Genomic DNA, 113,280 nt, shown 5'->3' with positions numbered 1-113,280 from the left:
TCGATGAAGCCCGGCACGCGTACGCCTGCGTTCATCAGGCTCTGGTAGCGGTCCACAATTTGACCACGCTCAAGGATGACCACCGCGATTTCCGTGGCGCGGCAATAGCTGCTCGGGGTGATGCCGGTGGTTTCAAAGTCGATGACCGCTATACGTTCCAAACCTGTTCCAACTCCGTCTAACTGATTATTTGAGCAGCAACGCGCCTTCGATGGGCACGTAGCGGCTGGCGGCGCGTATCAGTGAATTGGCCGTCAGCCCCGGCACGCCGTAGGCCACGGCTTCAACGCCGTGCTTTTGGATGATGCGGTCGAGCAGCATATCGAAGTCACCGTCGCCGGAGGCCAGCACCACTTCGTCGACGTGGTCGGCGGCGTCCATGATGTCGAGGGTGATGCCCACGTCCCAGTCGCCTTTGGCCGAGCCGTCGGCACGCTGGATGTAGGGCTTGAGTTTTACCGTGAAGCCCAGGTTGCGCAGGATCTGCTGGAATTGCTGCTGCTTGCTGTCGCCACGGTCGATGGCATACGCGTACGCCTCGACGATCTGCCCGCGCGAGCTGATGTCAGCCCACAGGGCGGCGTAATTGAAGTGGCAGCCATACGCCTGGCGCACGGTGTAATAGAGGTTTTGTACATCGGCGAACACCGCAATTTTCTTCACCGCACTTCCCCATGGCTGCCGCTCGGGCCTCGGACGCGAAGGTCCGCAAAGGCGCCAGTATGCCAGCCATGAGAAAGTTTCAGCGAAAAATCAGCCCGGGGCGACGAAGCGCACCGGGCTTGAGGGGGTGTCAGACGAAGGTATCGTCGTCGCCGAACGAGGAGGAGTCGTCGGAATAGTCGCTGTCGGCGAAGCTGTCCGAGGCATTGTCGTTGCCCCAGCTGTCATTGCCGCCGGCAAACTTCTGGTCGTCATTGCCCCAGTTGCTGTTGCCGTTGTCGCTCGCAGGCGCTGGCTCTTCTCGGATGATTTCTTCCACCACTTGCGGCTGTTGCGAGTTGTGGTTGAACAGGCTGCTGATACCTTCGGCCAGCATCACACCACCGGCCACGCCGGCTGCGGTTTTCAGCGCACCGCCGAGGAAACCACTGCCAATCGGCGCGGCGGGTGCTTGCGGCGGCTGTTGATAGTTCTGCTGTGGCGCGCCGTAGTTTTGCTGTGGCGCAGGCTGGCCAAACTGAGGCCGAGCCGGTTCACGCCAGCCGCCACCCGATGAAGGGGGCGCGCTCTGTGTCGGTTGCGAATCGCGGGAGCCGCCGCCACCAAAGATGCTCGACAGGAAACCACCACTGCTCGGCGCCGGTTGCGCGGCCTGAGACTTGGCTTGTTGCAGTTCATCCTGCAATTGCTGGATTTGCTGCGCCTGCTGCTTGTTCTGCGCGTCGAGGCTTTTGATCGCGTGTTCCTGCACCAGGATCGACTGGGTCATGTAATACCCGGCCGCCGGTTGGCGAGTCATGTGCTCCTTGATCCGCGCTTCGGCCAGGGCGTCGCGGGGGGCTGAGTCCGTTTCGGCTTGTTGCAACCGTGAAAACAGTCCATCGATCAGGGTTTGCTCTTCGCTGTTCATGGCGACCTCGTTAGATTGCCGGTAAAAATCATGGTCCTGCCTGAGTTCAAGCAAGGTACGCCTTAGTTATGGGGATGTTACGAGACGTTTCAATGGTCTTTACGCAAGGTTTACGTTTGCGTGTGCCCGGCCATGATCGGTTAAAGTGTGGCCCTTGCTTTCAGGCCTGTGATCAAGCTGATGAATCCGTTAGACGTGCTGCGCGACTCCTTTCGTTTCACCCGAGGCAACCTGGGCGCCATCGTCCAGTTGTGCCTGCCGTTGGTGATCCTCGAAGCTCTGCTGCAACAGGTGCTCGACCACACGCTCGGGCCGGATGCCTTCCCCGGTTACAGCGTGGTGGTGGGGTTGCTGGTGTACCCGCTGTACACCGGCGCCTTGATCCTGTTTCTCGACGCGCGCACCCGTGGCGAGTCGCCAAGCACCAAGGATGTGTGGGCCATGGCCCTGGCGCTGTGGCCGCGTTTCGCGCTGCTGACGGCCATGAGCACCCTGCTGATTTTGCTTGGCCTGTCGCTGTATTTCCTGCCGGGGCTGTGGCTGATGGTGGTGTTGGCGTTTGCCGAGTACCTGCTGGTGTTGCGCGGCATGTCGGCGCTGGAGGCGATGAAGGAAAGTTTTCGCCTGACCCGTGGGCATTTCTGGCGGATCCTGGTGTGCCTGCTGTGCGTGATGACGCCGTTGTGGTTGCTCAAAGGCGTCAGCGTCGAAGTCTATCCAGACCCCGCGCCGTTGCTGGGTGTGTTGATCGACAGTGCCCACAGCTTTCTGCAACTGTTCACCAGCGTAGTCCTGTTCCGTTTATTCATGCTGATCGGTGGCGACGCCGACGCGCGGTGATATGCTCCGCGGCACCTTCCAAACGCTATAAGCCGAGCCGATGACCCGTTTATTGCGCATAACCGTGCTGAGCCTGTTGATGCTCGCCGCCGTGTTCACGGCCCTGGTCTACAGCCTGACCTGGCGCCCTGACGACAAACACGTCCTGCCCGTGCGCTGCGTCGCGCCCCGCGCGCCAACCTTGCTGCCAGGGCAGGCGCTCAAGGTCATGACCTGGAACGTGCAATACCTGGCCGGCAAGAACTACGTGTTCTGGTACGACACGGCCAATAGCAGCGGCCCGGACGACCGCCCCACCGTCGAAGACATGGCCGCCAGCCTGGATGAAGTGGCGCGGGTGATTCGCGATGAACAGCCCGACATCCTGTTGTTGCAGGAACTCGACGAAGGCGCCAAACCGTCCCACTACCAGGACCAGGTGGCTCTGCTTCAGGAGCGCCTGGTCGACCTCTACCCGTGCAGCGCCCAGGCCTTCGACTGGAAAGCCGACTTTGTGCCCAGCCTGCATATCTTCGGCAGCGTCGGCCGCAAGCTTGTGACCTTGAGCCGCTACCAGATCGAACACGCCGAGCGCCTGCAACTGCCGGTGTCCCCGGCGAATGTCATCAGCCGCCAATTCCAACCCAAACCGGCCTTGTTGCTGACCTACCTGCCATTGAGCGACGGCGGCCAATTGGCCGTGCTCAATACACGCCTGGATGGCGACATGCCAGGGCGTACGGCGGTGCAGGAGCAAGTAAAAGCCACGGTGAAGTTGCTGGATAAATTCGAAGGCCGTGGCACGCCCTGGCTGATTGGCGGAGATTTCAACCTGCTGCCGCTGGGGCAATTTTTGCGGTTGGACGCCGGTAAGCGCGGGCGGTATTCGCCGGACAGTGAGCTGCATTTGCTGTGGGATAAATACCCGATGATTCCGAGTAACAGTGAGTCCAGCGGGATTGATCGGGCGAAGTGGCTGACAAACTTCCCCAATGACCCGAGCCTGGATGGGCCGGATCGCACCTTGGATTACCTTTTCTACAGCCCACGCATCAAACGGGTAGAGGCCAAGGTGCGCCAGGAAGATACGTTGCGCATTTCCAATCACTTGCCCGTGATTGCGCGGTTTCTGTTGCCTGCAGCGCAATAAGTAACACCTCGGAACCCAATGTGGGAGCGGGCTTGCTCGCGAAGGCGGTGTGTCAGTCGACTCATGTATTGACTGACACACTGCCTTCGCGAGCAAGTCGAATCGTCGCACCGCCGCTCCCACATTTGATCTCCACAGGCCTTACTTACGGGGTTTGATCCGGGCGGTTGCTTCGGCAACTAAAGGATCATCCGGCCAGTAATGCTTCGGATACCTTCCCTTCAGATCCTTCTTCACCTCGGCGTACGTGCTGCGCCAGAAATTCGCCAAATCCTGCGTCACCTGCACCGGCCGCCGCGCCGGGGACAGCAGGTGCAGTTTCACCACCTGACGCCCACCGGCAATGCGCGGCGTGTCTGCCAGCCCGAACAGCTCCTGCAAACGCACCGCCAGAATCGGCGGCTGTTCGCTGTAATCCAGACGCACCGACGAACCCGAGGGCACTTTCACATGCTGCGGCGCCAGCTCATCCAGGCGCTGGGGCAGCGGCCACGGCAGCAGGTTGTGCAGGATGCTGGAAATATCCAGGTTGGAAAAATGGCTCAAGCGCGAGACTTTGCCCAGGTACGGCATCAGCCAGTGTTCGAGGCTGGCAAGCAGGGCGCTGTCGCTGATATCCGGCCACTCGCTGGTGTTGCCAGCATCCAGGTGGCGCAGCAGCATGACGCGGGATTGCCATTGGCGCAGTTCCGGCGTCCACGGCAATAACTCCAACCCTTTGCGCCGCACCAGGTTAACCAGCGCCTGGCTGCGCGCGGACTCGTCAAGGCCGGTCAGCGGCTCGCGGCTGAGCACCAGTTCGCCGACTTTGCGCTGGCGTTCAGCGCGCAACACGCCTTCGCGTTCGTCCCAATCCAGCTGGTCGACGTTGCGCACTTGCTCGGCCAACACCGTGTCGAACAGCGCCGGATCAAAGTCCGCCGCGAGGTAGATACGTTCTTCGCGCTGGCCCTGGCGGCTGCCGAGGTCGGCGATCACCAGCCAGGGTTGTTTCATCAGGCTGTCGGCTTCGGCGAACAGCGCGGCGCGCCCGTTGGCCAGGCGGTATTCGGCGCCACCGGGGCGGCGTTGCTGGGCGACGCGGTCCGGGTAGGCCAGCGCCAGCAAGGCGCCGAGCCAGCGTGGGTGGTCGGGGTCGGCCACGGGCTGCGTCGCCTTGCCTCTTAAATAGCCGCGATATTGCCGGGCGAGTTGCTTGGCGCGCTGCACGCCGCCTTGCGTTCCGCGCGCCCGCTCTTCGCCGCTGAGCAAGGCCAGACGGCTGTGCAGATCCGCGCCGCCGCCGCGCAAAATATCGCGCTCACCCAACAGCGCGGCAACATCACACGCGGTGGTTGCCAGCCCCAAGTCCTGCCCGCGCAATAGCAGATGGGCGATGCGCGGGTGCGCCGGCAGCTCGGCCATCTTCTGGCCGTGGGCGGTGAGTGTGTCGTTATTCAAGGCCCCCAGGCGCACCAGCAAATCCTGGGCCTGGGCGTAGGCGGCGCTCGGCGGCACATCCAGCCACACCAGCTGCGCAGGCGTAACGCCCCAACGCGACAGCTGCAAGGCCAGGCCTGCGAGGTCGGCCGCAAGAATTTCCGCGCTGCCATATGCGGCCAAACCTTCATGCTGGTCTTCGGACCACAGGCGATAACACACGCCCGGCTCAAGCCGCCCTGCCCGACCGGCGCGCTGGGTGGCACTGGCGCGGGAGATGCGCTGGGTGTCGAGGCGAGTCATGCCGCTGCCGGGGTCGAAACGCGGCACACGCGCCAGCCCGGCGTCGATCACCACACGCACGCCGTTGATGGTCAGGCTGGTCTCGGCGATGTTGGTGGCCAGCACCACTTTGCGTTTGCCGGCGGGCGCAGGGTCAATGGCGGCGCGCTGGGCGTTGAGATCGAGTTCGCCATGCAGTGGGCAGAGCAGCACCTGCGTGCGATCGCCGAGGGCATCGGCCAGTTGCTGGTTAACCCGACGAATCTCAGCCTGGCCCGGCAAAAACACCAGCACGCTGCCGGTTTCGTCGTGCAGCGCTTCGAGGATGGTTTGCACCACACGCGGCTCGATAAATTCACCGGCCTGATACGGCCGCCCCCAGCGCATCTGCACCGGGAACATGCGCCCTTCACTGCGCAGGATCGGCGCGTCGTTCAGCAACGCAGACAGGCGCTCGCCTTCGAGGGTGGCCGACATCAGCAGGATTTTCAGCGGTTGCTCGTCGCGAAACAGCTCGCGACCGTTGAGGCTCAGGGCCAGTGCGAGGTCGGCGTCGAGGCTGCGTTCGTGGAACTCGTCGAAGATCAGCAAGCCCACGCCGTCCAGCGCCGGGTCGTCCTGCAAGCGCCGCGTGAGGATGCCTTCGGTGACCACTTCAATGCGCGTGTTGGGGCCGACTTTGCTGTCCAGGCGAATGCGATAGCCGACGGTTTCGCCGACCTTTTCGCCCAGCTCGCTGGCCAGGCGTTCGGCCGCAGCGCGTGCAGCGAGGCGGCGCGGTTCGAGCATCAGGATGGTCTGCCCGGCCAGCCACGGCTCGTTCAACAGCGCGAGGGGCACGCGGGTGGTTTTACCGGCGCCGGGCGGCGCTTCCAGCACGGCTTCATGGCGAATCGCCAAGGCGTCACGCAGGGCGGGTAAAACATCATCAATCGGCAACGAATTCATACTGGCTCCAAAGCAGAGCGGCGAGTATAACGGCGAACTGCCGGATGCCGATGCTGGTCTCACAGGCGCCGCCCATTGACTGGGCAACACCATCACATGTGGGAGCGGGCTTGCTCGCGAATTCAGTCTGTCAGTTGATGAATATGTGACTGACAGACCGTATTCGCGAGCAAGCCCGCTCCCACATTGGATCTTCGTCGCTTATAGTCTCGTAATAATTGTTCAGGAGAGTCCCAATGCGTATCGCTTCCCGTGTCATCGGCGGTGTCCTCGCCGTCACCCTGCTGAGCCAATTGACGGCCTGCGGTTCGATTTTCTACCCCGACCGCCGTGGTCAGATCGACGGCAAGATCGACCCGGCCATCGCCGTGCTCGACGCCGTGGGCCTGCTGTTTTACGTGATCCCGGGCCTGATCGCGTTTGGCGTCGACTTCGCCACCGGCGCCATCTACTTCGAACCGGGCAAGACCGCCCAGGTCGCGCCGGAGAAACTTCACGAAGCCATCGGCTCCGACGGCAAGGTCGACACCGCCAAGCTGCAAAGCATCATTCAGAAAGAAACCGGCCGCACCTTGCCGCTGGACGACCCGCGCATGATCCAGTTCAAGGGCAGTGTGCAACAGCTCGCGTCCCTGGGCCTGCAACCCGCCGCCTAAGGACGTGAGCCGCCTATGACCAGCAGTCCCGAACACGCCAGGCTCTTGCGCCTGGCCACCCGCGCGTCGGTGGGCGTGGCCTGTGCGTTGATTATCACCAAGGCCATCGCCTGGTGGTTCAGCGGCTCGGTGAGCATGCTCGCCGGGTTGACCGACTCGCTACTTGATGGCGTGACCTCGCTGTTGAATTTGCTGGCGGTGCATTACGCGCTGCGCCCGGCCGATGACGACCACCGTTACGGGCATGGCAAGGCGGAGTCGCTGTCGGGCATGGCCCAGGCGCTGTTTATTGCGGGCAGTGCGGTGTTGATCGCGTTTCAGGCGTACCAGCGCTTGCAGCACCCGGAACCCGTGGGCGCGCCCTGGCTGAGCATCGGCGTGATTGTGTTTTCGCTGGTGATGACGGTGGCGCTGCTGATGCTGCAACACCGGGTAATCCGTGAAACCGGCTCCAATGCGGTGCGCGCGGACTCGCTGCATTACCGCTCGGACCTGATGCTCAACGGCAGCATCCTGGTGGCGCTGGTACTGGCCGGCTTTGGCTATCACCAGGTGGACGCCTGGTTTGGCCTGGGCATCGCCGCCTACATTTTGTGGAGCGCGATCCAGATCGCCCGGGAAAGCTTTGCGGTGTTGATGGATGAGGAACTGCCGCCGGACGTCAGCCAGCACATGCTGGAACTGGCGCGCGGGGTGCCGGGGGTGTTGGGTGCGCATGATTTGCGCACGCGGATTTCCGGCAGCCACTGGTTTGTGCAGCTGCACCTGGAATTGCCGGGGGAGTTGACGTTGTCAGTCGCCCACGGCATCAGCGATCAAGCCGCCGACGCCATTCACACCGCCTACCCGCGCGCCGAAGTGCTGGTGCACGCCGACCCGCGGGAAGTGGTGACGGGCAACAAACCCTAGCACTACTGCACCTCATACCCGCGACTGCTCAAGCAGTTGCCCTGGGCCTGGCGGTAGGTTTGCACCACCGCAGGGTCCGGGGCGTAGGTGACGGTGCGTGGGTCGAAGCCACTTTGTTGCACCGCCCAGCGATAACAGTCGTAGCCGTCCTGCTGCACCTGGGTCGGTGACTGGCCGTTGGCCGGATAGGCAACCACGTCATAGCCATTGCTCTGTGGTGCAGGTGCTGGCGCTTGCGCCGGCGGTTGCACCACCACGTACTGCTGGGAGGTGCTTTCGTAGGTGTAATAGGCGCCGGCTGCGACGAAAAACAGCGCACTGCCTACCCACACTTCCCGCGCGTAGTCCGGCAGGGTTTGTACGCGAATCCCATACGGCGGCGTCACCACCACATAACGCGGGCCTTGCGGGCGATACCAGTAGCCGCCGGAGTAGAAGTAATCCTGGCCACGGTACGGCACGCGGTAATTGCGGTCGGGGAAGCGGTCGACGATAAAACCGGGGCGATACTGCGGGCCTGGGCCCCAGCCATTGCCATGCCCATCGGGGCGGCCTGGCCAGCGGTTGTCGTTGGGGTGGCCATTGTTGAAGCCGCCACCCGGACGCGGGCCGGGGCCATTGCCACCTTGCCAATGCGGGTTGTCATCGTTGCGGCGCGGAATGTCTCGGTAATAACCCTGACGCGGTTCCTGAGTCTGGCGAACCGTGTCCGGGCGGCCCTGGATCGGCAGGTTATTCGAAGGCTGCTGCGCGGGCCGGGGCTGCTCGGCGCCTTGCGGGCGACCTTGCCACTGGCCATGGCCCTGCTGCTCGGCACGCTCGAAGTGCTGATTTTGCGGGCGTGGCTGATTATTCTGGGGGCGCGGCTGGTTGTTTTGTGGGCGCGGCTGCTCGTTGCCGGGCCGCCCACCTTCGGGCCCTCGTTCATGCTGACCACCGTTCTCGGAGCGCGGGTCATCGGCCATTACTTGCGTGCCGACGCTGATCATCAACAAACCTACACCTGCCATACGCCAGATGCGCTTCATGCTATTCCTCACTGCGGGTTTGGGCCTGGAATGTCGGGCCTCACGGTATAAGACTGGAAAAGCCTCACCCGGTTCTGAGACAGGTTATCAGTCACGAGAACAATTTTCTGAAGACAAAGAAAAAGGGGCGACCCGTCGGCCACCCCTTGAGAACTTCGTCCGTGCTCAACGCTTTTGACGTTGGCTCACCTCACGCCGTCTTGTGGACAGTGTGCAGCCTGGAGGCCGGCTCAACCCTGCTGGGGCGGCGGCCGCAGCGCACCTGATTCGGCGAGCTGCTGTGGACTGTTTGTCCAGGCGGTGATTCTGTTAATAAAGATACCCGCAGGCGCCCGACAGATGATTGCGAAGATTGCGTCAATAAACAGTGCTTGCGCAATTTTTAACCCTTCATGGATAATTCACCGCAATAGTTACGACAAAGGCCAACCCAATGAGCAAGCTTGACCGATACGACCTGAGTATTTTGGCGGAATTGCAGCGCGACGCGAGGATCTCCAACCAGGAGTTGGCCGAGCGTATCGGCCTGTCGCCTTCGCCCTGCTCGCGGCGGGTCAAGCAATTGGAAGACGATGGCTACATTGCGCGCCAGGTGGCACTGCTCGACCGCAAGATGCTCGGCTTGAGCCTGACGGCCTACGTGCTGATCGGCATGGACCGGCATACGCCTGAGCGTTTCGAGAATTTCGAAGCCGCCATCCGCACCCTGCCCCAAGTGCTGGAATGCAGTTTGGTGACGGGAATGGATGCGGACTATCAGTTGAAAGTGGTGGTGCCGGACATGGACCACTACCAGAAACTGCTGCTGGGGCATTTGACGCGCATTGAAGGCGTGACCAGCGTCAGGTCGAGTTTTGTGCTGAATCAGGTACTCAACAGCACCGAGTTGCCGCTGACTCACTTGCGCACCTGATCTCAAGCCCAATCCTGCCCTCAAGCCCAATCAAGATCCCCTGTGGGAGCGGGCTTGCTCGCGAATGCGGTCTGTCAGTTTATGAATGTGTGACGGGTCCACCGCCTTCGCGAGCAAGCCCGCTCCCACATTTGGATTGCACTTCGACTCAGGTCAATGTTGTGTCTGTAACGCTGCCTTATACTTCCCGCCTGCCCTGTCGGAAAAATCCCCCATGAACAACATCGACCCCGCCGTGTTTGAAGAATGGATGATGACGGGACTGGTCACTATCCTGATCATTTTCATGGGCTTTATCGTCTGGGACTTGGCGAAGAAATCCAAGGCGGGGCGCTTTGGTTCGTTCATCCTGTTTTTTGTGCTCGGGCTGGGCGTGGCCGCGTTCATCATCAAGAGCGTAGTGATCGGCCTGATCGAGTCCGGCGCGTTATAACCGCGCCGGTACTTCCTTCCATTGGCCTTGATCCAGGCCGTCAATTGACCACTCGCCAATGCGCACGCGCACCAAGCGCAGGGTCGGCAAGCCCACCGCCGCTGTCATGCGCCGCACCTGGCGGTTGCGCCCTTCACGAATCACCAATTCCAGCCAATGGGTCGGCACGCTTTTGCGAAACCGTACGGGCGGGTTGCGCGGCCATAACTGCGGCTCGTCCAGTTGCCGCGCTTCAGCGGGCAAGGTTTTGCCGTCATTCAGCTCAACGCCGTCGCGCAGGCGTTGCAGCTGCTCTTCGGTCGGTTCGCCTTCCACTTGCACCCAATAGGTTTTTGCCAGTTTGTGCTTGGGGTCGGCAATCCGCGCCTGCAACTGGCCGTCGTTGGTCAGCAGCAACAGGCCTTCGCTGTCACGGTCCAGACGGCCCGCCGGGTAGATGCCGGGGATGTCGATAAAATCCTTGAGCGTCGCGCGGCCGCCTTCGTCGCTGAATTGGGTCAGCACGTCGAAAGGTTTATTGAACAGCACCAGCTTCGCCTCGGCCGGTGGCGCCTTGGCGACACGACGGGAAGCGGCGTGTGGAGGTTTCACGCCAGGGCGGCGCGAATCGGGACGGGTGGGACGGGACATGGCGGAGGCAATCTAACGGTCAGGACCGACAATGCTAGTGGCCTGACCGTTAAATGACCATCCCAACCGCTTAGCGGAACGGCGGCTCGTCGAAACTGCGCAGTTTGCGCGAGTGCAGTGAGTTGAGTTCGGTGCGCAACAAATCCACCGCCTCGATGCCGATCTTCAAGTGCTGGCTGACCGCGCGCTCATAGAACGCGTTGGCCGAACCCGGCAGCTTGATTTCGCTGTGCAGCGGTTTGTCCGACACACACAACAAGGTGCCGTAAGGCACACGCAGACGGTAACCCTGGGCTGCGATGGTGCCGCTTTCCATATCCACGGCCACGGCGCGGGACAGGTTGATCAGCGGTCGCTCCTGGGCCCAACGCAACTCCCAGTTACGGTCGTCGTAAGTCAGCACAGTGCCGGTGCGCAGGCGTTTTTTCAGTTCTTCGCCTTTTTCGCCGGTGACGTTGGCCGCCGCTTGCTGCAAGGCCATCTGCACTTCGGCCAGGGCAGGAATCGGGATGTTCGGCGGTACCACGCGGTCGAGAATCCCGTCGCGGCGCATGTAGGCGTGAGCCAGTACGTAATCGCCGATGGTCTGGGATTGGCGCAGGCCGCCGCAGTGGCCGATCATCAACCAGCAATGCGGACGCAGCACGGCCAGGTGGTCGGTGATGTTCTTGGCGTTGGACGGGCCGACGCCGATGTTGACCAGGGTGACGCCGTGGCCGTCCGACGCCTGCAAGTGGTACGCCGGCATCTGATAGCGATGCCACACCACGCCGGCAGCAATGGCCGACGCTTCGCCGTGGTCCATGCTCTTTTCGATCACCACGTTGCCCGGCAGCACCATGCGAACAAACCGTGGGTCGCTGCGCAATTGCTCCAAGCCATGCACGATGAACTGGTCGACGTAGCGGTGGTAGTTGGTCAGCAGAATCCACGGCTGCACATGGCGCCAGTCGCTGCCGGTGTAGTGCACCAGGCGGCGCAGGGAGAAGTCCACGCGGGCCGCATCGAACAGCGCCAGCGGCAGCGGGTCGGTGTTTTCCCAATCGTAGAGGCCGTCGGCGATGCCATCGGTGGCCGCCGACAGGTCGGTGCTCGGGAACACACGGGCCAGGGTTGCGGCGGTTACGCCGGAGCCAGCCAGTTCGTCGCCCTGCTCCACCACGTACGGGTAAGGAATGTTTTGCTGGCTCACACCCACTTCCACCGTCACGGTGAAGTCGTGCATCAGCGGCACCAGTTGCTCCAGCAAATATTTACGGAACGCGGCGGGATGGGTGACGGTGACGCTGTAGGTCCCCGGCAATTGCACCTTGGCGTAGGCGCGGGTGGTCTGTGGGACTTCGCCCTGTACCAGGTAAGTAAGGCGCAGTTCCGGGTAGCGAAACATCGCGCGTTGTGCGGCGTCAGGCTCGACGCGGTCTTTGAGGTATTGCTTGAGGGCTTGGTTAAGTGCGCCGGTGGCGCGCTCATGCAGAGCCGCCAGCCGATCCACGGCCTCTTCGGCGGTTTGAACGACAACAAAAGCTTCGGTCACGGTAAGCATCCTGTGTTCTGACGTGCAGGCCGTTATCTTGCCTGTATCCCGGCCCCACTGAAACACCGGGTTTGGAATGCAGTCAATAATGTGGGAGCGGGCTTGCTCGCGAAGGCGGTGTGTCAGTTGATGAATATGTGACTGACACACCGCATTCGCGAGCAAGCCCGCTCCCACATTTTTTGACCGAATGTAGTCAGACAGTTGGTGTGGAGCGGGCGACGATAGCTTCCACATCCACCCCACGCGGCAGTGTGCCGTAGACACGGCCGGACGACTCACCCAAGCGGCTGGCGATAAAACCGTCGCTGACCGCCGCGTTCCCCGCCTCCAGCAACAGCTTGGCCTGCAACGCCACGGCAATATCCTCAGTCAATTGCCGCGCGCGGTACTGAATATCCTGGGTGTCCATAAAAGCCAACTTCAGCTGCTCGATATGCCGCCCCAGCCTCTTGTCGCCATGCCCGTCCCCCAGTTCAACAAACAACGCCTCCAGCACGCCCGGTTCTTTCGACAGTGCACGCAGCACGTCCAGGCACTGCACATTGCCGGAACCTTCCCACGTCGAATTCACCGGCGCCTCACGGTACAGGCGCGGCAGGATGCTGTCTTCGACATAGCCGGCACCGCCCATGCACTCGGCGGCCTCGTTGATCATCGCTGGCGCACGTTTGCAGATCCAATACTTGCCCACCGCCGTCACCAACCGGGCGAATTTGGCCTCTTGTTCATGGTCGAGATGGTCCAGAGCGCGCCCCATGCGCAGGCTCAAGGCCAATGACGCTTCGCTTTCCAGGGCCAGGTCGGCCAGCACGTTTTGCATCAACGGCTGTTCGCTGAGCACTCGACCGCCGACCAAACGATGGGCGCAATGATGGCTGGCCTGGGTCAGCGCCTGGCGCATCAGGGCGCTGGAGCCGACCATGCAGTCGAAGCGGGTCATGGCGACCATTTCGATGATGGTCGGCACGCCACGGCCTTCCTCGCCGATCATCCACGCCAGCGCGCCGCGAAATTCCACTTCGCTGGACGCGTTGGAGCAATTGCCGAGTTTGTTTTTCAGACGCTGGATGTAGAACGCGTTGCGCGTGTCGTCCGGGCGGTGCCGGGGCAGTAGGAAACAGGTCAGGCCCTTGTCAGTCTGGGCCAGCGTCAGGAATGCATCGCACATCGGCGCCGAGCAGAACCACTTGTGGCCCACCAGTTCATAGGCTTGCCCCGGGCCGCCCGCGCCCACAGGATAGGCGCGGGTGGTGTTGGCGCGCACGTCGGTGCCACCCTGTTTCTCGGTCATGGCCATGCCGATAGTCGCACCCGCCTTGTGAGCGATGCCGACATTGCGCGGGTCGTAGGTGGTGGCGAGAATTTTCGGCAGCCAGATGTCAGCCAGGTCCGGCTGCAGCTGCAGGGCCGGAACGCTCGCAAACGTCATGGTCAGCGGGCAACCGGTGCCCGCCTCGGCCTGGCTGTGCAGGTAGGTCATGGCCGCGCGGGCCACGTGCGCGCCGGGTTGCGGATGTGCCCACGGCAGCGACGGCAGGCCATTTTCGACGGCGGTACGCATCAGCTCGTGATAGGCCGGATGAAACTCCACCAGGTCGATGCGATGACCATAGCGGTCATGGCTGCTGAACACCGGCTTGTTCTCATTCGCCAGAAACCCGGCCGCCATCAGCGGCCCACCGGCCAGCACGCCATACGTATCGATGCGCGTCTCGGCCCAGCCGGCACCAAAGCGACGCGACCACTCTTGCAACGGCAGGTCGATGCGATACAGGTTGGTGCCATCAAGCGATGGCGGCTGGTTGGTGACGTCGTGAGTTTCGGCGAACTGATGCAGGTTCATGACGGGCCTCCGAAAAAAAGGCCACGTGCGGTGAGGCCTGGATTTCAGTTAAGCACCGTCAACCGGCTTAACAAAGTGGCATACGCGCCGAATGTTCGGCACTTTCACCCTCTACCGGATTCAACAGACGGCGCTCCAGTACCGCCTGCAAAGCGTCGAAACGCACCGGTTTGGCCAGGCGATCGGTAACACCGATGCCATGGCAGCGCTCTAGGTCAGGCGCTTGCATCGATGTGGTCAGGGCGATCACCGGCAACTCCGCGCAATCGGGCAACGCACGGATCTGGCAGCACAACGAGAAGCTGCCTTCGGGCACATCCAGCAGCACCGCATCGAAATGGCCGCCCTGCAACGTCGCCAGCGCGGCCGGGCCGCTGTCCACGGTTTTGACCCGGTAACCGAGCTTGAGCAGCATACCGCGCACGGCGAGCTGGCCGACGCTGTTGTCGTCCACCAGCAATACCGCGCAATCCTGCGGCGCGCGCTGCGTGAGAGGCGCCTGCCCGGACGGTTTCAGCTCAGGCGGCGCCGCAGTGACACACACCTCCAGCTGGAAACGGCTGCCCTTGTGCGGCTCGGAATGATGGGTCAGACGCCCGCCGAGCAATTCGATCAACTGCCGACAAATCGCCAGGCCAATGCCCAACCCGCCGTATTCACGGGTCATCGAGCCATCGACCTGGAAGAAGCGCTGGTACAGCGTGGCCTCGTCGAGGAAAGCGAAGCCGATGCCGGTGTCGGTGACGATAAAGCTCACGCGCAACGCGCCATCGCTTTGGGGCACGCCGACCACACGCAGGCGCACCGCCCCTTCGTGGGTGAACTTGAAAGCATTATCGAGCAGGCAATCCAGGCACTGGGTGAGCTTGCCGGCGTCGCCGATAAACCGGTCCGGCAGCTCGTCTGCCACGTCGATGGAAAAGGCCAGGCCCTTGCTCTGGGCGCTGGCGCTGAATTGCTCACGCAAGGCGTCGAGAGTGCCGCGCAGGCTGAACGCCTGAGGCTGGGGAGTGAGGCGCCCGGCCTGCAGCTCGGTAAGGGTAAGGATGCCGTTGACCATGCGCATCATGTCCCGCGCCGAGCCGGCGGCGGTTTGCTGGTACTGCGTGAGGTCGTCGTCCAGAGGCACGGTTTGCATCAATTCGAGGGAGCCGATAACGCCGTTCATTGGCGTGCGCAATTCATGGGTCAGGGTGGCGAGAAATTCGTCCTTGAGCCGGTTGCTGCGGGCCAACTGCAGGTTGAGCACTTCGAGCTTCTGGCTGGCGTCGAGCATAATCTGCGCTTGCTGCTCGCGCATGCCGTTGATGCGGTCAGCCAGGGCCAGGGACAACAGCGCCACTTCGATGGCCGAGCCGAGCTGGCTGGCGTACATGGTCAGGAACACGTTAGGCAAGTAACCCAGCACCATCAGGGTGTTCACCACCCCGCCGAGCAGGAACGCCGACCAGGCAATGATGAAATAGCGCGCCATGCGCTGGCCGCAATACCAGGCCTTGATGGCGGCGACGAAGATGGTCACGGTGAACACCAGCGCCAGGCCGGTGGCCAAACGCAGGGCCACGGCGTAGCTGGTCAGCAGTGCCAGCGCCATCACCACGGCGCCGCAGGCGGCCAGCCCAAGCAGTATCCGGTTGAGCCAACGGCTGTGTTGCGCAGTGTGCAAGAAGCTGCGCGCGAACAGGCTGCCGAACAACGCCGCCGCGCCGATCAGGAACGGCACCGCCGCGTTCGCCCACCACGGGTTATTCGGCCAGAAGTACTCCACGGCCACGCCATTGACCGACAGCTGATACAGGCCGAACGAGGCGATATAGAGGATGTAGTAGAGGTAACTGGTGTCGCGCACGCTCAGGTAAATGAACAGGTTGTAGATCAGCATCCCCAGCAATACGCCGTAGATGGCGCCCAGCACATACAGGCGCAGCGGTTGTTCTTCGAGGTACGCGGTGCCGGCCCAGAGCGTCAGCGGGGCCTGGATCGAACCCTGGCTTTGCAGGCGCAGGTAAACGGTTTCCTGCTGGTCGGGCACGAAATTGAGCTTGAACAGGTAGTTGCTCTGGCGCACTTCGCGGCTGGAGAACGGCAATGCGCTGCCGGTGCGCGTGGTCAGCCGGTAATTGCCGGTGCTGTCGCGCTGGTACATATCAAGATGATTGAGCGGCGGGTAGGCCAGCTCCAAAAACCAGGTGCGCGGGGAACGGGGGTCTTTGGCCACGTAATGCAGGTCGACCTTGAGCCAGAACACCGAGCGCGAATAACCGGCATTAAGGGTGGCCTTGTCGTGGGTCTTGAAACGGGCAGCGTAAGCGGGGGAACTGACGTCGGCGATGGTCAATGCATCGGTGGGGTCTTCAAGCACTTGCATCAGCCGGCCAAGCGGCAGGCTTCGAGTGCTCTGATCAAACTCGACGGCGCTGGCGAGCATGGGAAGCCCGCACAATATTAAGATCAGCAAATAGCGCATAGAGCCCCAGCGTGGCCTGTCCGGTTATGTCAAAAGCCCCCCATTCCTTTTGAGATGACGTATTCCGGCGATACAGTAAGTTGTTTGGATCCACTCTAGCATAGCCGGTAAAGGCCATTGGACACCATTGAAATAATTTTCCTGAAGGCTCTAGCACAAGGCTTTCAGCGCCTTTAACGCGCATCACCCGATGATAGCCAACCGCCACGCCGGTCCACAAACAATGACGAAATTCAACAGTCGCCGGAAGGCCACGCAAAAAGCGTTTGGTGGTAAGCTCGCGCACCATGAATATCTACAGCTCTCGCCCTGTTGTCCTCTGTCTCTCCGGCCATGATCCCAGTGGTGGCGCCGGCTTGCAGGCAGATATCGAAGCCCTGCTCGCCCACGGTTGTCATGCGGCCCCGGCCGTCACCGCCCTGACCGTGCAGAACACCGTCAATGTCAGCGATTTCCGCGTGCTCGACCGCGAGTGGGTGCTGGCTCAAGCCAACGCCGTGCTCTGCGATTCCGAAGTCGCGGCGGTCAAGCTGGGCATGCTCGGCTCCACCGCAATGGTCGACACCGTGGTCGAGTTGCTGCAGGCGCACCCGCACCTGCCGGTGATCTGCGACCCGGTGTTACGCGCCGGCGGCGGTGGCAGCCTGGGCAAGGACGAAGTCGGCTACGCGATGCGCGAGCGGCTGCTGCCGTTGTCGCTGATTGCCACGCCCAACCTGCCGGAAGCACGCATCCTCGCCGAATTGCCGGAAGGCACGGCAGACGAATGCGCCGAAAAGCTGCTGCCGTTTATCAAGCACCTGCTGATTACCGGCGGCCATGGCGATGAGCGTGAAGTGCATAACCGCCTGTACAGCCGCGACGGTACGCAGCAGACCTTTACCTGCCAGCGCCTGCCCGGCAGTTATCACGGTTCGGGCTGCACGCTGGCAAGTGCGCTGGCCGGTCGAATCGCTCAGGGCGAAGGGCTGGTCAGCGCCGTGCAATCGGCGCTCAATTACACTTGGCGCACCCTGCGTGACGCCGAACAACTCGGCCAGGGCCAGTTTGTGCCGCGCCGTTTGCCGCTGGATTTCTGCTCGTAATTGTCTGCTGTTAACAGCAAGGGGCTTGCCCGATGAAACTACGTGGCCTTTACGCCATTACCGACAGCCAGCTGTTGGCCGGCAAATTCCTCGCCTACGTCGAAGCGGCGTTGGACGGCGGCGTGACCCTGCTGCAATACCGTGACAAAAGCAGCGATGAAGCCCGGCGCCTGCGTGAAGCCGAAAAATTGCGCGAGCTGTGCTCACGCTACAAGACTCAGTTGATCATCAACGATGACGCCGAGTTAGCCGCGCGCCTGGGCGTTGGCGTGCACCTGGGTCAGACCGACGGCCCGCTCACGCCCGCCCGTGCATTGCTCGGTTCCAAAGCAATCATTGGCGCCACTTGCCACAGCCAGATCGAACTGGCCGAACAGGCCGCCAGGGAAGGTGCCAGTTATGTCGCCTTTGGCCGCTTCTTCAATTCCAACACCAAGCCCGGCGCGCCGGCCGCCACCGTCGACATGCTGGCCGAGGCCCGCACGCGGTTGCAGTTGCCGATCTGCGTGATCGGCGGCGTCACCCTGGAGAACGCCGAACCGCTGGTGGCCCACGGTGCCAACTTGCTCGCCGTGGTGCAAGGCCTGTTCGGTGCCGACAGCACCCGCGAAGTCACGCGCCGCGCCCGCGCCTTTAACGAACTCCTCAAGTCTTGAATTCAGAGAGCCCCATCATGTCCCGTTCCGAAACGCTGTTTGCCAATGCCCAGAAACACATCCCCGGCGGTGTGAACTCCCCCGTGCGTGCGTTCAAAAGCGTGGGCGGCACGCCGTTATTCTTCAAGCATGCCGAAGGCGCCTACGTTACCGACGAAGATGACAAGCGCTACGTGGATTACGTCGGTTCCTGGGGCCCGATGATCCTCGGCCACAGCCACCCGGACGTGCTGGATGCCGTGCGTCAGCAGTTGCAACACGGCCTGTCCTACGGCGCGCCGACCGCGATGGAAACCGAGATGGCTGACCTGGTCTGCTCGATCGTGCCGTCGATGGAAATGGTGCGCATGGTCAGCTCCGGCACCGAAGCCACCATGAGCGCGATTCGCCTGGCGCGTGGTTTCACCGGTCGCGACAGCATCATCAAGTTCGAAGGCTGCTACCACGGCCACTCCGACAGCCTGCTGGTGAAAGCCGGCTCCGGTCTGCTGACCCAAGGCGTGCCAAGCTCGGCCGGCGTTCCGGCCGACTTTGCCAAACACACCCTGACCCTGCCGTTCAACGACATTGCCGCCGTCGAGCAGATGCTCAATGAAGTGGGCCAGGACGTCGCGTGCATCATCGTCGAGCCCGTGGCCGGCAACATGAACTGCGTGCCTCCGGCGCCGGGCTTCCTCGAAGGCCTGCGCGAGCAATGCGACAAACACGGCGTGGTGCTGATTTTTGATGAAGTGATGACCGGTTTCCGCGTTGCGCTCGGCGGCGCCCAGGCGCACTACGGCGTTACGCCGGACCTGAGCACCTTCGGCAAGATCATCGGCGGCGGCATGCCAGTGGGCTGCTTTGGCGGCAAGCGGGAAATCATGCACCACATCGCGCCGCTGGGCCCGGTGTACCAGGCAGGTACGTTGTCGGGTAACCCGCTGGCCATGGCCGCCGGCCTGACCACCCTGCGCCTGATCAGCCGCCCGGGGTTCCACGCCGAGCTGACCGACTACACCACTCGCCTGCTCGATGGCCTGCAACAGCGTGCCGATGCAGCCGGGATTCCGTTTGTCACCACCCAGGCGGGCGGCATGTTCGGCCTGTACTTCAGCGCTGCCGACGACATCGTTACCTTTGATGACGTGATGGGCAGCGATGCCGACCTGTTCAAGCGCTTCTTCCACTTGATGCTGGAAGGCGGCGTGTACCTGGCACCGAGCGCGTTCGAAGCCGGTTTCACCTCGATCGCCCACGGCGACGCCGAGTTGAAACTGACCCTGGATGCTGCCGAGCGCGCCTTCGCGGCACTGAAATAAGGGGCAATGATTCTGGCGTCGCCCTCGGCGGCGTCGGAATTTGCTGGTTTGCTTACAGAGATTTCCTGTATTTCTCGAGAAATGACCTGCAATCCGGCAGATAACTTGCCCACGCAGCAGAAAAACGAGTAAAGACTTTGTAAGCAGGTGCCTGCTTATTTCATAATGCGCGCTTATTGGACTCCCCGAGGGTCCACGCGCCCCGTCAGAGGTAAGTCGATTCCCATGAAACGCACCGGCCGCACCCTGGTTCTGGGCTGCCTGTTGCTCCTTCAGCCGCTGCTGGCACATGCACAAGCAGGCGGCAACTCGTTGTTAATCCCAGCGATGGGTCGTTGCACCCTCAATACCCAGCCAGACAGCCAGGCCGAAGCCCTGAGCGCGTGCCAGAAACAGGCTGACGATGGGGATGCGCAGGCGCAATACGAGTTGGGTGAGTACTTCCACGACAGCAAAAACCCCGCCCGCGACCTCAACAAAGCCTTGAGCTATTTCGAAAAAGCCTCGTTGCAGGGCCACGCGCAGGCGCAATTCCAGTTGGGTAACATGTTCTTCAAAGGCGAAGGCGTGCCGGCCAACAACGTGCAGGCGTACATCGTGCTGAAGATGGCGGCGGTCAACGGCGCCGAAGACGCGCTGGACACGGCCGACGAAGTGGCCGAGCACATGCAGCGTGATGAGCTGGAAGTAGCGACGCAGGTGCTGGGGCAGATTTTCCGCAATTACCTGCAGGAATTGCAGAGTGCTGACGGGCGTTCGCCGTTTTCACCCCTGCCCTGATCCGCTCTTTGTGGCGAGGGAGCTTGCTCCCGCTGGGGCGCGAAGCGGTCCTAATGCAATTTGGCCGCCTGTCAGAAAAATATCAGTGAATGGTTTTGGGGCCGCTGCGCAGCCCAGCGGGAGCAAGCTCCCTCGCCACAAAAACCCTACTTCTCAGGCATTGGCATCGGAAACGGCATCACATTGCTGGTGCCACGGGCCTCGCTGATCTTCGGCGTGCCCATGCGCTCCACTTCGTCGATGCGCACAATCGAATGCATCGGCACAAAACTGCGCACCACGCCTTCAAACTGCGCCTTGAGTTTTTCCTCGCCCGGGTCCACGACCAGCTGCGTGCGCTCGCCAAAGACGAACTCTTCCACTTCCAGGAAGCCCCACAGATCACTTTGATAGATCTGCTTGGCGTACATTTCGAACACCTGGCCCTGGTTAAGGAAAATCACCTTATAGATTGGAGCTTCACGTTTGGTCATGGTGGGCGGATAACACATCGGGGATATAAAAGAGGGCGCGAACTATAGCATGGCACCCGATGCACAACGCTAGGAACCAATGGGCATGCCCCCTATAATGCGCGGTTCTTTACCACCAGTTGACGATTCCCATGGCCAAGAAGCTTTACATCGAAACCCACGGTTGCCAGATGAACGAGTACGACAGCTCGCGCATGGTCGACTTGCTGGGCGAACATCAGGCCCTGGAAGTTACCGCCCGCGCCGAAGATGCCGACGTGATCCTGCTCAATACCTGCTCGATCCGCGAGCGGGCCCAGGACCGTGTGTACTCCCAGCTGGGCCGCTGGCGTGAACTGAAACTGGCCAACCCGGACATGGTGATCGCCGTCGGCGGTTGCGTGGCCAGCCAGGAAGGCGCCGCGATCCGCGACCGCGCGCCCTATGTCGACGTGGTCTTCGGCCCGCAAACTCTGCACCGCCTGCCGGAAATGATCGACGCCGCGCGCCTTACCAAATTGCCGCAAGTGGACGTCTCGTTCCCGGAAATCGAAAAATTCGACCACTTGCCCGAGCCGCGCATCGACGGGCCGAGCGCCTATGTGTCGGTGATGGAAGGTTGCAGCAAGTACTGCACCTTCTGCGTCGTGCCTTACACCCGTGGTGAAGAAGTCAGCCGGCCGTTTGATGACGTGATGGCGGAAATTATTCATTTGGCTGAAAACGGCGTGCGCGAAGTGACCTTGCTGGGCCAGAACGTCAACGGCTATCGCGGCCAGACCGAAGACGGCCGCCTGGCCGACCTGGCAGAGCTGATCCGCGTCGTGGCGGCGGTGGACGGTATAGAGCGCATTCGCTACACCACGTCGCACCCGCTGGAGTTTTCCGACAGCCTGATCCAGGCCCACGCCGATGTGCCGGAGCTGGTCAAACACCTGCACTTGCCGGTGCAATCGGGCTCAGACCGCATTCTGTCGGCGATGAAGCGCAACCACACGGCCCTGGAATACAAATCCAAACTGCGCAAATTGCGCGCGGCGGTGCCGGGTATCTGCATCAGCTCGGACTTTATCGTCGGCTTCCCTGGCGAGACCGAGAAAGATTTCGAGCAGACCATGAAGCTGATCGAAGACGTCGGCTTCGACTTCTCCTACTCCTTCGTCTATAGCCAACGCCCGGGCACGCCGGCTGCCGATTTGGCGGACGAGACCCCGGAAGCGCTGAAAAAAGAACGGCTGAACGCGCTGCAGCACCGCCTGAATCAGCAAGGGTTCGAGATCAGCCGACAGATGGTCGGCTCGATCCAGCGGATTCTGGTCACCGATTATTCGAAAAAAGACCCGGGCGAGCTGCAAGGCCGCACCGAGAACAACCGCATCGTCAACTTCCGCTGCGACACGCCCACACTGATCGGGCAGTTTGCCGACGTGCACATCGATGCGGCCCAGCCCCATTCGTTGCGCGGCTCACTGATCCAGTAACCAGCATGCCGGGCTGGTGGAGTTCAAAATGTGGGAGCGGGCTTGCTCGCGAATGCGGTGTATCAGACGACACATCGGATACTGATAGACCGCATTCGCGAGCAAGCCCGCTCCCACATGGGAACCGAGCCACGCTCAGGATATTTAAGTGCTTTCGCACACAGGCGGCTGGCGTTATCCTCTCTTTCACCTCAACTGCCAAAGGGCGGCTAAAAGCGACCTTGAACGCACCCATCGTAGAACCCCATCGTTTTCTCCTCGAGCCCTTTGAGGCTCGCCGTTTCGCCAACCTGTGCGGACAGTTCGACGAGCACCTGCGCTTGATCGAACAACGCCTGGGCATCGAGATCCGCAACCGCGGCAATCAGTTCGAGCTCATCGGTGAAGCCCAAGACACTAAATCGGCAGAAAACCTGCTGCGCCGTCTCTACCGCGAAACCAAGGGTAGCGAGCTTTCGCCAGAAACCGTGCACCTGTATTTGCAGGAGTCGGCTGTGGAAGACTTGGCCAACAACCCTGTCGCCGAAGCCAGCGTGGCCCTGCGTACCAAAAAAGGCATGATTCGCCCAAAGGGCTTGAATCAGCAGAAGTACGTCAAGGCAATCCTGGGTAACGATATCAATTTCGGCATCGGCCCAGCCGGTACCGGCAAGACCTACCTGGCCGTGGCCTGCGCAGTGGACGCCCTTGAGCGCGAGCAAGTGCGGCGCATCCTGCTGGTGCGCCCGGCGGTTGAAGCGGGCGAAAAACTCGGCTTCCTGCCCGGCGACCTCGCCCAGAAGATCGACCCGTACCTGCGTCCGCTCTACGACGCGCTTTACGAGATGCTTGGCTTTGAATACGTGGCCAAGCTGATTGAGCGTCAGGTGATCGAAATCGCCCCGCTGGCCTATATGCGCGGCCGCACCTTGAGCAACAGCTTCATCATCCTCGACGAAAGCCAGAACACCACCGTCGAGCAGATGAAGATGTTCCTGACCCGCATCGGGTTTGGCTCCACGGCCATTATCACCGGCGACATTACCCAGGTTGACCTGCCCAAGGGCACCAAGTCGGGCTTGAGCCATGTGATTGAAGTGCTCAAGGACGTGCCGGGCATCAGTTTCACGCACTTCTCGCCCAAGGACGTGGTTCGCCATCCGCTGGTACAGCGCATCGTCGAAGCCTATGAGCGCTTCGAACACCGTGACGACGGCTTGTCCAAGGACGCCCGCCACAATGCTTGAGCTAGACCTGCAGCTGGCCACCGAAGCGCCCGCCCCGAGTGAAGAACAGTTCCGTCAATGGTGCGCCCTGGCCTTGCGCCAGCGCACCGCCGACTCGGAATTGACCATTCGCCTGGTCGACGAGCCCGAAGGCCGTGAACTGAATCACACCTGGCGCCAAAAGGACTACGCGACCAACGTGCTGTCCTTCCCTGCCGACGTACCGGATGAGTTACTGGATATCCCGTTGCTGGGCGACCTGGTGATCTGCGTCCCGGTGGTGGAACGTGAAGCAAAGGAACAAGGCAAGGAACTTGAGGCCCATTGGGCCCATCTAGTCATCCACGGCTGCTTGCATCTCTTGGGTTACGACCATATAGACGATGACGAAGCCGAGGAAATGGAAACACTGGAACAAACGTTGCTTGCTGAATTGGGTCACCCTGACCCTTATGCAGATGACGAAAACTGATCAACACTCAACTGACACAACAAAGGATTTAGAGTAATCGCTATGAGCGAAGACCGATCGAGCAACGGGCAGAAGTCATGGCTGGGTAAACTGACCCAGGCTTTTGCCCACGAGCCGAAAAACCGCCAGGAGCTGCTTGAGCTGCTGCGCGAGGCCCATCAAAACAAGTTGCTGGACAGCGAAGCGCTGGCCATTGTCGAGGGCGCCATCCAGGTGGCTGACCTGCAAGTCCGGGACATCATGGTCCCGCGTTCGCAGATGATCAGCATCAAGGCGACCCAGACCCCACGGGAATTCCTCCCGGCCGTGATCGACTCGGCGCACTCACGCTACCCGGTGATCGGTGAAAGCCATGACGACGTCATGGGTGTCCTGTTGGCCAAGGACCTGTTGCCGCTGATACTCAAAGAGAACGGCGATAACTTCAATATCAAGGATTTGTTGCGCCCGGCCACCTTTGTACCTGAATCCAAGCGCCTGAATGTGCTGCTGCGCGAGTTTCGCGCCAACCACAATCACATGGCCATTGTGATCGACGAATACGGCGGCGTGGCCGGTCTTGTGACCATCGAAGACGTGCTGGAACAGATCGTCGGCGACATCGAAGACGAACACGACGTTGAAGAAGACAGCTACATCAAGCCACTGCCAAGCGGTGACTTCCTGGTGAAAGCGCTGACGCCGATCGAGAACTTCAACGAGTTCTTCGACAGCGAATTTTCCGACGACGAGTTCGACACCGTCGGCGGTTTGGTGATGAGTGCATTTGGGCACCTGCCCAAACGTAACGAGACCACCGAGATTGGCGCGTACCGTTTCCGCATCCTGAATGCTGACAGCCGCCGTATTCACTTGATTCGCCTGACACCTATTGCCCGCTAAGGACTGACATGCGCCGTCTCATTGCTCCCGGCTGGCCCGGTAATTTGCTGGCCGTGGTGGCCGGCGCCATAACTACCCTGGCGCTGGCGCCGTTCGATTTGTGGCCGTTTGCGCTGGTGGCGGTCGGGCTGTTCTATATCGGGCTGCGCGAATTGAGCCCACGTCAGGCCCTGGGCCGTGGCTGGTGTTTCGGTTTTGGCCTGTTTGGCGCCGGCACCAGCTGGATCTACTACAGCATTCACCACTTCGGCGGCGCTTCGGTGCTGCTGGCGGGGTTCCTGATGCTGCTATTCACCGCCGCGATTGCGCTGTTCTTCGCCCTGCCCGCCTGGCTATGGGCGCGCTGGCTGCGCCGTAATGAAGCGCCGCTGGCCGATGCCTTGACGTTCGCGGCGTTGTGGGTCGGTCAGGAAGCCTTTCGCGGCTGGTTCCTCACCGGTTTCCCCTGGCTTTACTCCGGTTACAGCCAACTCGACGGCCCACTCACCGGCCTCGCGCCATTGGGCGGGATGTGGCTGATTTCCTTCGCCCTGGCGCTGACGGCTGCGGTGTTGTGCAACCTGCCGCGCCTGCTGGCGAGTAAACGCAACGGCTTTATCGGTGCGGGTCTGGTGCTGTTGGTAGCGCCTTGGGCGATTGGTTTGGCGCTCAAGCATCACGCCTGGACCACGCCGTCCGGCCCGCCACTGACCGTCGCCGCGATTCAGGGCAACGTCGAACAGAGCATGAAGTGGGACCCGGAACAGCTCAACGCGCAGCTCGCGCTGTACCGCGACATGAGTTTCAGCTCCAAGCGTGTCGACCTGCTGGTGTGGCCGGAAACGGCCGTGCCGGTGCTCAAGGAGTCCGTTGAGGGCTACCTGGGCATGATGAGCAAGTTTGCCGCCGACCGGCACACCGCGCTGATCACCGGCGTGCCGATCCGTCAGGAAGTGCATCACCAGAAGCGCTTTTTCAACGGCATTACGGTGCTGGGCGAAGGTGAAGGCACTTACCTCAAGCAAAAACTGGTGCCATTTGGCGAATACGTGCCGCTGCAAGACATGCTGCGCGGCGTGATCGCCTTCTTCGACCTGCCAATGTCGGACTTCGCCCGTGGCCCTGCCGACCAGGCAATGCTGCAGGCCAAGGGCTATCAAATTGCGCCGTTCATTTGCTATGAAGTGGTGTACCCGGAATTCGCTGCAGGCCTGTCGGCCCAGAGCGATTTGCTGCTGACGATCAGTAACGACACCTGGTTCGGCCGCTCGATCGGCCCACTGCAACACCTGCAAATGGCGCAGATGCGCGCGCTGGAGGCCGGCCGCTGGATGATCCGCGCCACCAACAATGGCGTGACTGGGCTGATCAACCCCTTTGGGCAGATTACTGAGCAGATTCCGCAATTTGAACGCGGGATTCTCTACGGTGAGGTGGTGCCGATGCACAACCTGACGCCGTATCTGGAATGGCGTTCGTGGCCGTTGATCATTGTTTGCCTGATGTTGTTTGGCTGGGCGCTGCTGGCGGGCCGCATGGCCAAAACCGTCTAACCGCCAATCGCAAAACCCATGTGGGAGCTGGCTTGCCTGCGATGCAGGCACCTCGGTGTATCAGTTGAACCGAGGTGATGCTATCGCAGGCGAGCCAGCTCCCACATTTGATTTGCTGTGTTACCTGTAAAACAGCCGATACCCCACCTGCCCCACCGCCTCGTTGATCAACTGCCCACTGCGCCACACCGAGACAAACTCTGGCATCCAGCCGCCCAGCGGCCGGCCATTGTCTACGCCCAAAAAGCCCACCGGCGCCGGCACCACGGTAAAACCGGCCTGTTCAAAACTCCACACCGCACGCGGCATATGCCAGGCCTGGGTCACCACCACCACGCGCTTGATCCCTTGCGGCAACAACATCTCTGCGCTCATCTGCGCGTTTTCCCAAGTGGTACGGCTGCGCTCTTCCTTCCAGCGCACCGTTACGCCGAAATCATCCAGCATCGACACGGCCATCAGTTGCGCCTCACTCGGTGGCGTACCGTAGTGCAAGCCGCCGCTGGTCAATACTGGCAACCCGGACGCCTTGGCCAATCGCGCGGCATAGCGCTGGCGCTCCAGCCCAACGCCGGTGGGTTGGTCAGCCCCCCACGCCGGGTCACCGCGTTCGCGCCCTGAGCCCAACACCACAATCGCATCGGCTCGTTGCGCCAGCCTGGCCCATTCTTCACGGGCCAATGGAGGCTCGGTTTCCAGCGCATACGCGCCCCACTGCACCGCCACTGGCAGGCTGATCAACCACATGCCGCCCAACCCCACGGCAAAGCAAAGCTTGGCCACGCGAGGGCGGCTTTTACGCAACCACCAGGCAAGGGCGAGCAGCAGCAAGAAAATGCCGGGCGGCAAGAGCAATTGTTTAATGAAATAACGAAAAGGCATCGGGCATCTCCATAGATGCCCGAAGCCTAGATGCAACAGGGTTTTGCGACAATCTTTACAGGCGCCTTTTCAAGAACGCGAACGGATGACGCTGTGTGTCACTTGCACCGTACGACCCGACGTTTTTCGGGGCCGCGACCGGCAACCACGTCCTTCAGCCAGATAACCTCTGCCGAACGCGAAGGCCCCTGGGCGGGCGGGGAGGCCTGCCCTTGAGAGGCGCGGTGGTGATTCAACTCCAGGTAGCGCTGGATCAATTCAAGTTCTGCCTGGCTCAAGCCTCGCAACTCCAGCTCCACAGGCCGCTCATCTCGCAAGTGGTCTGCGGTGTTTACTGCGTCCAATGCACGACCCAAACGGTCGATCAGTCCTTCGTACAATTGTGGTTTCGTTAAAGTTCGCTGCGATTCAACCATCCCCTCACCTCATTGAAGATAAGACTCACTCCCCACTAAACAGCGTAGCCCCCATGGCTGCGCGCGCCTGGCGCCGCGACAGACGGCCCTGCCTGCGTAATCAGGGTTTCCCTCGATAGAGTGGGGTCATGTATGCTACGGCGCTTCCTGTAACTCCACTTCCCGCAGGGTTTGGGCACGGACGCGCCGCTTTTTGGTGTCGATGGACCTGAACGTTGCACCGAAGAGGATTAGGCCACCCCTATTCAGTTCAAAAGTAGCCATGCACGAACAATATCAGCCCCGTGAAATAGAAAATGCCGCTCAGTCGTTCTGGGACGAGCAAAAGTCCTTTGAAGTCAGTGAACAGCCAGGCAAGGAGACTTTCTATTGCCTGTCGATGTTCCCTTACCCCAGCGGCAAGCTACACATGGGGCACGTGCGTAACTACACCATCGGCGACGTGATTTCCCGCTACCAGCGCATGCTCGGCAAAAATGTCCTGCAACCTATGGGTTGGGACGCCTTCGGCATGCCGGCGGAAAACGCCGCGATGAAAAACAACGTGGCCCCCGCCAAGTGGACCTACGAAAACATCGCCTACATGAAGACCCAGCTGCGCAGCCTGGGCCTGGCGGTGGACTGGTCCCGCGAGGTGACCACCTGCAAGCCGGATTACTACCGCTGGGAACAATGGCTGTTCACTCGCCTGTTCGAAAAAGGCGTGATCTACAAAAAGAGCGGCACCGTGAACTGGGACCCGATCGACCAGACCGTTCTGGCCAACGAGCAGGTCATTGACGGTCGCGGCTGGCGCTCCGGCGCGCTGATTGAAAAGCGCGAAATTCCGATGTACTACTTCAAAATCACGTCCTACGCCGATGAGCTGCTGTCGAGCCTCGACGATCTGCCGGGCTGGCCTGAACAGGTCAAGACCATGCAGCGCAACTGGATCGGCAAATCCAAGGGCATGGAAGTGCAGTTCCCGTACAACGTCGATTCCATCGGCGAAGCGGGCGCACTGAAAGTCTTCACCACCCGTCCAGACACCTTGATGGGCGCGACCTACGTCGCCGTGGCCGCCGAGCACCCGCTGGCCACAAAGGCAGCACAAAACAACCCTGAGCTGCAGGCGTTCATCGCCGAATGCAAAGGCGGCAGCGTGGCCGAAGCCGACGTCGCCACTCAAGAGAAAAAAGGCCTGCCGACCGGTTTGTTCGTCGAGCACCCGCTGACGGGCGAGAAGTTGCCGGTATGGGTCGCCAACTACGTGCTGATGCACTACGGCGATGGCGCAGTCATGGCTGTGCCCGCTCACGACGAGCGCGACTTCGAATTCGCAACCAAATACAGCCTGCCGATCAAATCGGTAGTGCGTACCAGCTCCGGTGACACCAACCCGGCCCCGTGGCAAGACGCCTACGGCGAGCACGGCGAACTGATCAACTCCGGCGAGTTTGATGGCCTGGACTTTGCCGGTGCCTTTGACGCGATCGAAGTCGCACTGATCAAGAAAAACCTCGGTGCTTCGCGCACCCAGTTCCGACTGCGCGACTGGGGCATCAGCCGCCAGCGCTACTGGGGTTGCCCGATCCCGATTATCCACTGCCAAACCTGCGGTGACGTGCCGGTGCCGGAAGACCAGTTGCCGGTCGTCCTGCCGGAAAACGTGGTGCCGGACGGCGCCGGTTCGCCATTGGCGCGCATGCCCGAATTCTACGAGTGCAGTTGCCCGAAATGTGGCGCGCCTGCCAAGCGTGAAACCGACACCATGGACACCTTCGTCGAGTCGTCGTGGTATTACGCCCGCTACGCCTCGCCGCATTACGAGGGTGGCCTGGTAGAGAAGTCCGCGGCTGACCACTGGTTGCCGGTGGATCAGTACATCGGCGGCATTGAACACGCAATTCTTCACCTGCTCTACGCGCGCTTCTTCCACAAGCTGATGCGCGACGAAGGTTTGGTGAGCTCCGACGAGCCGTTCAAGAACCTGCTGACCCAGGGCATGGTCGTCGCCGAGACTTACTATCGCCGTGAAGCCAATGGCGCTTACACCTGGTTCAACCCGGCGGACGTCGAGCTTGAGCGTGACAGCAAAGCCAAGGTCATCAGCGCCAAACTGATCGCCGACGGCCTGCCGGTGGAAATCGGTGGCACCGAGAAGATGGCCAAGTCGAAGAACAACGGCGTCGACCCTCAGTCGATGATCGATCAGTTCGGCGCCGACACCTGCCGCCTGTTCATGATGTTCGCCTCGCCGCCTGACATGAGCGCCGAATGGTCCGACTCCGGCGTTGAAGGCTCGCACCGCTTCCTCAAGCGCGTCTGGCGCCTGGCTCACGCCCATGTCAGCCAGGGTCTGCCGGGCAAACTGGACGTGGCCGGCTTGAACGACGAACAGAAAGCCATTCGCCGCAGCACTCACCTGGCCATTCGCCAGGCGAGCCAGGACGTCGGCCAGAACCACAAATTCAACACCGCCATCGCTCAGGTGATGACGCTGATGAACGTGCTGGAAAAAGCGCCAAACGCCACAGAACAAGACCGCGCGCTGGTACACGAAGGCCTGGAAACAGTCACCTTGCTGCTGGCCCCGATCACGCCGCACATCAGCCACGACCTGTGGAACCGCCTGGGCCACAGCGGCGCCGTCATCGACGCGCGCTGGCCGGTTCAGGATGACAGCGCCCTGGTACAGGACACGCTGCAACTGGTGATTCAGGTCAACGGCAAACTGCGTGGCCAAATCGACATGCCGGCCAGCGCCAGCCGTGAAGACGTTGAAGCCGCTGCACGCGTCAACGAGAACGTGCTGCGTTTTACCGAAGGCCTGACGATCCGCAAAGTGATCGTGGTGCCCGGCAAACTGGTCAACATCGTCGCAAGCTAATCGGATCGGGCGCAGGGCTTGAGCCCTGCGCCGAACTAAACCTTTAGGGCCTCGATAAGGCCGACATGGTTTCAAGGGGAGCAACAAAAATGATCAAACGCAATTTGCTGGTGATGGGCCTTGCTGTGCTGTTGAGCGCCTGCGGCTTCCAGCTGCGCGGCACCGGCACCAATGAGCTGTCCATCAAGGAACTCGACGTCAGCGCCCGCAACGCCTATGGCGAGACCGTGGTGCAGCTGCGCCAGACTCTGGAAAACAGCGGTGTGCGCGTTTACACCGGCGCAACCTACAAACTGGCCCTGGTGGACGAGCAAGAGACCCAGCGTAACCTCAGCTACGCCAGTGCTGGCCGTGCGTCGGACATCGAGCTGAACACGAAGGTGGTCTACGAACTGCGTGGCCGCGACCAGTTGCCATTGATGGGTGACAAGATCGAAGTGCAGAAGGTTGTGAGCCACGACGGTAACAACCTGGTGGGTTCGGACTCGGAAATCATTCAGGTTCGCAAGGAAATGCGTCGTGAGCTGATCCAGCGCTTGATGGTGCGTTTGCAGCAGCTGAACCCGGAAAAACTCGCAGCCCTGCAACAGACCGCCGACAACAAGGCCAAGGCTGACGCCGACGCTCTGAAAGCCGCGCAAGAGTACGAAGACAACACGCCGAAACAATCGCCTGCTGAAGTTCCAGTCGAGTAAGCCAGACGGGGCGCCCCAGGCGCCCCGTTCGACCCGCCTATGAAACTCGCCCCCGCCCAACTCGCCAAACACCTGCAAGGTGGCCTCGCGCCTGTCTATATCGTCAGCGGTGATGATCCGCTGCTGTGCCAGGAAGCCGCAGATGCCATCCGCAACGCCGTGCGCCAGCAGGGCTTTGACGAACGCCAGGTGTTCAGCGCCGACGCCAGTTTCGACTGGGGAACGCTGCTGCAAGCCGGCGCAAGCATGTCGCTGTTCGCCGAGAAACGCCTGCTGGAGCTGCGCCTGCCTTCGGGCAAGCCCGGTGACAAGGGCGCGGCGGCCTTGATGGAATACTGCTCGCGGCCCGCTGAAGACACGGTGTTGCTGATCAGCCTGCCCAAGCTCGACGGCAGCGCGCAGAAAACCAAGTGGGGCAAGGCGCTGGTCGAAGGGCCACACACCCAGTTCATCCAGATATGGCCGGTGGACAGTAACCAGCTGCCACAGTGGATTCGTCAGCGGTTGTCCCAATCGGGGCTGTCGGCGACGCAAGACGCAGTGGAACTGATCGCCGCCCGGGTCGAAGGCAACTTGCTTGCCGCCGCCCAGGAGATCGAAAAGCTCAAGCTGATGGCCGAAGACGGCCAGATCACCGTCGAAACCGTGCAAGGTGCCGTGGCCGACAGTGCGCGTTTTGACGTGTTCGGGCTGGTGGATGCGATTCTCAACGGCGAACCCGCCCACGCCCTGCGCATGCTCGAAGGGTTGCGCGGCGAAGGCGTCGAGCCGCCGGTGATTCTGTGGGCACTGGCCCGTGAGTTGCGGGTACTGGCTAATATTTCCCTGCAATACAGCCAGGGCATCCCACTCGACAAAGCCTTCAGCCAGGCCCGGCCGCCGGTGTGGGACAAACGCAAACCGCTGATGGGCAAAGCCCTGCAACGGCACTCGGCGCAACGCTGGGCGCAGCTTCTGTTGGAGGCGCAGCGTATCGACGCGCAGATCAAGGGCCAGGCCGCTGGCTCGCCGTGGATGAGCTTGAGTCGGTTGTCACTGCTGATGGCTGGCCAGCGCCTGACACTGCCCGCTGAATAACCCCACGTTCAAAACCGCCACAACTCGCATGTGGGAGCTGGCTTGCCTGCGATGCTGGCACCTCGGTGCATCTGGCGCACCGAGGCGATGCTATCGCAGGCAAGCCAGCTCCCACAGTCTTATGCGCGCCCACTTGATTTGGTGAAAGTGCCTACACATCGCCGGGCTTTACAGCCGCACCACTTCGGCAGATGATTTGCACCGCTCCACCCCCACCTACCGAGAGTAACCATCATGAGCAAAAAGCCATCCAGGCATGGCCCTAACAAAGCCAAATCCATCATCGCCCAGCCACTGTTCCGCAGCCGTCAGGAACGCGCCGGCAAGGGCAAAGGCAGCTACCGCCGCGAAGCCTTCCAGTCTAATAGCTGGGAGGCTTCTTACTTTCTGGCTGCCTGAAGGCAAGCGCCCCTCCGGCATGATAAGGTCTGCATCTGATTTGTAATCCCTGGACCTGTGCATGCCCTCTAGTCTTTCCCGTCGTTGGCACCTTCGCCAATTGATCGCTGCCTCCAGCCTCATTCTGCTTGTCGCCTGCGCGGAGAAACCTACCGCCGCCGACGCGCAACCCCTGCCAAAACTGCAGACCGTACCGGCCGTCGCGCCTGCTGTGGTCGCGCCCCTGGCGGTGGACAACCTTGATATCCAACCGACCCAGACCTTTGCCGAATGGCAGGCGGGCTTCCGTGTGGACGCCCTGAAGGCTGGTATTACTGCCGCCGTCTTCGATAACGCCTTTGCCAACGTCACCCCCGACATGGCGGTGATTCGCGCCGACCGCAGCCAGCCGGAGTTTTCCCGCCCAGTGTGGGAATACCTCGACGGCGCCCTGTCGCCGGTGCGCGTGCGTAATGGCCAGGCCCTGCTCGTCAAATATGCCGACATCCTGCAAAGCATCGAGCAACGCTATGGCGTTGATCGCCAGGCGCTGGTCTCGGTGTGGGGCATGGAAAGCAACTTTGGCCAGTTCCAAGGTAATAACTCGGTGATCCGCTCGCTGGCGACCCTGGCCTACGAAGGACGGCGCCCGGCATTCGCCCAAGCGCAACTGCTGGCTGCGCTGCAAATCATCCAGCATGGCGACATCCAGGCCGATCAGATGAAAGGCTCCTGGGCCGGTGCCATGGGCCAGACCCAATTTATCCCGACCACCTACAACACCCACGCCGTCGACTTTGATGGCGACGGTCGCCGTGACATCTGGAACAGCCCGGCCGACGCCCTCGCCTCCACGGCGCACTACCTGCAAAGCTCCGGCTGGCAGAAAGGCCAACCGTGGGGTTTTGAAGTGCAGCAACTGCCGGCGAATTTCGATTACGCCCTGGCCGACGGCGGCACCCGCAAAACCGTTGCCGAGTGGCTGAGGCTGGGGATCCAACTGCCGCCTGGCGCGAGCATGCCGGCGAATGTCGACCAGCTGTCTGCCGCCCTGCTGCTGCCGGCCGGTTACCGTGGCCCGGCGTTCCTGGTGCTGGATAACTTCCGCGCGATTCTCAAGTACAACAATTCGTCGTCCTACGCACTGGCCGTTGGCCTGCTGTCTGAACGGTTTGGCGGGGGTGGGGTAATCCGTGGCAATTGGCCAAAGGATGAACTGCCGCTGAGTCGTTCGCAGCGCATGGACCTGCAAACAGCGCTCACTGCCAAGGGCTATGACGCGGGTAACCCGGATGGGATTATCGGAGCGAATACGCGTAAGGCGATTCGTGCGGCGCAGCAATCGCTGGGCTGGCCGGCGGATGGGTATCCGACGGTTAAGCTGCTGGAGTCGTTGCAGAATCGATAGATCCGCTTATGGCGGCTACCGCCTTCGCGAGCAAGCCCGCTCTCACATTTGATCGCATTCCAAAGGATGTACTCGGTTAAATGTGGGAGCGGGCTTGCTCGCGAAGGCGGCTTCACAGGCAACATCTATTTAAAGACTACATCCTGCTCCAACACCACCCGCTGCTCCCCCGCATCCAGCCGCACCAGCGCGCCCATCGGCAACGTGAGGTTCGGGTCACAATGCCCACTGCGCCAGCCGGACAACACCGGAATGCGCAACGGTTCAAAGGTTTGTTTGAACAGCCGCTCCAGCGCGACCTGATCCACCCCCGCAACATCCCCCACCAGCACGCCCGCCACCTGGGCCAACTTGCCCGCCAGGCGCAGGTGAGTCAGCAAGCGGTCAATGCGGTAGATTGGCTCGTTGACGTCTTCGATCAACAGGATGATGCCTTCAGCGTCAATCTCATACGCCGTGCCCATCACTGCGGCAATCATTGAGAGATTGCCCCCCAACAAACGCCCACAGGCGATGCCAGGCTCGATGGTGGTCAACGGGTAGGCCACCGGGTGCGCCAACACGCTACCGGCGACGAGGTCACCGCGCAGCATGCTTAACAGCGAGGACTCGGTGGGCGGCTGTTTGTCGCCAAGCAGGTCGGCGTTGAGCATCGGCCCATGGAAGGTTACGAAACCGGCATAACGACTGATCGCCAGGTGCAGCGCGGTGATGTCGCTATAACCCACGAGGGGCTTGGGATTGGCGCGCAACAGGTCGAAGTCCAGACGATCAAGCAAGCGTGGCGTGCCGTAGCCGCCGCGCAGGCAAAAGATGGCGTCGATTTCAGGGTCGGCGAAGGCGGCATGGAGATCACGCAGGCGCACGTCATCGCTGCCGGCAAGGTAGCCGTCGCGCTCGTAGACGCCGGGGAAGATTCGCAATTCGTAGCCACGGGCGCGCATCCATTGCCCGGCTTTTTCAACGTCCAGCGCGGCAGGGCCGGCGGGGGCGATGAGGCCGATGGTGCCTTCAGCACGAAGGGCAGGCACGGCTGCTGCAAATTGAGTCGTCATCCATGTTCTCCCTATCTGTAACACAGAACCAAATGTGGGAGGGGGCTTGCTCCCGATTGCGGTGGGTCAGCCTGCACTTCTAGTGACTGACACACCGCCATCGGGAGCAAGCCCCCTCCCACACCAGCCTGCTTCCACACTTGGGCAGCGGCGTATTTACGAAACCAGGCTAGCCTTGACCAGCTTGGCCTGCTCGTCGGCGTGGTAGGAGGAACGTACCAGCGGGCCGGAGGCCACGTTCTTGAAGCCCATTTTGTAACCTTCCTCGGCGAACCAGGCGAACACGTCCGGGTGCACAAAACGCTGCACCGGCAAGTGGCTGCGGGACGGTTGCAGGTACTGGCCAAGGGTCAGCATGTCGATGTCGTGTTCGCGCATGCGCTGCATGACTTCGATGACTTCTTCGTCGGTCTCGCCCAAGCCCAGCATCAAGCCGGATTTGGTCGGAATGTGCGGCATCATCTGCTTGAATTTCTGCAGCAGGGTCAGCGACCACTGGTAGTCCGAACCCGGACGCGCAGCCTTGTACAGGCGCGGCACGGTTTCCAGATTGTGGTTGAACACATCCGGCGGCTCGGCAGCGGTGATTTCCAGCGCCACGTCCATACGGCCACGGTAGTCCGGCACGAGGGTTTCAAGCATCACGTTAGGCGACAGCTTGCGGATCTCGCGGATGCAGTCGGCAAAGTGCTGGGCACCGCCGTCGCGCAGGTCGTCGCGGTCAACCGAGGTGATCACCACGTATTTGAGTTTCAGGTCGGCGATGGCGATGGCCAGGCTTTCCGGCTCGTTGACGTCCAATGGCTTCGGTCGGCCGTGGCCAACGTCGCAGAACGGGCAACGACGGGTGCAGATGTCACCCATGATCATGAAGGTGGCGGTGCCACCGGAGAAGCACTCGCCCAGGTTCGGGCAGGAGGCTTCTTCGCACACACTGTGCAGCTTGTGTTTGCGCAGCAGGGCCTTGATACGGTCGACTTCCGGCGAGACCGGGATGCGCACGCGTATCCAGTCAGGCTTTTTCGGCAATTCGGTGGTCGGAATGATCTTCACCGGGATGCGTGCAACCTTCTCGGCGCCGCGCAGCTTGACGCCGGCTTCCACCTTGGCACGCGGGGCCGGGGCCGGACGCTCGGTGACATCCAGCGTCGGGATCATGGTTTGCACTGCATCAGTAGTCATAATCAGTCGATTCCGCCCGTGAGGGTCGTCTGCTCAGCATAGTCGAGGTGTTTGACGAGCTGCGCACGCAGCCGGGCACTTACCTCGGCAAATTTAATCGGTGTGGCGTGGTCGCTCAGTTGGGTCATTGCCAACCCCGCATAACCGCACGGGTTGATCCGCCGAAACGGCGCCAGGTCCATGTCCACGTTCAGGGCCAGGCCATGAAAGGAACAGCCGTGGCGAATGCGCAACCCCAGGGAGGCGATTTTCGCGCCGTCCACGTATACACCGGGTGCATCGGGCTTGGCCGCGGCGGTAACACCGTAACTGGCCAACAGCTCGATCAGGCAAGCCTCCATGCGGCTGACCAGGTCGCGCACGCCGAAACCCAGCTTGCGCACGTCCAGCAGCAAATACGCCACCAGTTGACCTGGGCCATGGTAAGTCACTTGGCCACCTCGGTCGACCTGCACCACCGGAATATCCCCCGGCAGCAACAGATGCTCGGCCTTGCCTGCCTGGCCCTGGGTGAACACCGGCGGGTGTTCCACCAGCCAGATCTCATCAGGGGCCGAAGTGCCGCGCTCGTTGGTGAAGCGCTGCATGGCGTGCCAGACGGGCTCGTAGGCCATGTGGCCGAGCTCGCGAAAGCCCAGAACCTGAGACATCACAGCACCATGTGCACGAAGCCGGTGGCCCGCAGTTCGCTGTTGATGTCGTAGAGCTGGTCTTGACCGATCGCAACGATGTGCAACTGGATGGTGGTGTATTTGCCGGTGGCGCTGGAGCGCTCATCCACGCGGTTATCGTTGATCGTCGCGTGTTTACGCACGATCTCGATGATCGCATCCTTACGACCTACGCCGGTGTCGCTGATCACCTTGATGGGATAATCGGTCACCGGGAATTCGATTTTTGGCGCCTTTACTTCTTTATCGGTCATGGCGTAACGGCCTCGTAAGCGTAAGCCTTGGCGACGACAAAGCCCCGCGTCGGATCAACGCGGGGCTTTGCAGGTGCACAGTGTCAGTTGAACAAGCCGTAGAAGAATAGACGGATGCTATCCCACACGCGGCGGAAGATACCACCTTCATCGACGGCGTCCAGCGCGATCAGGTCGGCGCTGTGCACCACCTTGTCGTCCAGTTTGACTTCGACTTTACCGATCACATCACCCTTGGCGATTGGAGCAACCAATTGCGGGTTCATGGTCATGCTGGCAGCGAGCTTTTTCAGCTGGCCTTTAGGCATGGTCAGGGTCAGGTCATCCGCCAGGCCGGCTTTGACCTGGGAGGTAGCGCCCTTCCAAACCGGTGCAGTCGCCAGCTCCGTGCCCTTCTGATAGAAGGTCTGGGTTTCGAAGAAGCGGAAACCATAGGTCAGCAGCTTTTGCGTCTCGGCCGCACGGGCCTGCTCGCTGTTGGTACCGAACACAACGGCAATCAAACGCTGACCATCACGTACAGCAGACGACACCATGCAGTAGCCGGCCTCTTCGGTGTGGCCGGTTTTCAGACCGTCGACGGTCTTGTCGCGCCACAGCAGGAGGTTGCGGTTAGGCTGCTTGATGTTGTTCCAGAAGAATTCCTTCTGGGAGTAGATCGCGTAGTGCACCGGGTCAACGCGAATGATCGCGCGGGCCAGGATCGCCATGTCGTGAGCCGACGAATAGTGCTCAGGGTTCGGCAGACCAGTCGGGTTCATGAAGTGGCTGTTGGTCATGCCCAGGTCGGCCACGGTTTTGTTCATCATGTCGGCGAACGCGTCTTCGCTGCCGGCGATGTGCTCGGACAGGGCCACGCTGGCGTCGTTACCCGACTGGATGATGATGCCGTGCAACAGGTCACTCACCGTCACCTGCGAACCGACCTTGATGAACATCCGCGAACCGCCGGTGCGCCAGGCGTTTTCGCTGACGGTTACCGGATCGTTTTCGCCGATCTGGCCGCGACGGATTTCCAGGGTCGCGATGTACGCCGTCATCAGCTTGGTCAAGCTGGCGGGAGGCAGGCGCTGGTCACCATTGTTCTCGACCAGCACGTTGCCGCTGGCGGCATCCATGAGAACCCAGGCCTTGGCGGCCAGTTGCGGGGAAGCCGGCACCATTTCAACCGCCCAGGCGGCCGGGGTGATGATCAGCGAAAGAAGCAGGCACGTGCGTTTGGCTAAGGTGGTGATGTTCATCCGTCTCTCGAAATTACTTATGGAAACTTGCCCTCGCGGGCAAAACTTATTCAGACAGACCGTTGCCAGACTGTCGCGTGTTCGGTTGCCCGCTCACCCCTTGCCCCTGGGTTTTATTGTTCAACGAGCCAACAACCAAAGCCCAAGCCCGCACGCGAGCCTGAACCATCAATCCCTTTCTTATTCGGCGGTGACCACGCTGGGTTGCCCCAGGTTGGCCGAACGCACGCTGTTCTGTACTTGCGCCACTTCACCGGGCGAACCGATCGGGCCCATGCGCACGCGGTGCAGCGTTTGCTGGTTACGCACGATGGAGCTGATAAAAACCGGCGCCTTGACCATGCCGCTGAGTTTGGACCTTAACAGTTCTGCCGCATCCGGGTTGGCGAAAGCGCCCACTTGCAGGTATTGCCCGCCCACGGTGGAGGCGCCAGGCGCTGCACGCGGCACCACGACGGTGTCGGGAGCGTGCTGCGCCGGTGGCGGTGTCCATTGTTCGATTTTGCCGGCCGACGCGTTCACTTGCGGCTGCTGGGTTTGCGGCTCGTTGAGCATCAACGGCGCAGGTTTGCCACGCTGGGCCCAGTACTGCGCCGGGTCGATGCCTTCCACTTTCACGCGGGCGGTACCGATCTCGGCGTAACCGAGTTTCTTCGCGGCGGCGTAGGACAAGTCGATTATGCGGTCCGAATAGAACGGCCCACGGTCGTTGACCCGCAGAATAACGGTGCGGTTGTTGTCCAGGTTGGTCACACGAACATAGCTGGGCAGCGGCAAGGTCTTGTGCGCGGCACTCATGCCATACAGGTCATACACTTCGCCGTTGGCGGTGTTCTGGCCATGAAACTTGGTGCCGTACCAGGACGCTGTGCCTGATTGCACGTAGGTCTTGGAATCCTGCAGCGGGAAGTAGTTTTTGCCCAGCACGGTATACGGGTTGGCCTTGTATGGGCCGGAGTGCAGGGTTGGCGTGGCGTCCGGGATTTTCGAGACGTCGACGTCCCACCACGGCGCGCCGTCTTTGTGCGCGCGGTTGATGTCCAGGCCCGGCTGGGAACGAACCACCGCGCCGCCGGGCTTCTTCGCCGGAGCGCGGCTGGTAGTCGTGGTGGTGGATGAGCAACTGACAACCAGCAAGGACAACGCGGCGAACGCCACCAGCTTGAGCGTTTTTTTGAACAGCGATACCCGCATTACTTGTTGCCCCGTGCTTGGACCAGCATGTCTGACAGCTGATGCACGGCCATGGCGTACATCACACTGCGGTTATAACGCGTGATTGCGTAAAAATTCTTCAGACCCATCCAGTATTCCGGGCCGTTTTCGCCTTCCAGGCGGAACGCCGTCACCGGCATGTCATCGCGTGGCGCATTCTGACTCGACCACCCCAGCGCCCGCAACTCCCCGACCGTCTTGACGGGCTCGATGCCCTGGGTCAGGCCTTCGTCGGCGCGGTCGCCGGCCACCTGGGCGCGGATCACCACAGGCTCGCCCGCCATCCAGCCATGGCGCTTGAAGTAGCTGGCCACGCTGCCGATGGCGTCATCCGGGTTGCTCCAGATGTTGATGTGGCCGTCGCCGTCAAAATCCACCGCATAGGCGCGAAAGCTGCTCGGCATGAACTGCGGCAAGCCCATCGCACCGGCGTAGGAACCTTTAAGGGTCAAGGGATCAACCTGCTCTTCGCGGGCCAGCAGCAGGAATTCGCGCAGCTCCTTGCGGAAGAATTCGGCGCGCGGCGGGTAATCGAAACCCAGGGTCGACAAGGCGTCGATCACCCGGTAACTGCCGGTATTGCGCCCGTAAAAGGTTTCAATGCCGATGATCGCGACGATCACCTGGGCCGGCACGCCGTATTCCTGCTCGGCGCGGGCCAGCGCGGCTTCGTGCTGGCGCCAGAAGTCCACACCCCGAGCCACGCGGGCGTCGGTGAGGAACATCGGGCGATATTCCTTCCACTGCTTAACCCGCTCTGCCGGGCGCGAAATGGCGTCGAGAATCGCCTGCTTGCGCTGGGCCTCGCGGAATACACCCATCAGCTGCTCACCGGCGAAACCATAGTCGCGGGTCATTTCACCGACAAATTCGGCGACCTGAGGCGAGCCATCGTAGTCACCGGCCTGCGCCTCTTGCGTCGCGCCCAACAGCCCAATCAGGCCCATCAGGGACGCATGCCGAGTCATCCAGCCGCGCATTACTTGCATTGACATCTTCACCTTATTCAAACCTGTGCGATCCACTTGCGATGCGTATGAATCGACATCAAAACCCCAAACGCTGACATCAATGTCACCAGCGAAGTTCCGCCGTAGCTAATGAATGGCAACGGCACCCCAACCACCGGCAGCAGGCCACTGACCATACCGATGTTGACGAAAACGTAAACAAAAAACGTCATGGTCAGGCTGCCGGCAAGCAACTTGCCGAACAGCGTTTGCGCCTGCGCGGTGATCACCAGGCCGCGACCAATCAGCAGCACATAGATCAACAACAGGGCGCAAATGCCCACCAGGCCGAACTCTTCGCCCAATACTGCAATGATGAAGTCGGTATGGCTCTCGGGCAAAAAGTCCAAATGCGACTGGGTGCCCAGTAACCAACCCTTACCAAATACTCCGCCGGAACCGATCGCCGCCTTGGACTGAATGATGTTCCAGCCGGTGCCCAGCGGGTCGCTTTCGGGGTCGAGGAACGTCAGGATTCGCTGTTTCTGGTAGTCGTGCATAAAGAAGAACCACATCGCCACGGCCACCGGGATCGCGGCGGCCAGCACGCTGAGGATCCAGCGCCAGCGCAACCCGCCCATAAACAGCACGAACGCGCCGCCGGCGAGGATCAGCAGCGAGGTACCGAGGTCCGGCTGGCGCACGATCAGGATAAACGGCACGCCAATCAGGATCAGGCTGACTCCCACGTGCTTGAGCTGCGGCGGCAAGGTGCGCTTGGACAGGTACCAGGCAATGGTCGCCGGCATCAGGATCTTGAGGAATTCCGACGGCTGGAAGCGAATCACCCCCGGAATGTTGATCCAGCGCGTCGCGCCCATGGCGTTGTGGCCCATCACGTCCACCACCACCAGCAGCAACACCCCGACCACGTACCCCAGAGGCACCCAGCGCGCCATGAAACGCGGCTCGAGCTGGGCGATCACCACCATCGACAACAGGCCAAGGCCGAACGAAGACGCTTGCTTGATCAGCAAGTCCCAGTTCTTGCCGCTGGCCGAATACAGCACGAACAGGCTGCCGGCGGCGAGGGTCAGCAGCAGGATCAGCAATGGGCCATCAATGTGCATGCGTTGCAGCAGCGTCGCGCGGCGACGCATCACATCCTCGCTTGAGAGGATGCGGTCAAAATTACTCTTCACGGGCCGTAACCTCGGTACTTGAAGGGGGGCCGCCATATTCGGGCTTGAGCCTGCCGTCATCGGCCAGCAACCAGGCGTCCATGATCTGGCGCACCACAGGCGCCGCGACGCCGGAGCCGGACTCGCCGTTTTCGACCATCACCGCTACCACGATTTTCGGTGCGTCCGCCGGGGCGAAGCCGACAAACAAGGCGTGGTCGCGGTGGCGCTCCTGAACTTTGGAGCGGTCATATTTCTCGCCCTGCTTGATGGCCACCACTTGGGCGGTACCGCTCTTGCCGGCAATCCGGTATTGCGCGCCAACCGCCGCCTTGCGCGCGGTGCCTCGGGCGCCGTGCATCACTTGCTGCATGCCGTGGTTGACCTTGGTCCAGTCGGACGGGTCGCGCAGCACGATGTCGGGGATCGGGTTTTCATCCACCGGCTTTTCGCCTTCGATGGTCTTGGCCAGGTGCGGACGGTTCCAGACGCCCTTGTTGGCCACCAGCGCCGTGGCCTGGGCCAATTGCAGCGGCGTGGCCTGCATGTAGCCCTGGCCGATCCCGAGAATCAGGGTTTCACCCGGGAACCACGCCTGACGACGGGTCGCGCGTTTCCATTCCCGCGATGGCATCAGGCCAGGGGATTCTTCGAACATGTCCAGGGAGACTTTCTGACCGAGGCCGAACTTGCCCATATAGGCCGACAGACGATCAATACCCAGCTTGTGAGCCAGGTCGTAAAAATAGGTGTCGTTGGAGCGCATGATCGCGGTGTCCAAATCGACATAGCCGTCACCGGTGCGGTTCCAGTTACGGTATTTGTGATCGTAGTTGGGCAGCATGTAGTAGCCGGGATCGTAAACCCGGCTTGATGCGGTGACCACGCCCGAATCCAGGCCGGCAATCGCCACCGCCGGCTTGATGGTAGAGCCTGGCGGATACAAACCGCGCAGCACGCGGTTGAACAGCGGCCGATCAATGGAATCACGCAGCTCGGCATACGCCTTGAAGCTGATGCCGGTCACAAACAGGTTGGGGTCGAAGCTCGGCTGGCTGACCATCGCCAGCACTTCGCCAGTGTTCGGGTCCAGCGCCACCACGGCACCACGCCGACCGCCCAGCGCCATCTCGGCCGCTTCCTGCAACTTGATGTCCAGGCTCAGGACGATGTCCTTGCCCGGCACCGGGTCGGTGCGCTTGAGCACCCGCAGCACGCGGCCACGGGCGTTGGTCTCGACTTCCTCGTAACCCACCTGGCCGTGCAGCTCGGGCTCGTAGAAACGCTCGATGCCGGTTTTGCCGATATGGTGGGTGCCGCTGTAATTCACCGGATCGAGGCTTTTCAGCTCTTTCTCGTTGATGCGCCCCATGTAGCCGACGGAGTGGGCAAAGTGCGGCCCTTGCGGGTAATGCCGCACCAACTGCGCCACCACTTCCACACCGGGCAGGCGGAACTGGTTCACCGCAATGCGGGCGATTTGTTCTTCGTTCAGCTCAAACAGAATGGGCACCGGCTCGAACGGCCGGCGCCCCTGCTTCATGCGCTTCTCGAAGATCACCCGGTCTTCCGGCGTCAGTTGCAGCACCTCCACGATCACATCGAGGACCTGCTGCCAGTCGCCGGAGCGTTCGCGGGTCATGCTCAGGCTGAAACTGGGCCGGTTATCTGCGACCACCACGCCATTGCGGTCGAAAATCAGCCCACGGGTCGGCGGAATCGGCTGCACATGCACCCGGTTGTTTTCCGACAATGTGGAGTGATAGTCGTATTGGATCACCTGCAAAAAATACAGGCGCGCAATCAGCACCGCGATCAACCCCACCACCATAAACGCGCCAAACACGACCCGAGCGCGTACCAGACGTGCGTCTTTCTCGTGGTCCTTGATGCGGATCGGCTGAGTCATCGGGAGGGGCGCAGATTATTTGTGGTAAGGGTGCCCGGACAGAACTGTCCAGGCGCGATACAGCTGTTCACCGATCAGAATCCTTACCAACGGGTGCGGCAGCGTCAGCGCCGACAGCGACCAGCGCTGGTCCGCCCGCGCACAGACTTCCGGCGCCAGCCCTTCGGGGCCGCCCACCATGAAGTTGACCGTACGCGAATCCAGGCGCCAGCGATCCAGCTCCACCGCCAACTGCTCGGTGCTCCAGGGTTTGCCGTGCACTTCCAGGGTGACGATGCGCTCGTTGGGGCCGACCTTGGCCAACATGGCTTCGCCTTCCTGACGGATAAAGCGCGCCACGTCGGCATTCTTGCCCCGGGTGTTGAGCGGTATTTCCACCAGCTCCAGCGACAGCTCAGCGGGCAGACGCTTGGCATATTCGTGCCAGCCTTCTTCCACCCACTTGGGCATGCGTGAACCGACAGCGATCAGACGCAGGCGCACAGCCGTTCCTTATTCCTGGTCTTTGTTGAGCTTGTCGAAGTGCGCGTGGCCCACTTCCGGGTTGTGGTGCTTGCCATCAGCAGCACGGCTCTGCTCGGCGCCTTTCCACAGACGCTCCAGGTCGTAGAACTGACGGGCGTTGGAGGTCATCATGTGAACGATCACGTCGTCCATGTCCAGCAGCACCCAGTCGCTGTCGCCCTTGCCTTCTTCACCCAATGGCTTCACGCCCTGGGCCTTGACGGCTTCGCGGACCTTGTCGAGCATCGCGCCGATCTGGCGGTTCGAGGTACCGGTGGCGATGATCATGAAGTCGGTGATGCTCTGCTTGTCGCGTACGTCCAGCACCTGAATGTCCTGGGCCTTAACGTCTTCCAGGGCAGCCACGGCAACTTTCACCAGCTCTTCGCCAGCCAGTTCCGGACCAACGTGGGCTTCTACCGGCAACGGAGCGCTCTTGAAGGTGCCTTTGCGCTTAACTTTGCTTACGTCTTTGTTCGTCATATAAAACTCGTTTTGCTCGTATGTTCGGGCGCTCGCTGCACGAGTGTTCGTGCGTTCAAGCGCGCCTTTTCAGTTCGACGCACGGTAAAGTCCGTGCGCATCGATGTAGGCCAGGACCGCGTCAGGCACCAGGAAACGTACCGACTTACCGCTGGCCAGCAGTTGACGGATCTGGGTGGCGGACACCGCAAGCGGGGTCTGCCAGACGAATGCAATATTCCCGTTTGGCCCGGTCAGGGCCAAGGGGTCACTTACCGACCGCGCGGCCAGCAGGTTGCGCAAGGCATCCGGCGGTTCGCTGTCGGCATCCGGGCGTTGCAAAACCAGGATGTGGCAGTGCTGGAGGAGTTCCTCCCAGCGATGCCAAGAGGGCAGGCCGCAAAATGCGTCCCAGCCCAAAAGCAGAAACAATTGGTCGTCTGCGGCCATTTCAGCGCGCATCACTTCCAGGGTATCGACAGTGTAGGACGGTTTATCACGTTTGAGTTCGTGGTCGTCCACCACCAACGGCGCGATGCCTTCTACCGCCAGGCGCACCATTTCCAGACGCTGCTGCGCCGACACCTGCGGCGTATCGCGATGGGGCGGCCGCGCGTTAGGCATCACGCGCAGTTCATCCAGCGCGAGGGCATCCGCGACTTCCAGGGCACTGCGCAAATGGCCGATGTGCACGGGGTCGAAAGTACCGCCGAGCAGCCCGATGCGTTTAGCCATCAAGTGCGCACATGACCGTCGCCGAACACCACGTACTTCTCGCTGGTCAGGCCTTCCAGGCCAACCGGGCCGCGTGCATGCAGCTTGTCGGTGGAAATGCCGATCTCAGCCCCCAGGCCATACTCGAAGCCATCGGCAAACCGCGTCGAAGCGTTGATCATCACCGAAGCGGAATCCACTTCATTGAGGAAACGTCGTGCATCGCTGAAATGCTCGGAAACAATGGCGTCGGTGTGCTTGGAGCCGTATTTGTTGATGTGTTCTATGGCGGCGTCGAGGTTGTCGACGATGCGGATCGACAGGATCGGCGCCGTGTACTCGGTGTACCAGTCTTCTTCAGTGGCTTCGATCACGTCTGCGCCCAGCAGCGCACGGGTGCGCTCGCAACCGCGCAGCTCCACGCCTTTGTCCCGGTAAATGGCAGCCAGCGGCGGCAGCACGCGATCGGCAATGCCGACGTGCACCAGCAGGGTTTCCATGGTGTTGCACGGGGCGTAGCGGTGGGTCTTGGCGTTGTCGGCGATGCGAATCGCCTTGTCGATGTCGGCAGCCACGTCGATGAACACGTGGCAAACGCCGTCCAGGTGTTTGATCACCGGCACTTTGGCATCACGGCTGACGCGTTCGATGAGGCTCTTGCCACCGCGCGGGACGATCACGTCGACAAATTCCGGCATGGTGATCAGCGCGCCTACGGCGGCGCGGTCGGTGGTTTCCACCACTTGCACCACTTCAGCGGGCAACTCGGCCACGGCCAAGCCCTGCTGAATGCAGGCAGCGATCGCGCGGTTGGAATTAATGGCTTCGGAGCCGCCACGCAGGATGGTGGCGTTGCCGGACTTGAGGCACAGGCTCGCAGCGTCGATGGTCACGTTCGGACGCGACTCATAAATGATGCCGATCACGCCCAACGGCACGCGCATCTTGCCGACTTGAATGCCGGACGGCAGGTAGCGCATGTCGCGGATTTCACCGATGGGGTCAGGCAGCTTGGCCACCTGACGCAGGCCTTCGATCATGTCGTCGATACGTGCCGGGGTCAGCGCCAGGCGGTCCAGCAATGCTGGCTCCAGGCCATTGGCACGGCCGTTGGCCAGGTCCAGTTCATTGGCCGTGGCCAGCTCGGAGCGCGAGGCATCCAGAGCATCGGCGGCAGCCAACAGGGCACGGTTCTTCTGCGCGGTGCTCGCACGGGCGATCAATCGCGAGGCCTGACGGGCAGCGCGACCCAGGCGGGTCATGTAGTCAAGAACGGACTCAGTCATGGTCAGGGAGTCTTGGCAGGGAGGAAAGCGGCAGATTATAGCTGTGACGCCGCCCGACTGACAGCGGTGAGGGGCGGATGGTCGAAATGAACTGTAAAAATAGGGGGTTCAGCGGTAATTAAGGTTGGAGTTGTTATTATTCCGTCACATTTAGCCGTATTAACCTTTGATCGCCATGTCCAGTTTTGCCCCAAAGCTCCCCGCCAGCGCCCTGCCCGACTGCTTCTTCGACCGCGATGCGCAACTGCTTGCGCGAGAATTGCTCGGCAAAGTCATCCGTCATCGGGTCGGCGAAACTTGGCTCTCAGCCCGAATTATCGAAACCGAAGCCTATTACGTGGCCGAAAAAGGCAGTCACGCCTCACTCGGCTACACAGAAAAGCGTAAGGCTTTGTTTCTGGATGGCGGGCACATCTACATGTATTACGCCCGTGGCGGTGATTCCCTGAACTTCAGCGCCCAAGGGCCGGGCAATGCGGTGCTGATCAAATCGGCCTACCCATGGGTCGACGAAGTGTCCGGCCCGGCCAGCCTGGCGCAGATGGTGCTGAACAACCCCAACCCCGATGGCAGCCCGCGCGCCGCGCAAAAGCTCTGCGCGGGCCAGACGTTGCTGTGCAAGGCATTGGGTTTGAAAGTACCGATGTGGGACGCCAAGCGCTTCGATCAGGAGTTGCTCTACGTCGAAGACGTGGGCCAGACGCCTTCGTCCATCATCCAGACCACTCGCCTGGGCATCCCCAGCGGGCGCGATGAGCACCTGATGTATCGCTTTGTGGATGCTGGCTATGCGCCTTACTGCACACGGAACCCGTTGCGCAGGGGCCAGGTCGAAGGCCGCGATTACTTTTTGACTTGAATTGATTGAGCACCGAGACCGGCATCGCAAAGGATCCAATGTGGGAGCGGGCTTGCTCGCGAATGCGGTGTGTCAGCTACAGAATCCTTCACTGACACACCGTATTCGCGAGCAAGCCCGCTCCCACAATGGATCTCCAGCGTCTCAGGCTATGTATTGAATAAAGGGAGTTGAGTGTATGAGCCAATGGCTCGATAGCATTACCGGTTGGCTGACGTTAAACCCTGAATGGCTGGCGGTGGCGGTGTTTATCGTCGCGTGCGTGGAATGCCTGGCGATTGCCGGGCTGATCGTGCCCGGCACGGTATTGCTGTTTGCAATCGCAGCGCTGGCCGGCAGTGGCGCACTGTCTCTTAGCGAAACGCTGCTGTTGGGTTTTCTCGGCGGGTTGTTGGGCGACGGGGTTTCCTACTTCCTCGGGCGACATTTCCACCAGAACATCCGGCGTCTGCCCGGCTTGCGCCAGCACCCTGAATGGATGAACGGCGCAGAAACCTACTTCCACAAATACGGCATCGCCAGCCTGCTGGTAGGACGCTTCATCGGTCCGCTGCGGCCCATGCTGCCGATGGTGGCCGGGATGTGCGACATGCCCTTCCCTCGCTTCGCGGCGGTGAGCATCGTGGCGGCGGCGGGTTGGTCGGTGGCGTATTTGCTGCCGGGCTGGGCCACGGGTGCTGCGTTCCGTCTGCCCTTGCCGGAAGGTTTTTGGCCGGAAGCGGCCATTGTCACGGCCTGTTTGGCGGTGTTGCTGGGGCTGAGTTTGAACAGCAGCCTGCGCGGCCATCGGCGCGCAACCTTGTGGATCGGTTGCGCCAGCCTGACGCTGTTGATCGCACTGTTTATCGGCTATCACTCACTGAATAACTTTGACACAGGCCTGAGCGCGCTGGTGCAAGAGCACCGCAGCCCATGGCTGGATGAAGTGATGGTGCGTGTCACGCAACTGGGCGAATTCAAGAAGATGTTCTTCGCCAGCGCCGTATTCACAGGCTTGCTGCTACTGGCGCGACAATGGCGGCATGCCGTGTTTGTCGGCGCCACGCTGGCAGGCGCTGCGGTCATCAACACGGGGACCAAGCTGTTTTTCGCCCGTGGCCGCCCGGAAATCCTGACAGACCCACTGACCAGTTTCAGCATGCCCAGCGGCCACGCCTCCGGCGCCTTTGCGTTTTTCCTGGCGCTTGCGGTGCTGGCAGGTCGCGGCCAACCCACGCGGTTACGCCTGACCTGGATGCTGATGGGCTGCATCCCCGCCGCGTTTATCGCGCTGTCACGGGTGTACCTTGGCGCCCATTGGCCCACCGACATCCTGGCGGGTACTTTGCTGGCGATGACGGTGTGCGCCTTCAGCCTGACGTTCATCCAGTACCGCAGCCCGCTGCCGGCCATGTCGCAAAAAACCTGGTGGCTGTTGCTACCGGCGCTGGTCGCGGTGTTGAGCTTTATCGCGCTCACCGGAACGCCTCACGCCCTGCTGCGCTATGCCTATTGAGTAAAGAGTTCGCCCTGCAACTCGTCGAGTAACATCTGGATAGCGTCCAGCCGTTGCTGCGGGTCATCGAGTTGCAGCAGGTCGATCTTGTCGGCCTCGGTGAACGGCAGCAGGTAGGCCAACTGGTTGCCCAAGGCTTGCTGGCCATCGGCGTAGGTGCCCATGTCCAGCGAGGCAACCATGGGGTGTTCGGCCAGGGCGTGGAGCAAGGCCAGCAAATCGGCGTCCTCTTCTTCCAGCGCCTGGTCGGGCAGTTCTTCCAGCCATTGCACATCAGCCACCAGCAGTTGGTCTTTCTGCGCCTCAGCGTCGCGCACGCGAAAGCGCCGCCCGCCTTCGACACGAATCCCCAACAGGCCGTTGTCTTGCTGTTTGAAGTCGCGAATCAACGCCTCACAGCCGACCAGCGCGTAGCCGTCCGGGGCCATGCCCACTTCCCTGCCGTCGAGGATGCACACCACGCCAAAGCTTTCGCCCTTTTTCATGCAGCGGCTGATCATGTCCAGGTAGCGCGCCTCGAACAGTTGCAAATCGAGGGTGCAGCCAGGGAACAGCACGGTATTGAGCGGGAACAGCGCCAGACTCATAAAGCTTTCCTTAAAACCGGTTTAAACAATCACCGACACAGCCAGCGGCAAAAACACCGCCGTGGCCACACCCATCAAACTCATGGCCAGCGCCGCAAAGGCGCCGCACTCTTCACTTTCCTGCAAGGCCACCGAGGTGCCGACCGCATGGGCGGTCATGCCCAGGGCCATGCCGCGCGCTTCAGGGCTGTGCACACCGAGGCGCGACAGGTACGCCGGGCCGATCATCGCGCCGACCACACCGGTGATCAGCACAAACACCGCCGCCAGCGCCGCCACGCCGCCGATCTGCTCGGCCACCAGCATGGCAATCGGCGAGGTCACCGACTTGGGCGCCATGGTCATCAGCATCATATGTTCGGCGCCGAACCACCAGCCCAGCAACACACACAGGCCAGTGGCCGTTACGCCGCCTACCACCAGCGTAGTAAAAATCGGCCAGAACAATTGGCGAATCCGCCGCAGGTTCAAATACAGCGGCACTGCCAGGGCCACGGTTGCCGGGCCGAGCAGGATGCCCATGATCTCGGTGCTCTTGCGGTACTCGGCGTAGGTCAGGCCGCAGGTGAGCAACACGCCGACCACCAATAGCATGGACACCAGCACCGGCTGCAGGAAAATCCAGCGGGTTTTCTCAAAGGCCGCCAACACGATTTGATAAGCGCCGAGGGTGATGCCGATGCCGAACAAGGGATGATGAATCACGGCCGTCCACGCGCCCTGCCAGTCGCCGATCATTGATCCTTTTCCTTGCGCTTGACCATCTGCTGCATCAGCACGCCGACAACACCCATCGCAATCACCAGCGACAACACCAAAGCACCGACGATGGCCCAAAAATCAGCGGCGATGTCCCTGGCGTACACCATCACCCCAACGGCTGGCGGCACCAGCAGCAACGGCAAGTAACGCAATAAACTGCTGGCGGCCACATTCAGCGGTTCGCCGACTTCGCCGCGCCAGATCAGAAAACCCAGCATCAGCAGCAAGCCGATAATCGGCCCCGGCAGCACCGGCACCAGCAAATGGTTGATCGCGGTGCCGATCAATTGAAACAGCACCAGCCAAGTCAAACCTCGTAACAACATCCGTTTTCTCCCCCCTCAACGCACGCCCGCATTATAAGCACGCCCGCCCTATGCTCCGGCATTCGCCAAAAGCATGGTGGCTTGACCGGCCCTGGCGCCCATGATGATCTACCCTGAATTTCGCACACCTATAAAAACGATGAATTAAGGAGAGTCGCAATGCCCTATGTACCTGTAGCGCAACTCAAAGATTACGTCGGCAAGGAACTCGGACGTTCCGAATGGCTCACCATCGACCAGGCGCGTATCAACCTGTTCGCGGAGGCTACCGGCGATCATCAGTTCATCCACGTCGACCCGGTCAAGGCTGCGCAGACACCGTTCGGCAGCACGATTGCCCACGGCTTCCTGTCGCTGTCGCTGATGCCCAAGCTGATGGAAGACATCCTGATCATGCCCGAGGGCCTGAAGATGGCCGTCAACTACGGCCTGGACAGCGTGCGGTTTATCCAGCCGGTGAAGGTTAATTCCAGGGTCCGCCTGAACGTCACCCTCACCGACGTCACCGAGAAAAAACCTGGCCAATGGCTATTTAAGGCCACCGCCACCCTGGAAATCGAAGGTCAGGAAAAACCCGCTTACATCGCCGAGTCGTTGTCACTCTGCTTCGTGTAAGGCCGTGCCTGTGGTGAGGCGATAAACCTTGCCACAGTGTATGTAAATTTATGTATGAAACCTGCGGCTGCGGCATACTCGGCGCTCAATTATCCGGATCCCGCTATGCGCCCACTCGCTCCCCTTGCCCTTGCCCTGTTGCTCACCGCTTGCGGAGACGGCGAATCGCTGTTGCCGCCCGATGCGCGCCTGCCCGACGGCGGCCGTTACCGGGGTGATGTGGTCAATGGTTTGCTGCAAGGCCAGGGCCGTGTGGACTACCCCAACGGCAGCTGGTACGCCGGCCAGTTCGACAAAGGCCAGTGGCACGGCCAGGGCGAATGGCATGGCAGTAACGGCGAAGTCTACAAGGGCCAGTTCCAGCAAGGCCTGTTCGACGGCCACGGCAGCCTGACCACGGCGGGCAGCAGCTACGTCGGCGGCTTCAAGAATGGCCGACGCAACGGCGAAGGCACCCTCAAAGAGGGGCAAATGACCTATCGCGGCGAATTCAAGGACGACCAGTATTCCGGCCTCGGTCGCCTGGAGTTGGCCGACGGCAGCCAATATCAGGGCCAGTTCGCCCACGGCAAGCCGAATGGCGAAGGCCAGCGCAATGACGACAGCGGCAACCAGTTCAGCGGCCACTTTGTGGACGGCCAACTGGAAGGCAACGGCACCTTCAACAGCGCCGACGGCGACATCTACGTCGGCCAGTTCAAGCAGAACCAGCTCAACGGCAAAGGCCGCTACGAAAACGCCGACGGCGACGTGTGGATCGGCCAGTTCAAGGAAGGCGCGCTCAGCGGCAAGGGAGAGTTGATCGGCATCGACGGCAGCCACTATGTCGGCCAGTTCAGCGACTGGCGCTTCACCGGCGACGGCCGCTTGAACCTCACCGATGGCAGCTTCTATATCGGCGGCTTCGACAGCGACAGTTACCAAGGCAAAGGCACGCTGGTGCTGACCGACGGCACTGTGCAGGCCGGCACGTGGGTCAATGGCATGCGCGTGCGTGACGCGGATGGCAAACTGCTGCCCGACCCGCTGGAAACCGGCATTCTGGCCCAGGGCCACTTGCTCGACGCGGCGCTCGCCGCCGTGCCACCGTCCACCCCCGCCGTCGAGCTGTATTCCCTGGTGCTGGCCGGTGATGGCAAACAAAGCGTGTTCCTGCGCGAAGCCGATTACGTCAGCAACCTGCTCGCCACACGTTTCGGTGCGCGCGGGCAGATCCGCCTGGTCAACCATCGCGACCACATTGCCGACCGCCCGCTGGCCACCCGCGAAAGCCTGCGCCGCGCGGTGCAAACCCTGGCTGAACGCACAGGGCCTGAAGACCTGGTGTTTATCTACATGACCAGCCACGGCACCCACGAACACGAACTGGTGCTCGACCAGCCGCGCATGGAGCTTGCCGACTTGCCGGCCGACGAACTCGCGGCCGTGCTTGCCCCGCTGAAAAACCGCGACAAGGTCATCGTGATTTCCGCCTGCTATTCCGGCGGGTTTATCCCGGCCCTTAAAGATGACCGCACCCTGATCATGACCGCCTCGCGTGCCGACCGCGTGTCGTTCGGTTGCTCCGAAGAAGCGGACTTCACCTACTTCGGTGACGCCCTGTTTGCCCAGGCCTTCAACCAGACCGACGACTTGCAACAAGCCTTCAAGCTGGCACAAGTGCACGTGGCCGAGCGCGAACAGGCGGACAACTTCGAAGCCTCCGAACCACAGATCTGGGCGCCCAAAGGCGTGATTGCCCATTGGCAACTATTACGTAAACAGCAGGCACGAAAGGCGCTCGAAAGCGTCTCTATGAATAGCAAGGAAGCCAAAGGCAACTAAGCTGTAATGTGTAACAAGGGGGAAACACTATGTACCTGACACCTCAACATATTCTGATCGCCGGCGCCTCTGGCCTCACCGGCGAACACCTGCTCGACCGCCTGCTCAACGAACCTACCGTCACTCGCGTGCTGGCACCCAGCCGCAAGCCGCTGGCGGAACATCCGCGTTTGGAAAACCCGGTGGGCGACCCGGCGGTGACTCTGCCTCAACTGAGCGGTCAGGTGGATATCGCCTTCTGCTGCCTGGGCACCACGATCAAAAAGGCCGGCTCGGAAGACGCATTTCGCGCGGTCGACCTGGACCTGGTCGTCGCCTTCGCCAAGCGTGCGCGGGACCTGGGCGCACGGCACCTGATCGTGATCAGCGCCATTGGCGCCGACCCGAAATCCTCGATCTTCTACAACCGCATCAAAGGCGAAATGGAACAGGCGCTAAAGGCCCAGGACTGGCCGCAGCTGACCATCGCGCGACCTTCGGTGTTGCTGGGGGAACGCCTGGAAACGCGCCTGGCCGAGAAAATCGCCGGGCCACTGTCGCGGTTGATTCCGGGCAAATACCACGGCATTGAAGTCTGCGAACTGGCCCGCGCCATGTGGCGTCTGGCGCTGGAAGAACAGGATGGCGTGCGGGTGGTGGAGTCGGATGAGTTGCGTAAGCTGGGCAAATAAATGGGCAGTGATTGGGCGGGCCTCATCGCAGGCAAGCCAGCTCCCACAGGGGAATGCATTCCAAAGGTGGGAGCTGGGCTTGCCTGCGATGGGGCCAGTGAAGGCACCATCAACCTAAAGCCCGCCCGTCGCGTTAAACCCAACCCCCAACACCGTCAACAACGACAGCGGCAACAGCAGCGTGTCGAGCACCGCGCTGGCGGGCAAATCCACGTGGGGATAACTCGGCGCTTCGGCACCGAATCGATCCCTGGCGCAACAGCCGCCATTAATCGCATACAAATCCAGACGCGTGCCGGCGTACACCACCGGCGCACCCGGCTGCGCGGCGTCCAGCGTGCGCGCCGTGGCGCAGCCCGCTAGCTGCAGCGCCATCACCACCAGCAGCGCCTTATTCATCATTGCTCAAGTGGTGCTCGCCCCAACGCGGCAACATGTCTTGAGGGATATTCAGCAGATTGAGAATGCGCGCCACTACAAAGTCCACCAGGTCATCGATGGTCTGCGGCTGGTGATAGAACCCAGGCGATGCCGGCAAAATGGTCACGCCCATGTTCGACAACTTGAGCATGTGCTCCAAGTGAATACTCGAGTACGGCGCCTCGCGCGGCACCAGAATCAACTGGCGACGCTCCTTCAAGGTCACATCCGCCGCCCGCTCGATCAGGTTATTGCAGGCGCCTGTGGCAATCGCCGACAAGGTGCCGGTGGAACACGGCACCACCACCATCGCCGCCGGCGCGCCGGAGCCGGAGGCCACGGGCGACATCCAGTCTTCTTTGCCATACACCTTGATCTGCCCCGCCGCCGCACCGGTGTATTCGGTAAGGAAGGCTTGCATCATCTGCACCTTGGGTGGCAGCGCCACATCTGTCTCGGTGGCCATCACCAGTTGCGCGGCCTTGGAGATCAAAAAATGCACCTCACGGTCTTCGCGCACCAGGCAGTCCAGCAGGCGCAGGCCATACGGCGCACCGGAGGCGCCGGTCATCGCCAGGGTGACGCGTTCCGGGCCGCTCATTTCAACGCCTCGGCCAGTTTGCCATGCAAGCCGCCGAAGCCGCCGTTGCTCATGACCACCACGTGAGTGCCCGGCGTGGCCTTTTGTTTGACGAAATGAATGATGCCCTCGATGGAGTCGCACACGGCTGATGGCACGGTGCACAGCGCCGCAATCGCCGGCAGGTCCCAGCCGAGGCTGGCGGGCGCGTACCACACCACTTGATCGGCATCGTTGACGCTTTCCGGCAAGCCATCACGGTGCGCGCCGAGCTTCATGGAATTGGAACGCGGCTCGATAATCGCAATGATCGGCGCATCGCCAACGCGCTTGCGCAGGCCATCCAGCGTGGTGGCAATTGCCGTCGGGTGGTGGGCAAAGTCGTCGTAGATGGTAATCCCATTCACGTCGGCGACTTTTTCCATGCGGCGCTTCACGCTTTTGAACGCACTCAACGCAGCGATCCCCATGGACGGCACCACGCCGACATGCCGCGCGGCCGCCAGGGTCACCAAGGCGTTGGCGACGTTGTGCTGGCCGGTCATGTCCCACTCGACGACGCCCTGGGCTTCACCTTCAAACAACACTTCAAATCGGGAGCCGTCTTCGCTCAGCAGATTGACCTGCCACTGCCCGCCCTCGCCGGTGGTTTGCACCGGGGTCCAGCAACCCATGTCGATCACGCGCTGCAACGCCGGCTCGGTGGTTGGGTGGATGACCAGGCCTTCACTCGGGATGGTGCGCACCAAGTGGTGGAACTGGCGTTCGATGGCCGGCAGATCGGGGAAGATATCCGCGTGATCGAACTCAAGGTTGTTCAGGATCGCCGTGCGTGGGCGGTAGTGAACGAACTTGGAGCGCTTGTCGAAGAAAGCGCTGTCGTATTCATCCGCCTCGATCACGAAGAACGGTGTTTCACCCAAGCGGGCCGACACCGAGAAGTTCTGCGGCACGCCGCCGATGAGGAAGCCCGGGCTCATGCCCGCGTGTTCCAGCACCCAGGCCAGCATGCTGCTGGTGGTGGTTTTGCCATGGGTGCCGGCCACGGCCAGTACCCAGCGGCCTTGCAGCACATGGTCGGCCAGCCACTGCGGGCCGGAAACATACGGCAAACCTTTGTTGAGTACGTACTCGACCGCAGGGTTGCCACGGGACATGGCGTTGCCGATCACCACCAGGTCCGGGACCGGGTCGAATTGCGACGGGTCGTAGCCTTGGGTCAACTCAATGCCCTGGGCTTGCAGTTGCGTGCTCATGGGCGGGTAAACATTGGCGTCGGAGCCAGTGACGTGATGACCCAGTTCCTTGGCCAGAACTGCCATCGAGCCCATGAAGGTGCCGCAAATACCGAGAATATGAATGTGCATGGTTGACCTCGTAAAACATCGAGGCAGGTTAGCGCAGGGAGGGGGAAATCGCACCTTTTATGCGGCCAGTGGCGGTGCGAAGTGCGGCCATACACTTCGCCCGACTGCGTCCTTACTGTCAGCCCTTTCAAGGTCTTCAGCTATAACAGGCGATAAGTACCCTGTGGCGAGCGGGCTTGCCCCGCGTTGGGTTGCACAGCAGCCCTAAAAAGGAAGAATGCGTTGAGTCAGATACTCCTCGGCCGCTGTTTTTGGGGCCGCTTCGCAGCCCAACGCGGGGCAAGCCCGCTCGCCACAGGGATAGTGTTCGCCCTATCAGATAGATTTCCAAAGACCTTGAAACGGCTGGTCCTTACGGTGACCTGAGCGGTCATCGCCACTCATGCCGCTTTGCTTGACTGTGCCTGCATGTCGCGCACCGCCTTTTTCACCGCAGCCAACCGTTTTTCTGTGGCCGTCAATCGATCACGCACGGCATTTTTGTCCAGGGCATTCACAGGCGCCGGGAGGTGGCGTTGGAAAAACACCCTGAATGTTGACGCACTCTCACCAGTGCGTTCTTCAAGGTCATCCAGTTCAGCCTCCATTTGGTCCAGGCGTTGAAGGATGTCGGTCACGCTGATTTCGGGCGCAGTGTCGACGTCTTGCACCGCAACCCCTTCCAGCGCCGCAAGCGCCTCATTCGCCTGCCGGAGCTCCAAATGAAGCGCCTGCGCCCGAGCGGGCAATGCTTGATCGGCCACCCTCTGAGCGGCTTCAGCATTGCTTTGCCGCTCCACTTCGGCTTGGGCCAATGCAGATGGGAGCTGGAACTGACGCGGCACCCCACCGGGCCGGATTTTTTGAACTACCAAGCCAGCACCGACACCCACTGCCGTATCAGTAGCCACACCCACCGCAATGCTTGCCGATCGCTGCCCGGCAGACCCGGCGCTGGGCGTAAACCCTTTCAACGGTGCACCGTAAGGCACTTGGTTTTTTGGATCGAAGGCGTACCACTTGCCGTTTCGCTGCACCGCCAGTGCAGGCAGGGCGTCGGTATTCTCACCAAGCGGACGATAAACGCCATTGGCCACTGGCGTTTTTTTTACGCCCTGGGGAACATCAAAACTGCCGCTACGCCCGCGACCATGGCGCAACTTGTCAACCAGGGGCAACTTCGTGCGAGACAGTGATTTGATACCGCGTTTGCCGAGCGTGAAAACACCCCGCCCGATGTCATACACCCCACCCAGTGGGTTAGCGGCCTTCAAGCCTGCTTTGGTAAAGCCCTTAAGAAAACTCAAGGCAGCCCCCAGCCCTTTGGAGCCGGCTTTGATCGCCTGACTCCCGCCTTTTACTGCGGGCACGACCAAGCCAATTACATCAAGCACTGCGTAAAGCAAACCGGCCAGCACATCGCCTTTAGTGAAACTTTTGATGGCGTCGTAAAAAGGAATCAGGCCCAGCATGAACTGCTTGTCGGCCTTGTTTCTCCTCTCATCGCGCTCCTGAAGGCTTTCGCCTTTGGCAACTGCTCTTTGGTCTTGAACAGCTCGAGTGTAATAAGCACCGACGACTGAGCCCAGCTCGTTACTTCTCGCCGAAGGCAAACCCGTATGTGGCACAGAGTGCGGCCCCGGCAGTTGCGACGCCAATGACTTCGACGGGTAAATAGAGAACGCGGCAAAGTCAATTTTGTCTTTTTTGGGCCACGGCGTGAGCGGCGTCTGCCACAGGATGGTCACCGTGTCTTCCCGCTCACCGGGGCGCCCGGGCCGCGCCATCGAGAAATACAAGCGAGACGATGGAGACTGCAGCCCTGGTCGGGACGGGTCAGCGTCTTTGATTATTTTTCCTTGAGAGGGCGAATATAAGTAATGACAGGTTTTCCCATCCAATTCGGCTCTGACAAGGACCGCGCCACTGTTTACATAGTTGAACATTGGATGATCAGTGCGAATGGAACCTCGTGCGTGATTACCGGGCACGCCAAGGCTGAACGTGGTGACCTTGCCATACTCGATCATCTTCCGGTCTTCAGCCGGTAGCTGCGACACTTGATAGTTGAAGAACGTTGCCGAAGCGTTTTTCAAATCATCGACGTAAGCATTGAACCGCTCCTCGAATGTGGCCCTTATATCCGGCAACTTGGAGAAGCCTGCTTGAACAATGGCAGTTGGGAAGTCTTTGTCGGAGGAAGTCCAGGCATGCTTGTGCAAGTCCCCGGACATATAAATGTTCAACAGAGAGTAGGTCCCACGCTTGCGCGACCCCGGAGGGAGATCACCAAGCAGTGTTTTGTCCTCGAAAAAGCGCTCCATCTTATCGCCGTATACCCGCCTTAACTCAGCCAGCGCCAACTCCCGGCGCGTCGGCATTGGCGCCGCCAGCGAGTTTGCTGCGCTAACCAAACCATCAACCTGTGTTTGCAAAGCGGTCACTGCACGGTCAATGGTTTCGGCGCTGTAGGCATCATCACTTCGCGCCTCAACCACGCGGTTGGCAATGCCCCAGTCGATCACCGATTGCATCGCAGCAAACTGCGACTGGCTCTGCCCTGCCTCGGTAACAGGGTCCAGGGCGTCGTGTTGCATGATGTTCGCGTAGGTTTGCCCGGCCGATGAGCCCGGCGCGTCCAACTCGCGACGCAATACCGCAGCGCTGAACGAGGCCCATTGCTGTGAGCCGTACACCATCGAAGAAGGCAGCTCCTTGACTAAAAACTCAGGCGCAGACAGGGCGAGCAATTGATAGGCCGCCACCTTCGCCAACTGAGGGCCAAAACGGCTTTCCAGGTGGTTTTCGAAACGTTTGACGATCTCGGCGGGCGATTGCCCCCAGTTGTCTTGCTGACGCAAGTCATACCCCGCCAGATTATTGCGCTGCCGCCCGCCCGCCGGGTCGGCCTCTAAGCCCAAGGCGGTGAGCAGCGCTTCCTGGGCACTGGTTGCCGTGGCTGGCGCATCAATTGCCTCTTGCACCTGCTTACCGAGTGCGCGGGCCTGAGGTGTGCTAATCAATGCCTGTAGAAAAGCCTCAGGGGCCTCGCTGGCCTTAGCCCTAACGTGGGCCGGGACAGCACGCTGCAGGTAGTCGAGAAGACTCGGCGCGCGCCCCTTCCCGTCAGGCGCTACCTGGGTTTGGCTGGCTTTCCAGGTATTCACCGTCTGGGTTATTTTCTTTTGATCGCTCTCGCCCAACGGCACGTCTTTGCTTAAGAGCCCGCCATAATCCCCCTCAGAAGGTGCGCGCAAAGGCGGCGCAGACAGCGAGCGCTCGAGATTGGCAAGTTCATCCCGCGTGACCGGTACGTTCAAGCCGTGGTCAATGAGCAATTGTTTAAGGCTTAGGGTAACGGGCTGCTGTTGCTGTTCACTCCAACCCTCGGAATGGGGCGCCACGTTTACTTCAACGGCGCCAACATCCAGACTCGCGCCCGGTTTCTCGACCTGCTCTTTCAACACAACGAGCAGGTTGTGCCACGTTTGCGCATTGCCTATCCCGCGCAAAACATCCAAACGCACGTCGTTGTCCGGCAGCGAACCCACTCCCTGGAAAACTGGGTGGCGGGTTAACTCTTTGGAACGAGCGATTTGTTGTGGCGGCGTTAAATGCGCCTGCTCGCCGTAAAAGCGTTGCACATCGCCTAACGCAACAGTGCCGTCCTGGAAATAATTCGGAAGGCTCAATATACCGTTGGGAGTAAGGGCTTTGGCGGCGGTCATCAAACTGTCGAACAGGTCTAACCCGCCCGGTATCTCTGCCAGCGAAACAGACTCTCTGATCAACCCGCCACGGTAGTAGAAGCTGAGCTCACCTTTGGTAGGGTCGACCTCAATGGCGGTCACGTCTCCCGACGCCAGCATGCGTTGAAGCACTGGAGAGGCGAAAGCGGACTTCAGCGCCTCAATCCAACGGCCCAAGGTTGAGTCTTGTGGAACCCGTAACCGCGCGCCCGTAGTCAATTGCTCAGCGTAGGTTTTCGCCAAACGCGCATCGCCTGCCGCTCGAGAAACGCTGGAATCATCAAGTACCGGTGAAGGCGCCGCAGTAGCAGCAGGAACTTCAGGCGCTTTCAATAAAGCGCCATGTAACGAATCAGTAAGTTGCACACTCATACTTAAAATCCTGCACTGTGTTCAGCCAGCCGTGTGCGTGCGCTCATTACATTAAATAATGTGCACAGCACTGAAATACAAATTCAACAAACAATAAAACCCGGCGCTCGTTGATTGAACAGAACGCCGGGTTTATGCGGATGGCTTTAAATTACTTTGTTAAGTGACCCGCACAAATCGCCTAGCAGGTGATCGCAAGTCTAATAGGATCACTACTTAAAGCAGACTCGCCATCAAGTGGCAGTTGTCGATCACGCCTTCTCTTCTACTGCTTTTTCTGCTTTTGTTCGCGCTTCTTTCACACTAGCCAGCCTTTTTTCAAGCGCATCGACACGCGCCGGGATGCCTTCGGTGCCCGGTGCAGGGTCCTTCTCCGGCAGGTATGCCTTGAAATACACGTGGTACTGATCTGCGGCCTTTGTGGCCTCTTGCTCGAGGTGAGACACCAAATCTTCGAGCCTGTCCAGGCGTTCAAGGGGGGTTTTCGGCCAGTTCCCACCCGGAACCACATCACCCTTTTGCTCTCCATATAACACTTTCAACATGCCATTGTGCGTCTCGAATACGCTGAGTTGGATGTTGTCTATGGAAGTATTAAGAGCCTGCTGTTTTGCCTCTTTGGCCTTTTCCGCTTCAGTCTGCGGCGTCACGGGGCCGGCAGTCGTCGTCGCAGGCGCGGAGGCAACAGGGGCAAGCGGAACTGGCAGATACTTTGCTTTTATAACCTCCGTTACTACGGCAGCAGCAGAAGCTTCTGCCACCTTAATCGGGAGCGCTGCCACCGCACCTGCAGAGTTTGAGACCGCACTATCTATTGCAATTTTTGCTAACTCGGGTTTCGAAGGGATCAGGCCCTTCTTGATTAACTCATCTGTCTTTACCGCGCTTTCAGCTGAGTCTTGCACGGAGGGTTTCGGCGTAGGGGGTGGTGTCGGGGTGTGTTGAAAGGCGCGAGTCCTTGTGAGCGATTTCTTCATACCCGCGATCTGCTCATGAGGCTCGTTATTGCCCAACACCGCACTTTCCTTTGACGTTGCTACCTTCCCGTTTTTATCCAACGGCCTTTTGTATTGGTCGATGAGGTAGCCTTCTTTATTAACCGGCTTCCCATCGAGATCAATAAACTGTTTTTTTTCGTTGATGATTCGCCCCTGCGGGTCGATCAAGCGATCGTGTGCGTCAACCGGACGGTTGTAACTGTCCACGGGTTTGCCCAGTGTGTTAATCGCATGGCCATTATCATTCACCGGCTGGTTGCGTTCATTGATACGTTGATTTTTTTCGTTAACGGCGTGACCTTTATCATTAATCAGCTGGCTACGTTCATTAATACGGCGACCTTTATTGTCGATCGCGTGACCGTCGGTATTTACCCGCTGGCCCGTTTTATTGAGCGGCCAACCAATGTTATCAACGTCTTGGCCTGGTTTTGGCTTGGGCTTTATAACCTGAGAGGGAGAACTGCCGGGGCTACGACCACCACCACCGTTATGACCAGGAACCCTGCGAGGCCCTGTCCCCTTAGACCTTTTTTCCCTGATATGCTCATGACTCTCCACAGCACCTTCAGCGACAGGATCCAGTTTAAAAGTATGCGTCAAGTTTGAGGGAATATTCAGCATCGTCGAAGACCTATTCAAATCACGTTATGGAATAATTGAGACGCCCTCCATGCTCTCAACTAATTACGTGGTTAACACCACACAACCAGTTCCACTTCGCCACAAACTTCATATCAATTGAAAATAACTAACAGCTCCATAGAACACCGCTATTACGAATAATAACCCTTGTAAGCCAAATCCCAAACATTAACTTATTTATCCAATTCGGGCAGACAGACTCTGTACTTTCGTAACTTACGATAGAGCGTATTGCGGCTGACTCCGAGTTGCTCAGCGGTGCGCGTCATGTGCCATCGCTGCTGGTCAAGGGTGTTCAGCAGTGTTTTTCGCTCCGCCTCGTGCAACGGCGATAATTCACCAGGCGTAGAGGGCGCAAGGTTTGGAGCAAGCACGTTCACGGGTAGATCGCCCAAGACAACACACCCGTCCTCAGCCAAAGCCATCAGCGTACGCAACACCATGCGCAGTTGCCGCACGTTGCCCGGCCACGCATAGGCAAGCAGCGCTTCTCTGGCCGCCAGCTGCAAGGTAACGGCCTGCCCGGCTGCCTCCTGATCCAGTAGAAAATCCAGTAGCTGCGCTTTGTCAGCGCGTTCGCGAAGTGCCGGTAACGCCACTTCCAACCCGTTCAGGCGGTAATACAAATCCTCACGAAAGCTGCCGGCCTCAACGCGCTCGAGCAAATTGCGGTGGGTGGCGCTGATAATTCTGACGTCCACCGCCTGCGGCTCACCGCCAATGGGCACCACCAGCCGATCTTCCAAAACCCGCAGCAAGCGGGTTTGCAACGCGAGCGGCATGTCGCCGATTTCATCGAGAAATAACGTGCCGCCATCGGCCTGTTGCAGCTTGCCGCGCATGCCTTCCTTGAGTGCGCCGGTAAAACTGCCGCCGCGATAGCCGAACAGCTCGCTTTCAATCAGATGTTCGGGGATGGCGGCGCAGTTGAGGGCAACGAAAGGCTTGCCCGCGCGCAGGCTGGCCTGATGCACGGCCTTGGCGAAGGCTTCTTTACCGCAGCCGGTTTCACCGTTGATCAGCAGCGGCACGTCGCGTTCGAACACTTTCAGCGCCCGGCGAAAGTCCGTCTGCAGCGCAGGATCGCCCAGGCAGATGCCCGGCAGTAGCGGCGCTTCGGGTTTGGCCACAGGCGCGGCCACACTGCGCGCCTGCCCCCGCAGCGCCGCGAATAGTTGCCGGCCGTCACGGGTGCGCAATGGCCAACTGGCGGTGGCATTGGCGCTGGAGCGACCGAGCAGTTGGTCGAGCGGGCAGTCAAAAAATGCCTCCACCGGCTGCCCCAGCAAACCACCGCGCACTTGCCCCAGCAGGTTCAGCGCGCTCTGGTTGACCGCGCAGATGCGCCCTTCGCCATCAAACGCCAGCAGCCCTTCGCTGAACAACCCCACAGACTCGGCCTGCAGGTGAAAACGCAGCAGCCAGTGGTGTTCAAAATGGCGCAGGAAGTAACAACTCTCGATCATCTTCGCCGACAGGTTCACCAGCGCCATGGTGTGGAACTGGCTCTGGCGCGACACAGCTTCGCGCGCCGATGACACATCCAGCACTGCCAGCAACTCGCCATGGGGGTCGAACACCGGGCTCGCCGAGCAGGTCAACCCGGTGTGCCGGCCGCGAAAATGTTCATCGCGATGGATGGTCAGCGACTGACGCTCCACCAGGCAGGTGCCGATACCGTTGGTACCTTCGCAGGCTTCGCTCCAGTCGGCGCCTAGCCATAAACCGGCGCGCTCGAAAATCTTGCGTTCGGAGGGCGCAGTCACGCAATTGAGGATCACCCCGCGCGCATCCGTCAGCAGTACCGCGTGGCCAGCACCCGAAAGCTGCTGATGCAGGCTGTTCATCTCGGTGCCGGCGATGTGCAGCACTTGCTGCAGGCGTTCGCGGCTTTCCAGCAAGCGGCCGTGTTCAAGCACGGTGGGGGCGATGCTCACAGCAGGGTCGAGGTGATAGTCCTCCAGGCAACGCAGCCAGGAGCGGGCGATGGATGGGTCGCTGGACGGGTCGCGGCCATGCGCCACGGTCAGGACTTGCCTGGCATGGCGACTGAAATGATCGTTGTGCATTTCTTATTATTCTCCCTGCATGAGAACGGCCAGCATCCCCCGGCATCCCGACCATTGCAACCCTGGGCCGAGCCGCTTTTCATGGGCTGTACCGTTTATGGCACAAACTGTCACTCACGCTGTAACACCCCTGCTACAGCAACGCCTTGCAACACAGCCAAAACCCCCGATTTACCGGCCCCGCACAGCAGTGGCCCAACCTTTGCTCTACGCTTTATCAAGCGCAATATCGCTGTACTCCAATAAACATAAAAGTCAGGAGATACCCACCATGCGTTACGCACACCCCGGTACTGAAGGCGCGATCGTCTCGTTCAAGGCCAAGTACGGCAACTTCATCGGCGGCGAATTCGTTGCACCGGTCGATGGCAACTATTTCACCAACACCTCGCCGGTCAACGGCAAGGCCATCGCCGAATTCCCGCGCTCCACGGCCAAAGACATCGACAAAGCCCTCGACGCCGCCCATGCCGCCGCCGACGCCTGGGGCAAGACCTCGGCCCAGGACCGCTCGCTGGTGCTGCTTAAAATCGCCGACCGCATTGAGCAAAACCTCGAACTGTTGGCCATTACCGAAACCTGGGACAACGGCAAGGCCGTGCGTGAAACCCTCAACGCCGACATCCCGCTGGCCGCCGACCACTTCCGTTACTTCGCCGGTTGCATCCGCGCCCAGGAAGGCACCAGCGCCGAAATCAACGAACTCACGGCGTCCTATCACTTCCACGAGCCGCTGGGCGTGGTTGGCCAGATCATCCCGTGGAACTTCCCGCTGCTGATGGCCGCCTGGAAACTCGCGCCTGCCCTGGCCGCCGGTAACTGCGTGGTGCTCAAGCCTGCCGAGCAAACTCCGCTGGGCATTAACGTGCTGATGGAATTGATTGGCGACCTGCTGCCGCCGGGCGTGCTGAACGTGGTGCACGGTTACGGCAAAGAAGCCGGCGAAGCCCTGGCCACCAGCAAGCGCATCGCCAAAATTGCCTTCACCGGCTCCACGCCTGTGGGCTCGCACATCATGCACGCGGCGGCCGAGAACATTATTCCGTCCACCGTTGAGCTGGGCGGCAAGTCGCCGAACATCTTCTTCGCCGACATCATGAAAGCCGAGCCGTCGTTCATCGAGAAAGCCGCAGAAGGCCTGGTGCTGGCGTTCTTCAACCAAGGCGAAGTGTGCACGTGCCCATCGCGTGCGCTGGTGGAAGAGTCGATTTACGACGACTTCATGAAAGTGGTGATGAAAAAGGTCGAGCAGATCAAACGCGGCGACCCGCTGGACACCGACACCATGGTCGGCGCCCAGGCGTCGGAGCAGCAGTTCGATAAAATTTTGTCCTACCTCGAAATCGCCAAGGGCGAAGGCGCGCAACTGCTGACCGGCGGCAAGGTCGAGAAGCTCGAAGGCGATATGGCCGGCGGCTATTACATCCAGCCGACGCTGCTCAAGGGCACCAACGAAATGCGCGTTTTCCAGGAAGAAATTTTCGGCCCGGTGGTGAGCATCACCACCTTCAAGGACGAAGCCGAAGCCCTGGCAATTGCCAACGACACCGAGTTCGGCCTCGGCGCCGGCGTGTGGACCCGCGACATCAACCGCGCCTACCGCATGGGCCGCGCGATCAAGGCGGGCCGCGTGTGGACCAACTGCTACCACCTGTACCCGGCGCATGCCGCGTTTGGCGGTTACAAAAAGTCCGGCGTGGGCCGTGAGACGCACAAGATGATGTTGGATCACTACCAGCAGACCAAAAACTTGCTGGTGAGCTACGACATTAATCCGCTCGGGTTCTTCTAACTAATAGCCCCCTCCCACATTTGAAATGCAATCAAATGTGGGAGGGGGCTTGCCCCCGATAGCAGAGGATCAGCCAACCATTAAGTGACTGACATACCGCTATCGGGAGCAAGCCCCCTCCCACACTTAGATCGCAAGTACTTGCGCCATGCATTCGGCACAACTTCGCCGAGCTAAAAACAATAAGAATTGAAAGGTACTTTCCCATGCCTAGCGAACCCACTGGCTCTTCCGTCGACTTCGAAAAAGTCGGCACCGACTACTTCCAACAACGCGAACTTAAAAAAGGCGCCGCCGGCTGGGTGCTGTTGGTCGGCCTCGGCGTCGCCTATGTCATCTCCGGCGACTACGCCGGCTGGAACTTCGGCCTGGCCCAGGGTGGCTGGGGCGGCATGTTCCTCGCCACACTGCTCATGGCCACCATGTACCTGTGCATGTGTTTTTCCCTGGCCGAACTGTCTTCCATGATCCCCACCGCCGGCGGCGGCTACGGCTTTGCCCGCAGCGCGTTCGGGCCTTGGGGCGGCTTCCTCACCGGCACCGCCATCCTCATCGAATACGCCATCGCCCCCGCCGCCATTGCAGTGTTTATCGGCGCGTATTGCGAGTCGTTGTTCGGCATTGGCGGCTGGATGATCTACCTGGCGTTCTACATCATCTTTATCGGCATCCACATCTTTGGCGTCGGCGAAGCCTTGAAGCTGATGTTTGTGATTACCGCCGTCGCGGCGATCGCCTTGGGCGTGTTCCTGGTGGCGATGGTGCCGCACTTCAATGTCGCCAACCTGCTCGATATACCGGTGACGGAGGCCAAGGGCGCCAGCACCTTCCTGCCGTTCGGCTACGTCGGTGTGTGGGCGGCGATTCCCTATGCCATCTGGTTTTTCCTCGCCGTGGAAGGCGTACCGCTGGCCGCTGAAGAAACCAAAAACCCGAAACGCGACCTGCCCCGTGGCCTGATCGGCGCCATTGTGGTGCTGACCAGTTTTGCCCTGCTGATTCTGGTGATCGCACCGGGCGGCGCAGGCACTTATGCGTTGGTCAAATCCGGCAACCCGCTGGTTGAAGCGCTGGCGTTGGCCTACGGCGGTTCAACGTGGATGGGCGGCTTCGTCAACCTGGTCGGCCTGGCGGGGTTGATCGCAAGCTTTTTCTCGATTATCTACGCCTATTCGCGGCAGATCTTCGCCTTGTCCCGTGCCGGCTACCTGCCGCGCAAACTGTCGCAAACCAATAAAAGCAAGGCGCCGGTGCTGGCATTGATCATCCCCGGCATCATCGGGTTCGGCCTGTCGCTGACCGGCCAGGGCGACTTGCTGATTCTGGTGGCGGTGTTTGGTGCGACCATTTCCTACGTGCTGATGATGGCCGCGCACATCACTTTGCGCATCCGTCGCCCCAAAATGGACCGCCCGTACCGCACACCGGGCGGCATTTTCACTTCCGGCGTGGCGCTCGTACTGGCCTGCGTCGCCGTGGTGGCGGGCTTTCTGGTGGACCCGCGCGTGGTGATTGGCGCGGCGATCATCTATAGAGTATTAATTGCTTACTTTGCTTTCTACAGCCGGCATCACTTGGTAGCAGGCACGCCGGAAGAAGAATTCGCGGCGATCCAGGCCGCAGAGGCCGCCTTGCACTGAACTGCCGTAAACCTCGACGCGGGCGGCTGCTCGCGTCGTCAAGGAGACACTGTATGGCAAGCTTTTCCCACGCGGTGGGTGCACAGACCTACCGCTTCGACAGCCTCAAGGACGTGATGGCCAAGGCCAGCCCCGCGCGTTCCGGGGATTTTCTGGCTGGCGTAGCAGCGCATAACGACGGCGAGCGCGTGGCGGCGCAAATGGCGCTGGCGAATATTCCGCTGAAACACTTCCTCGAAGAAGCGTTGATCCCCTATGAAAGCGACGAGGTCACCCGGCTGATCATCGACACCCACGATAAACAGGCGTTTACCGTGGTCAGCCACCTGACCGTCGGTGGCTTGCGTGACTGGCTGCTCAGCGATGCGGCCGATGAACAATCTCTACGCGCATTGGCGCCGGGGCTGACACCGGAAATGGCGGCGGCTGTCTCCAAGATCATGCGCGTGCAGGACCTGGTGCTGGTGGCGCAGAAAATCCGCGTGGTCACCCAGTTTCGCGGCACCATGGGTTTGCGCGGGCGCTTGTCGACACGCCTGCAACCCAACCACCCGACCGACGAACCGGCGGGCATCGCCGCGAGCATTCTCGACGGCCTGCTCTACGGCAACGGCGACGCCATGATCGGCATCAACCCGGCCACCGACAGCATCGCCTCGATCTGCGCCATGCTGGAAATGCTCGACGCGATCATCCAGCGCTACGAAATTCCCACCCAGGCCTGCGTGCTGACCCACGTCACGACGTCCATCGAAGCCATCAACCGTGGCGTACCGCTGGACCTGGTGTTTCAGTCGATAGCCGGCACCGAAGCGGCCAACGCCAGTTTCGGCATCAGCCTGAGCGTGCTGCGGGAAGGCTACGAGGCAGGTTTGAGCCTCAATCGCGGCACGTTGGGCAAGAACCTGATGTATTTCGAAACCGGCCAGGGCAGTGCCCTTTCGGCCAACGCGCACTTTGGCGTCGACCAGCAAACCTGCGAAACCCGCGCCTACGCCGTGGCCCGGCACTTCAACCCGTTTCTGGTCAACACCGTGGTCGGTTTTATTGGCCCGGAATACCTGTACAACGGTAAACAGATCATCCGCGCGGGCCTTGAAGACCACTTCTGCGGCAAGTTGCTCGGCGTGCCGATGGGCTGCGACATCTGCTACACCAACCACGCCGAAGCCGACCAGGACGACATGGACACCTTGCTCACCCTGCTCGGCGTGGCCGGAATCAACTTCATCATGGGCATCCCCGGCTCCGACGACATCATGCTCAACTACCAGACCACCTCGTTCCACGACGCCTTGTACGCCCGGCAAACACTGGGTTTAAAACCGGCGCCGGAGTTTGAACAGTGGCTGGCGAAAATGGGCATCTTCACGCAAGCCGACGGCAAGGTGCGCTTTGGTAACAGCCTGCCACCGGCGTTTCGCCAAGCCTTGGCGCAATTGGGATGAAGGAGCCACCCGTGGAAGTCGATTCCCTTGAAACCCTGCCTGATAACCCGTGGCTGGAACTGCGCCGCCTGACCCCGGCGCGCATTGCCCTGGGCCGCACCGGTACCAGCATTCCCACCAGCGCACAGCTGGATTTTCAATTCGCCCACGCCCAGGCGCGCGACGCGGTGCACCTGCCTTTCGACCACGCGGGCCTGACCAGCCAAATGGCCGAACGCGGCCGCGACACACTGCTGCTGCACAGCGCTGCCGCCGACCGCCATCTGTATCTGCAACGCCCGGACCTGGGGCGGCGCCTGAGTGATGAATCCGCCCAGAGCCTTCGCGACTATGCCGCCGCCAACCCCGGCGGCGTCGACCTGGCCGTGGTGGTGGCCGACGGGCTGTCGGCGCTGGCGGTGCATAAACATACGCTGCCGTTTCTCACACGCATGGAGGAACATATCCAGGCCGAAGGCTGGTCCTTGTCACCAGTGATTCTGGTGGAACAAGGCCGCGTGGCCGTGGCGGATGAAGTCGGCCAGTTGCTCGGCGCCAAGATGGTGGTGATCCTGATCGGCGAACGGCCAGGCCTCAGCTCGCCGGACAGCCTGGGCCTGTATTTCACTTACAACCCCAAAGTGGGCCTCACTGACGCTTATCGCAACTGCATCTCCAACGTGCGCCTTGAGGGCTTGAGCTACGGCATGGCGGCGCATCGCCTGCTTTACTTGATGAAAGAAGCGTGTCGACGGCAGCTGTCGGGGGTCAATCTCAAGGACGAGGCGCAGGTTCAGACGATTGAGTCGGATAATCCTGACCTGATGAAGGGCAATTTCCTGCTCAGCTCACCGGATGACTGATCGCTGCACGATTGCGCTTTTTCGCGACGTTAGGCAGCATCGAGTCACGGCCGCGCGTGTGGTCACCCCCCTTTGGAAGTTGAGGCCTGGCATGCGGATTACTCAAGCGACCCTGGAACACCTGGACCTGTTGACCCCGCTTTTCGTCAAATACCGTGAGTTTTATGGGGCGTTGCCATTCCCGGATTCATCGCGAGACTTCCTGGAAAAGCGCCTGCGCCGTAAGGAATCGGTGATTTATTTGGCGCTGGCGGATGATGACGACAAGAAATTGCTCGGGTTTTGTCAGCTGTATCCGAGCTTTTCGTCGCTGTCGCTCAAGCGGGTTTGGATACTCAACGACATCTATGTGGCCGAGGATGCGCGCCGGCAATTGGTGGCGGATAACCTGATGCGTACCGCGAAGAAAATGGCCAAGGAAACCCAGGCAGTGCGGCTGCGGGTGTCGACCAGCAGTGACAATGAAGTGGCGCAGAAGACGTACGAGTCGATCGGTTTTCGCGAGGACACGGAGTTCAAGAACTACACGCTGCCGATCAGTGAAGATTGATCCTCACACCACAATCACCACAAATCCCCTGTGGGAGCGGGCTTGCTCGCGAATGCGGTGGGTCAGTCACCTGATATGTCGACTGACCCACCGCATTCGCGAGCAAGCCCGCTCCCACATTTTGTGATGTGTGCATCCTTGATAACTGCGACATCCCCCGCTACAAAACCAACACGCTTTTCACCGATCAATCCGTATAATGCCGACCTTTCAGGGTTGTAAGAATTGCGGCACATGCGTGTAGCCTTATTTCCCGACACCCCGCACAGGCCTGCTGAGCCGGGCCATTCACACAGGTGCCATCCATGGATTTCAACCCGCTAGACCTTATCCTGCATCTCGACGTCTACCTCGACATGCTGGTAACCAATTACGGTCCGTGGATCTACGCCATTCTGTTCCTGGTGATTTTTTGCGAAACCGGCCTGGTGGTCATGCCCTTCCTGCCGGGTGATTCGTTGCTGTTTATCGCGGGCGCCATTGCAGCCGGCGGCGGCATGGACCCGGTTTTGCTGGGCGGCCTGTTGATGTTGGCGGCGATTCTCGGCGACAGCACCAACTACGTCATCGGGCGAACAGCCGGGGAACGCTTGTTCAGCAACCCGAACTCGAAAATATTCCGCCGCGACTACCTGCAAAAGACTCACGACTTCTACGACAAACACGGCGGCAAAACCGTGACCCTGGCGCGCTTCCTGCCGATCCTGCGCACGTTCGCGCCGTTCGTCGCCGGCATCGCCAAAATGCCCTACCCGCGCTTTTTCGGTTTCAGCGTGTTCGGCACCATCATCTGGGTCGGCGGTTTGGTGACCTTGGGTTATTTCTTCGGCAACGTGCCGTTTATCAAGAAGAACCTCTCGTTACTCGTGGTGTTCATCATCCTGCTGTCCTTGGTGCCGATGATCATTGGCGTGGTCCGCAGCCGCTTTGGTCGCACGTCCTCCGAAGCCAAGTCGTAACGCCTGCACATGTGGTCCCTCAGCGCCTGGCGTCGCCGGCGCCTGCTGGCCAGGCACCCGATTGCCGATGACACCTGGCAGCGGGTGCGCAACCACTTGACCTTCCTCGACGGCATCAGCGCCGAGCAAGACAGGTGGCTGCGTGAAGCCTGCGTCGTCTTCCTCGCCGAAAAACACCTCACCGCCCTGCCCGGCGTCGACCTGCACCAGGAGCAACGCCTGCTGCTCGCCGCCCAGGCGCAACTGCCGCTGATGAACCTTGGCGACCTGGACTGGTATCAGGGTTTTCACGAAATCGTGCTGTACCCCGACGACTTCCTCAGCCCCCAGCGCCATCGCGATGCCAGCGGCGTCGAACACGAATGGGACGGCGAGCACAGCGGCGAAGCCTGGCAACAAGGCCCGGTGATCCTCGCCTGGCCCGGCGTGCTGGCCAGTGGCAATTGGGAAGGCTACAACCTGGTGATCCACGAACTGGCGCACAAACTCGACATGCTCAATGGCGACGCCAACGGCCTGCCGCCGCTGCACAGCGACATGCGCGTGCAAGACTGGGCCAGCGTCATGCAAAGCGCGTTTGACGACCTCAACCGCCAACTCGACGCCAACCCGGACGCTGACACCGACATAGACCCCTACGCCGCCGAAAACCCGGCCGAATTCTTTGCCGTCACCAGTGAGTATTTTTTCAGTGCCCCGGATTTGCTGGTCAGCACCTACCCACAGGTGTATGCGCAACTGAGCCAGTTTTATCGCCAGGATCCGCTGGCGCGCCTCACCCAACTGCAGGCGAGCGACGCGCGGTATCAGACGGAACGCCACGCGCCGTACGACGTCTGACGCATGGCGTCAGCGTCAGAATATGCCTATAATCGCCGCCACTTTTAGGCCAATCCGGCCATGCTTCATGGCCAACTACGGGGGCAACGCCCAATGAGCTACAGCAAGATTCCGGCTGGCAAAGACCTGCCGAACGACATCTACGTCGCCATCGAAATTCCGGCCAACCACGCGCCGATCAAATATGAAATCGACAAAGACAGCGACTGCCTGTTCGTTGACCGTTTCATGGCCACCCCGATGTTCTACCCGGCCAACTACGGTTTCATCCCGAACACCCTGGCCGACGACGGTGACCCCCTCGACGTGCTGGTTGTAACCCCTTACCCGGTTACCCCAGGCTCGGTTATCCGCGCGCGCCCAGTCGGCATCCTGCACATGACCGACGACGGCGGCGGCGATGCCAAAGTTATCGCAGTCCCCCACGACAAGCTGTCCCAGCTGTACGTGGACGTGAAGGAATACACCGACCTGCCGCCACTGTTGCTGGAGCAGATCAAACACTTCTTCGAGAACTACAAAGACCTCGAAAAAGGCAAATGGGTGAAGATCGACGGTTGGGGCGACGCAGAAGCCGCCCGCGCCGAGATCATGAAGTCGGTGGCTGCCTACAAAGGCTGATACCGCGACTATTGCCCCGGCAATAAAAAAAGCCCCGATTATTCGGGGCTTTTTTGTGGGAAAAATTAAACGTCAAGTTCAACGCTTAACACTCAACGTTCAACTAAGTTTTAAATCTGACAAATCAGGCTACAACCCAGCAAACTCCTACACGCGCGATTCAACGCATGGTTTATTTGATGTAGTTTCCCGGCCAGTAAACTCTGCGTTTATGAATACATCAGGTGATCGACTAAAAGCACTACTGCGGGAAGTTCATCTTTCCGCTTCCGACTTCGCCAAGAACCGTGGTGTCACGCCTCAACACGTGAACAACTGGTTCAAACGCGGCGTGCCCATGGGCCGACTCAACGAGATCGCAGAACTGCTGTGCATCTCCAGCCGTTGGCTACGCACCGGCGAAGGCCCCAAACACCCAATGGCCAACTTCCTGCTAGAAGGCCACGACACAAGGAACGTGATCCCCATCCGCGAAGACGCGGGCAAATACCTCACAGGCCCAGCCACCCGCCCAGAAAGCACCGACGTGGAAATCCCCCTCCACCCTACCTTCACCTCCGTCGAACGCATCCGCGTCACCCTGCACACCCTCAAAACCCTCAACATCAACCCCGACCGCGCGATAGGCGCCTACATGGTCGACAACAGCATGACCGAGATCATCCAGCAAGGCGCCACCCTCGGCATCGACAGCGGCCGCACCCAAATCATCGACGGCGAAATCTACGCCGTCGAACACGACGGCATGCTACGCATCAAATACCTCTACAACCGCCCAGGCGGTGGTTTGCGCATGCGCAGCCACAACACAAGCGAGCACCCCGACGAATACCTTACGCACGAACAACGCTTCGAGCAGAACTTCCAGATCGTGGGCTGGGTGTTCTGGTGGTCCACGCTCAATAACCGAAGACCGCCCGTGCCGCTGGATGAGCATTTATTGGGCTGGGAAGGCTCTAAACCGGATCCGGAGGTGGGCAACTGAGGTGAATGCGGTTATCATGCCGCCCACATTTGGCAGGGGGTGGCTCATGGCTATCCACCCTGCCTGGCGAAGCGGAGGAGTTCCCGCGGATGCCCCTACTATTCAGCCTGACGCAATGTGGGCTGAGCGATTTGAAGGCTGGTGAGGTTTGTCAAAAACAAGCTGAAGCAGTCAGCGAGAAGCCGGCCACAAGCCGGCTTTTTAATGTCTGGAATAATCCTGTCCCATCCAAGAATCTTCCTGATAGCTTAGCTATTCCGGGGGTTTCAGGCATACCCCTGTCCGATGGCGTTCAACGCCATTTGATCTCATCCGACGATGAAGTGGGGGGACAGGTGGGGGGACAAGACGGACTGCAAGGGGAAATCAATGAGTAAGCTGAATCCGAAACAAGTCGAAAACCTTACTGAACCCGGCACCTATGAAGATGGTGATGGGCTTCGCTTGGTGGTCAAACCTACCGGACGTAAATCCTGGCTACTTCGCTTTCAATTAGCGGGACGTCGTAGGGAAATGGGCTTGGGCTCATTCCCTGAAGTCCGTCTCAAGAAAGCCAGACAAGCAGCCAGTGCCAAACGCAGCCAACTGAGCGATGTGTGACGATCAAGGAGTCTGCTCGAATAGCGGTAACTTCGCAGGTAATGCGCCTGCGGGCAGTTACCACTACACATTCGGTTGGTACTTGGGTACAGATACGAAAGGCAACCCTATTTCATACAAAAACGGAACAGGACCCGGATTTGGTGGAGAATACTCTATAGCTCCTGACGAGCCCGCACCTTCAACGTCAACCCATCTGTTGCCTGAGGTGGTCTGCATGCCAACAGCAAGTTTTAACTGTTCAATAGATGGTAAAGAGCTTGAGGACGCAGATCTGCCTAAATATCTTCCGATAGTTACAGAGAAAGATGTTAAAGCATCGGGAGGGAGCTGCCAGAGTGTCCCACTGTGTTATAACAAAAACATGATTCTTTTAGGATTAAATAGCAAATACTTCCCAAAAAGCTAGTCCTCAGTAAATAATCAATATTCAAAATATGCTCCTATCGCACGTGGAACAGGCTATAAATAAAAAGGGCCTTAAAAAGGCCCTTTTTTGTTCAACATAATTAAGCACCCGCCCCTGGATCAATCACTTTATTCGGAATGCGCTCTGCCATAGAGCGAAAAACCAAGGGTGCGGTGACTCCAACATTCAGAGCTAGTAAAGGAGTTAACGTAGTATTGGACTCTATATAGACGTAGGCTAAGAAACCGCCTATCAAAGGCAAAACCAAGAAAGGAACCCAATACACAAACTCTTTTAAATTTGGGCGTTGAGTCACTGGCAACTTGTGAATTTCGGCCAGTTCTAATGATTTAACCGCTAGCGCCCCTAAAAAAGCACAAACAACGGGAAAAGATACAAAATCCATTTAGTCCGCCCTATTACGTAGTGCCGACCCTAAGCGAGACAAAGTGCTTGAGTTTTTTCTACGTTTTTCCCTAGTAGAATACAGCGCTTCCCCTGCCGGACTAAACGAAGATGACTGCACAATCTCCGATGCATTTTTTTCTATAATACTTAGCACCTTTGATGCATCTAATCCAGTAGCTGCACTTAGCCCTTTTATAGTCCGCCACTCATAATGACTATCGTTAAGAGCGCCGATGACTTTTTCTTCTTCTCTATTCATTTTTCGACCTCAAAATCAGACGCCAAGCGCAATCGGGATTTCAATTTTAGGCTGAATCGCTACTAGACTACTAAGATACTTCGCTTGAACCTTTTCGTACAAATCAGGAATACGGTTTGACTTGACGGTAACAACCAAGGCGTAGGACAGCTTTCCTGCGCGTACAGGAGTTACGCTATTTCCTGGTTCTCTCGCAATATAGTGAATATCAAAAACTGGATCAACAAGAGAGCTACCCCTCTTTTTCACCGTATTACTACGAACAGTATCCCACTTATGCGCATCAGTTCTCAGTTCCTGCTCATTACTTTTTTCGTGACGGCCAAAAAAAGAAGCCGTATCGGGATAAAGCTTATCTTTCTTAAACTTATTTTTGTTCGGTCTGAATTTAACATCCAAACCGGCCCTAGTATACTCGCCAGGCATATGTGGATCTGTAGAGCAACTATAACAAAAAGTAGCCTTTATAGTAAAATCCCCTGCAAGGACCTCGTCTGGCATTGGTATAGGCGCCCTCAAAACTTTACCGGGTTCTAACTTGCCAGTATAAAGGACTTTAATTTCTCCGTCCTCACAAGTAACAATGCTTCGGATATCTGGATTAACAATTCCCCAGCCTACTTCCTCACGGGCATGACCATTGTCATCTGCGGAATGAATTAATAGTGCCCTGATAGCAGGCGTGGTCAGAGCATTTCCAAAATAAGCTCTAAGCCCAGCAGCAATACGCATGACCGCCGGAGTGGCGAAACTAGTGCCACGATCCTCAGCAATCACTGGACCGGGGAACAAAAACTTAAACTTATTACTATCAATGCCGCCAAAAGCCAACATATCGGGCTTTATCAAGCCAGGGCTTCTTCCTGGTCCAATCGAACTATAAGGTGCTCTACACCACCCCTCATGAAATCCGTCGCTGGCCCCAATGGCTAGGGCATTAACTGAGTCACTCGGCACCTGAATTCTAGATTCCGGCCATCCCCTGTCACCGTCATTCCCAACAGCCACAGCTGCCAAGATATCGCCTTCACCTAAGTGATCATCAAGCATTGAAGTCCATGCAGTAACCTCATCATCACCGGCGACTTGATATGGACCAATGCTAAAAGAAACTAACGGATAGTTAGTTTGAGAGAGCACATTATCTACATACAGCATTACGTCATAGAGACTATCATCCGCAATTAAGTCACCCAACACTCTGTAATGATCAACTTCAGCATACGGCCGTTCCAATGCTCCGGGCTGCACGTTACCAAACAAAAGCGCGGACGTAACTGCTTGACCATGATCTTGCAGCTCAGGGATTGCGTCGCCAATATTAAAATTTGAAGACGGCTCTATATTCTTTGCCCAGCGACCAAAGGGATGATCATCCGGCAAGCCCCCATCAAAAATAGCAACTTTAAAACTTTCATCCAGAGCCTTTTCGACAGGAATTGTAATTCTAGCCACACCACCTGACCGTACCAACTTAGGCTGACTAATTGTTCTTAGCTTAGGCATTTTCCTTATAGCGCGCACAAAGGAAAATTTAGCCAACTCTTTTACGGACTCTTCATCACCTTTCGCTGCTAAAAATAATAATCCGCGCGTTTGGTAAGAACGAGACATATCTAGTGAAATGTGACTTTTTTCAGCAAATTTTACAAAGTCAGATTCCCAGTCGAGATCGACGGCACTATCAAAATGGACTACAACTTCTAAATTATTTTCTTCCTTGTCAAATTCGCCTAGAAGCCTATCCTCTGCCCTAAAAACCTCTAAACGTTCTACCTTCACTATTTCTTTTGAAAGTTTTGAACCTTCCTCTATACCAGAAAGACTTTTCCTAAGCTTGGAGAAAGACTTGAACTCTCCCGCAACGTACAAAGTTGTCGATGCGACGCCCTCTTCCTTATCGCTACCACGCCCTGCATCAGGCTTGCTCTTCTGAGGCTTGCTACCAACAAGGCGAAGCGAAAAGGCGTTTAAAAGGTATTCAGGAAATCCAGACCTAGCAACATATTTAGGATGAAGAGTAAGTGCTGCGACAGCGTTACCATCCGCCAAGGCATCTTTAGGTATCTCTTTAAAATCCTTTTCCAATGTTTCGAGCATTGAATCCAAGCGTTCAACTTGCTCAGAGAGGCTGTAGGGAGGCAATGAATTATCGAATCCCCCTTTATACGGAACGTGATCAGCTAACTTTTCTCCGCGCCCAAATAGAAACCGCTCTTTACCTTCCATGTTAAGCTCCCGCAGTCATTGCTGCTCGTAATGTATCACGTGAAACGCCAGTTATCTTACTTGCCGTTCTCTGCGATGCTTTCCCTTTAGTCACTAAAAGCAACGCTAAACTTTTTCTTCTAGCACGATCTTCCGCTGGGCATTGGCGCTCTAGAAGAAAGCGCAAATACTCTAACCCGCCACTTTCCCCTTCGAGAACAAGCGCTTTACGTAAGTTATTTATCTCACGTTGAAAATCACTAAACGACGTCCCGTCCATCAAGGAAGCAATAAAATATATCCAAGCTTTTGGAACATCACCACCGGAACTCAGCCCCAAGCCAACTCTCACCAAGTCGTCTATCCCAGGACGTTTAAACTCAATCACTTGGTCAAAACGCCTCTGCACCGCAGGATCTAACAAGTGATAGTGATTCGTGGCGGCTATCAATAGATTACTACCTTGCCATTGATCTAACTCTTGTAGCATCACAGTAACCAACCGTTTGACTTCACCTATGTCAGATGAGTCATCTCTCTTTTTTGCGATAGCATCCATTTCATCCAAAAGCAAAACACAGGGTCTACTTCTGGCGTAAGAGAGAGCTTTCCTTAAATTATTACCTGTTCTACCAAGATAGCTGCTAACGACTGTAGCCAAATCCAATGTCAGCAACGGAACCTTGAGTTTCTGAGCTAAATATTTCGCACATACTGTTTTACCAACTCCAGGAGGACCTGTGAATAGTATTTTGCTAGTTGGACTTATTCCAGCATCCAACAATCTCTTCGCATTTTTACTCTCTGACAAGACAAGATTCAAAGGTCCCTTAATCTCATCTGAACTAACAAAACCATTTGGTAGTTTTATTGGATCCTCGACCGATAGCAATTCGCTGTTTGACTCCGAATCGGTCGGAACAGGCGAAGATATTCCAGCATCCTTAACTCTTCGGATGCTAGATGCGCTGCCCTCATCGAACTTCTGTGAAAAGACCTCTTTATGTATCAGGTCTGCAAGAGGATCCCCAGACTCCCTCAAAGCTCGAATAAGTCGGAGGGTCTGTATGCGAACCTTCTCACCGTCGCCGACCGCTCCAACCTTCGTGATCTGGACTAATTTCTCTATAAGCGCTCTAGAATCGTCCATTGCACACGTAACCTATTGATTTTTAATAAATTTAAAGTGGACTAGGCGCATTATCCCACTTGACGTAGAAAGCGGCAAGGTATAAGCAGAAAGCAGCCGACGAAAGGCTGTATAAAAAAACAGTATCAGCAAATTCCGTGGCAATTGCCTCGATTCAGTCTGCATAACGATGTAGGCACAATCCGCCCGCCTCAGACGATCACCATGAATGGGGACATGCTTGCCGCCCAAGACAGATACCCATTTCAATCACAGTGGATGGCTGACATGCAGGGGCATGTGATGACAGTTTGCTAAGACAGGCTAGGCTGGGACTGAACCACAACGAACTAGGAAGTCACCACAATGACTGAGTCAATCGATGGATTGCTCGATGCGGGCCCGCTAGAAAACTCTAAATTCCCCTCTGATTTCTCTGGGCAACCGCTATTTATCCGGGGAGATGATTGGCATAACAACGCAATGCTGGGTTGGACCCACTTTCCCTTGGACCTATACGCAGCGGGTTACAAAGACGCGGCTGATGGACTGCTGTTTGCTCTAGCAGAGCGGAAAGTCAGCCTAGACAGCGTCATCTATCCGTTGGTTTTTTTGTATCGGCAAGGCATTGAGCTTGAGCTCAAATTGATGGTTCCCCTAGCCCGTCGGCTAGCAGAAAAACCAGAAAAACTCGATCACAGCCATGGCTTGATGCCACTCTGGGGTGAGCTACGGGAACTCCTTGAAAAACTCGATCCCCGCAAAGATGACAAAGAACTGCCGGCAATGGAGAGCTTCATCCAGCAGCTGGATAAAATCGATCCGGCCTCTTATGCTTTCCGCTATCCGACTACAAAAAAGGGAGCGGCGTCGCTACCGGATCTGCAATACGTGAACGTGCGCCACCTCAGCGAGATCATGAATAGCGTTTTCAAAATGTTGTCGGGAATTCACTCATTGCTGGGGGAAATGGACCAACATGACAATTACTGAGCGAGTAAGCAGTTCGTTCATTGCTTACCAGGGTGCCCCCCAAGCTAATACTACGATAGGTTAATGATTGTGAAATCTCTAATGCACTCGGCATCCGAACAGGAGCAAAAAACTCACGAACACTAAAAATGGGGGGACAAATGGGGGGTCAGCTGTAAAGCCACTAATAGAACCCAGCAAAATAAGGCAAAAACCAAAAAATAAAGCCGCCCACAAGCCGGCTTTTTAATGTCTGGAATAATCCTGCCCCATCCAAGAATATTCCTGATAGCTCTGCTATTCCGGGGATTTCAGGCATTCCTCTGTCCGATGGCGTTCAACGCCATTTGACTTCATCCGACGTTGAAGTGAGGGACAGAACGGACGACGGGAGATCATCAAGAACACGTACCGAACTTTGATGACTCGTGGGATGAAAGGCTGCTACCTCTTCTGCACCGAGCCTGAAACTGCGCAGTATTTTGCAAGTCGGCTCACAAATCTAAGCCAGAAATGACAGTGCGCAGCCATAGGCCGCGCTTTTTAATGTTTGTAAGAATCCCAAACCAAGATTGTCCAACAGCCGTTGGACAATTGAATAGCTGAAACGCGGTACCTGTCGCCCCGCCACCTCTGTCACATTCTCAAAAACTGTGCATAGATCGGGCAGCTGGCTGCTGCCCAAATCGGAAAAGGACATATTGACGTGTCACCTATAACGACATGAAAGCACGACATGTCGCTAAAGTAAGTAAATCGCGACATGAGGCCAAACATTCATTCGTAAGGCACTAGATCAGCACACTGCTGACCTAATACCAATGTCACATCACTTCGGCTGCAAACACTCCACAGCCCGATCCGCCACCATCTTCGCCATCTCCACCAAATGCATCACCGCCCTATGCGGCGCGCCCAGCGGTTCGCCGAGCGATTGCGACGTCGCCACCGCACACTGCAGCAGCTCAGCCACACGCACCCAGGCGTCCTCGAAGCTCAGTTCTTCATTAACGGTAAATGGGTGAGTTGCACCCAACGCGGGCGAATCTGAAACAACGTTATCCATAGCAAAATTCCCTAGCAGTAAGTGAATACCACCGGCTTTTCGCGACTAAACGAGCAGGGGTGGCGGCTGTACGCAGGTTAGTCGACCGGCTGCTAGGCTCCGGCGCACCCGAGGGTGCCCTGCGCACAGCCACCATAAGGTGCAGGTGAGAAGACACCTGTCTTTGGGATGACGCGTGCGCCTAGCAAGGTCCGGGCGACTAAACCCGATCACTGAATAGTCAGTGACGGACCGCAGCCTAGTCGCGGAATTTCGCTGGCGCAAGCGGTTGGGATTCTCTAGGAAACGTCCTGCAAATGAAAGGGATCAGCCCTGCTGGCCTTTAACACTCAGGCCTCAATCCAATATCAAATGCGGCAAAAACCGACTCGAATCCTTGGTAATCAAACTATTGTCTTCCCGCACGCCAATCCCCGCCGCCTGATCACCAATCACCCATGACCCAATCAGCGTGTAGCTGTCACCAAACTTCGGCAGCGGCGCGAACTCTTGAAGGATAAACGGCGCATCCGTATACGGTCCGCCCTCTTTCACAATCAGCCCGTCAGCCGTTTGCAGCTCAATGTTGGCCCCTTCCCGCGAGAAGAATGGCTTGCGCACCCAGCCTTTCGGCACGGCTTTATTCGGGTCGGTATCCAGGTGCGCCGCCAGCACATTAGGATGGCCTTTGTTGAACTCCCACAGCAGCGGCAGGATGCCTTTGTTGGAGATGATGGATTTCCACGCGGGCTCAAAAAACTGTGTGTCGCTCTCTGCAATCGCGGCACCGAAGGGTTCGTGGAAGATGAACTCCCAGGCGTGCAGTTTGAACAGGTGGGGAATCCAGTGATCTTCGAGGTCGACGAAGCGGCCTTCGGCGGTGAGGCCGATGTCTTCGATGTCGATGTGGCGGGACTCGATGCCGACTTTTTCCGCGACGAGGCGCAGGTAGTCGGTGGTGCCTTTGTCTTCGATCGAGTCTTTCATCGAGGCGAAGTAGAAGGGTTGGTTGAGGTGCAGTTGGGCGAAGGCCTGGTGCAGTTTGGTGTCGATGCTGTTGAACTGGTCGGCGTGTTTGGGCAGCAGGCCGCGTTCGATGCATTGCTCGAGCCAGCCCCACTGAAACGCGGCGGCTTCGTAGAGGCTGGTCGGGGTGTCGTAGTTGAGTTCGAGCAGTTTGGCGGGGCCGGTGCCGTTGTAGGAGAAGTCCATGCGCCCGTAGAGGTGCGGGTGGCCTTCGAGCCAGGAAGTTCGGATCATGTCGTAGAACGGCGCGGGGATGCTCAGGCGCTCGAGCAATTGCTCGCTGTGGACCACGCGGGCGACGAGGTCCATGCACATGTCATGGATCTCGGTGGTCGGGTCTTCGAGGTCTTGCTCGATTTGTTTGAGCGTGAACTGGTAATACGCGCTCTCGTCCCAGTAGGGTTCGTCGTCGATGGTGTGGAACAGAAAGCCGAGGCTGTCGGCGGTCTGTTTCCAGTCGTGACGTTCTGCGCAGTAGATCTTTTTCATGGCCCGCCTTCCTTAACTGCTCGACCCGCCGCCGCCCCAGCCGCTGCGGGCGCTGGCTTTGCTGCCGAAGCCGCCACGGGAGGTGGCCGAGGACACGGAGCTCGACGTGTTGGAGGAGCGCAGCGTGTTGGAGTAACTGCTGCTGCCGTACCGGGCCTGGTTCGAGCGGCCAAAGGTGGCGCCATTCGAGACGCGCTGGTTGAGCGTCGAGGAGCCGTAATTGCCGCGATCATCGCGGTAGCGGTACACCGGCTCGGAGCGGTAGCTGTTGCGATTGCTGCTGAGCATGTTGCCGATCAGCAGGCCGGTCAGCAGGCTGGAGGTGGAGAAGCCTGAGCCGCCACTGTTGGCTTGCGCGCCCGACGCTTGAGCGTTGGCCGCGTCGACTTGGGATTGGGTCACCTGGCCTTGAGCGGTCAGTTCGAAACCGCCGAGCTTGGGGATGAATTTGCCGGCGGAGTCTTGCTGGCACCAGTCGGCGACAAAATCGGCGTCGCACTCGGCCTGGCTGTCGTACACCGGGGCGATGCGGCGGTGCTCGGCCATGGCGGTCATGTAGGCGTCCGAGCAGACGTCTACCGGAAGCTTTTCATCGGCGCATTGCTGAACCGACTGGAAGTTGTACTTCTTCTGCAAATCGTAGGTTTTTTCCGTTGGCCCGCAGCCGGAAATCGCCATGGCGACCGACGCTGCCAGCGAGAGCTGGACGTACTTGCTTCGTTTCATCGGGAGCTCCGTACGGGATCAGTTCTGGGAAGGCGTCATGCACGCGGCGTTCAGCATGCCGACGCTGATGGCCACGGCTGCCACGTAAATACCAGCTGCGAGTTCGCCGTTCTTGATGCGCTCGGAAGTGCCTTTGAGCACCAGGCTGGTCACCAGAAACGCCAACAGCTGGACGACGGCGGCGATGACGGCCCACACGACGAAGTCGAGGATGCTGATTGAGTAGGCAATCACGTTGCTGGCCGGAATCGCGAAACCGATGATCGCGCCGCCCAGCGCGACCGCCGCCGACACATTGCCGGCACGGATCAGTTCAAATTCCTTGTGCGGGGTGATGCGGGTGTAGATGAACTGGAACACGCCGAACAGTACCGCGGCGCCCAGCAGGTAGGTGACAAACCCGAGCACGGCGGCTTTGTTCAGGGAAATGGAGAGAGCTTCTAGCATGGACTTCTTCCTTTTTTAGAGCGCATTCAAGTCGGTTGTGTACAGCGAAATGCCCAGCGATGTGCTCAGGCTGATGGTGCCTTCAGCGTCTTCTTCGACGGAAAACAGCAGAAACTCTCGGCGATCGGTCAGGCCCGTTTCGCGGGCGTACAGCATTGAGCGGTGCTCGACGGTGTAGGAATCTTCGGGGTTGATCACCTGTTCGCTCATCGCCACCAGCTCTGTCTGGCCAGGCTCGCTGCCCCACACGCGGGCGTATTCAACGCCGTTGTGGGTGTAAGTCGGCAGGCCGATCAGGCTTTGTGGGCCGGCCAGTCGCCGCAGTTCCGCTTCACTGGTGATAGTGACGTAACTCAGGTAATTGAACAGGATGACCGACTCGACCTGCCCGGCGATGTCGCCCGTGGTGTGCACCTGCAGCCAGTAATCTTCGTCGTTCATGTAATAGCGCGACAGCCAGGTGGACTGGCCGAGGTCAACGGTGCCGTTGCTCCAGATTTCCTGGGAGCCGGGGATTACCACCGAGGTTTTATCATCGAGCAACAATTTGAGGGTCGAGTCGAACATCACGCCTTTGCCCGGCGCCAGGCCCAGCGGGCCGGTAACCGGCAAGGTCGGTTTCGTCGCGGCATTCGCGTTCGGGGCTTCAAGCCCCATCAACTGTTTAAGCCATCCCATTGGAAATTTCCTTCAGGCGGGTGGAGGCGATATAGAAGAGTTCGCCGCCTTCAACGCGCGTGGCGCCGGGCGGGTTGATCGACGGTTGCTGGGCACCCTTGGCGCGGTAGCCGATGAGCGTGGCGTTGTGCTGTTCTTTCATCAGCGTGTACAGATCGCCGAAGCTTGCTTCAAAGGCCTCGGGCAATTTCATCAGGTATTGGGTGGCGCCCTGGCCCACGCACAGCAGCTCGTTGATGACCACAGACGAGCCCGGGTCCTGAGAGGCGCGCACCAGCATCTCGATGGCCATGCTGGAAGTGCATTCCAGGCTGGGGGCGTAGGAGCTGGCGAGTGCGGCAATTTCACTTTCATTGAAGTGGGCGACGACATGCCCGACCGGCTTCAATTGATTCACCGCCAGCACGGTGGCCAGCGTCAGGTCGTCAGATGGGGTTCGCACCAGAACGCGCTCGGCACCGGGCACGCCTGCGCGCAGCAGTAACGCGGTGGAGGACAGGCTTTCGCCGCGGATGAACGCGGCTTTGCCCGGCATCGGGTTTTCGTCGAGGGTGCAATCGCAAATGACGATCAGGTTGTCGTTCGAGGTTTCATCCTGGAGCAACAACTCGATGACCCGCTCGCTGGACGCGCCTTCCCAGCCAATGAGCACTGTATGGCCGACCTTGCCGGTGAAATCACCTTTGCCCTTCATGCCTTTTCTCCATGCATCGATAACGCTGGTGGTGGTTTTGCCGATGGCCGCCGTCAGCAGCGCAATGCCCCCGAGCATGACCCAGGTGGCCACGAACACTCGCCCGGCCGATGTCTGCGGCGCGAGGTCGCCATAGCCGACAGTTAGCGTGGTCGTGAGGTAGAAGTAAATAAACGTGGCAGCGGCGGTGAGGTGTTGCTCGCCCAGAAGTATCAGGCCCAGATAAGCCGTGCTCAGGTGTACACCCAAGGCGACGACCAGCCCTGCCCAGCCGAAGCGGTGAAAGAGCGAGGAGGCGTACATACGCAGCAAAAGAAAAATCGACATCTAGCCCCTGACTCCCTGGGTACCCGAATCCTGAAGACGCCATCGTCTGTAGGCTCGAGTGCGTTCAGCCGGCATTAAACCTGCTGCGCGGCCTGGAGAGAAGTACCTTGGCCGCAATAAATCCGGCGAACGCACCAAACAGGTGACCCTCGAACGAAATACCCTGACGCGGCACAAAGCCAAAGATCAAACCGCCATACAGCACCGCCACCACAGCCGCCGTGATCAGGTTGCTCCAACTGCGGTGAAACCAGGCGCGGGACAGCAGGTAGGCCCATAACCCGAACACCCAGCCGCTGGCACCGATGTGTATGCCGGCAAAACCGAACAGCCAGACCAGCGCGCCACCGAGCAGAATAATGATCGCGCTGACGGCGATGAATCGGTTGAAGCCTTCAATGATGACCAGCGTGCCGAGCACCAGAAAGGCAATCAGGTTCGCGCTCAGGTGCGCAAAGGACGCGTGTAAAAACGGTGAGGTGAGGATGCCGAGCAGCCCTTGCACGGTTCTCGGGATTAGCCCGAACGCCATGAGGCTGTAACCGGTCGCGACGTTGAGCAGTTGCAGCGCGAACATGAACAGGGCCAGGCCTGCGATTGTCTTGAAACCCTTGAGGGTGTCCATCCTGACCTCGACGTTGAATGCCGGTCCGCTAAAGAACTGTGGCGCGGGAGCTTGCTCCCGTTGGGCTGCGTAGCGGCCCTGAAAAATGGGACTGCTGCGCAGTCCAACGGGAGCAAGCTCCCTCGCCACAGGTTATCGGTTGCTCGCTCTATTACTCGGCCGACTTTTGCTTCAGGCGTTCCAGAATCGCATTGGCACTGCCTTCGTTCGGCGTGATGCCAGCGTCGCGCAGCTTGCGTTCCAGGTCGGTGCCCGTCGAGGCCTCGGCCAGTTCGTCCTGGGCTTGCAGTTCAGCGGCGCGTTGCTGCTGTTTGGCTTGCAGGCGATTCAGCGTACCGACGGCCGTTTCCAGCTTGCCGTTGGCACCGCCGCTGGCGATGGACGCGCTGACCTGAGCCTTTTGTACGCTTTCGCGCGCCTTGGCCATGTCCACTTGCTGGCGCAGGCTTTTAATCCGGCTTTCAGCTTTGGTGATGTCCTTACGCATGCTTTCAGCGTAACCACCGAATTCGATGGTCTGCTTTTGCTCGGTGTCGCGCTCGTTGGTCAGGGTCGAAATGGCTTCAGCCACTTCCAGGGCCAGGTCTTCGCGGTTGGCCTGAATGGCGGCCATTGCCTTGGACTCCAGGTCCTTGATCTTGGCGTCGTACTCGCCCACGCGATCATTCGCCAGTTTGTGCTTGGCCATGATGCTGACCAGCTCGCGCTTGGCGTTGGCCAGTGCGGTGTCGGCATCGCGAATTTCCTGGTCGAGGATGCGCAGGGCTTGCTGGTCAACGATGGATTCGCCGACTTCGCTGGCACCGCCACGCAGCGCGGTGAACAATTTGCTCCAGATGGACTGAGTCATTGGATACTCCCGAATACTTAATTGAAGAAACGTTCGAAGGCTTCGCTTGCGCGCTGCACGTTGTCGACCAGGGTTTTCACCTCGGTCACGATGTTGGTCAGGCTGGAGTCGGAGCTCAACGCGCCGAACATGTTGTAAACAACCTGCCCGTTCGGCATTGACTCGATACCGATCGATGACAGCGGGAACATTTCCCGGCTGCGCAGCACCGCGTCGTTGAACGCCGTTACGTCGTTGATCGACTCGACGTCCACCAGAACGGTGTCGACGATGATTTGCTCACCTACCACGGCGATGTAAATCGGCAAGCCACCGAAGTCGTTCATTTCCAGCTTGATGCTGGAATCGGAGCCTTGAACCAGAGAAAGCGTAATGTCATTGGAGACCACGTCGTCCAGGGCCTGCAGCGCACTGAAGAGGCGATCGATATTCCAGTTGGTACCTGCGCTCATGAAATTCTCCGACATGAATGAGCCAGCCAGAATCGGCTGGCGAAGCTGTTTCTCCATCTGCTTGAGCAGGCTTCGGTTTTCAGGAAGCACCCAAGTTTCGTGTTTCACATAACCGGCGGCCGCCAGGCCCGCGCGCATCTGCTTCATGTAAAAGCTCGATGGCTTTTTCGCGGACGGTTTCAAGCGCTCTCCCTGAAGGCTTGCGGAATCGGTATCGGGCCCTTCTGGCGGGCTCGATGGAGAGCTGCTTTTCATGGTACTCACCTCGTTGTGAAAAACTCACGCGTGAGAAAATCTACAGGCTATTTCCGTCAGGCTCAATAGCTCACGCGTGAGATTTTTTGTCTTACTTTTTATCGAATTGTCGCTTTTGAGTTGACGGTATTACCCATTCCAGCCGATTTATCCCCCTTCGACCACCCATTAATCTGTGCCCATGTTGAACGCAACGCCAAACCCACTTAAACAAAAAGGATTCAACCATGAGCACTCCAACCAACAGCCGCCTGAACAAAGATGACGCCATTGTATTGCTGGTCGACCACCAGACCGGCCTGATCTCGCTGGTGCAGGATTTCTCGCCCAACGAATTCAAGAACAACGTGTTGGCCCTGGCCGACCTGGCCAAGTTCTTCAACCTGCCCACCATCCTCACTACCAGTTTTGAGCAAGGCCCCAATGGCCCGCTGGTGCCGGAGTTGAAGGAAATATTCCCGGACGCGCCGTACATCGCCCGCCCTGGCCAGATCAATGCTTGGGACAACGAAGACTTCGTCAAGGCGGTCAAGGCCACCGGCCGTAAGCAGATCATCATTGCCGGCGTAGTCACGGATGTGTGCGTAGCGTTCCCGACCTTGTCGGCGCTGGCGGAAGGGTTTGAGGTGTTTGTGGTCACCGATGCCTCGGGCACCTTCAACACCACGGTGCAGCAGGCGGCCTGGAGCCGGATGACGCAAGCCGGTGCGCAACTGATGAACTGGTTTTCGGTGGCGTGTGAGTTGCAGGGCGACTGGCGCAACGACATGGAAGGCTTGGGTAATTTGTTGTCCCAGCGTATTCCGAACTACCGCAATCTGATGAACGGTTACTCGGCGCTGACTGCGCGTCAGAACTAAGCCACACCGCTCTATAACAAGCCTGCGCTCAACCGCAGGCTTTTTTGCGTGTGCTTGTTTTACCCGATCAAGGCTTTAAAACGACCCGTTCCGTTGTGAATTGTTGTGAAGACTTTGCGAATCAACCAATTCCCCGTGCTAAGTTCCAGATCACTCTGAATCACTGCAATCGCCACTGCCGCGCATCAACTAGCGGTCCGCTCTTGTTATTGACTAATAAGTTCCTGGCACGTGCCGGGAAGTTGTAGAGCCCTGTTCGTATTAAAAGAATAAAACACGTTTGGCGCGACACTTAACTTAGGAGAATGACCATGGTAGCGAAGGTAGAAACCACCCCAAAGGACACCGCGGGCACTGATAAAACCACCGTCGCTGCCTGGGAAAAGTCGGTTAAGAAAGCGTCAACAGCGCCCAAACCCAAACCAACGGATGAGCTTGGCAAAGGCCAAAAGCGCCCCGAAGGTGACACCCGTTCAGCAGAGCAAATCATCAAGGACACGCCGCTGCTCGCCCAACTGGGCAACCAAAGCGGGGTCAAGGACAACCTCAAGAAACAAGTCGGCGATTTTGAAAAAGACGCCGATGCGGCGTATCGCGCGTCCAAAGTGCTGGAGCATGTCGAGTACATCGACGAAGACGGCAAACTGACCAAAGGCGAGAACGTCGGCAATAACAGCATCGACGGTTTCACCAAAGACGGCGAAGCCCGGCACGGCACCGAAGCAGGCCGCCTGCAGGACTTTGGCAAGTACGGTTATTCAAGCCTGCGCGGCGAGGTGGTGAAGTCTGATTTGGGCGACAAGCAGAAGCGCCCCGACGGTGACACGCGCTCTGCCAAAGAGATCATCGACGCCACACCGCTGCTGAGAAACCTGGGTAACCAGAGCGATGTGAAAGAAAACCTGAAGAAGCAAGTCGGTGATTTCGAAAAGGATGCCGACGCCGCCTACCGCGCCACCCAGGTGCTGGAACACGTGGTCGGCATTGATGAAAACGGCAAGTTGCTGACGGGCTTCGCCGCCAGGGACAAAGACAACGACAAGATCGATGGCTTCACCTCCAAGAAAGAAGCTCGCCACGGCACCGAAGCCGGCCGCCTGCAAGACTTTGGCAAGTACGGTTATTCCAGCCTCAAGGGCGACCTGGTGCACGTCAAGGAAAAAACCCATACCGACAAGGCCGCGCCGCCCGACGAGCCGCAAGACGTACAGGCGCTGCGCGACAAGTACAACATCCCCACCTTCGGCGCCGAAGGCCTGATGGACATGGAACTGCCCAACGACAAGACCGTGGGTGGCCAGACCGCCGAGAACTTTGTGCAGGCCATTCGCGACGACATCAAGAGCGGCAAACTCACCGAAGACTCCGATGAAGCGAAGATCGTCAAGTTAATGGACGCCCAGGCCGCGCTCGATAGCGGCTACGAACTGTACGGCTACGCGGAAAGTATTAACCTGGGCAGCGGCACTTACCGCGAAACGGATAAGAGCCCGACCAAGCTGAATGGCGAAGACGTCAAAGAGATGGTCGACGAGGATAAACTTGCCAAAGAAATTTCCACGCTCATGGGCAAGGAAGGAATTAAGGACCGTTATGACGCCGAACTAAAGAAGAGTGTCGGCAGTTTGTCGGAAGAACGCTTGAATGAAGTACGCGAGCAAGTATTCCCGGCACTTTTCAACGACGGCACCCGTGATGCCAACTTGAACTTCGAAGACTATGTGATCGCCATGAACGACTCGGGCGATCCAAAAAAATCCGAAACAGCCGAGCTGGACGTCGATCGGTATTTCGAGTCGCTGCGTATTCTGGAACCCGACAGCTACACCGCGCGCCGTCAGACCTTCGACCAGAACATGATGACGCACCAACTCAACACCTACATGGAAAACCCCGACAAGGTGTCGCCGGAAAATGCCGAGAGCGGGCTGAAAGCCACGTTCACGATGGTCAAGGGTGGTATCAACGCCGCCCTCGGTGGGCTGGACAAGGGCGACAAAGCGTACGACATGTACAAAAAGATGAAGGATGAGATCGACATCCTCGACGGCCATATCAAAGGCCTGACCCCGGAGGAAAACAAACAGATCGCAGCAGCGGTTCGCCTCGCTGCCGCCAGTGGGGACCCAAAAGCCATCGACAAGGTGGTCGACACCCAATTAAAAGGCCTGGGCGCCAATCGCGAGGCGACCGCCGGTTCCTTGAAGACGGTACTGCACACCGCCAGCTCCACCGGCGGGCTCAGTGCCATGGCGGGCACCATGAACCTGGTCAGCGGCGCCCTGCAACTGGCCAATGGCGGCGGCAACATGACCGACGACCAGAAAATCGCCGCCGCGAAAGACCTGGTCTCAGGCTTGAGCTTTACCAATGACTTCCTCAAATTCGGTTCGAACATTGTAGAAACCCTGGGAGGCACTAAAGCCTATGACCCTGCGGTGGACACAGACGGCAAAGGCCCGCCCAAAATCAAAGCCACTGAATGGCTTGGCCTGATCGATGAGAACCTGCCGGATATCTGGGGCAAGAAAGCCACTGAAAAATCTGACGCACTGGCCGCATCCATCAGTACGCGCGTGAAGGAGTCCTCCGAAACCCTGAAGAATCTCGACGTGGGCAACCTGTCGGCCGATGAGGTCAAGGAGTACGACAGCGCCGCCAAAGCCCTTGGCGAACAGATGGGCGTCAAGGACATTCCCGGCAAAAGCAACCCGGCTTCAAAATCCGAAATCGCCATCGCCTCCGGGCGCTCGTTCCTGCGCTTTATGGGAGGTGCCGGCCTGGACTTGACCGGCGGCGTGATGGACATCGTTTCCGGCGCGCGCAAACTGAAAACCGCCAAGACCGCGCTGGAAAAAACCGACGCGGCCTTCACACTGGGCTCAGGTGCATCCGGTACCGGCATGGCGATCGCCAATACCATCGCGATGTTCGCCCCCAAAGGCGCTCACCTGGCAGGGAAACTGGCCGGTGATGTTGCCGCGACAGTTGTACGTGGGCTTGCCATCGGTGCCCGTGTTGCAGGCCCGGTTTTCGCCGTGGCAGGCGTGATCTTCGGGGTTGCAGCCACGCTGATTGCCGAGGCGGTCGAACACGCAAAATTGCAAAAACTCACCGATTCCCAAGGCAAGTTCTTCAAAGACCTCGCCGCCGCCGGCGTGACCAAGGAAGACTGGGGCGACAAGCTCGAATACGCCCGTTACGCCACTTATATGTATGGCGGCCGAGACGCGCCGGACGACAAGTCGATGTTCGAGTACCAGTCGGATGAGTGGAAACACTTCAAGGAAACCGAAGACGAGAAAGGCAGTTCTCTGGCACGACTGGCGCCCCACCTGCACAAAGACAGCGACCCCGACAGCAAGAACCTGTGGGAGAAATTCCTGGCGGGCGGCACCAGTTCAAGCGGGCCGCATGGCAGCGAGCGCCATACCGATGACTGGCGGCCTTGGGGCAGTACGGATATGGATGCGGGTGGCAAGAAAACAGCCTGATTTCATGCAGGCCGTTATCCAGCGAACTTGACGCCCGCCCTGATCAGCCGGCCCTCCATTTTTGCGCTTGCACAGCAACAGGCCAATTCCTGATGGCGCGGGTTGATAGTGGGCGGCCAAGTGGACGCTGAGCCGAATAGGAAGCACAATCGGCTCACTAAATGAGCCGAATAACCCGTCTATTCGGCTCACACCCTTAGGGAATTCTCTATGGCCCCTCCGTTCTGGATCTGGCAACACGCTGACTGGCCCCATTTCCACTGGCAACCTGAGCGCCTGGCAGCCTTGTTACGCGAGTGCGGGCAAACCCAAGGCAGGCTGTTGGGTATGCTCGGTAGCGTCGGTCAGGCGGTGACTGCACAGAATGAACTGGATGCGCTGCTGCAAAATGTCCTGACGTCGTCGGCCATTGAGGGTGAGCAGTTGAACGTGTGTTCTGTGCGGTCGTCTCTAGCCCGACGCTTGGGCCTGGCGGCGCTGGATGACGGCCAGGTGAGCCGTCGCAGTGAGGGCCTTGCCGAACTGCTGATGGACGCCACCCAGCAATTCGCACAGCCATTTACCCTCGCTCGTCTATTGAGTTGGCACCACTTGCTGTTTCCGGAGCCTGAAGAAGGCTTTACCACGCGAGCGCTCAACGTCGGATCGTTAAGGGGCGATGAGCCGATGCAGGTGGTGTCGGGTCGACTTGACCGCCCAACGGTGCATTTCGAAGCGCCATCGCGCCTGGGGCTGGGCAAAGCGCTGGATGAATTCCTGGAATGGTTCGAAGCCAGTCGCGACCAGCCCGAGCTGGACCCGTTTATACGCGCAGGCGTTGCGCACTTCTGGTTTGTCACCCTGCACCCTTTCGATGATGGCAATGGCCGCCTGACCCGCGCCATCGCCGACCTTGCGTTGGCACAGGGCGACCATCACGCCATCCGCTTTTATGCCCTGTCGGCCGCCATCCTTGAGGATCGTGCCGGCTATTACCATGCATTGGAATCCAGCCAAAAGGCATCACTGGATATCACTGAATGGCTGAAGTGGTTCCTCAGCACCCTGCTGCGCAGCCTTCAGCAGGCAATGGCGCGGATTGACCGGGTGCTGGACAAAACCCGGTTCTGGCAACAGCACCGCGACATTGTGTTGTCCTCTGAGCAAATCAAAGTGCTCAACCGGCTGCTGGACGGTGGCGAAAAGGGCTTTGAACACGGCATTAGTGCCTCGCAGTATCAAGCTGTGGCGAAGGTATCCAAGGCGACCGCAACACGCCATCTGGCGGACCTGCTGGAAAAAAACTGCCTGGTACGGTCGGCCGGCGCAGGCCGCAGCACGCGGTATCAAATCAATGACAGAGGCGAATGAGCCACCCCCACTTATTTGCCCCAATCCCCCATGTCTGCTAGTGTCGCGCCGGTTTACCGTCTACCGGAATAGCCGCCATGGCCCGCAAAAAAGTTGCACTCGATTTCGAACAATCCCTCGCCGACCTGCAAACATTGGTCGAGCGTCTGGAGAACGGCGAGTTGTCGCTGGAGGACTCGTTGACGGCGTTTGAGCAAGGCATCGGCCTGACGCGCGACTGTCAGAGCGCGTTGGCGCAGGCGGAGCAGAAGGTCCAGGTGCTGCTTGAGCGTGACGGGGAGTTGGCCGAAGAACCTTTCGATGCGGAACAGCCGGAATGATCGACGCGTATCAGGCCAGTAGCCAAGCCCGGGTAAATGCGGCGCTGGAGCCCTTGTTTGTTGCGCCAAGCCCGGAGATGAACCGCCTCTATGCAGCCATGCGCTACAGCGTGATGAATGGCGGCAAGCGCGTGCGCCCGTTGCTGGCGTATGCCGCGTGCGAGGCGCTGGGTGCGTCGGCCGAGCAGGCCAATGGCGCCGCCTGTGCGGTGGAGCTGATTCACGCTTATTCCCTGGTGCATGACGATTTACCGGCCATGGACGACGACGACCTGCGTCGCGGCCAGCCCACTACCCATAAAGCGTTTGATGAAGCCTATGCGATTCTGGCCGGCGACGGCCTGCAGAGCCTGGCGTTCAGCGCATTGCTGGACCCGCGTTTAAGCAGCGTCAACGCCGAGATCCGCCTGCGCATGGTCACGACACTCGCCCAGGCCGCAGGCCCGGCCGGCATGGTCGGCGGGCAAGCCATCGACATGGGTTCGGTCAGCCTCAAGCTGGATCAAAAAGCCCTTGAACACATGCATCGCCACAAGACCGGCGCGCTGATTGAAGCGGCCGTGGAACTGGGCGCCTTGGCCAGTGGCCGCGCCGAAGCCTCGCAGTTGGCCGCCTTGCAGACCTACTCTCGCGCCGTCGGCCTGGCGTTTCAGGTGCAAGACGACATTCTCGACGTAGAAAGTGACACCGCCACCCTGGGCAAACGCCAGGGCGCCGACATCGCACGCGACAAACCGACTTACCCTGCGCTGCTCGGGCTGGACGCCGCCAAGGCCTACGCCCTGGAATTGCGCGATCAAGCGCTGCATGCCCTGCGACCTTTCGACGCAGCGGCCGAGCCACTGCGTGACCTGGCGCGGTATATCGTCGAACGCCGCCACTGATAACAGCGGCCATTGCAGCCGCAAATCGGCCAAGTTCGGCGCTCCGCGTGGGCAGTTTGCGATGCTTGAGGTAAACTGCCGCCTCTTCTTATACCTATAACGATTCGCCTGATGCCCACGACGTTTCAAGAGATTCCCCGCAAGCGCCCGTCTACGCCCCTGCTCGACCGTGCTGCCACGCCGGACGGCCTGCGTCGACTGGGTGAAGCCGAGCTGGAAACCCTGGCCGATGAGTTGCGCCTGGAATTGCTCTACACGGTCGGCCAGACCGGTGGGCATTTCGGTGCCGGCTTGGGCGTCATCGAGCTGACTATCGCCCTGCATTACGTGTTCGACACCCCGGACGACCGGCTGGTGTGGGACGTGGGCCATCAGGCGTATCCGCATAAAATCCTCACCGGCCGCCGCGAGCGCATGAGCACCCTGCGCCAGAAGGACGGCGTTGCCGCCTTCCCGCGTCGCGCCGAGAGCGAGTACGACACCTTTGGCGTCGGCCATTCCAGCACCTCCATCAGTGCAGCGCTGGGCATGGCCATTGCCGCCCGCCTGCAAGGCAGCGATCGCAAGGCGATTGCGGTGATTGGTGATGGCGCGCTCACCGCCGGTATGGCCTTCGAAGCGCTGAACCACGCGCCGGAAGTGGACGCCAACATGTTGGTGATCCTTAACGACAATGACATGTCGATTTCGCGCAACGTGGGCGGGCTGTCGAATTACCTGGCAAAAATTCTCTCCAGCCGCACGTATGCCAGCATGCGCGAAGGCAGCAAGAAGGTGCTCTCGCGTCTGCCCGGCGCGTGGGAAATTGCTCGACGCACCGAAGAGTATGCCAAGGGCATGCTGGTGCCCGGCACCCTGTTCGAAGAGCTGGGCTGGAACTACATCGGCCCGATCGACGGCCATGACCTGCCCACCCTGATCGCCACGCTGCGCAACATGCGTGACCTCAAGGGCCCGCAGTTCCTGCACGTCGTCACCAAGAAAGGCAAAGGCTTCGCCCCGGCGGAAGTCGACCCGATTGGTTACCACGCCATCACCAAGCTCGAACCCCTGGACGCTCCGGCCGCCGCGCCGAAGAAAGCCAGCGGGCCGAAGTATTCCGGCGTGTTTGGCGAATGGCTGTGCGACATGGCCGCCGCCGACTCGCGCCTGGTGGGCATTACCCCGGCGATGAAGGAAGGCTCCGACCTGGTGGCGTTCAGCGAGCGTTTCCCGCTGCGCTACTTTGACGTGGCGATTGCCGAGCAACACGCGGTGACGTTTGCCGCCGGCATGGCCTGCGAAGGCGCCAAGCCGGTGGTGGCGATCTATTCCACCTTCCTGCAACGCGGTTACGACCAGTTGGTGCATGACGTCGCGGTGCAGAACCTCGACGTGCTGTTCGCCATCGACCGCGCCGGCCTGGTCGGCGAAGACGGCCCGACCCACGCCGGCAGTTTCGACTTGTCTTACCTGCGCTGCATCCCCGGCATGCTGGTGATGACGCCGAGCGACGAAAACGAACTGCGCAAAATGCTCAGCACCGGCCACCTCTACAACGGCCCGGCCGCCGTGCGCTACCCGCGTGGCAACGGCCCGAATGCGCTGATCGAAAAGGACCTTGAGCCTATCGAAATCGGCAAGGGCATCGTGCGTCGCCAGGGCAGCAACGTTGCGTTTCTGGTATTCGGCGTGCAGCTGGCCGAAGCCCTCAAAGTCGCCGAGAAGATCGACGCCACCGTGGTCGACATGCGCTTCGTCAAACCGCTGGATGAAGCGTTGGTACGCGACATCGCCGGCAGTCATGAGCTGCTGGTGACCGTCGAAGAAAACGCAATCATGGGCGGTGCCGGCGCGGCAGTCAGTGAGTTCCTGGCGCGGGAGAATATCCTCAAGTCGGTGCTGCATTTGGGCTTGCCGGATATGTATGTCGAACACGCCAAGCCCGCGCAAATGCTGGCTGAGTGTGGGCTGGATGAGGCCGGGATCGAGGCATCAGTGCGCGAGCGCAGGGTGCTGCTGGGCCTGTAACCCGGTCTCCCGGTAGAAACTGGATCAACCTGTGGGAGCTGGCTTGCCCGCGATAGCATCACCTCGGTGTTACTGAAACACCGAGGTGGCTGCATCGCAGGCAAGCCAGCTCCCACATTGTTTTGTATGACTGCTGAATGCTACGGACAGCCCATGACCCGCCTTCGCCTCGCCCTGCCCTTGCTGCTGCTCCCCGCCGCCGACCTGCTGGCCGACACCTTCGAGCGCGACGACGCTCTGAAACTTCCCGACGTGGTCATCAGCGCCAACCGTCAGGTGCAGGCGCGCAACGACAGCAGTGCCGCCAACACCGTGTTCACCCGCGCCGACATCGACCGCCTGCAACCCAGCAGCGTGACCGACCTGCTCAGCCGCGTGCCCGGCGTGCAAGTGGCGTCCACCGGTGGGCGTGGCAGTTTGCCGGGGATCTTCATCCGTGGCACCAAGACCGCCCAGAGCCTGGTGCTGGTGGACGGCCAGCGCATCGCTAATGCTACCTCGGGTGACAGTGGGTTGCAGTATTTGAGCGTCGATCAGATTGAGCGGGTAGAAGTGCTGCGCGGCTCACGCTCGGTGATCTACGGCAGTGATGCGATTGGCGGGGTTATCCAGATTTTCACTCGGCGCACTGCACAGGCGGGTGTTCACCCACGCCTGCACCTGGGCTTTGGCAGCAACCAGACCTGGGAGCGCAGCCTCGGCCTATCCGGCGGCGATGAACGCACCCGCTTCAACCTGGGTGCCAGCCTGGATGAAACTCAAGGTATGAACTGGACCCACGAGTCTTTTGCCACCGATGGCGATCATGACGCCTACCGCAATACGTCCCTGAGCCTGAACCTCAGCCACTCATTGAGCGATGAGGTGGAAGTCGGTTTCAACCTGCTGGATGGCCAGGGCAAGTCGGACTATGACAATCCATTCGGGCGCTACGTCAACATGTTCGAAACCGTCGGCCAGAAGCCCTACACCGACTACACGGTGAGCAGCGCCAGTGGCTATGTCGACGCCAAGCTCAACGACCGCTGGCAGACCAGACTGGAGCTGGGCCACAGCGAGAACCGCGACAAGAAGCGCGACCACCTGAGTGACGAGGGCAGCGCCTTCAACACCTACCGCGACTCGCTGAACTGGCAGAACGACTTGAGCCTGGATGACCGTAACAGCCTGATCCTCGGCGGCGACTGGTACGAGGACCGGGTGCGCGCCACCACTGAATTTGACGAGGACAGCCGCTGGAACCGCGCGGCGTTTATCCAGCATCGCTTCGCGGCCGAACGGTTTTCCATCGAGTTGGGCCTGCGCCACGACACTAACCAGCAGTTTGGCAGCAAGAACACCTGGAGCGGCACCCTCACCCTGCCACTCAATCCAGACAACGATCTGTTGCTGTCCTACAGCGAAGGCTTCCGTGCGCCGAGCTTTAACGACCTGTATTACCCCGCCAGCAGCAACCCCAACCTCAAGCCAGAGCATTCAAAGAGCTATGAGCTGCAATGGCGCAGTCAACTGACTGAGACAACGCGCCTGGAAACCTCGCTGTATCGCACCGACCTCAAGGACGCCATCGTTGCGCAACAGCTGGATTTCTACATTCCGCGCAACGTGGCATCGGCCCGGATCAATGGCTTCGAAGCAGCGCTCAAGCAAGAATTGTTCGGCTGGCAAGGCAACCTGGGGCTTTCAATGATTGACCCGCGTGATCGACAGAACGGCCACACCCTGGAGCGCAGGGCGCGGCGTACGCTGAGCCTGGACCTGGATCGACAGTTCGACAAACTGGGCGTTGGAGCAAGCTGGCAGGCGGTCAGCTCCAGCTATGACGACGCACAAAACACCCAGCGCCTGGGCGGTTATGGGTTGCTGGGGTTGCGCGGCAGTTGGGCGGTGAGTCGGGAAGTGGTGTGGTCGGTGAAGGTGGATAACTTGCTGGACAAGGCTTATGCGCGGGCGATGTACAGCTATCAGGATCCCAATTACGAGAACAATCAGAACTACCGCGAAGAGGGTCGGGTGTGGATGTTTGGGGTCACTTGGACACCCGAAATCTGAATGGGCAGTACCGGCCTCATCGCAGGCAAGCCAGCTCCCACATTTGATCTGTGAATACATTCAAAAGGTGGGAGCTGGCTTGCCTGCGATAGCGGTCTCACAGGTCAGGCGATATCACCTGACACAACCTCGCCACCGCCTCCAGCATCTGCCCGCTGGGCCGCTCCAGGCCCTTGTCCGGAACCACTCGCACTCGCGCCGCCATCCCCGGCCAGACTTTCCAGTCATCCTTCCGGGCCTGATCACCGACCAGGATCAACTCGGGATTTCGCTGCAACACCGACTCAATATTTACCTGCGGCGCGGGCAGCTTGAGGTCATCGAACACATTGCGCGCCCCGCACACCGTCAGCGCATCGCTGATGATCTGCCCGCCGCCGACGGTGTACAGCGGCTGGTTCCACACCTGGTAAAACACCCGCAATGGCTCGTCACGCCGATAACGCTGGCGCAACTCGGCCAGGCGCTGACGTAACTGTGCGGCCAGTTTTCGGCCGGCATCAGCGCGCCCCAATTGCCCGGCAATTGCTTGAACCTGAGTGGTCAGTTGCTCAAGGGTATGGGGTTCGGCCACGTAGACGGGAATGTTCAGGCGGTGCAACTGTGCACGCTGCGCTGGCCCCACACTGCCGGGCCACAGCAGGATCAAGTCAGGCTTGAGGCTGAGCAATCGCTCAATGTCCAACTGGCCGTAATGCCCCACCGAAGGCACGCTCGCCAACGCTGCCGGCCGCTCGCCGCCGTCGAGCACGCCCACCAGCACATCGGCAGCGCCCAGTTCGACGACGATTTCAGACAGCGACGGCGCCAGGCTGACCACACGCTCGACCGCCAACGTTTGGGCGCTGAAGGCCAGCAGCAGAACCGCCAGCCAGTGGCGCTTCATCCCAACTGACGCGGGATGCGATAGAGGTAAAACAGCACCAGCGTCGACAGCGCCAGCAGAAACAGCGGCACGGCTTCCAGGCCGACGAACACGGCCAGCGCGCCGATCCAGGCTGGCAGCGCGGCAACCAGCAAGGCCGTGCGCCGACGGGCCGCGAGGGTGATCCAGGCAGCCGGTTCTTCGGGAGTATCGAGGGCTTTTGAGGTGGCGATCAGCGCGTGTTTGTAGCCGTGAAAATAACGCAGGCTCAGAAACATCGAGGCCACGCCGGCGATAAAAAACGGCATGGCTAACACGGGAAGCAGGGATTGGGCGTGGCCGAATACCAGGTTAAGCACGAACAGCGGAAGCACTGCCAGGGCCAGGTACTGCCACCAGTTGAGGGACAGTCGCCGTTTCACCTGGCCACGGGTCACGCGCGGTCAACCTCGCCCTGATGCTCATTGCCCATCATATGGTCGAGCTTGCTGGCTTTGGTCGCCAGGTACAGCTTGTTGTGCGGGTTGTGCCCGGTGTGCAGCGGCACGCGCTCGGCGACGGTGATGCCCATCTCGGTCAAGGCTTTGACCTTGCGCGGGTTGTTGGTCATCAGGCGCAGGGACTTGACCCCCAGGTATTCGAGCATTGGCAGGCAGATGGCGTAGTCACGCTGGTCAGCGGCGAAGCCCAGGCGCTCGTTGGCTTCCACGGTGTCGGCGCCGCCGTCTTGCAGCTCGTAGGCGCGAATCTTGTTCATCAGGCCAATGCCTCGGCCTTCCTGACGCAAGTACAGCAACACGCCACGGCCTTCACGGGCGATGGCGCGCATGGCCGCTTCCAGTTGCGAGCCGCAGTCACAGCGTTGGCTGAACAGCGCGTCACCGGTCAGGCACTCGGAGTGCACGCGGCCAAGCACCGGCGCGCCATCGGCGATGTCGCCCAGGCTGAGCACAACGTGCTCGCGACCCGTGGCTTCTTCGAGAAAGCCGTTCATGGTGAACGTGGCAAAAGGGGTAGGCAGCTTGGAAGCGGCGACGAAAACGACGGGCACCGTGTGCTCCTGATTTCAGATTTCACAGAGGGCGCCATTGTAACAGCAGGTTCCTGCACACGCTTAAGCTGAATTATCGCTGATAAAGATCAATCGGTTCGATTGGCCTTCGCCCCGGTTCTATGCAAGTGAGGGCGCGCAAAGCGGCCGACACGCGCGAAGAACAGCAGCGGTGTGTGTCTAGCGAAAATGCTGGTAGCCGTGGACGGTCGGGGTGATGTTTTGCCCATCGGCGTCGAGCAACGTCACGCCCTGCCCGGCCTCGACCCGGCCAATCACGTGGATCGGCCAACCGCCCACCAGTAACGGCGCCAGTTCGGCAGGTGGCAGGGTGAACGCCAACACGTAGTCGTCGCCCCCGCTCAACGCGGCCACGCGGGCTGCGTCATCGCCGACAAACGCCAGCAAGGCCGCTGACAACGGCAGCGTCTGACGCTCGATCACCAGGCTGACGGCCGACGCCCTGGCGATATGCCCGCAATCGGCCAAAAGCCCGTCGGAAATATCCATTGCAGACGTCGCTTTGCCACGAAGCGCCAAGCCCAGCGCCAGTTGCGGTTGCGGCGACCAGTAATGCGCCAGCAGCGGCTCGGCGATGGCGGCCTCAGCGCTGCGCTGGCCGAGTACCAACGGCAAGGCGCCAGCGGCGTCTCCCAGTACGCCGCCCACACACAGCAGGTCACCCGGTTGCGCACCGCTGCGCGTCAACGCCTGGCCGGCCGGCACGCGGCCAAACACGGTGAGGGTCAGGCTCAGCGGCCCGCGCGTGGTGTCGCCACCGATCAGGCCTACGCCGCAGCTTTGCGCCATGGCGTTCAAACCCTGGGCATAGCGTTGCAGCCAATCGGCGTCGACCGTCGGGGTAGTGAGTGCAAGGGTAAACGCGAGGGGGTTGGCGCCCATGGCGGCCAGATCGCTGACTGCCACGGCCAGCGAGCGCTGGCCAAGCAGAAAGGGATCGCAGGGGTCGGCAAAATGCACGCCGGCCACCAAGGTATCGGTGGAGATTGCCAATTGCTCCCCAGCGGGGAGCGCCAGCAAGGCGCAGTCATCGCCGATCCCAAGGGCAATGCCTTCGCCGCCCTGCGCACATGGCGCGGCGGCGAAGTAGTTGCGGATCAGCTCAAACTCGCCCATTTGGCCGCTCAAGCGCAAATCAGCGCTTGTACGCCTTCACTTCGGCTTCACGCAGGCGCGGCGCCAGCTTGTCGAGCACACCGTTGACGAACTTGTGGCCGTCAGTCGAACCGTAGACTTTCGCCAGTTCGATGCCTTCGTTGATCACCACGCGATACGGCACGTCGACGCGATGCAGCAGTTCCCAGGTGGACAGGCGCATCACGCACAGTTCAACCGGGTCCAGCTCTTCGATGGTCAGGTCCAGGCAAGGTGCCAGGGCCGTGTCGATCTCGGTCAGGTGCGCATACACACCGTGCAGGATGTCGTGAAAGTACGGCAGGTCAGCGAAGGTGAAGTCGTTATCGACGCGAAACTGCGCTTCGATTTCGTTCAGCGATGCACCGGCCATCTGACGCTGATACAGCGCCTGGGTGGCCAATTGACGAGCAGCGCGGCGCTTCTCGTTTTTGGACGGCTTGCCGGCGCCGGCTGGACGCTCGTCGCGAGGATTGAAACGATCGCTCTCGTCGGAAATCATTTGGCCTCCAGTTGCGACAGCAGGCTAACCATTTCCAGGGCGGACAAGGCCGCTTCAGCGCCTTTGTTGCCGGCCTTGGTGCCGGAGCGCTCAATGGCTTGCTCGATGGAATCCACGGTCAGCACGCCGAAAGCGACGGGTACGCCGAACTCCATGGACACCTGGGCCAGGCCCTTGGTGCATTCGCCTGCCACGTATTCGAAGTGCGGCGTACCGCCACGAATGACCGCGCCGAGGGCGATGATCGCTGCGTATTCACCCTGCTGTGCAACTTTCTGCGCAACCAGTGGAATTTCGAAGGCGCCAGGGGCACGGATCAGGGTGATATCGCTTTCGCTCACACCGTGGCGAACCAGGGCGTCCACGGCACCGCTCACCAGGCTTTCAACCACGAAGCTGTTGAAGCGGCCAACAACCAGTGCGTAGCGGCCTTTGGGGGCGATGAAGGTACCTTCGATGGTCTTCAGGGTCATTCGACAAATCTCTTAAAGAGCAGGGACGCGAAAAGTGCGTCCCTCAATGATGTTTTTACCGCGAACAAGGCGCAAAAATCGCCAGCCTTTATTCGGAGGGCACGTATTCTACAACTTCCAGATCGAAACCGGATATCGCATTAAATTTCATCGGTGCGCTCATCAGGCGCATTTTGCGCACGCCGAGGTCACGAAGGATCTGCGAACCGGCACCGACGATGCTGTAGGTGGTCGGTGTTTTGATCTGCGTGTGCTCGGCGGTTTCGCGAATATGCGCAAGCAGCACGTCACCATCCACCGGGTTACCGAGCAACAACACCACACCGCTGCCGGCCTTGGAAACCGCAGACATGGCGGCGCGCAGGCTCCAGCGGCCGGGTTGATTGACCATCAACAGGTCGCGCAACGGGTCCATGTTGTGCACGCGCACCAGCGTCGGTTCTTCGCCAGAAATGCTGCCCAGGGTCAGTGCCATGTGCACGTCGCCTTCCACTGAATCACGGTAGGTCACCAAATTGAAGTGGCCCAATTCGCTGTCGAGCGGCTGCTCGGCAATCCGCTGAACGGTACGTTCGTGGATCATGCGGTAGTGAATCAGGTCGGCAATGGTGCCGATCTTGAGGTTGTGTTCGGCGGCAAACGCTTCGAGTTCAGTACGACGGGCCATGGTGCCGTCGTCGTTCATCACTTCGCAGATCACGCCGCTCGGCTCGAAACCGGCCATGCGCGCCAGGTCGCAGGCGGCTTCGGTGTGGCCGGCACGCGCGAGGGTACCGCCCGGCTGGGCCATCAGCGGGAAGATGTGGCCGGGGCTGACGATGTCTTCAGCCTTGGCGTCTTTCGCGGCGGCGGCTTGCACCGTGCGTGCGCGGTCAGCCGCAGAAATACCGGTGGTGACGCCGGTGGTTGCTTCAATGGACACGGTGAACTTGGTGCCAAAACCCGACCCGTTGCGCGGCGCCATCAACGGCAGCTTGAGCAGTTCGCAGCGCTCACGGCTCATGGGCATGCAGATCAGCCCGCGGGCGTGCTTGGCCATGAAGTTGATGTGCTCAGGCAGGCACGCTTCGGCGGCCATGATGATGTCGCCTTCGTTCTCGCGGTCTTCGTCATCCATGAGGATGACCATCTTGCCTTGGCGGATGTCTTCAACCAGTTCTTCGATACTGTTGAGCGCCACGCGGCACCCCCTTGGGTCAGGATTTAAGGTAGCCGTTGGCGGCCAAAAAGCTTTCAGTGATGTTACTGCTGGTTGGCTCTGCGGCCTTGTCGCCCAACAACAGGCGTTCCAGGTAACGGGAGAGCAAGTCCACTTCCAGGTTCACCCGGCGACCGGACTGGTACGACGCCATGATGGTTTCGCTGAGGGTGTGGGGAATGATGGTCAGTTCAAATTCGGCGCCATTCACGGCGTTCACGGTGAGGCTGGTGCCATCAACGGTGATCGAGCCTTTGTGGGCGATGTACTTGGCCAGCTCTTTAGGTGCGCGGATACGGAATTCCACGGCACGCGCGTTTTCGCTGCGAGAAACCACTTCGCCGACGCCGTCGACGTGGCCGCTGACCAGGTGACCGCCCAGGCGGGTGGTCGGGGTCAGGGCTTTTTCCAGGTTGACCGGGCTGCCGGCCGCAAGATCGTTCATCGCGGTGCAGTCCAGGGTTTCCCGGCTGACATCGGCAGCAAAACCGTTGCCCGGCAACTCGATAACGGTCAGGCACACGCCGCTGACGGCGATGCTGTCGCCCAGCTTGACGTCGCCGAGGTCGAGCTTGCCGGTCTCAACCAGCAGGCGTACGTCGCCACCTTTGGGGGTCATGGCGCGAATGCTGCCGATGGATTCGATAATGCCGGTGAACATGGCCTTCTCCTGAAAACGGGACGGGCGCTTGAGCGCCCGGTCAGAATTATACGCTCGCTGGTGGAAGCGGTATGGCAGTGACTCGCCAGTCGTCGCCTACAGCGCGCATGTCAATGATCTTGAGTTGGGGGGCGTCGGCCAGTTTCTCAAGCGGCCAGTCCAGCAAAGGCCTGGCGGCGGAGCCGAGGAACTTGCCGGCGACGAAAATCACGTATTCGTCCACCAGCCCTTGTTGGGCGAACGCGCCTGCGAGGCTGGGGCCGGCTTCCACCAGCACTTCGTTGACGCCACGGGCGGCCAGCGCCACCAAGGCAGAGCGCAGGTCAACCTGCCCTTCAACGCCCGGCACCACCAGGCACTCGGGGCCACGGGGAAACTGGTTTTCTGCGGTCACGCAAGTGATGACCAGTGCCGGGCCGGCCTTGAAGAACGGTGCATTGAGCGGCACGCGCAGGCGGCCATCGATCAACACACGCAACGGCGGGCGCGACATGGCCAGCGCGGTGGTTTCTTCATCCAGGCCCAGCTCGGCGGCGCGCACGGTCAAGCGCGCGCCGTCGGCCAACACCGTGTCGGCGCCGGTCAGCACCACGCTGGCCTCGGCCCGCAGGCGTTGTACTGCAGCGCGGGCAGCCGGGCCGGTGATCCATTGGCTTTCGCCGCTGGCCATGGCGGTACGACCGTCCAGGCTCATCGCGAGCTTGACCCGAACAAACGGCAGGCCGTGTTCCATGCGTTTAAGGAAACCCGGATTGAGCGCGCGCGCTTCTTTTTCCAGCACGCCGCTGCGGGTTTCGATACCGGCCTGAGCCAGACGCTGCATGCCGCGCCCCGCCACTTCCGGGTTCGGGTCCTGCATGCCGGCCACCACGCGCGCGACGCCGGCACTCACCAGCGCATCGGCGCACGGCGGCGTGCGCCCGTGGTGGCTGCACGGCTCGAGGGTCACGTACACCGTCGCGCCACGCGCCTTGTCGCCTGCGGCGCGCAGGGCGTTGGGCTCGGCATGGGGTTCACCGGTGCGCACATGCCAGCCTTCGCCGACGATCTGCCCGTCACGCACAATCACGCAGCCAACCCGAGGGTTGGGGTGGGTGGTGTACAGGCCCTTGCGCGCAAGTTCGAGGGCGCGGGCCATGTAATGGGCGTCGAGCACGGCTTGTTCGGCAGACGGCTGGGTCATTGTTTGTGTGGCTCACGGGCCAGGCGGTCGATTTCTTCGCGGAACTCATTGAGGTCCTGGAAGCGTCGATACACCGAGGCGAAACGGATATAGGCGACTTCGTCGAGCTTTTGCAGCTCGCCCATCACCAGTTCTCCCACCACCAGGCTCTTGACCTCGCGCTCGCCAGTGGCACGCAGCTTGTGCTTGATATGCACCAGCGCCGCTTCCAGCCGCTCGACACTCACCGGGCGTTTTTCCAGGGCGCGCTGCATACCGGCGCGCAGTTTGTCTTCGTCGAAGGGCTGGCGGCTGCCGTCGGACTTGATCAGACGCGGCAACACCAGTTCGGCGGTTTCGAAGGTGGTGAAACGCTCACCGCAGGCCAGGCATTCGCGCCGGCGACGCACTTGATCGCCCTCGGCGACCAGACGCGAGTCAATGACCTTGGTGTCGTTGGCACCGCAGAAGGGACAGTGCATGGTTGGCAGGCAACAAATAAAGGGAGGGCCATGGTAGCGCATCCCCGTCGCAAGACAAGCCATAGCCTTTACGGTATATAGGCAGGCTTACTATGTTTGTTTATTTCAAAGCCACGGATTTTGCCCTTTCTGGAGCCGTACATGCAGTTACGACCACTTGTTTTACTCACCCTGTTCAGTGTTCTGGTCGCCTGCAGCAGCCCTGCCCCCAAGCCTGCCGCCCCTCAACCGACGCCCGCCCAAGAGAAAAAAGTGCCCGGCATTGAAGAACTCGGCCCACTGCCGGCGTTTCAGCGCGAAATCAGCGGCATCCTCAACGGCGTGCCGGCCAATGCCGAAGTCGAAATGGCGTTGTTGGTGATCGACGAGCGCAACCGCCCACAGCAACTGCTCGCCAGCAGCGTATTGACCGGCAATGGCAAGCCCATAGCCTTCCGTCTGCGCTTCAACCCGGAAGCCTTCCCCGCCGGCGCCCGCGTTGAACTGCGTGGCCGCGCCAGCCAGTCCGGCCAATTGATCCTGCACCTGCCCGCCGTGCGCATCACTCAAGCGATCACTCAGACCACCGGCCCCCTGCAATTCGTCAAGGCACCATGACGCCACCGCTGGACCTGCAAGCCGCGTTGAGCAAACTGATCGGCGACGCGCACCTGGTGCCCTGCCCTCTGCCGGGCACCGAGCTGTCGTTGTGGCTGCTGGATGCGGACAACATGGACCGCGCCTTCAGCCAGGAAGAAACCCGGCGCATCCTGCATGAACCGCCCTACTGGAGTTTCTGCTGGGCCAGCGGCCTCGCACTGGCGCGTTACCTTGCGGCAAACCCCGAGTGGGTCGCTGGCAAGCGCGTGCTGGACTTCGGCGCCGGCTCCGGCGTGGCTGCCATTGCGGCCGTCAAAGCTGGCGCCCTGGAAGTGGTGGCCTGCGACCTTGATCCTCTGGCGCTGGCGTCTTGCCGGGCGAATGCCGAACTCAACGGTGTCGAGCTGAAATATTCAGCAGATTTTTTCGCCGAAGCCGATCGCTTCGACCTGATCCTGGTCGCCGATGTGCTCTACGACCGCGCCAACCTGCCGTTGCTGGATCACTTCCTCAGCCGTGGCCGTGAAGCGCTGGTGGCGGATTCGCGGGTAAGAGACTTCCAGCACCCGGCTTACAAGCGCCTGGAAATTCTTGATGCGATGACGCTGCCGGATCTAGCCGAGCCTTGGGAGTTTCGCAAGGTGAGCCTGTACCATTCGCGGCGTTCTTGAGGCCATCGCGCTTTCAGCCGCCCGCGCCAGCCCTTATAGTTGCCCCATTCCCGCTTTATTCGAGACGCCCCATGAGTGAGCCCACGCCGTACATCTTCGACGCCACCACCGCGACCTTCGACCAGGCCGTGATTCAGAACTCATTCGAAAAACCCGTGCTGGTGGATTTCTGGGCCGAGTGGTGTGCGCCGTGCAAGGCGTTGATGCCGATGCTGGCGCAAATTGCCGAGAGTTATCAGGGCGAGCTGCTGCTGGCCAAGGTTGATTGCGAAGCCGAGCAGGACATCGTCGCGCGTTTTGGTATTCAGAGCTTGCCGACAGTAGTGCTATTCAAGGACGGCCAGCCGGTGGACGGGTTTGCCGGGGCGCAGCCGGAGTCGGCGGTGCGGGCGATGCTGGAACCGCATGTGAAGATGCCGCCACCCGCGGCTGCCGATCCGCTTGAGCAGGCTCAGGCACTATTCGCCGAGGGCCGTATCAGCGACGCCGAAGCGCTGCTGGTTGCCTTGCTGGGTGAGGACAACACCAACGCCGCCGCGCTGATCCTGTACGCGCGCTGCCTGGCCGAACGCGGTGAGTTGGGCGAAGCCCAGGCCGTGCTCGACGCGGTCAAAAGCGATGACCACAAAGCCGCGCTGGCCGGGGCCAAGGCGCAGATCACCTTCCTGCGCCAGGCCGCCGACCTGCCAGACGCTGCCGACCTGAAAAGCCGCCTGGGGCAAAACCCGCAGGACGATGAAGCGGCCTATCAACTGAGCATTCAGCAACTGGCGCGCCAGCAATACGACGCGGCGCTGGAAGGCTTGCTCAAGCTGTTTGTCCGCAATCGCAGCTACAGCGAAGGCTTGCCGCACAAGACCTTGCTGCAGGTGTTCGAGCTGCTGGGTAACGACCATCCGCTGGTGACCGTTTACCGTCGCAAATTATTTGCCGCGCTGTATTAATCGCCGATCCAGCTGTACAGCGGCGTATCCCCGCCGCTGACCACTTTTACGTTTGAACTGTGGCGCAGGCGCACCAGCAGGCGCTTGCCTGACGCGGCATCGCCGGCCAACCCTTCCAATTGATCGATTAATTCCAGGCCGCTGAGTTGCCCGGCATTGCGCAACAGGTCCTGTGCGTTCTGCCACAGGTCATCGTTTTGCTTGACCGGCGCCGCTGCCAGCTCGCTGGCCACAGGGGCCGCCTTCAACTGCGCGCCCAGCCGCGCCCAATCGCCGTCGTCCAGCTCCAGGGTCAGGTCCACCGGCAAGTCGCCGACGGTTCCACGAATTCGTAACATCGCGTTTACTCCCACACTTTTCCGACAAGCATGCTCCCACGCGACTTGCGCAACGCCAAGCGGGCGTTCAAACTCCTGTTATTATTGTTATAAGATCACATAACAAAACTTTCATATTCTGGAGCCTTCTCAATGCGCCGTCTGCTGCTCGCCTTACCGTTTGCCCTGCTGCCACTCGCTCTCGCGCACGCCGCTGACGAACACGACCATGAACACGGCAGCCTTGGTGCCCATGAACATGGCGTCGGCCGCCTCAACGCGGTACTCGACGGCCAGGCACTTGAACTGGAATTCGACAGCCCGGCCATGAACCTCGTGGGCTTCGAACACAAAGCCACAACCGCCGCCGACAAAGCCAAGGTTGCCGCCGCGCGCAAACAGCTGGAAAGCCCGCTGGCGCTGTTCAACCTGCCCAAGGGCGCCGGTTGCGTAGTCAGCACCCAGGAACTCAACAGCCCGTTGTTCGGCGACAAGCCTGAAGCCGAGCATGACGACGACGATGACGACCACGCCACCGACGGCAAAGGCGCAGCCGCCCACGAACATCATCACGACCACAGCGAAATTCACGCCCACTACCAGTTCACCTGCGCCACGCCGACGGCCCTGAGCAACCTGGACCTGACCCAGGTGTTCAAGACCTTCCCCGCCACCCAGAAAATTCAGGTACAACTGATCGGCCCGAGCGGCCAGCAAGGTGTAGAGTCCACCGCACAGGCCGCTACCCTGAAGTTCTGATCTGACAATGCGGTCAATGTGGGAGCTGGCTTGCTGTGGCGAGGGAGCTTGCTCCCGCTGGGCTGCGTAGCAGCCCCAAAAAAAGCAGGGAGCGCTTCGCACTGGAGCGCCAGCCCGGTCCAGCGGGAGCAAGCTCCCTCGCCACAAAAGCCAGCTCCCACAAAGTTTGGCGCCCTTTTTTGAGACCTGTGATTTCCAATGACTCAAGCGTTAATCGAACTGTCTGACCTGGGCTTCAACTGGCCCGGTCACCCGCAGTTGCTGGACATCCCTGCGTTCCGCTTGGAAGCGGGTGAAACCCTGTTTCTCAAAGGCCCCAGCGGCAGTGGCAAAACTACGTTGCTCGGCCTGCTCGGCGGCGTACAGAAACCCATCCGGGGCAGCATTCGCCTGCTCGGCCAGCAGCTGACCGAACTCTCGGCCGGCGCCCGCGACCGCTTTCGCGTGGATCACACCGGCTACATCTTCCAGCAATTCAACCTGCTGCCGTTTCTGTCGGTGCGCGAGAACGTCGAGCTGCCTTGTCACTTCTCCAGGCTGCGCGCGCAGCGGGCGAAGCAGCGTCATGGCAGCGTCGACCAGGCCGCCGCGACCTTGCTGGCGCACCTGGGTTTGAAGGACAAGGATTTGCTCGAACGCCGTGCCGATTCGCTGTCCATCGGCCAACAGCAACGGGTCGCCGCCGCCCGCGCGTTGATCGGCCAACCGGAACTGGTCATCGCCGATGAACCCACCTCGGCCCTTGATTACGACGCCCGCGAAGCCTTCATTCGCTTGCTGTTCGCCGAGTGCCGCGAAGCCGGCGCCAGCCTGTTATTCGTCAGCCATGACCAGAGTCTTGCGCCGCTGTTCGACCGCCACCTGTCGCTGGCCGAACTCAATCGCGCCGCCACGCCCGCAGAGGTTTGAGATGTATTTGTTTCGTCTAGCCATGGCCAGCCTGGCTAACCGCCGCTTTACCGCGATTCTCACCGCGTTCGCCATCGCGCTTTCAGTCTGTTTGTTGCTCGCGGTAGAGCGCGTGCGCGTTGAGGCGCGCAACAGTTTCGCCAGCACCATCAGCGGCACTGACCTGATCGTCGGCGCCCGTTCCGGCTCGGTGAACCTGTTGCTGTACTCTGTGTTTCGCATCGGCAACGCCACCAACAATATCCGCTGGGACAGCTACGAGCACTTCGCCGCCAACCCGCAAGTGAAATGGGCGATTCCGATTTCCCTCGGCGATTCCCACCGCGGCTACCGCGTGATGGGCACCAACGAATCCTACTTCGAGCACTACCAATACGGCCGCAAGCAAAACCTCGAACTCGCCAGCGGCCGCGCCTTTGCCACCGACCCGTTTGAAGTGGTGCTCGGCGCCGAAGTCGCCGACGCGTTGCATTACAAACTCGGCGACAAACTGGTGCTGGCCCACGGCGTGGCGGTGGTCAGCCTGGTCAAACACGATGACAAACCGTTCACCGTGGTCGGCATTCTCAAGCGCACCGGCACCCCGGTGGACCGCACGTTGCACATCAGCCTGGGCGGCATGGAAGCGATCCATATCGACTGGCACAACGGCGTGCCCGCCCAGGGCAAAGGCCGCATCAGTGCCGATCAAGCGCGCAATATGGACCTGACGCCGCAGGCGATCACCGCGTTCATGCTCGGGCTGAACAACAAGATTTCCACCTTCGCCCTGCAACGGGAAATCAATGAATTCCGTGGCGAGCCGATGCTGGCGATCCTGCCCGGCGTGGCGCTGCAAGAGCTGTGGAGCATGATGGGCACCGCCGAAAAAGCGCTGTTCGTGATCTCGCTGTTCGTGGTGCTGACAGGTTTGATCGGCATGCTCACGGCAATCCTCACCAGCCTTAACGAGCGCCGCCGCGAGATGGCAATTTTGCGCTCGGTGGGCGCACGCCCGTGGCATATCGCGACGCTGCTGATTTTTGAAGCCTTCGCTTTGGCGCTGTCCGGCGTGGTGGCGGGCGTGGGCCTGCTGTATGTGTGCATCGCCGCTTCGCGCGGGTATTTGCAGGCCAATTACGGCCTGGACTTGCCGATGTCGTGGCCGAGCGAATATGAATGGACGCTGCTCGCCGGTATCCTCGCCGCCGCGCTGCTGATGGGCGCCGTGCCCGCGTGGCGCGCCTATCGGCAATCCCTGGCCGACGGCCTGTCGATTCGTTTATGAGAGAGGTAGTGATGCGTCGTGCATTGTTTGCGCTGTTGCTGCTGGTGGCCGTGCCCGCCTGGGCAGAGGAACAACCCAAGGATTTGTCGTGGCAGGAGATGATTCCGCCGGACGCGCCGCCGGAAATCCCCAACATGAAGCCGCTGCACGACTTGTCGAACATGGCCGATGCGTTGTCGGTCGAGGCAGCGCCAGCGGCCAAGCAGGATTTACCGAACGCACCGGTGGTGCAGAGCCTCGACGGCCAGCACATCCGCTTGCCGGGTTACATCGTGCCGCTGGAAGTCAGCGAAGAAGGCCGCACTACCGAGTTTTTGCTGGTGCCGTATTTCGGCGCCTGCATCCACGTGCCACCGCCGCCGTCGAACCAGATCGTGCACGTGAAAAGCGAAGTCGGCGTGAAGCTGGATGAGCTGTATCAACCGTACTGGATCGAGGGCGCGATGCAGGTCAAGCCGTCGTCCAGTGAACTGGCGGATGCCGGTTACCAGATGGATGCGGACAAGATTTACGTTTACGAGCTGGAGGAATAACGCTGACTCAAGAACACTGAAAATCCCAGGCGAGGGAGCTTGCTCCCGCTCGATCGCGCAGCGGTCGCCAGCTTTTTGGGGGCGCTGCGCACCCCAGCGCAAGCAAGCTTGCTCGCCACAACAAGCCCGCTCCCACAGTTTTTGATCTGTGTTGTAACGGGTAGATAGCCCTTTCATTGAGCTGAGTCAAAAGATCAAACGGAACGATCTTTACCATTGGACGTACAACTTTTAACGTCCTTTTGGAGCTCCCATGAACAAGTCTCTGCTCGGCGCGTCCCTCTTCGCGCTCGCCCTCGCCGCCCCCGTCGTCCACGCTCACGAAGCGGGCGACATTCTGGTTCGTGCCGGTGCAATTACCGTGAATCCGAAGGCCGACAGCAGCAGCGTCAAGGTTGACCAGGGCCCGTTGGCCGGCACCAACCTGGGCGGCAAGGCGACCATGAGCAGCGACACCCAATTGGGCCTCAACTTCGCCTACATGCTCACCGACCACGTCGGTATCGAATTGCTCGCGGCCACGCCGTTCGAGCACGACGTAAAGATCAAGAACACCGCCCTCGGCGCTGCCAACGGCAAGCTCGGCACCCTGAAACACCTGCCGCCAACCCTGAGCGTCGTGTACTACCCGCTGGACAACAAGTCAGCCTTCCAGCCGTACGTGGGCGCCGGTATCAACTACACCTGGATCTACGACGAGCACGTCGGCAGCCGCGCCGAACAAGCCGGTTTCAGCAACTTCAAGGCCGAGAATTCCTGGGGCTGGGCCGCGCAGATCGGCGCCGACTACATGATCAACGACAAGTGGATGATCAACGCCCAGGCGCGCTACATCGACATCAGCACCAAGGCGACTGTGGATAACAATGCACTGGCCCAGGGCACGCGTGCCAAGGTCAACGTGGATGTTGACCCGATGGTTTACATGGTGGGGATTGGCTACAAGTTCTAAACCCGGCCTAACCAACACTGCATACCCCTGTGGGAGCGGGCTCGCGAAAGCGCTGGATCAGTCGACCCATGTGTTGACTGACATTGCGCATTCGCGAGCAAGCCCGCTCCCACATTGGGGTTTGTGGGGTGTCAGCTGTGGCGGTAGAACCGGTCCAGCAGCGCCGGCAACCCGGCCCGCCATGCCCGTGGCTTGATGCCAAAGGTGTGCAGGATTTTCTTGCAGGCCAGCACCGCGTGTTGCGGTTCATCCGCTGCGTCCGGCCGGGCGGCATGCGCCTGGGCCGTTGGGGATTCAACCGCCAGCGGATGGAAATTGCGCGCTTCGGTGAGAATCGCCTGGCCCAGCGCCAACGGCGTGGTCGCCTCATGCCCGGCGTAGTGATACGTGCCCCACAACGGCGCCGCGCAATCGAGTTGCTTGAGCACAGAAAT

The 113,280-nt window shown here is 59.9% G+C and carries 110 protein-coding genes and 2 pseudogenes (2 of these 112 cut by a window edge); 53 read left to right on the top strand and 59 right to left on the bottom strand.

The features are described 5' to 3' along the window. The 3 genes from Q7C20_RS02695 to Q7C20_RS02685 all read right to left on the bottom strand — a co-directional run. On the bottom strand, positions 1–161 hold the 5' portion of the coding sequence (locus tag Q7C20_RS02695) for a PolC-type DNA polymerase III (RefSeq protein WP_375065160.1). Its footprint begins 451 nt before the window's first position; 161 of the gene's 612 nt are visible here — the first part of the coding sequence; it begins with the start codon at positions 159–161; its stop codon lies beyond the left edge, outside the window. 25 nt (positions 162–186) lie between these two features. Next, the gene (locus Q7C20_RS02690; protein ID WP_083356641.1) at positions 187–663 is read right to left on the bottom strand and encodes an NYN domain-containing protein; all 477 of its coding nucleotides are present in this window, start codon (positions 661–663) and stop codon (positions 187–189) included. Positions 664–793: 130 nt separating this feature from the next. Then, positions 794–1,573 (bottom strand): DUF2076 domain-containing protein, encoded by a 780-nt coding sequence (locus Q7C20_RS02685; protein ID WP_375065158.1) that lies wholly within the window; start codon positions 1,571–1,573, stop codon positions 794–796. 180 nt (positions 1,574–1,753) lie between these two features. Between Q7C20_RS02685 and Q7C20_RS02680 the strand changes: the two genes are divergently transcribed. Beyond that, entirely contained in the window at positions 1,754–2,413 is a 660-nt protein-coding gene (locus tag Q7C20_RS02680) for a YciC family protein (protein ID WP_375065156.1), read from the top strand. A 40-nt stretch (positions 2,414–2,453) separates the two neighbouring features. Then, on the top strand, positions 2,454–3,542 hold the full coding sequence (locus tag Q7C20_RS02675) for an endonuclease/exonuclease/phosphatase family protein (RefSeq protein WP_375065154.1): 1,089 nt from the start codon (positions 2,454–2,456) through the stop codon (positions 3,540–3,542). Between the two features lie 141 nt (positions 3,543–3,683). Here Q7C20_RS02675 and hrpB read toward each other — a convergent pair whose 3' ends face one another. Then, entirely contained in the window at positions 3,684–6,191 is a 2,508-nt protein-coding gene (hrpB, locus tag Q7C20_RS02670; RefSeq protein WP_375065152.1) for an ATP-dependent helicase HrpB, read from the bottom strand. Between the two features lie 236 nt (positions 6,192–6,427). On the opposite strand from hrpB, the gene Q7C20_RS02665 reads away from it, so the two are divergent. Next, on the top strand, positions 6,428–6,847 hold the full coding sequence (locus Q7C20_RS02665) for a polyribonucleotide nucleotidyltransferase (protein ID WP_375065150.1): 420 nt from the start codon (positions 6,428–6,430) through the stop codon (positions 6,845–6,847). 15 nt (positions 6,848–6,862) lie between these two features. Continuing rightward, a complete protein-coding gene (locus Q7C20_RS02660) occupies positions 6,863–7,756 on the top strand; it encodes a cation diffusion facilitator family transporter (protein WP_348059138.1) in 894 nt (297 codons plus the stop codon). 2 nt (positions 7,757–7,758) lie between these two features. Here the strand turns inward: Q7C20_RS02660 and Q7C20_RS02655 are convergent, their stop codons facing one another. Continuing rightward, a complete protein-coding gene (locus Q7C20_RS02655; RefSeq protein ID WP_375065148.1) occupies positions 7,759–8,784 on the bottom strand; it encodes a DUF6515 family protein in 1,026 nt (341 codons plus the stop codon). Between the two features lie 433 nt (positions 8,785–9,217). Here Q7C20_RS02655 and Q7C20_RS02650 point away from each other — a divergent pair, with 433 nt between their 5' ends. Both Q7C20_RS02650 and Q7C20_RS02645 read left to right on the top strand, forming a co-directional pair. Then, a complete protein-coding gene (locus tag Q7C20_RS02650; RefSeq protein WP_003194418.1) occupies positions 9,218–9,697 on the top strand; it encodes an Lrp/AsnC family transcriptional regulator in 480 nt (159 codons plus the stop codon). A 223-nt stretch (positions 9,698–9,920) separates the two neighbouring features. Further along, a complete protein-coding gene (locus tag Q7C20_RS02645; protein ID WP_007975837.1) occupies positions 9,921–10,130 on the top strand; it encodes a DUF2788 domain-containing protein in 210 nt (69 codons plus the stop codon). Here the strand turns inward: Q7C20_RS02645 and Q7C20_RS02640 are convergent. The 5 genes from Q7C20_RS02640 to Q7C20_RS02620 form a co-directional block, all read right to left on the bottom strand. After that, entirely contained in the window at positions 10,125–10,760 is a 636-nt protein-coding gene (locus Q7C20_RS02640; RefSeq protein WP_375065144.1) for a pseudouridine synthase, read from the bottom strand. The genes Q7C20_RS02645 and Q7C20_RS02640 overlap by 6 nt on opposite strands. Positions 10,761–10,830: 70 nt before the next feature. Then, positions 10,831–12,303: an AMP nucleosidase gene (gene amn / locus Q7C20_RS02635; protein WP_375065142.1), complete on the bottom strand. Its 1,473-nt coding sequence runs from the start codon at positions 12,301–12,303 to the stop codon at positions 10,831–10,833. A gap of 187 nt (positions 12,304–12,490) precedes the next feature. Next, positions 12,491–14,140 (bottom strand): acyl-CoA dehydrogenase family protein, encoded by a 1,650-nt coding sequence (locus Q7C20_RS02630; RefSeq protein WP_375065139.1) that lies wholly within the window; start codon positions 14,138–14,140, stop codon positions 12,491–12,493. Positions 14,141–14,207: 67 nt separating this feature from the next. Further along, on the bottom strand, positions 14,208–16,607 hold the full coding sequence (locus Q7C20_RS02625) for a hybrid sensor histidine kinase/response regulator (protein ID WP_375065137.1): 2,400 nt from the start codon (positions 16,605–16,607) through the stop codon (positions 14,208–14,210). Then, positions 16,543–16,896, bottom strand: coding sequence for a hypothetical protein (locus tag Q7C20_RS02620; protein WP_375065136.1), 354 nt, complete (start codon positions 16,894–16,896; stop codon positions 16,543–16,545). Before Q7C20_RS02620 ends, Q7C20_RS02625 begins: the two co-directional genes overlap by 65 nt. On the opposite strand from Q7C20_RS02620, the gene Q7C20_RS02615 reads away from it, so the two are divergent. The 4 genes from Q7C20_RS02615 (at position 16,895) to Q7C20_RS02600 (ending at position 20,429) form a co-directional block, all read left to right on the top strand. Then, the gene (locus Q7C20_RS02615) at positions 16,895–17,692 is read left to right on the top strand and encodes a hydroxymethylpyrimidine/phosphomethylpyrimidine kinase (protein WP_348062204.1); all 798 of its coding nucleotides are present in this window, start codon (positions 16,895–16,897) and stop codon (positions 17,690–17,692) included. The two genes, Q7C20_RS02620 and Q7C20_RS02615, sit on opposite strands and share 2 nt — an antisense overlap. A gap of 32 nt (positions 17,693–17,724) precedes the next feature. Next, positions 17,725–18,348: a thiamine phosphate synthase gene (thiE, locus tag Q7C20_RS02610; protein ID WP_375065133.1), complete on the top strand. Its 624-nt coding sequence runs from the start codon at positions 17,725–17,727 to the stop codon at positions 18,346–18,348. Positions 18,349–18,365: 17 nt separating this feature from the next. Beyond that, entirely contained in the window at positions 18,366–19,649 is a 1,284-nt protein-coding gene (gene hemL / locus Q7C20_RS02605) for a glutamate-1-semialdehyde 2,1-aminomutase (RefSeq protein ID WP_375065131.1), read from the top strand. Positions 19,650–19,874: 225 nt separating this feature from the next. Next, entirely contained in the window at positions 19,875–20,429 is a 555-nt protein-coding gene (locus Q7C20_RS02600; protein WP_375065129.1) for a tetratricopeptide repeat protein, read from the top strand. Positions 20,430–20,575: 146 nt separating this feature from the next. Here the strand turns inward: Q7C20_RS02600 and Q7C20_RS02595 are convergent, their stop codons facing one another. Beyond that, a complete protein-coding gene (locus tag Q7C20_RS02595) occupies positions 20,576–20,902 on the bottom strand; it encodes a DUF1820 family protein (RefSeq protein WP_076952681.1) in 327 nt (108 codons plus the stop codon). A gap of 131 nt (positions 20,903–21,033) precedes the next feature. Here Q7C20_RS02595 and miaB point away from each other — a divergent pair, with 131 nt between their 5' ends. The 5 genes from miaB to lnt all read left to right on the top strand — a co-directional run bounded on the left by miaB (position 21,034) and on the right by lnt (position 26,453). After that, complete coding sequence (gene miaB / locus Q7C20_RS02590; protein WP_375065127.1) at positions 21,034–22,362, top strand: tRNA (N6-isopentenyl adenosine(37)-C2)-methylthiotransferase MiaB; 1,329 nt, start codon at positions 21,034–21,036, stop codon at positions 22,360–22,362. 221 nt (positions 22,363–22,583) lie between these two features. Next, positions 22,584–23,588: a PhoH family protein gene (locus Q7C20_RS02585; RefSeq protein WP_348059995.1), complete on the top strand. Its 1,005-nt coding sequence runs from the start codon at positions 22,584–22,586 to the stop codon at positions 23,586–23,588. Further along, complete coding sequence (gene ybeY / locus Q7C20_RS02580) at positions 23,581–24,039, top strand: rRNA maturation RNase YbeY (RefSeq protein ID WP_375065125.1); 459 nt, start codon at positions 23,581–23,583, stop codon at positions 24,037–24,039. Before Q7C20_RS02585 ends, ybeY begins: the two co-directional genes overlap by 8 nt. Positions 24,040–24,081: 42 nt before the next feature. Next, positions 24,082–24,921 (top strand): HlyC/CorC family transporter, encoded by an 840-nt coding sequence (locus Q7C20_RS02575; protein ID WP_015373027.1) that lies wholly within the window; start codon positions 24,082–24,084, stop codon positions 24,919–24,921. Positions 24,922–24,929: 8 nt separating this feature from the next. Next, positions 24,930–26,453: an apolipoprotein N-acyltransferase gene (lnt, locus tag Q7C20_RS02570; protein WP_375065122.1), complete on the top strand. Its 1,524-nt coding sequence runs from the start codon at positions 24,930–24,932 to the stop codon at positions 26,451–26,453. Positions 26,454–26,573: 120 nt separating this feature from the next. Here the strand turns inward: lnt and Q7C20_RS02565 are convergent, their stop codons facing one another. Beyond that, complete coding sequence (locus tag Q7C20_RS02565; protein WP_375065120.1) at positions 26,574–27,335, bottom strand: YdcF family protein; 762 nt, start codon at positions 27,333–27,335, stop codon at positions 26,574–26,576. 98 nt (positions 27,336–27,433) lie between these two features. Continuing rightward, positions 27,434–27,751: a hypothetical protein gene (locus Q7C20_RS02560; RefSeq protein ID WP_375065118.1), complete on the bottom strand. Its 318-nt coding sequence runs from the start codon at positions 27,749–27,751 to the stop codon at positions 27,434–27,436. A gap of 262 nt (positions 27,752–28,013) precedes the next feature. On the opposite strand from Q7C20_RS02560, the gene leuS reads away from it, so the two are divergent. The 5 genes from leuS to Q7C20_RS02535 all read left to right on the top strand — a co-directional run bounded on the left by leuS (position 28,014) and on the right by Q7C20_RS02535 (position 34,178). Further along, positions 28,014–30,620 (top strand): leucine--tRNA ligase, encoded by a 2,607-nt coding sequence (gene leuS, locus Q7C20_RS02555; RefSeq protein WP_375065116.1) that lies wholly within the window; start codon positions 28,014–28,016, stop codon positions 30,618–30,620. 89 nt (positions 30,621–30,709) lie between these two features. Next, positions 30,710–31,315 (top strand): LPS assembly lipoprotein LptE, encoded by a 606-nt coding sequence (lptE, locus tag Q7C20_RS02550; protein WP_348060004.1) that lies wholly within the window; start codon positions 30,710–30,712, stop codon positions 31,313–31,315. 39 nt (positions 31,316–31,354) lie between these two features. After that, positions 31,355–32,392, top strand: a complete 1,038-nt coding sequence (gene holA / locus Q7C20_RS02545; RefSeq protein WP_375065114.1) for a DNA polymerase III subunit delta — start codon at positions 31,355–31,357, stop codon at positions 32,390–32,392. Positions 32,393–32,626: 234 nt separating this feature from the next. Beyond that, complete coding sequence (gene arfA, locus Q7C20_RS02540; protein WP_065908951.1) at positions 32,627–32,791, top strand: alternative ribosome rescue factor ArfA; 165 nt, start codon at positions 32,627–32,629, stop codon at positions 32,789–32,791. Positions 32,792–32,852: 61 nt separating this feature from the next. Beyond that, on the top strand, positions 32,853–34,178 hold the full coding sequence (locus tag Q7C20_RS02535) for a lytic murein transglycosylase (RefSeq protein ID WP_375065111.1): 1,326 nt from the start codon (positions 32,853–32,855) through the stop codon (positions 34,176–34,178). Positions 34,179–34,303: 125 nt separating this feature from the next. On the opposite strand, the gene Q7C20_RS02530 is transcribed toward Q7C20_RS02535, so the two are convergent. The 13 genes from Q7C20_RS02530 to Q7C20_RS02470 form a co-directional block, all read right to left on the bottom strand. Further along, the gene (locus Q7C20_RS02530) at positions 34,304–35,233 is read right to left on the bottom strand and encodes an LD-carboxypeptidase (RefSeq protein WP_375065109.1); all 930 of its coding nucleotides are present in this window, start codon (positions 35,231–35,233) and stop codon (positions 34,304–34,306) included. A 156-nt stretch (positions 35,234–35,389) separates the two neighbouring features. Beyond that, the gene (gene lipA, locus Q7C20_RS02525; protein ID WP_375065436.1) at positions 35,390–36,391 is read right to left on the bottom strand and encodes a lipoyl synthase; all 1,002 of its coding nucleotides are present in this window, start codon (positions 36,389–36,391) and stop codon (positions 35,390–35,392) included. Between the two features lie 26 nt (positions 36,392–36,417). Continuing rightward, a complete protein-coding gene (gene lipB, locus Q7C20_RS02520; protein WP_348060011.1) occupies positions 36,418–37,065 on the bottom strand; it encodes a lipoyl(octanoyl) transferase LipB in 648 nt (215 codons plus the stop codon). Then, positions 37,065–37,340: a DUF493 domain-containing protein gene (locus tag Q7C20_RS02515; RefSeq protein ID WP_348060013.1), complete on the bottom strand. Its 276-nt coding sequence runs from the start codon at positions 37,338–37,340 to the stop codon at positions 37,065–37,067. Before Q7C20_RS02515 ends, lipB begins: the two co-directional genes overlap by 1 nt. Positions 37,341–37,423: 83 nt before the next feature. Then, positions 37,424–38,581 carry a D-alanyl-D-alanine carboxypeptidase family protein gene (locus Q7C20_RS02510; protein ID WP_375065105.1) on the bottom strand — a complete coding sequence of 386 codons (1,158 nt, stop codon included), beginning with the start codon at positions 38,579–38,581 and terminating at the stop codon, positions 37,424–37,426. A 180-nt stretch (positions 38,582–38,761) separates the two neighbouring features. Beyond that, positions 38,762–39,775 (bottom strand): septal ring lytic transglycosylase RlpA family protein, encoded by a 1,014-nt coding sequence (locus Q7C20_RS02505; RefSeq protein ID WP_375065103.1) that lies wholly within the window; start codon positions 39,773–39,775, stop codon positions 38,762–38,764. Next, positions 39,775–40,785: a lytic murein transglycosylase B gene (mltB, locus tag Q7C20_RS02500; RefSeq protein WP_375065101.1), complete on the bottom strand. Its 1,011-nt coding sequence runs from the start codon at positions 40,783–40,785 to the stop codon at positions 39,775–39,777. Before mltB ends, Q7C20_RS02505 begins: the two co-directional genes overlap by 1 nt. Before the next feature lie 17 nt (positions 40,786–40,802). Beyond that, positions 40,803–41,906 (bottom strand): rod shape-determining protein RodA, encoded by a 1,104-nt coding sequence (gene rodA / locus Q7C20_RS02495; RefSeq protein ID WP_065911239.1) that lies wholly within the window; start codon positions 41,904–41,906, stop codon positions 40,803–40,805. Between the two features lie 31 nt (positions 41,907–41,937). Further along, positions 41,938–43,836, bottom strand: a complete 1,899-nt coding sequence (gene mrdA / locus Q7C20_RS02490; protein ID WP_375065099.1) for a penicillin-binding protein 2 — start codon at positions 43,834–43,836, stop codon at positions 41,938–41,940. Between the two features lie 15 nt (positions 43,837–43,851). Further along, positions 43,852–44,319, bottom strand: coding sequence for a 23S rRNA (pseudouridine(1915)-N(3))-methyltransferase RlmH (rlmH, locus tag Q7C20_RS02485; RefSeq protein ID WP_003176297.1), 468 nt, complete (start codon positions 44,317–44,319; stop codon positions 43,852–43,854). 9 nt (positions 44,320–44,328) lie between these two features. Further along, positions 44,329–44,823 carry a ribosome silencing factor gene (gene rsfS / locus Q7C20_RS02480; RefSeq protein WP_058412893.1) on the bottom strand — a complete coding sequence of 165 codons (495 nt, stop codon included), beginning with the start codon at positions 44,821–44,823 and terminating at the stop codon, positions 44,329–44,331. Between the two features lie 69 nt (positions 44,824–44,892). Continuing rightward, on the bottom strand, positions 44,893–45,537 hold the full coding sequence (gene nadD / locus Q7C20_RS02475) for a nicotinate-nucleotide adenylyltransferase (RefSeq protein WP_078739280.1): 645 nt from the start codon (positions 45,535–45,537) through the stop codon (positions 44,893–44,895). Beyond that, positions 45,537–46,802: a glutamate-5-semialdehyde dehydrogenase gene (locus Q7C20_RS02470; RefSeq protein WP_375065092.1), complete on the bottom strand. Its 1,266-nt coding sequence runs from the start codon at positions 46,800–46,802 to the stop codon at positions 45,537–45,539. Before Q7C20_RS02470 ends, nadD begins: the two co-directional genes overlap by 1 nt. Before the next feature lie 175 nt (positions 46,803–46,977). On the opposite strand from Q7C20_RS02470, the gene Q7C20_RS02465 reads away from it, so the two are divergent. Both Q7C20_RS02465 and Q7C20_RS02460 read left to right on the top strand, forming a co-directional pair. Beyond that, positions 46,978–47,661, top strand: coding sequence for a DNA-3-methyladenine glycosylase (locus tag Q7C20_RS02465; RefSeq protein ID WP_375065090.1), 684 nt, complete (start codon positions 46,978–46,980; stop codon positions 47,659–47,661). A gap of 178 nt (positions 47,662–47,839) precedes the next feature. Beyond that, the gene (locus Q7C20_RS02460) at positions 47,840–49,156 is read left to right on the top strand and encodes a bifunctional DedA family/phosphatase PAP2 family protein (RefSeq protein WP_375065088.1); all 1,317 of its coding nucleotides are present in this window, start codon (positions 47,840–47,842) and stop codon (positions 49,154–49,156) included. On the opposite strand, the gene Q7C20_RS02455 is transcribed toward Q7C20_RS02460, so the two are convergent. The 3 genes from Q7C20_RS02455 to Q7C20_RS02445 are packed head-to-tail and all read right to left on the bottom strand — an operon-like array spanning position 49,150 to position 50,831. Further along, the gene (locus Q7C20_RS02455) at positions 49,150–49,743 is read right to left on the bottom strand and encodes an LON peptidase substrate-binding domain-containing protein (protein WP_375065087.1); all 594 of its coding nucleotides are present in this window, start codon (positions 49,741–49,743) and stop codon (positions 49,150–49,152) included. The two genes, Q7C20_RS02460 and Q7C20_RS02455, sit on opposite strands and share 7 nt — an antisense overlap. A 21-nt stretch (positions 49,744–49,764) precedes the next feature. Then, a complete protein-coding gene (locus Q7C20_RS02450; RefSeq protein ID WP_348058575.1) occupies positions 49,765–50,481 on the bottom strand; it encodes an LrgB family protein in 717 nt (238 codons plus the stop codon). After that, the gene (locus Q7C20_RS02445) at positions 50,478–50,831 is read right to left on the bottom strand and encodes a CidA/LrgA family protein (RefSeq protein WP_375065084.1); all 354 of its coding nucleotides are present in this window, start codon (positions 50,829–50,831) and stop codon (positions 50,478–50,480) included. The genes Q7C20_RS02450 and Q7C20_RS02445 overlap by 4 nt, the downstream gene beginning before the upstream one ends. Positions 50,832–50,990: 159 nt before the next feature. Here Q7C20_RS02445 and Q7C20_RS02440 point away from each other — a divergent pair, with 159 nt between their 5' ends. From Q7C20_RS02440 to Q7C20_RS02430, 3 genes are all read left to right on the top strand, one after another. Then, positions 50,991–51,446, top strand: a complete 456-nt coding sequence (locus Q7C20_RS02440; RefSeq protein WP_348058578.1) for a MaoC family dehydratase — start codon at positions 50,991–50,993, stop codon at positions 51,444–51,446. 105 nt (positions 51,447–51,551) lie between these two features. Next, complete coding sequence (locus Q7C20_RS02435) at positions 51,552–53,270, top strand: C13 family peptidase (RefSeq protein ID WP_348058579.1); 1,719 nt, start codon at positions 51,552–51,554, stop codon at positions 53,268–53,270. Between the two features lie 29 nt (positions 53,271–53,299). Then, complete coding sequence (locus Q7C20_RS02430; protein ID WP_375065081.1) at positions 53,300–53,941, top strand: oxidoreductase; 642 nt, start codon at positions 53,300–53,302, stop codon at positions 53,939–53,941. 114 nt (positions 53,942–54,055) lie between these two features. Here the strand turns inward: Q7C20_RS02430 and Q7C20_RS02425 are convergent, their stop codons facing one another. From Q7C20_RS02425 to Q7C20_RS02400, 6 genes are all read right to left on the bottom strand, one after another. After that, entirely contained in the window at positions 54,056–54,340 is a 285-nt protein-coding gene (locus Q7C20_RS02425) for a YceK/YidQ family lipoprotein (protein ID WP_348058582.1), read from the bottom strand. Beyond that, positions 54,333–54,962, bottom strand: a complete 630-nt coding sequence (gene ubiX, locus Q7C20_RS02420) for a flavin prenyltransferase UbiX (protein ID WP_076952653.1) — start codon at positions 54,960–54,962, stop codon at positions 54,333–54,335. The genes Q7C20_RS02425 and ubiX overlap by 8 nt, the downstream gene beginning before the upstream one ends. Beyond that, positions 54,959–56,308, bottom strand: coding sequence for a UDP-N-acetylmuramate:L-alanyl-gamma-D-glutamyl-meso-diaminopimelate ligase (gene mpl, locus Q7C20_RS02415; RefSeq protein WP_375065078.1), 1,350 nt, complete (start codon positions 56,306–56,308; stop codon positions 54,959–54,961). Before mpl ends, ubiX begins: the two co-directional genes overlap by 4 nt. Positions 56,309–56,688: 380 nt before the next feature. Further along, complete coding sequence (locus Q7C20_RS02410) at positions 56,689–60,408, bottom strand: hypothetical protein (protein ID WP_375065076.1); 3,720 nt, start codon at positions 60,406–60,408, stop codon at positions 56,689–56,691. A 251-nt stretch (positions 60,409–60,659) separates the two neighbouring features. Then, a complete protein-coding gene (locus Q7C20_RS02405) occupies positions 60,660–62,030 on the bottom strand; it encodes a hypothetical protein (RefSeq protein WP_375065074.1) in 1,371 nt (456 codons plus the stop codon). Positions 62,031–62,224: 194 nt separating this feature from the next. Further along, entirely contained in the window at positions 62,225–64,120 is a 1,896-nt protein-coding gene (locus tag Q7C20_RS02400) for a sigma-54-dependent Fis family transcriptional regulator (RefSeq protein WP_375065072.1), read from the bottom strand. A gap of 271 nt (positions 64,121–64,391) precedes the next feature. Between Q7C20_RS02400 and Q7C20_RS02395 the strand changes: the two genes are divergently transcribed. The 11 genes and pseudogenes from Q7C20_RS02395 to Q7C20_RS02345 all read left to right on the top strand — a co-directional run. Beyond that, entirely contained in the window at positions 64,392–65,912 is a 1,521-nt protein-coding gene (locus Q7C20_RS02395) for an aldehyde dehydrogenase family protein (protein WP_375065070.1), read from the top strand. 206 nt (positions 65,913–66,118) lie between these two features. After that, entirely contained in the window at positions 66,119–67,552 is a 1,434-nt protein-coding gene (gene eat, locus Q7C20_RS02390; RefSeq protein WP_375065068.1) for an ethanolamine permease, read from the top strand. Between the two features lie 53 nt (positions 67,553–67,605). Continuing rightward, a complete protein-coding gene (locus Q7C20_RS02385; protein WP_375065066.1) occupies positions 67,606–69,000 on the top strand; it encodes an ethanolamine ammonia-lyase subunit EutB in 1,395 nt (464 codons plus the stop codon). After that, positions 68,997–69,842 carry an ethanolamine ammonia-lyase subunit EutC gene (eutC, locus tag Q7C20_RS02380; RefSeq protein WP_375065064.1) on the top strand — a complete coding sequence of 282 codons (846 nt, stop codon included), beginning with the start codon at positions 68,997–68,999 and terminating at the stop codon, positions 69,840–69,842. The genes Q7C20_RS02385 and eutC overlap by 4 nt, the downstream gene beginning before the upstream one ends. A gap of 91 nt (positions 69,843–69,933) precedes the next feature. Then, positions 69,934–70,392, top strand: coding sequence for a GNAT family N-acetyltransferase (locus Q7C20_RS02375; RefSeq protein WP_375065062.1), 459 nt, complete (start codon positions 69,934–69,936; stop codon positions 70,390–70,392). Positions 70,393–70,697: 305 nt separating this feature from the next. Beyond that, on the top strand, positions 70,698–71,351 hold the full coding sequence (locus tag Q7C20_RS02370) for a DedA family protein (protein ID WP_348062420.1): 654 nt from the start codon (positions 70,698–70,700) through the stop codon (positions 71,349–71,351). A gap of 9 nt (positions 71,352–71,360) precedes the next feature. Beyond that, the gene (locus Q7C20_RS02365; protein WP_375065060.1) at positions 71,361–72,191 is read left to right on the top strand and encodes a zinc-dependent peptidase; all 831 of its coding nucleotides are present in this window, start codon (positions 71,361–71,363) and stop codon (positions 72,189–72,191) included. Positions 72,192–72,284: 93 nt separating this feature from the next. Then, positions 72,285–72,812 carry an inorganic diphosphatase gene (ppa, locus tag Q7C20_RS02360; protein ID WP_076952643.1) on the top strand — a complete coding sequence of 176 codons (528 nt, stop codon included), beginning with the start codon at positions 72,285–72,287 and terminating at the stop codon, positions 72,810–72,812. 211 nt (positions 72,813–73,023) lie between these two features. Then, on the top strand, positions 73,024–73,797 hold the full coding sequence (locus Q7C20_RS02355; protein ID WP_375065058.1) for a helix-turn-helix transcriptional regulator: 774 nt from the start codon (positions 73,024–73,026) through the stop codon (positions 73,795–73,797). Between the two features lie 89 nt (positions 73,798–73,886). Then, positions 73,887–74,174, top strand: coding sequence for a hypothetical protein (locus Q7C20_RS02350; RefSeq protein ID WP_375065056.1), 288 nt, complete (start codon positions 73,887–73,889; stop codon positions 74,172–74,174). Further along, a pseudogene (locus Q7C20_RS02345) lies at positions 74,167–74,391 on the top strand (Arm DNA-binding domain-containing protein); the annotation flags it as partial. The gene Q7C20_RS02350 and the pseudogene Q7C20_RS02345, both read left to right, overlap by 8 nt. Positions 74,392–74,906: 515 nt before the next feature. Here the strand turns inward: Q7C20_RS02345 and Q7C20_RS02340 are convergent. From Q7C20_RS02340 to Q7C20_RS02330, 3 genes are all read right to left on the bottom strand, one after another. Then, positions 74,907–75,212 carry a hypothetical protein gene (locus tag Q7C20_RS02340; RefSeq protein WP_375065054.1) on the bottom strand — a complete coding sequence of 102 codons (306 nt, stop codon included), beginning with the start codon at positions 75,210–75,212 and terminating at the stop codon, positions 74,907–74,909. 276 nt (positions 75,213–75,488) lie between these two features. After that, positions 75,489–77,702, bottom strand: a complete 2,214-nt coding sequence (locus Q7C20_RS02335; RefSeq protein WP_375065052.1) for a S8 family peptidase — start codon at positions 77,700–77,702, stop codon at positions 75,489–75,491. Between the two features lies 1 nt (position 77,703). Next, complete coding sequence (locus tag Q7C20_RS02330; RefSeq protein ID WP_375065050.1) at positions 77,704–78,831, bottom strand: AAA family ATPase; 1,128 nt, start codon at positions 78,829–78,831, stop codon at positions 77,704–77,706. A 345-nt stretch (positions 78,832–79,176) separates the two neighbouring features. Between Q7C20_RS02330 and Q7C20_RS02325 the strand changes: the two genes are divergently transcribed. Beyond that, positions 79,177–79,803: a hypothetical protein gene (locus tag Q7C20_RS02325; RefSeq protein WP_375065048.1), complete on the top strand. Its 627-nt coding sequence runs from the start codon at positions 79,177–79,179 to the stop codon at positions 79,801–79,803. 355 nt (positions 79,804–80,158) lie between these two features. Next, positions 80,159–80,299: pseudogene (locus Q7C20_RS02320) on the top strand (DNA/RNA helicase domain-containing protein); the annotation flags it as partial. A gap of 312 nt (positions 80,300–80,611) precedes the next feature. On the opposite strand, the gene Q7C20_RS02315 reads toward Q7C20_RS02320, so the two are convergent. The 9 genes from Q7C20_RS02315 to Q7C20_RS02275 form a co-directional block, all read right to left on the bottom strand. After that, positions 80,612–80,848 (bottom strand): DUF6124 family protein, encoded by a 237-nt coding sequence (locus Q7C20_RS02315; RefSeq protein WP_348056208.1) that lies wholly within the window; start codon positions 80,846–80,848, stop codon positions 80,612–80,614. Positions 80,849–81,184: 336 nt separating this feature from the next. After that, positions 81,185–82,342, bottom strand: coding sequence for a glutathionylspermidine synthase family protein (locus Q7C20_RS02310; protein WP_375065045.1), 1,158 nt, complete (start codon positions 82,340–82,342; stop codon positions 81,185–81,187). A 12-nt stretch (positions 82,343–82,354) separates the two neighbouring features. Then, positions 82,355–83,068 carry a DUF1190 domain-containing protein gene (locus Q7C20_RS02305; RefSeq protein ID WP_375065043.1) on the bottom strand — a complete coding sequence of 238 codons (714 nt, stop codon included), beginning with the start codon at positions 83,066–83,068 and terminating at the stop codon, positions 82,355–82,357. Between the two features lie 18 nt (positions 83,069–83,086). Then, a complete protein-coding gene (locus Q7C20_RS02300; protein ID WP_348056202.1) occupies positions 83,087–83,515 on the bottom strand; it encodes a DUF350 domain-containing protein in 429 nt (142 codons plus the stop codon). A 15-nt stretch (positions 83,516–83,530) separates the two neighbouring features. Continuing rightward, a complete protein-coding gene (locus Q7C20_RS02295; RefSeq protein WP_348056200.1) occupies positions 83,531–84,193 on the bottom strand; it encodes a DUF2491 family protein in 663 nt (220 codons plus the stop codon). Next, the gene (locus Q7C20_RS02290; protein WP_375065040.1) at positions 84,180–85,214 is read right to left on the bottom strand and encodes an ion channel; all 1,035 of its coding nucleotides are present in this window, start codon (positions 85,212–85,214) and stop codon (positions 84,180–84,182) included. Before Q7C20_RS02290 ends, Q7C20_RS02295 begins: the two co-directional genes overlap by 14 nt. Positions 85,215–85,278: 64 nt before the next feature. After that, positions 85,279–85,839, bottom strand: a complete 561-nt coding sequence (locus tag Q7C20_RS02285) for a rhomboid family intramembrane serine protease (RefSeq protein WP_375065038.1) — start codon at positions 85,837–85,839, stop codon at positions 85,279–85,281. A 151-nt stretch (positions 85,840–85,990) separates the two neighbouring features. Next, positions 85,991–86,689, bottom strand: coding sequence for a PspA/IM30 family protein (locus tag Q7C20_RS02280; RefSeq protein WP_375065036.1), 699 nt, complete (start codon positions 86,687–86,689; stop codon positions 85,991–85,993). Between the two features lie 17 nt (positions 86,690–86,706). Continuing rightward, the gene (locus Q7C20_RS02275; RefSeq protein WP_375065034.1) at positions 86,707–87,288 is read right to left on the bottom strand and encodes a YjfI family protein; all 582 of its coding nucleotides are present in this window, start codon (positions 87,286–87,288) and stop codon (positions 86,707–86,709) included. A 335-nt stretch (positions 87,289–87,623) separates the two neighbouring features. On the opposite strand from Q7C20_RS02275, the gene ycaC reads away from it, so the two are divergent. The 7 genes from ycaC to Q7C20_RS02240 all read left to right on the top strand — a co-directional run bounded on the left by ycaC (position 87,624) and on the right by Q7C20_RS02240 (position 98,366). Next, positions 87,624–88,256: an isochorismate family cysteine hydrolase YcaC gene (gene ycaC, locus Q7C20_RS02270; RefSeq protein WP_348056190.1), complete on the top strand. Its 633-nt coding sequence runs from the start codon at positions 87,624–87,626 to the stop codon at positions 88,254–88,256. Positions 88,257–88,567: 311 nt separating this feature from the next. Next, entirely contained in the window at positions 88,568–91,750 is a 3,183-nt protein-coding gene (locus Q7C20_RS02265) for a hypothetical protein (RefSeq protein ID WP_375065032.1), read from the top strand. A 210-nt stretch (positions 91,751–91,960) separates the two neighbouring features. Next, positions 91,961–93,100, top strand: coding sequence for a Fic family protein (locus tag Q7C20_RS02260; protein WP_375065030.1), 1,140 nt, complete (start codon positions 91,961–91,963; stop codon positions 93,098–93,100). A gap of 77 nt (positions 93,101–93,177) precedes the next feature. Next, complete coding sequence (locus Q7C20_RS02255) at positions 93,178–93,420, top strand: exodeoxyribonuclease VII small subunit (RefSeq protein WP_003176346.1); 243 nt, start codon at positions 93,178–93,180, stop codon at positions 93,418–93,420. Then, positions 93,417–94,304 carry a (2E,6E)-farnesyl diphosphate synthase gene (ispA, locus tag Q7C20_RS02250; protein WP_375065027.1) on the top strand — a complete coding sequence of 296 codons (888 nt, stop codon included), beginning with the start codon at positions 93,417–93,419 and terminating at the stop codon, positions 94,302–94,304. The genes Q7C20_RS02255 and ispA overlap by 4 nt, the downstream gene beginning before the upstream one ends. 111 nt (positions 94,305–94,415) lie before the next feature. Continuing rightward, on the top strand, positions 94,416–96,314 hold the full coding sequence (gene dxs / locus Q7C20_RS02245) for a 1-deoxy-D-xylulose-5-phosphate synthase (protein WP_348056182.1): 1,899 nt from the start codon (positions 94,416–94,418) through the stop codon (positions 96,312–96,314). Between the two features lie 153 nt (positions 96,315–96,467). Continuing rightward, positions 96,468–98,366 (top strand): TonB-dependent receptor domain-containing protein, encoded by a 1,899-nt coding sequence (locus Q7C20_RS02240; protein WP_375065025.1) that lies wholly within the window; start codon positions 96,468–96,470, stop codon positions 98,364–98,366. Positions 98,367–98,463: 97 nt separating this feature from the next. Here the strand turns inward: Q7C20_RS02240 and Q7C20_RS02235 are convergent, their stop codons facing one another. From Q7C20_RS02235 to nrdR, 10 genes are all read right to left on the bottom strand, one after another. Further along, positions 98,464–99,252: a cobalamin-binding protein gene (locus Q7C20_RS02235; protein WP_375065023.1), complete on the bottom strand. Its 789-nt coding sequence runs from the start codon at positions 99,250–99,252 to the stop codon at positions 98,464–98,466. Then, on the bottom strand, positions 99,249–99,668 hold the full coding sequence (locus Q7C20_RS02230; RefSeq protein ID WP_348056176.1) for an MFS transporter: 420 nt from the start codon (positions 99,666–99,668) through the stop codon (positions 99,249–99,251). The genes Q7C20_RS02235 and Q7C20_RS02230 overlap by 4 nt, the downstream gene beginning before the upstream one ends. Beyond that, positions 99,665–100,282 carry a GTP cyclohydrolase II gene (gene ribA / locus Q7C20_RS02225; protein ID WP_348056174.1) on the bottom strand — a complete coding sequence of 206 codons (618 nt, stop codon included), beginning with the start codon at positions 100,280–100,282 and terminating at the stop codon, positions 99,665–99,667. The genes Q7C20_RS02230 and ribA overlap by 4 nt, the downstream gene beginning before the upstream one ends. A 180-nt stretch (positions 100,283–100,462) precedes the next feature. Next, positions 100,463–101,419: a thiamine-phosphate kinase gene (gene thiL, locus Q7C20_RS02220; protein ID WP_375065020.1), complete on the bottom strand. Its 957-nt coding sequence runs from the start codon at positions 101,417–101,419 to the stop codon at positions 100,463–100,465. A gap of 19 nt (positions 101,420–101,438) precedes the next feature. Then, a complete protein-coding gene (gene nusB / locus Q7C20_RS02215; protein ID WP_348056170.1) occupies positions 101,439–101,939 on the bottom strand; it encodes a transcription antitermination factor NusB in 501 nt (166 codons plus the stop codon). Next, complete coding sequence (ribE, locus tag Q7C20_RS02210; RefSeq protein ID WP_003194576.1) at positions 101,936–102,412, bottom strand: 6,7-dimethyl-8-ribityllumazine synthase; 477 nt, start codon at positions 102,410–102,412, stop codon at positions 101,936–101,938. The genes nusB and ribE overlap by 4 nt, the downstream gene beginning before the upstream one ends. Positions 102,413–102,500: 88 nt before the next feature. Then, entirely contained in the window at positions 102,501–103,592 is a 1,092-nt protein-coding gene (gene ribBA, locus Q7C20_RS02205; RefSeq protein WP_375065016.1) for a bifunctional 3,4-dihydroxy-2-butanone-4-phosphate synthase/GTP cyclohydrolase II, read from the bottom strand. A 16-nt stretch (positions 103,593–103,608) separates the two neighbouring features. Continuing rightward, a complete protein-coding gene (locus Q7C20_RS02200) occupies positions 103,609–104,271 on the bottom strand; it encodes a riboflavin synthase (protein WP_375065014.1) in 663 nt (220 codons plus the stop codon). 46 nt (positions 104,272–104,317) lie between these two features. Beyond that, entirely contained in the window at positions 104,318–105,454 is a 1,137-nt protein-coding gene (gene ribD, locus Q7C20_RS02195) for a bifunctional diaminohydroxyphosphoribosylaminopyrimidine deaminase/5-amino-6-(5-phosphoribosylamino)uracil reductase RibD (protein WP_375065012.1), read from the bottom strand. Further along, positions 105,451–105,915 (bottom strand): transcriptional regulator NrdR, encoded by a 465-nt coding sequence (gene nrdR, locus Q7C20_RS02190; protein WP_348056162.1) that lies wholly within the window; start codon positions 105,913–105,915, stop codon positions 105,451–105,453. Before nrdR ends, ribD begins: the two co-directional genes overlap by 4 nt. Positions 105,916–106,056: 141 nt before the next feature. On the opposite strand from nrdR, the gene Q7C20_RS02185 reads away from it, so the two are divergent. The 3 genes from Q7C20_RS02185 to trxA all read left to right on the top strand — a co-directional run bounded on the left by Q7C20_RS02185 (position 106,057) and on the right by trxA (position 108,109). Then, positions 106,057–106,512: a YbaY family lipoprotein gene (locus tag Q7C20_RS02185; RefSeq protein WP_348056160.1), complete on the top strand. Its 456-nt coding sequence runs from the start codon at positions 106,057–106,059 to the stop codon at positions 106,510–106,512. Next, complete coding sequence (locus Q7C20_RS02180; protein WP_375065009.1) at positions 106,509–107,165, top strand: methyltransferase; 657 nt, start codon at positions 106,509–106,511, stop codon at positions 107,163–107,165. Before Q7C20_RS02185 ends, Q7C20_RS02180 begins: the two co-directional genes overlap by 4 nt. A gap of 71 nt (positions 107,166–107,236) precedes the next feature. After that, complete coding sequence (trxA, locus tag Q7C20_RS02175) at positions 107,237–108,109, top strand: thioredoxin (protein ID WP_375065007.1); 873 nt, start codon at positions 107,237–107,239, stop codon at positions 108,107–108,109. Here the strand turns inward: trxA and Q7C20_RS02170 are convergent. After that, positions 108,106–108,447: a hypothetical protein gene (locus Q7C20_RS02170; protein ID WP_375065005.1), complete on the bottom strand. Its 342-nt coding sequence runs from the start codon at positions 108,445–108,447 to the stop codon at positions 108,106–108,108. The genes trxA and Q7C20_RS02170 overlap by 4 nt on opposite strands. 132 nt (positions 108,448–108,579) lie before the next feature. Here Q7C20_RS02170 and Q7C20_RS02165 point away from each other — a divergent pair, with 132 nt between their 5' ends. From Q7C20_RS02165 to Q7C20_RS02145, 5 genes are all read left to right on the top strand, one after another. After that, positions 108,580–109,185, top strand: coding sequence for a DUF2796 domain-containing protein (locus tag Q7C20_RS02165; protein WP_375065003.1), 606 nt, complete (start codon positions 108,580–108,582; stop codon positions 109,183–109,185). Between the two features lie 198 nt (positions 109,186–109,383). Next, a complete protein-coding gene (locus tag Q7C20_RS02160) occupies positions 109,384–110,094 on the top strand; it encodes an ABC transporter ATP-binding protein (protein ID WP_375065001.1) in 711 nt (236 codons plus the stop codon). Position 110,095: 1 nt separating this feature from the next. Then, positions 110,096–111,361 (top strand): ABC transporter permease, encoded by a 1,266-nt coding sequence (locus Q7C20_RS02155; RefSeq protein ID WP_348056148.1) that lies wholly within the window; start codon positions 110,096–110,098, stop codon positions 111,359–111,361. 11 nt (positions 111,362–111,372) lie between these two features. Next, the gene (locus tag Q7C20_RS02150) at positions 111,373–111,894 is read left to right on the top strand and encodes a DUF3299 domain-containing protein (RefSeq protein WP_348056146.1); all 522 of its coding nucleotides are present in this window, start codon (positions 111,373–111,375) and stop codon (positions 111,892–111,894) included. Between the two features lie 253 nt (positions 111,895–112,147). Then, positions 112,148–112,846, top strand: coding sequence for an OmpW family outer membrane protein (locus Q7C20_RS02145; protein ID WP_348056144.1), 699 nt, complete (start codon positions 112,148–112,150; stop codon positions 112,844–112,846). A gap of 131 nt (positions 112,847–112,977) precedes the next feature. Here Q7C20_RS02145 and Q7C20_RS02140 read toward each other — a convergent pair whose 3' ends face one another. Continuing rightward, positions 112,978–113,280, bottom strand: partial view of a sugar nucleotide-binding protein gene (locus Q7C20_RS02140; protein WP_375064998.1) — the 3' end only. It continues 582 nt past the right edge of the window; 303 of the gene's 885 nt are visible here — the last part of the coding sequence; the start codon falls outside the window, past its right edge; it ends in the stop codon at positions 112,978–112,980.

Origin of the sequence: Pseudomonas sp. AMR01, assembly GCF_041946035.1 — a bacterium.
GTDB classification, from domain to species: Bacteria; Pseudomonadota; Gammaproteobacteria; order Pseudomonadales; family Pseudomonadaceae; genus Aquipseudomonas; species Aquipseudomonas antarctica_B.
The sequence above is the reverse complement of the archived record's forward strand: the minus strand, read 5'-3'. Positions and strand labels throughout refer to the sequence as shown.

Bases quoted from the DNA above. Each gene is read 5' to 3' on its own strand.
- Q7C20_RS02685 (WP_375065158.1), bottom strand. From the start codon at position 1,573: ATGAACAGCGAAGAGCAAACCCTGATCGATGGACTGTTTTCACGGTTG.
- Q7C20_RS02680 (WP_375065156.1), top strand. From the start codon at position 1,754: ATGAATCCGTTAGACGTGCTGCGCGACTCCTTTCGTTTCACCCGAGGC.
- Q7C20_RS02675 (WP_375065154.1), top strand. From the start codon at position 2,454: ATGACCCGTTTATTGCGCATAACCGTGCTGAGCCTGTTGATGCTCGCC.
- hrpB (WP_375065152.1), bottom strand. From the start codon at position 6,191: ATGAATTCGTTGCCGATTGATGATGTTTTACCCGCCCTGCGTGACGCC.
- Q7C20_RS02665 (WP_375065150.1), top strand. From the start codon at position 6,428: ATGCGTATCGCTTCCCGTGTCATCGGCGGTGTCCTCGCCGTCACCCTG.
- Q7C20_RS02660 (WP_348059138.1), top strand. From the start codon at position 6,863: ATGACCAGCAGTCCCGAACACGCCAGGCTCTTGCGCCTGGCCACCCGC.
- Q7C20_RS02655 (WP_375065148.1), bottom strand. From the start codon at position 8,784: ATGAAGCGCATCTGGCGTATGGCAGGTGTAGGTTTGTTGATGATCAGC.
- Q7C20_RS02650 (WP_003194418.1), top strand. From the start codon at position 9,218: ATGAGCAAGCTTGACCGATACGACCTGAGTATTTTGGCGGAATTGCAG.
- Q7C20_RS02640 (WP_375065144.1), bottom strand. From the start codon at position 10,760: ATGTCCCGTCCCACCCGTCCCGATTCGCGCCGCCCTGGCGTGAAACCT.
- amn (WP_375065142.1), bottom strand. From the start codon at position 12,303: ATGCTTACCGTGACCGAAGCTTTTGTTGTCGTTCAAACCGCCGAAGAG.
- Q7C20_RS02630 (WP_375065139.1), bottom strand. From the start codon at position 14,140: ATGAACCTGCATCAGTTCGCCGAAACTCACGACGTCACCAACCAGCCG.
- Q7C20_RS02625 (WP_375065137.1), bottom strand. From the start codon at position 16,607: ATGCGCTATTTGCTGATCTTAATATTGTGCGGGCTTCCCATGCTCGCC.
- Q7C20_RS02615 (WP_348062204.1), top strand. From the start codon at position 16,895: ATGAATATCTACAGCTCTCGCCCTGTTGTCCTCTGTCTCTCCGGCCAT.
- Q7C20_RS02620 (WP_375065136.1), bottom strand. From the start codon at position 16,896: ATGGTGCGCGAGCTTACCACCAAACGCTTTTTGCGTGGCCTTCCGGCG.
- thiE (WP_375065133.1), top strand. From the start codon at position 17,725: ATGAAACTACGTGGCCTTTACGCCATTACCGACAGCCAGCTGTTGGCC.
- hemL (WP_375065131.1), top strand. From the start codon at position 18,366: ATGTCCCGTTCCGAAACGCTGTTTGCCAATGCCCAGAAACACATCCCC.
- Q7C20_RS02600 (WP_375065129.1), top strand. From the start codon at position 19,875: ATGAAACGCACCGGCCGCACCCTGGTTCTGGGCTGCCTGTTGCTCCTT.
- Q7C20_RS02595 (WP_076952681.1), bottom strand. From the start codon at position 20,902: ATGACCAAACGTGAAGCTCCAATCTATAAGGTGATTTTCCTTAACCAG.
- miaB (WP_375065127.1), top strand. From the start codon at position 21,034: ATGGCCAAGAAGCTTTACATCGAAACCCACGGTTGCCAGATGAACGAG.
- ybeY (WP_375065125.1), top strand. From the start codon at position 23,581: ATGCTTGAGCTAGACCTGCAGCTGGCCACCGAAGCGCCCGCCCCGAGT.
- Q7C20_RS02575 (WP_015373027.1), top strand. From the start codon at position 24,082: ATGAGCGAAGACCGATCGAGCAACGGGCAGAAGTCATGGCTGGGTAAA.
- lnt (WP_375065122.1), top strand. From the start codon at position 24,930: ATGCGCCGTCTCATTGCTCCCGGCTGGCCCGGTAATTTGCTGGCCGTG.
- Q7C20_RS02565 (WP_375065120.1), bottom strand. From the start codon at position 27,335: ATGCCTTTTCGTTATTTCATTAAACAATTGCTCTTGCCGCCCGGCATT.
- Q7C20_RS02560 (WP_375065118.1), bottom strand. From the start codon at position 27,751: ATGGTTGAATCGCAGCGAACTTTAACGAAACCACAATTGTACGAAGGA.
- leuS (WP_375065116.1), top strand. From the start codon at position 28,014: ATGCACGAACAATATCAGCCCCGTGAAATAGAAAATGCCGCTCAGTCG.
- lptE (WP_348060004.1), top strand. From the start codon at position 30,710: ATGATCAAACGCAATTTGCTGGTGATGGGCCTTGCTGTGCTGTTGAGC.
- holA (WP_375065114.1), top strand. From the start codon at position 31,355: ATGAAACTCGCCCCCGCCCAACTCGCCAAACACCTGCAAGGTGGCCTC.
- arfA (WP_065908951.1), top strand. From the start codon at position 32,627: ATGAGCAAAAAGCCATCCAGGCATGGCCCTAACAAAGCCAAATCCATC.
- Q7C20_RS02535 (WP_375065111.1), top strand. From the start codon at position 32,853: ATGCCCTCTAGTCTTTCCCGTCGTTGGCACCTTCGCCAATTGATCGCT.
- Q7C20_RS02530 (WP_375065109.1), bottom strand. From the start codon at position 35,233: ATGACGACTCAATTTGCAGCAGCCGTGCCTGCCCTTCGTGCTGAAGGC.
- lipA (WP_375065436.1), bottom strand. From the start codon at position 36,391: ATGATCCCGACGCTGGATGTCACCGAGCGTCCGGCCCCGGCCCCGCGT.
- lipB (WP_348060011.1), bottom strand. From the start codon at position 37,065: ATGTCTCAGGTTCTGGGCTTTCGCGAGCTCGGCCACATGGCCTACGAG.
- Q7C20_RS02515 (WP_348060013.1), bottom strand. From the start codon at position 37,340: ATGACCGATAAAGAAGTAAAGGCGCCAAAAATCGAATTCCCGGTGACC.
- Q7C20_RS02510 (WP_375065105.1), bottom strand. From the start codon at position 38,581: ATGAACATCACCACCTTAGCCAAACGCACGTGCCTGCTTCTTTCGCTG.
- Q7C20_RS02505 (WP_375065103.1), bottom strand. From the start codon at position 39,775: ATGCGGGTATCGCTGTTCAAAAAAACGCTCAAGCTGGTGGCGTTCGCC.
- mltB (WP_375065101.1), bottom strand. From the start codon at position 40,785: ATGCAAGTAATGCGCGGCTGGATGACTCGGCATGCGTCCCTGATGGGC.
- rodA (WP_065911239.1), bottom strand. From the start codon at position 41,906: ATGCGTCGCCGCGCGACGCTGCTGCAACGCATGCACATTGATGGCCCA.
- mrdA (WP_375065099.1), bottom strand. From the start codon at position 43,836: ATGACTCAGCCGATCCGCATCAAGGACCACGAGAAAGACGCACGTCTG.
- rsfS (WP_058412893.1), bottom strand. From the start codon at position 44,823: ATGACGAACAAAGACGTAAGCAAAGTTAAGCGCAAAGGCACCTTCAAG.
- nadD (WP_078739280.1), bottom strand. From the start codon at position 45,537: ATGGCTAAACGCATCGGGCTGCTCGGCGGTACTTTCGACCCCGTGCAC.
- Q7C20_RS02470 (WP_375065092.1), bottom strand. From the start codon at position 46,802: ATGACTGAGTCCGTTCTTGACTACATGACCCGCCTGGGTCGCGCTGCC.
- Q7C20_RS02465 (WP_375065090.1), top strand. From the start codon at position 46,978: ATGTCCAGTTTTGCCCCAAAGCTCCCCGCCAGCGCCCTGCCCGACTGC.
- Q7C20_RS02460 (WP_375065088.1), top strand. From the start codon at position 47,840: ATGAGCCAATGGCTCGATAGCATTACCGGTTGGCTGACGTTAAACCCT.
- Q7C20_RS02455 (WP_375065087.1), bottom strand. From the start codon at position 49,743: ATGAGTCTGGCGCTGTTCCCGCTCAATACCGTGCTGTTCCCTGGCTGC.
- Q7C20_RS02450 (WP_348058575.1), bottom strand. From the start codon at position 50,481: ATGATCGGCGACTGGCAGGGCGCGTGGACGGCCGTGATTCATCATCCC.
- Q7C20_RS02445 (WP_375065084.1), bottom strand. From the start codon at position 50,831: ATGTTGTTACGAGGTTTGACTTGGCTGGTGCTGTTTCAATTGATCGGC.
- Q7C20_RS02440 (WP_348058578.1), top strand. From the start codon at position 50,991: ATGCCCTATGTACCTGTAGCGCAACTCAAAGATTACGTCGGCAAGGAA.
- Q7C20_RS02435 (WP_348058579.1), top strand. From the start codon at position 51,552: ATGCGCCCACTCGCTCCCCTTGCCCTTGCCCTGTTGCTCACCGCTTGC.
- Q7C20_RS02430 (WP_375065081.1), top strand. From the start codon at position 53,300: ATGTACCTGACACCTCAACATATTCTGATCGCCGGCGCCTCTGGCCTC.
- Q7C20_RS02425 (WP_348058582.1), bottom strand. From the start codon at position 54,340: ATGAATAAGGCGCTGCTGGTGGTGATGGCGCTGCAGCTAGCGGGCTGC.
- ubiX (WP_076952653.1), bottom strand. From the start codon at position 54,962: ATGAGCGGCCCGGAACGCGTCACCCTGGCGATGACCGGCGCCTCCGGT.
- mpl (WP_375065078.1), bottom strand. From the start codon at position 56,308: ATGCACATTCATATTCTCGGTATTTGCGGCACCTTCATGGGCTCGATG.
- Q7C20_RS02410 (WP_375065076.1), bottom strand. From the start codon at position 60,408: ATGAGTGTGCAACTTACTGATTCGTTACATGGCGCTTTATTGAAAGCG.
- Q7C20_RS02405 (WP_375065074.1), bottom strand. From the start codon at position 62,030: ATGCTGAATATTCCCTCAAACTTGACGCATACTTTTAAACTGGATCCT.
- Q7C20_RS02400 (WP_375065072.1), bottom strand. From the start codon at position 64,120: ATGCACAACGATCATTTCAGTCGCCATGCCAGGCAAGTCCTGACCGTG.
- Q7C20_RS02395 (WP_375065070.1), top strand. From the start codon at position 64,392: ATGCGTTACGCACACCCCGGTACTGAAGGCGCGATCGTCTCGTTCAAG.
- eat (WP_375065068.1), top strand. From the start codon at position 66,119: ATGCCTAGCGAACCCACTGGCTCTTCCGTCGACTTCGAAAAAGTCGGC.
- Q7C20_RS02385 (WP_375065066.1), top strand. From the start codon at position 67,606: ATGGCAAGCTTTTCCCACGCGGTGGGTGCACAGACCTACCGCTTCGAC.
- eutC (WP_375065064.1), top strand. From the start codon at position 68,997: ATGAAGGAGCCACCCGTGGAAGTCGATTCCCTTGAAACCCTGCCTGAT.
- Q7C20_RS02375 (WP_375065062.1), top strand. From the start codon at position 69,934: ATGCGGATTACTCAAGCGACCCTGGAACACCTGGACCTGTTGACCCCG.
- Q7C20_RS02370 (WP_348062420.1), top strand. From the start codon at position 70,698: ATGGATTTCAACCCGCTAGACCTTATCCTGCATCTCGACGTCTACCTC.
- Q7C20_RS02365 (WP_375065060.1), top strand. From the start codon at position 71,361: ATGTGGTCCCTCAGCGCCTGGCGTCGCCGGCGCCTGCTGGCCAGGCAC.
- ppa (WP_076952643.1), top strand. From the start codon at position 72,285: ATGAGCTACAGCAAGATTCCGGCTGGCAAAGACCTGCCGAACGACATC.
- Q7C20_RS02355 (WP_375065058.1), top strand. From the start codon at position 73,024: ATGAATACATCAGGTGATCGACTAAAAGCACTACTGCGGGAAGTTCAT.
- Q7C20_RS02350 (WP_375065056.1), top strand. From the start codon at position 73,887: ATGCCCCTACTATTCAGCCTGACGCAATGTGGGCTGAGCGATTTGAAG.
- Q7C20_RS02340 (WP_375065054.1), bottom strand. From the start codon at position 75,212: ATGGATTTTGTATCTTTTCCCGTTGTTTGTGCTTTTTTAGGGGCGCTA.
- Q7C20_RS02335 (WP_375065052.1), bottom strand. From the start codon at position 77,702: ATGGAAGGTAAAGAGCGGTTTCTATTTGGGCGCGGAGAAAAGTTAGCT.
- Q7C20_RS02330 (WP_375065050.1), bottom strand. From the start codon at position 78,831: ATGGACGATTCTAGAGCGCTTATAGAGAAATTAGTCCAGATCACGAAG.
- Q7C20_RS02325 (WP_375065048.1), top strand. From the start codon at position 79,177: ATGACTGAGTCAATCGATGGATTGCTCGATGCGGGCCCGCTAGAAAAC.
- Q7C20_RS02315 (WP_348056208.1), bottom strand. From the start codon at position 80,848: ATGGATAACGTTGTTTCAGATTCGCCCGCGTTGGGTGCAACTCACCCA.
- Q7C20_RS02310 (WP_375065045.1), bottom strand. From the start codon at position 82,342: ATGAAAAAGATCTACTGCGCAGAACGTCACGACTGGAAACAGACCGCC.
- Q7C20_RS02305 (WP_375065043.1), bottom strand. From the start codon at position 83,068: ATGAAACGAAGCAAGTACGTCCAGCTCTCGCTGGCAGCGTCGGTCGCC.
- Q7C20_RS02300 (WP_348056202.1), bottom strand. From the start codon at position 83,515: ATGCTAGAAGCTCTCTCCATTTCCCTGAACAAAGCCGCCGTGCTCGGG.
- Q7C20_RS02295 (WP_348056200.1), bottom strand. From the start codon at position 84,193: ATGGGATGGCTTAAACAGTTGATGGGGCTTGAAGCCCCGAACGCGAAT.
- Q7C20_RS02290 (WP_375065040.1), bottom strand. From the start codon at position 85,214: ATGTCGATTTTTCTTTTGCTGCGTATGTACGCCTCCTCGCTCTTTCAC.
- Q7C20_RS02285 (WP_375065038.1), bottom strand. From the start codon at position 85,839: ATGGACACCCTCAAGGGTTTCAAGACAATCGCAGGCCTGGCCCTGTTC.
- Q7C20_RS02280 (WP_375065036.1), bottom strand. From the start codon at position 86,689: ATGACTCAGTCCATCTGGAGCAAATTGTTCACCGCGCTGCGTGGCGGT.
- Q7C20_RS02275 (WP_375065034.1), bottom strand. From the start codon at position 87,288: ATGAAGCAGATGCGCGCGGGCCTGGCGGCCGCCGGTTATGTGAAACAC.
- ycaC (WP_348056190.1), top strand. From the start codon at position 87,624: ATGAGCACTCCAACCAACAGCCGCCTGAACAAAGATGACGCCATTGTA.
- Q7C20_RS02265 (WP_375065032.1), top strand. From the start codon at position 88,568: ATGGTAGCGAAGGTAGAAACCACCCCAAAGGACACCGCGGGCACTGAT.
- Q7C20_RS02260 (WP_375065030.1), top strand. From the start codon at position 91,961: ATGGCCCCTCCGTTCTGGATCTGGCAACACGCTGACTGGCCCCATTTC.
- Q7C20_RS02255 (WP_003176346.1), top strand. From the start codon at position 93,178: ATGGCCCGCAAAAAAGTTGCACTCGATTTCGAACAATCCCTCGCCGAC.
- ispA (WP_375065027.1), top strand. From the start codon at position 93,417: ATGATCGACGCGTATCAGGCCAGTAGCCAAGCCCGGGTAAATGCGGCG.
- dxs (WP_348056182.1), top strand. From the start codon at position 94,416: ATGCCCACGACGTTTCAAGAGATTCCCCGCAAGCGCCCGTCTACGCCC.
- Q7C20_RS02240 (WP_375065025.1), top strand. From the start codon at position 96,468: ATGACCCGCCTTCGCCTCGCCCTGCCCTTGCTGCTGCTCCCCGCCGCC.
- Q7C20_RS02235 (WP_375065023.1), bottom strand. From the start codon at position 99,252: ATGAAGCGCCACTGGCTGGCGGTTCTGCTGCTGGCCTTCAGCGCCCAA.
- thiL (WP_375065020.1), bottom strand. From the start codon at position 101,419: ATGGGCGAGTTTGAGCTGATCCGCAACTACTTCGCCGCCGCGCCATGT.
- nusB (WP_348056170.1), bottom strand. From the start codon at position 101,939: ATGATTTCCGACGAGAGCGATCGTTTCAATCCTCGCGACGAGCGTCCA.
- ribE (WP_003194576.1), bottom strand. From the start codon at position 102,412: ATGACCCTGAAGACCATCGAAGGTACCTTCATCGCCCCCAAAGGCCGC.
- Q7C20_RS02200 (WP_375065014.1), bottom strand. From the start codon at position 104,271: ATGTTCACCGGCATTATCGAATCCATCGGCAGCATTCGCGCCATGACC.
- ribD (WP_375065012.1), bottom strand. From the start codon at position 105,454: ATGACCCAGCCGTCTGCCGAACAAGCCGTGCTCGACGCCCATTACATG.
- nrdR (WP_348056162.1), bottom strand. From the start codon at position 105,915: ATGCACTGTCCCTTCTGCGGTGCCAACGACACCAAGGTCATTGACTCG.
- Q7C20_RS02185 (WP_348056160.1), top strand. From the start codon at position 106,057: ATGCAGTTACGACCACTTGTTTTACTCACCCTGTTCAGTGTTCTGGTC.
- Q7C20_RS02180 (WP_375065009.1), top strand. From the start codon at position 106,509: ATGACGCCACCGCTGGACCTGCAAGCCGCGTTGAGCAAACTGATCGGC.
- trxA (WP_375065007.1), top strand. From the start codon at position 107,237: ATGAGTGAGCCCACGCCGTACATCTTCGACGCCACCACCGCGACCTTC.
- Q7C20_RS02170 (WP_375065005.1), bottom strand. From the start codon at position 108,447: ATGTTACGAATTCGTGGAACCGTCGGCGACTTGCCGGTGGACCTGACC.
- Q7C20_RS02165 (WP_375065003.1), top strand. From the start codon at position 108,580: ATGCGCCGTCTGCTGCTCGCCTTACCGTTTGCCCTGCTGCCACTCGCT.
- Q7C20_RS02160 (WP_375065001.1), top strand. From the start codon at position 109,384: ATGACTCAAGCGTTAATCGAACTGTCTGACCTGGGCTTCAACTGGCCC.
- Q7C20_RS02155 (WP_348056148.1), top strand. From the start codon at position 110,096: ATGTATTTGTTTCGTCTAGCCATGGCCAGCCTGGCTAACCGCCGCTTT.
- Q7C20_RS02150 (WP_348056146.1), top strand. From the start codon at position 111,373: ATGCGTCGTGCATTGTTTGCGCTGTTGCTGCTGGTGGCCGTGCCCGCC.
- Q7C20_RS02145 (WP_348056144.1), top strand. From the start codon at position 112,148: ATGAACAAGTCTCTGCTCGGCGCGTCCCTCTTCGCGCTCGCCCTCGCC.